The following is a 111,560-nucleotide window of genomic DNA, read 5'->3' as shown; positions in this document are numbered from 1 at the left end:
CTTGAGCGCTCCGAACCAGCAGGCCACGACCCACGGAGTGTTGGGGGCGCGCAGGAGGACGCGCTGGCCGGGCACGAGGCCCAGGTCCTCGGTGAGCACCTGGGCGACCTGGTTGGCGCGACGCAGCACCTCGCCGTAGGTCCAGGTCTGGCCGTCGGGCGTGCGCAGCGCGGGTCGGTCGGCTCCCAGCCGCGCGATGGTGTCGTCGAGCAGCCAGGACCCGGCGTTGAGCCGGTCGGGGTACTGCAGCTCAGGGAGGGTGAACTCGAAGGTGGGCCACAGGTCCTGGGGCGGAAGGTTGTCGCGCGCGAAGGTGTCCTCGTGGGCCGAGCGGCTCAGTTCCATGGTGTGCCTTTCACAGTCGCTGGCCGGCCCGGAGCATGCCCTCTTGGGCGACGGTGGCCACGTGTTCGCCGTCACGGGTGAAGAAGCGCCCGAGCCCCAGCCCGCGCCCGGAGCCGGCGGCGACGGCCTCCTGCGCATAGAGCAGCCAGTCATCCATCGCGCACGGCCGGTGGAACCACATGGCGTGGTCGAGGCTGGCGGTCACCAGGCCACGATCGGCCCAGGCGAGACCCAGGACGCGCAGCACCGGCTCGAGGATCGTGTAGTCGCAGGCGTAGGCCAGCGCCGCCTGCGCGAGCTGCGTGTCGTCGAGGCCCGCGACCGGGCGCAGCGGGTCGAACGGGTTGACCCAGACGCCCTGGTGCGGCACTCGCTCACCCTCGACCCGGACGTAGACCGGCCCTGGGACGTGCCGCATGTCGAAGGACCTGCCGCCGGACCAGTAGGCGCGGGAGTCGGCGGTCATCGTCCCTGTCTCGTCCGTGCCCGGCTCGAACGCCTCGAGGTATGCCGCGGCGCTCGGGAGCGACTCCGGCGGCGGCACCGCGCGGGGTGCGTCGGCGGCATACTCACCGCCGGTCTCGGGGACGTGGAACGAGGCCAGGGCGACGTACACGGGCTTGCCACCCTGGAAGGCGCGCACCTGCCGGGTCGAGTAGCCGCGGCCGTCGCGCAGCCGCTCGACCTCGTAGCGGACCTGCGCTCCGATGTCGACGGGCCGCATGAAGTAGCTGTGCATCGAGTGGAGCCGGCGATCGGTGTCGACGGACCGCAGGGCCGCCACCGTGGCCTGGGCGACCATGTCGCCGCCGTACGCCTTGGGCCACGGGCAGTACTGGGTGGTCGCGGTGTAGGCCTCGTCGAACACCTCTGCCTTGGCTGGCGTCAGCTCGAGGGCGTCGGTGAGGACCTGGGAGGTGAGGGCCGCGGAGGTGGGGGTCATGCGCGCCGGAACCCCTCGAGCGTGGCGTCGTCGACGTCGGCGAGGTTGACGACGATGTTGTCCGGGGTGCGCGTCGTCAGCCAGACGAGGTCCTCGGTGGTCGACATGTTGCACTCGACGTGCGGCATGAAGGGGGGGAACGAACACCCAGTCGCCGGTCTCGAGGTCGACGTAGTCGCCGAACTTCTCGCCGTAGTAGATGCGCGCCTTGCCCGACAGGACGTAGCCGCCCGTCTCGGCCTCGCCGTGGTGGTGGGACACCGACCGGAACCCGGGGGCGTTGGACACCCGGCCGTACCACAGCCGCTGGGCCGGGGTGTGCTGGTTGCTGACCCCCGAAACCCGCACGGCGCCACCGGAATCCATCGTCTGGACGTCCTCGAGACCGCCGCGGGTCACCACCGGGGCGACGGTGCCGTCGGGGAGGGCCCAGGGGGTCGGGTCGCCCTCGAGCACGTAGTCGTCGAAGTTCATCGGGTCTCCTCGGGTCGGGATGTCAGGTCAGGTGGATGGTGTTCTCGAGCGCACCGATGCCGGCGATGGCGGTGCGGACCACGTCGCCGTCGGCGAGGAACCGGGGTGGCTCCATGCCCATGCCGACGCCTCCGGGGGTGCCGGTGAGGACGAGGTCCCCGGCGCGCAGGGTGGTGAACTGGGAGATGTAGGCGAGCAAGGTGGCCGCGCCGAACACGAGGGTCCGGGTGTTGCCACGCTGCACGGTGGCGCCGTTGACCTCGCAGGTGACCTCGACGCCTGCCTCGGGGTCCAGCTCGTCGGGGGTGACGACCACCGGGCCGATCGGGGTCGTGGCGTCCCAGGCCTTGCCCTGCAACCACTGGAGGGTGCGGCGTTGCCAGTCACGGACCGAGATGTCGTTGGCGATGGTGTAGCCGGCGATGCTGCGGCGCGCGTCGTCCTCGGTGGCCCCCCTCAGCTCGGTGCCGACCACGACGGCGAGCTCGGCCTCCCAGTCGAGCTCCACGGCGGCGGGCGCGTGGATGGCATCGTGCGGACCCGTGAGGGTGTCGGCGAACTTGGCGAACAGGGTGGGGTGCGACGGCAGGTCGCGCCCCATCTCGGTGATGTGCTCGGCGTAGTTCAGCCCGGCGCAGATCACCTTGCCCGGGCGGGGGAGTGGGTTCACGGGCGTGGCTCCCGACAGCTCTGCGCCCGGGTCGGCCGCGAGGTCGCGCCAGGCGTCGCGGGTGAGGAGCGTGGACAGGTCGGGGGCCGGCAACGCCCGCCAGGCGTCGCCGCAGCGGACCGCGGCATACGTCGCGCCGTCTGGTGTCGCCACCGTGGCCAGTCGCACCGATTACTCCCTCCGCTCGATATAGCGACTTTTTCACGACCGTCACGTATAGTCAATACCGAGTTTCGAGACCGAGGAGATCCCATGACGCCCATCGCGATCAACCCCGCCACGCTGCCCACCCCCGGGGGTACTCCCACGGCACCCTCAGCGGCACGACGCTGTACCTCGGCGGCCAGACCGCCCTCGACTCCGAGATGCGGATCGTCGAGGGCGGGATCGTGGCGCAGTTCCGGCAGGCGTTCGGCAACGTGCTGACGACCCTGCGCGAGGCCGGCGGCCTGCCGGAGGACCTCGTGAGCATCACGATCTACCTCACCGACATCCCCGACTACCAGGCGCACGGCAGCGAGATCGGTGCGGTCTGGCGCGAGCTGGCCGGCCCGGTCTACCCGGCGATGGCCGGCATCGGCTGCACCGCCCTGTGGCAACCCGAGGCCCTGATCGAGATCCTCGGCGTCGCCGTGATCCCGCAGGAACGCCTGCGCGTCCCCTGAGTCCTCGCCCGGAGGCGACCGGTCAGGGTCCGAGCACCGTCGCGGCGTGGCGTGCGGCCGCGGGGGAGAGCAGCTCGTGCAGAGCCATGAAGAGTCGCTCCGCGGCCAGCCCCTCCCAGTCGGCGGGCAGGTACTCCGAGGGCAGTCCCGGGTCGAGGTAGGGCAGCCGCCGCCATGCCGTGAGCAGCAGGACGTGGTCGGCGAAGGCCTGGGGGTCGTCGCCGACGGGCCCCCGCTGCTGCCACCGTTCCAGGACGGGTCCGAACGCGGCGCGGAACCCGGCATACAGCTCGGCCAGGGCGTCGAGGTCCCACCACTGGGCGACCCGTGACCCGACCTCGTCGGTCATCACCTCCGCCGAGAAGAACTCGACGAACCCCGCAAGCCCCTCGCGCTCGAGCTCACGGCGCACGTGTGCGTACCCGGACTCGGGCGCGATCCACAGCCCCGCCGCGACCGTGCCGAAGCCGCGGCTAGCCAGGACCCTGCGGATCTGGTGACGCAGGTGCCGTCGCGCCTCGGGCACAGAGAAGGCCACCAGCAGCCACCGCTCGTCCGGCGTGGCCCGGCGAGTGGCGAAGATCCGCTCGTCGCCTTCCTCGAACACGTCCTCCAGCGCCGGGTCGAGTCGATACGCGGCGCCCCCGTTCGCGCGCGTGCTGTTGAGGATGCCGCGCTTCTTCAACCGGGACAGGGCCGAGCGGGCCGCGGCCTCCTCGACGTGAAGCGTCTCGAGGAGCCGGATCAGGTCGGCGACCGCGATCGACCGCTCACCCCGCGCATAGAGCGCGCAGATCGTCACGATGAACTGCTGCAGCTGGCGCCCGGTGCCGAGGTGCGGCTCCGCAGCCGACGTCGGCGTCGGCGCCGGATCCTCCGCCGGGGTCGTGGCAGGTGAGCTGGAGGCGGTGGGCACGACGCAAGACTAGCCACGAGGCAGGTGGCTTCCGCAGACGTTCCGGGTCGCGGGTTTGCGGGGGACGAGGGCGGGCATGGACAGGTCATGACCGGCAGCGGACCAGACCACCTCCCCGACGCCACACCAGCCACCGGCGCCGAGCGACCCGTCGCGGTGCGGCTGGTGCAGAGCCTGGAGCGCGCGGGCGCACTCGACCAGCTGAGTCTCCCGATCGGCTGGCTGTCGCGCGTGACCGAGCGGCCCGGCCTGCGCGGCGCCTTGACCGGGACGGCGCTGGGTCACGCAGTGCACCCGGCGATGACCGACGTGCCGATCGGACTGTGGAGCTCGAGCCTCCTGCTGGACGTCCTCGGGCGCGAGGAGGACCGGCCCGCGTCCCGTCGACTGTTGGCCGCCGGACTGCTCACCGCCGTGCCCACGGTCCTCACGGGCTTGGCCGAGTGGAGGGGCACGGCCAAGCCCGAGACGCGGATCGCGTCGGCCCATGCGGCGCTCAACGTGGTCGCGGTGGCCCTGTATGCCGGGTCGCTCGCGACGCGGCGGCGCGCGCATGGTCGGTCCGTCGCTCTGTCGTTCGCGGCCACGTCGGTGGCCACCGTGGCGGGCCTGCTGGGGGGCCACCTCAGCGCCGCCCGCAAGACCGGTAGCCGGCACCCCTCATTCGCCACCGACGGCGTGGGTCCCCGGCTGAGTCGCTGAGCACGGGGGAGTGCCCTGCCATTGCGGTGACCGCAATGTCGTGGTTGTGTAGAGACGAACACAGCGAGACACATGGTCCAGCAGTGGTGCCATCCCTCTCATTGAGAGAACGGGCGCACCCTCATGACCCAAATTTCTGACCAGACCAGTCTCGAACATTCCAGCCGGGACCTCCACGCGGCATACGTCGAGGCCACCCGCCAAGAGGCCCACGAGCGTGCCGAATCCCTTCTGGCACAGGCCCAGGACTGTGATGACACCAAACGCGCCGAGGCGCTGCGACGAGAAGCCGTGGTCCTCTGCCTCGACCTCGCCGACAGCGTGGCGGTCCGTTACCGCGGCCGGGGCATCGACGCCGACGACCTCGTGCAAGTGGGCCGGATGGCCCTGGTGAAGGCAGCTCGCGGTTACCGGGTCGGCTGCGGAAGCAGCTTCGCCGCGTATGCCGTGCCGACGATTTCCGGTGAGATCAAACGGCATTTTCGCGACTGTGGCTGGGCGGTGCGACCGCCTCGCCGCCTGCAGGAGCTGCGCGCCCAGCTCGCCACCGAGGAGGACCTGCTGCGCCACCGGCTGCAGCGCGAGCCGTCCACCGGGGAGCTGGCGGGTGCCCTCGGCTTGGAGCGTGGCGATGTCCAGGAGGCGCAGGCCTGCTCGGCCGCCTACCGTGCAGTCTCCCTCGATGCCCCCGTGGTCGGTGGTCGCCACCCGATCGACGTGGCCGAACGCGACGGCGACCATGTCGAGGCGCTGGCCCGGCGCGATGCACTGGCCCAGGCCATCGCCTCACTCTCGGAGCGGGAGCGCCGGATCATCCGGCTGCGGTTCGTCGAGGAGCGGACCCAGTCAGAGATCGGACTCGCGCTCGGGGTGAGCCAGATGCAGGTTTCGCGCCTGCTCACCGCCATCCTCGCCCGGCTCCGCCACGACCTCAGCGACCCCGTGATGGCCGCGTGAGCCTGGCGCTCGACTGAGCCGTCCTCGATGCGGCTGCAGTTCCTGCGCTCTGGAGGCATGGGTTGAGCGCACTCGGGTAGGGAGAGCACGGGCTCGGTCTGCGGCGCGCCGTCGACCGGGTCAAGAGCTCCAAGGTTGAGCCCACAGCCTTCGTGCTCGTGCCGCGGGAGTGTCCGGCAGCGGGAGATCCGCTGCCGGACACTCTCGTCCCGTGGTCAGCTCGGACTCAGCCGCCCAGCCGTGCCTCGAGGGTGATCGGCACGGCGGCGAGCGCCTGGCTGACCGGGCAGCCCTGCTTAGCGCCCTGGGCGGCCTCCTCGAACTGTTCTGCCGTCATACCCGGGACGTCAGCGACCACGGACAGGGCGATCCCGGTGATGCCGGTGCCGGGCTGGAAGGTCACCGAGGCCGAGGTGTCGATGGTCGTCGGAGGTGTGCCCGCTTGAGCGAGTGCGTTGGACAACGCCATCGAGAAGCACGTCGAATGCGCGGCGGCGATCAGCTCCTCGGGGCTGGTCTTGCCGTTCGCCTCCTCGGCACGCGAAGCCCACGTCACGGCATACGTCCCGATCCCTGAGGACTGGAGGGTGACCTCGCCAGCGCCTTCCTTGAGCGAGCCCTCCCAGTGGGCGGCGGCGGTGCGGGTGGTGGCCATGGCTTCTCCTTCGGTGGGGTCCGGTTTCGTGCGCGCCCGGCCGATTGCGACCACTGGTGCGCTCGACGCCCAATCTAGCGACTGCGATACCGCGGGAGCTCCAGTGGACAGCGAGAGACAGAGCCGGTGCGGAAACGGTCGACATCGCCGCGTTGTGCAGGTCGAGGCGTCTGCGCCTGTGGGCGGCTCCGGCCGTGGTCGCCGCTGTGCCGGCATCCCCTGGTGCCCGCACGCCGCGACCACGACCGAAACCCTTGCGGCCGACAGCCGGGTCCGCCCAGTCCGTGTCGCACCCGTCTCAGCCCCCTCACCCCACCCGGTCGGCCCGCATATCGGTGTGAGCCGCCGCGTCCTGAAGGGTTCCACGTGCGCGAGGGGTGCGAGTAGTGTCAAAAGCGGAACTTTGGCGCGTCAGCTCGGGGGGCGACTGTGGGCGATGAGGACCTTGTGCGTCTCAGCGTCGAAGCCGCGCACCTGGCAGTCCGCGGCCAACCGTACGGCGAGTTCCTTGCCGACTGCGTCCACCGCGAGCTGCGGGCCGACGCGGGCGCAGGTCTGACGGTCTGGGCCGCCGGGGCGGATGGGACTGACCACGTGACGGTGGACGTGGCCGGGCAGGACCCTGTCGAGGGGAGGTACCTCGAACGCGCGAAGGCCGTCGTCGCGGAGCACCCATCGTTCAGCGCGGGTATGCCGGAGCGGGCCACGCACCGGGTCAGCGACCTGACCCCGATGGGCCCGTTCTGGGACTCAGAGCCCTACGAGGCGATGCACGGGTTCTGCGGCGGGCGCTACCCCGCAGCGCTCACGCTCCTGGCGACCCCAACGACGTTGGTGTTCCTCGGTATCCACCGCAGCCGTCACGACTTCAGCGACGAGGACATGCGCCGTCTCGATCTGGTCCGCCAGCCACTCGCGGGCGCCCTGACCTTTCGCAACCAGCTCGACCATGCGGCGCACCAGCTCCAGCAGGCGCTGCCCGCGACCGTGACGTTCACCGACCGCGAGGCCGAGGTGCTGGCCCTGGTCGCCCGAGGCTGGACGGACCGGCGCATCGCGCGCCGGCTGGGGATCACCGACCGCACGGTCCGAAAGCGCCTCGCCACAGCCCGCGAGCGCGTCGGGGCGCACAGTCGGGCCCACGCCGCCGCGCTGTGGTCCAGGCTCAACCCATGACGGGCCGGCACCGGGCGACGTCCCTGACCGGTGGCAACGCCTCGGCGAGCGTGGTTCGTATCGGGGACACGGTGCGCAAGCCGTGGCTGCCGACGACGGACCTCACGGTGGCGTACATGCAGGCTCTACGGAACCGTGGCGTCGACCTGCCCGAACCAAGGGCCCGCGACGAGCTGGGCCGCCTTGTTCTCGAGTACGTCCCGGGCGACCTGGCGATGGACCGGGGCCCGCTGGACGTCGCGCTGCTCCGTCGCGTGGGTGCCTTGGTGCGCACGATCCACGACGCCAGCGCGGGGTTGCCCGTTCCCGACCCGTGGGAGGTCCTCCTGCCGGTGGATCGACCGAACCTGTTGTGCCACAACGATCTTGCAGCTTGGAACCTCGTGATTGACGGGGATCGGCTGGTGTTCATCGACTGGGACGGGGCCGGGCCGAGTACGCGGCTGTGGGATCTTGCTTATGCCGCGATCTCGTTCGGCCACGTGTTCGCCGGCGAGGACGTCGGCCTCGCGGCGAGCCGGCTCGTCGCATTCGTCGACGGCTACGACGCCGACGAGCAGCTCCGCGCAGCCTTGCCCTCGACGATGGCACGTCGGGCCCGCGCCATGCACGACCTGCTCCATGCCTCGCACGAGGCCGGCCGGGAACCGTGGGGGTCGATGTATGCCACGGGGCACGGCGAGCACTGGCAGGCCTGCGCCGCGTTCATCGCCCGACACGAACACGCCTGGCTGGACGCTGTCCTCCGGGCTGTAACCGACTGGCGCACGTCTCGTGGGCAGCATCGTCGGTGCCAGCACCCGGACGATGCTGCCCACGACGGCCCTCCTCACCGCCCCACGGCGCCACAGCGCGGGCACGAGGGGTGGTCGGATCACCATCGCCGAACGCGTGGCTAGCTGGCGCCCGCGCTGCTGTTCATGCCGCCCGTCCCCTCTTGCCGCGCCCGGAACGCCTGCGGGGCGTGAGCGGCGCCGGCATCGTGCAAGGTGTCACTTCCGGTCGGCGACGCGCCCCGACGCCGTAGGACCAAAGCCAAAGCGGCAATCACCACAGCAAACCCCATCAGCCACCAGATCATGTCCGCATCGTCGCTCACCAGTTGTTGGGTCGCGCGCCGAATGCCGGAACTGCGCCATCGGCCGCGATGCTCGGTGGAACCGGACCGCGCGTTCATGCGTCCCAGATGTACGTCGATCTCACGCAAGGCCGCCCTGGCAGCATCCGGTCGCCGTACTGTCACCTCAGGGGCGCGGACGACCGTGGCCCTGCCAGCTGTCGAGGAGGTCGGAACGATGTTCGGGGTTCCCTTCATTGCGGTCTTGCTCCTCGGCGTATTCGCACTCGGGGTCCTGGCCATCGTCGTGGGCCTGGTCGTCGCGGTGACGAGGCGGGTGCGGGATCACCGAACCCCCGAGGAGCGTCGAGCCGACGAGTACGGAGACCTGCCACCGGGTTCGTTCAAGATCACGCCCGGCATGGGCTCCAACGCTGGCGGGATGGGCACCGGAGGGATGGGCTGACGCGTGCCCGTACGCGGAGGACGAGAATGATGACGGGTCACAACGTGTGCGCGGTCGCGCGATCGCGCGGCCGTAGCTTGAGCTGGCGGGCGGTTCGCCCGTCTCGGGGAGGTCGTCGAGGATGTACGCAGTGATTCTGATCGGCGTGTTCGGGCTGGGAGTCCTGGCCTTCGTGGGGGTTGTGGTCCGCGGCGTCGTCAACCGGATCCGGGGACAGGACAACGGTGAATGGGAGGACGCGCCCGCCGCGGGCGAGCCGCCCCAGATGCGCCCAGGTCCCGGTTGGGGCAACGGCGGATCCTGGAACTAGCCGTGCACGCCTGTGAGGCGAATAGGGTGGTCCCGTCGACTCGAAGGGGAGTATCCGCATGGCCGCCAGCCCAACCCCGCAGCACATCGCAGGCGTGGGCACCGGTCTACCTCGCCGTCAGCGATCAGGACCGCGCGCTCGCGTTCTACCGCGACGTGCTCGGCTTCGAGGTGCGCACGGACACCGAGTTCGGTGAGGGCTTCCGCTGGATCGAGGTGGCTCCGGCCGGTGCGTACACGGTGATCGCCCTCGTCCCGCCGACGGGCGAGGGCGACCCGCAGCCTGGTGGCAACGCGCCGTTTGGTTTCGACACGCCCAACCTGGAGGCAGCCATGGCCGAGTTCAGCTCGCGGGGTCTCGAGTTCGAGGATGTGATGGGCGGCGAGGGTCCCGTGCCGCCCATGGCGTACTTCCGTGACCCTGACGGCAACCGCGTCCTCCTGGTCGAGGAGACCGCCCGCTGATGGCAACCCTCGACCTCGAGGAGATGACCGAGCTGGTCACGGACGCCTGGACGATGGTGGTCCCGAGGTCTGTCGCTCGGGACCACCTCGGCGGTCTGTGACCCGGCTCAGGCGATCGGGACCGGGACGGCCTTGGGTGAGATGCCGTGGGCGTTGGGTGACTGCGCGCTGTCCTGGACGAAGAAGACGAGCAGGACGATGCCGCCGAACGGGATCAGGCTGATCAGGTACCACCACCCAGACCGGTTGGTGTCGTGGAGCCGTCGCACGGACACGGCGATCGAGGGAAGCAGCAGCGCGACCAAGGCGACGAACGCCACGACCTGGCTGTGGACGGCGACATCGATGATGGCGGCAACGGCATACACGCCGAGGACGAACAGCTGGAACCACCAGTACTCGGAGCGCCGCGCGCGGCCGGTGAACGTGGCGTACTGGGTCAGGGCGGAACGGACCGAATCGGCGAACGACATGGGGCTCTCCAGGTAGTCAAGGGGACGTGCCGCACGAACGCTACAAGTCACGGGTCCCGATGCCGGCTCTTTTCGCAAGAGTGCTCGCAAGTCCGGCTCGCCGACGTCGGGACCTTTGGCCCTGACGCCGACGGCGGGGACACGCGAGATTGGTTCTGCCAGAAGGACAACCAGACACGGGTGGAAACACCCGGAGGAGGAACCACAGCCATGCGACGACGCACTCTCGATGCCTTGCTCACGACCGGCGGTGTCATCGTTGCCGCCGTGCTGTTGGTCGCGGGCGGACTCACCCTGTGGGCGAGCAACTTCGTCGGCGACCAGGTCCACACCCAGCTCGCGGCCCAGCGGATCTACTTCCCGAAGGCAGGCGACCCCCAGCTCAGCTCGCCGCAGATCAAGCCGTACCTCGAGCAGTACGCCGGCCAGCAGCTCACGACCGGAGCCCAGGCCGAGGCTTATGCGAACCACTTCATCAAGGTCCACCTCGATGAGGCCACCGGCGGCAAGACGTACGCCGAGCTGAGCGCGATCTCACGGGCCAACCCGGCCGACCAGAAGAGCGCGGCTCTGGTCCAGCTCACCTTCCGCGGTGAGACCCTGCGCGGGCTGCTGCTCAACGCCTACGCCTTCGGGACCATGGGAACCATCGCCCTGTATGCCGCGTGGGCCAGCTTCATCGGCGCGGCAGGCATGCTGGTGCTGAGCATGCTCGGCTTCCGTCACCTGCGCCGGGTGCAGGTCGACCAGGAGGTCGGAGTCGGCATGCGGCACGCGACCCCGGCCCTCGCCTGAGCAAGCCAGAGGCGCCCTACACGACTGCAGCTCCTGCCGGGATTCCCGGCAGGAGCTGCAGTCGTCGGTAGGTCAGGACCCGGAGGCCTGGGCCAGCAGCTGCTCGAAGGGCACCGGGTCGGCGAGCTCAGCCGCCGCCTGGCGCTTGGACGCCTCGGGTCGACCGCCCGAGAGGAGCTCGGCCAGCTCGGCGGCAGCGACGTCGATACGACCGGCGAGGCCGCGCTCGACCGCCCCGGCGGCCCCCCAGTCCTCGGCGGCGGCGAAGACGGCGGTGGGAACGGTCACCGCCTTGAGGTAGGCGAACATGGGGCGCATCGCGTGCTCGAGCATCAGCGAGTGGCGGGGTGTGCCTCCGGTCGCGGCCAGGAGCACCGGCGTGCCCCGGAGCAGCCCGTCGTCGAGGACGTCGAAGAACGTCTTGAACAGACCGCTGTACGACGCCTGGAAGACCGGGGTGACGACGATGACGGCGTCAGCGACGCCGAGGGCATCGAGCGCGTCCCTCAGGCCGCCGGTGGCGAAGCCGGTGAGCAGCGTGCTCGCCAGGTCCTGCGCGTGCTCGCGCAGGTCGACGACGGTCACCTCGGACTCCTGGCCACGCTCGAGCAGGGCGTCCTGGGTCGCGGTGGAGAGGCGTTCGGCGAGCAGGCGGGTGGCTGACGGCTGGCTGAGGCCAGCGTGGACGACCACGATCTGACGGCGGGTCATGCAGTCACCTCCAGGGTGCGGGCCGCGGCCAGACGGCTGGCGTGCGTGGGCGCGTCGGGGACGTGGGCGGGCTTGCGCGCCGCGGCGATCTTACGCAACTCGGGCACGACCTGGGTTCCCAGGATCTCGACTTGCTCCAGGACCACCTTCTGCGGCAGGCCCGCGTGGTCGATGAGGAACAGCTGGCGCTGGAAGTCGCCCACGTGGTCGGCCATCGCGGCATACCGCTCGATGACCTGCTGCGGTGAGCCGACCGTGAGCGGCGTCTCGCGGGTGAACTCCTCGAGCGACGGGCCGTGGCCGTAGACGGGCGCGTTGTCGAAGTACGGGCGGAACTCGCGCACCGCGTCCTGGCTGTTGGTCCGCATGAACACCTGGCCACCCAGGCCCACGATGGCCTGGTCGGCCGCGCCATGGCCGTAGTGCTCGAACCGCCTGCGGTAGAGCGCGACCATCTGCTTCGTGTGGGACATCGGCCAGAAGATGTTGTTGTGGAAGAAGCCGTCGCCGTAGTACGCCGCCTGCTCGGCGATCTCGGGGCTGCGGATCGAGCCGTGCCAGACGAACGGAGGTATGCCGTCGAGCGGGCGGGGCGTGGCCGTGAACGACTGCAGCGGCGTGCGGTACTTGCCCTCCCAGGTGACCACGTCTTCGGTCCAGAGGCGTCGGAGCAGCGCGTAGTTCTCGATCGCCAGCGCGATGCCGTCGCGGATGTCCTTGCCGAACCACGGGTAGACGGGGCCAGTGTTGCCGCGGCCCATCATGAGGTCGAGCCGCCCGTCGGCGAGGTGCTGCAGCGTCGCGTAGTCCTCGGCGATCTTCACCGGGTCGTTCGTCGTGATCAGCGTGGTCGACGTCGACAGGATGAGGTCGGTCGTCTGTGCCGCGATGAAGCCGAGCGTCGTGGTGGGGGAGGAGGGGACGAACGGCGGGTTGTGGTGCTCGCCGGTGGCGAAGACGTCGAGGCCGGCCTGCTCAGCGTGACGTGCCAGCTCGACGGTGTTCTTGATGCGTTGGTTCTCGCTGATGGTCGTGCCCGTCGTGGGGTCCTGGGTGACGTCCCCGACCGTGAAGATCCCGAACTGCATCGTGCCCGCTCCTCGTCTAGGTAGTTTCAAATTCAACTACCACAACCGAACCCGCTACAGGTTCATTCCCCCGCGGTGAGGGTCAGGAGTTCGTCAAATCCCATCTGGGCCGCCACGGCCGTTGCTAGTTTGCACGAGGCCTGAGTCGGACGAGGGGGAGGACGGATCACCATGCGCGTGTCCAGGAGGCGGTTCGCCGCTGTGGTCGGGGCGGCGGCCCTGTCCTTGGGAGTGATCGCCGGCCCCGCCCATGCGGCCACCGCAACGCTCGGTGGCACGATCACGGACGAGGTGACCGGGTCGCCGATCGCGGCATGCGTGACGATCTACACCGCCGCCGACTTTGGGTACGTGACGAGCACGTGCGCCACGGACACCGGCGACTGGAGTGCACCTGACCTCGAGGCCGGCGTTGCCTACAAGGTGCAGGTCGACGGCAGCGGACCGTACCTCGGCGAGTGGTACGACAACGCCCAGACCTTCGATTCCGCGTCACCGGTCATCGCGCCGGCGACCATCGACACGACGCTGCAGCGCGGCGCTGAGGTCCGCGGCACCCTCACAGACACCTCGGGTGCTCCCGTGGGCGGTGCCTACGTCGAGGTCGTGGACGCCCAGAACTGGCAGGACGTGGGATTCGCCTCCACCGATCCGGACGGTAGGTGGTCGACCCTGGTGCGACCCGGCCAGGTCAAGGTGCACTTCAGCGCGTGGCCCGCGGACCAGTGGGCCTTCGGCAAGGACAGCTTCGACACCGCCGACCCGGTCACGGCGGCGACGGACCAGCCCGTCCAGGTCGACGACCGGCTCGTGCCGCAGGGCACGATCAGCGGACGGGTGACTGATGCCGCCACGCACGCACCGGTCGAGGGCGTCTGCGTCGCGGCAGTGCTGCCGAGCCTGCCGACCGACGAGAACCCGGGCCTGGGCTCCGACTGCACCGCCGCCGACGGGACCTACCAGGTCCAGCCCTGGGAGGCTGGCGCCTGGGTGCTGTCCTTCCAGGACCCACAGGGCAGGTACGTGCAGCAGTACAGCGGCGGCACGCGAGTGCTCGCCGACGCCACGGCGTATGACGTCCACCGCGGCTCGACCGGGACGGCGGACGCCGCCCTCGACGTCGCCGGCCACGTGTCAGGGACCGTCGTCGACTCACGCACGGGCGCCCCGATCCCGGACGTGTGCCCCGCGGCATACGCCGGCCATGGCGGCGGCTTCGTCGTCGGCCAGGCGGACGGGTGCACCGACGCGCACGGCGCCTGGACCCTGGGCGGGCTGCCCGCCGGTTCGGTCGCCGTGCACGTCGCTCCGCCGGGCACCGGTTCGCTCTACAACGTCGTGGGCGACTGGCTGTACAAGTCGGACACGCAGGCCGGGGCGACCCTGGTCGAGGTTCGCCAAGGGGCCACGACCGCGACCCGCACCGAGCGCCTCGTGCCTGGCGGGACGCTGAGCGGCACCGTCACCGACCAGTTCGGCCAGCCCGTCGAGGGTGTCTGGGTCGACGCCTCAGGGGTGCTGCCGGGACGCGCGGGTCCGGGCAACGGCATCTACGACGCCGTGACCGATGCTCAGGGGCACTACGCGATCCAGGGCCTCCCGGCAGGTTCCTACACCCCGGTCGTGTACGCCGGGAGCTTCGACCAGGACTACGCGCCGGTCTGGTCGGGCAAGGCCGACAGCCTGGCGGCCGCACAGCCCCTCAAGGTCAAGACCCTCAAGACCACGGCGTTCAACGCGCAGGTGCTCCCTGGCGCGCGGGTTACCGGGTCCGTCGTCGCGGCGGACGGCTCCGCGCCGCAGGAGTACGGCACCGGCTTCGTCTACTCGACGTCCGGCGCCTACCTCGGCGACTTCGACACGATGCCGGGCAGTGGCGAGTTCCGCACGACTCCGCTGCCCCCGGGTGACTACGTGCTCCGGCTCGACCTGTCGGAGGCGGGCCGCACCGCGTGGTTTGACGGCGCCACGTCGCAGGCTGCCGCCACGGTCATCCACCTCGACCGAGGGGAGCAACGGGCCGTCACCTTCCACCTGCCCTGAGGCGTGTCAGGGGGCGCCTAGGATCGCCCCGTGGCAGCCGCATCGGAGTACGTGCGGTTCGGGACCGTCGTGGCGAGCGAGCCGGTGGAGGTGCGCCACGATCTCGACGGCCTGGACCGCGGGTTCTGGGCCGTCGTGGCCGAGTTCGACGGGCTCCCCACCGCGGTGCGCTTCGCCCACGTGGAGCGGTATGCCGCGCCGGCGCCACGGGTGCCCTGGGCGCCGCTGCGAGGTGAGTGGCAGACGAGCCTGGACCGCGCGGCATACCTCGGTGGGGTGGAGGAGATCCGTGCGCGCATCGCGGCGGGCACCGTCTACCAGGTGAACCTCTGCCGCGTCCTCGCGCACGAGCTGGGGGAGGACGCGGACCTCGAGGGGTTGGCGCAGCTGCTGGAGCGGGGTAACCCCGCGCCGCACTCGGGCCGGGTCCACGTGCCCTCGGCCGGGCTGGACGTCGTCTGCGCCAGTCCCGAGGCGTTCCTGCTGCGCGACGGCGACCGCCTGGAGTCGCGCCCGATCAAGGGGACCGCGAGCAGTCCCGAGACGATGCTGGCCAAGGACTACGCCGAGAACGTCATGATCGTCGACCTCGTGCGCAACGACCTCTCGCACGTCTGTCGTCCGGGCACCGTGCAGGTCGACCACCTCTGCCGACCCGAGGTGCACCCGGGGCTGGTCCACCTGGTGTCAGCAGTGTCCGGGACCCTCCGCCCGGGGGTCGGCTGGCCGGAGATCATGGCAGCGACGTTCCCGCCGGGCTCGGTGTCCGGTGCACCGAAGTCCAGTGCGCTCACGACGATTCGAGACCTCGAGCCAGCGCGACGTGGCCCGTACTGCGGTGCCATCGGCTGGATCGATGCCGACAGCGGGACCGCGGAACTCGCCGTCGGCATCCGGTCGTTCTGGGCAGAACGGGACGCCGGCGGTCGGCGCTGGCTGCGCTTCGGCACCGGCGCCGGCATCACGTGGGGGTCCGACCCGCTGGGCGAGTGGGAGGAGACCCAGGTGAAAGCGGCGAGACTCGTCGGCCTGGCATCTGGAAGGGTGGAGCCATGAGCGGCACGAACGACATCAGAGTGTGGGTCAACGGGCGGCTGACCGGGGTGGACGAGCCGGCGATCGCCGCCCTCGACCACGGGGTCACCGTCGGGGACGGCGCCTTCGAGACGTGCAAGGTCGACGGCGGCCAGGTCTTCGCGGCGACCCGGCACGCCCGCCGACTGGACCGCACCCTCGCCGGGCTGGGCCTGCCCCCGGCCGACCACGCATACCTCGCCGAGGGGACGAAGGCAGTGCTCGAGGCGGGGGAGCCCCTCGAGTTCGGGCGACTGCGCTACTCGGTGACGGGCGGGGCGGGACCGTTGGGCTCCGACCGTGAGGACAGCGCGCTCACCTACATCGTCACGGCCGGCCCGCAGCCCCGACCGCCCATCAGCGCGAGCATCGCCGTGGTGCCCTGGGTACGCAACGAGCGCTCGGCGGTGGCGGGCCTGAAGACGACCTCGTATGCCGAGAACGTCGTGGCGCTCGCCTACGCCAAGGAGCGCGGCGCGATCGAGGCGATCTTCGCCAACACCCGCGGCGAGCTGTGCGAGGGCACCGGGTCGAACATCTTCGTGGTGCGAGACGGGGTGCTGTTCACTCCGCCCCTCGACTCGGGGTGCCTTGCCGGGATCACCCGCGAGGTGACCATCGAGTGGTGTCGCGCCGAGGGCATCGAGGTGCGCGAGGAGGCCATGCCCCTGGACGTGCTCCAGAGCGCTGCGGAGGTCTTCATCACCAGCTCGACCAAGGACGTGCTCACGGTGCACGGAGTGGACGAGCGGGTGCTCGAGCCGGGCCCCGTGACGGCCCGGGCCGCCGAGATCTTCGCCCGGAACAGTGGCGCCCAGCTCGACCCGTGAACACACCCGTGAGCGACCCACTGAAGGACCCCCTGAACGATCCCCTGGACGACCGCGACTGGGAGTGGCGCCGGCGCATCCGCGCGAACGCCCACAGCCACCGCATCTACCGGTGGGTCGTCGCGGTCGTCGGCCTGCTGATCGTCCTCGGCGGGCTGGCGCTCGTTCCGCTGCCGGGGCCCGGCTGGTTGGTCGTCCTCTTCGGGATCATCGTGTGGGCATCGGAGTTCGCCTGGGCCGGACGCCTGCGCGACTGGGTCCGCGAACGGCTGCGGCTCTGGAACGGCTGGATGCTGCGCCAGGGCTGGGCCGTGAGGTCACTCGTGCTGGTCGGGACGGGGGCCGTGGTGGCCGGCCTCTTCTACCTGCTGTTCCTCGTCAGCGGCGTGCCGGGCCTGATGCCGGACGTGGTCGAGCGCTGGGTCACCCGGCTGCCGGGCCTCTGACGGGCAGGCGATCGCCGCCACGCGAGCCGATTTCACCCGGCGCGCCACCTCCCGCTATTCTTCGGGAGCCGTTTCGGCACTGGACGTGTAGCTCAGTTGGTTAGAGCGTTCGCTTCACACGCGAGAGGCCAGGGGTTCGAGTCCCTTCACGTCCACCAGCTTCGACCAACCCACCTCGTGGGTGAGATCGTCCGGGTGGGGACCCGGACGAAGCTGCCCACGAGGCCTGCCAGAGCCCGGCGACGATTCGCCCAGGACGCGGCATACGATCGGCGGGTGTCTGACTCCCTCACCGCGACCACCATCCACCTGACCGGCTCAGACGGCGCCGACGTCGAGGCGTACCTCGCCCGCCCCGAGGGTGAGCACCCCCGTGGGGGCATTGTGGTCATCCACCACCTGCCGGGCTACGACCGGGCCACCAAGGAGATGGTGCGCCGGTTCGCCGAGCTCGGCTACGACGCGATCTGTCCCAACCTCTACTCCCGCGAGGCTCCCGGCGCCGACCCGGCCGATGCGGCCGCCGTCGTGCGCGCCCGTGGCGGCGTGCCCGACGAGCGGCTGGTGGCCGACGTCGATGCGGCCGCGGCATACCTGCGCTCGCTGCCGACGAACAACGGCAAGGTCGGCGTGATCGGCCACTGCTCGGGCGGTCGCCAGAGTGTGCTCGCCGCCTGCCACCTCGACCTCGACGCGGCGGTCGACTGTTACGGCGCCTTCGTCACGGGCGAGCCCCCCGGCCAACTTCCCGCTGGCCATCACCAACCTCGTCGACCAGCTGCCGAACCTGCGGGCGCCACTGCTGGGCCTGTTCGGCGTCGAGGACAAGGCGCCGAGCCCAGAGCATGTCCGCGACCTCGACGCCCGGCTGGACGAGCTCGACAAGCCCCACGAGTTCCACTCCTACGACGACGCCGGCCACGCGTTCTTCGCCGTCGACCGTCCGTCCTACCGGGTCGCCGCGGCGAACGACGGCTGGGAGCGCATCGCCACCTTCTTCGACCAGCACCTGGCGGCCTGAGATGTGCACGTACGCCACGGTGAGGGAGCAGGTCGACGGCAGCGCCAAGGGGCCTGGCGGAGCGTGGTTCCACGTCACGGACGCGACGGTCTACTACGACCACCCCGTGCACGCGATGGCCGAGCACACCCTCAACATCGACCTCGCCGACCCCTCCCGCGGGCCCGGCGCGAGGGTGGCCGTGGAGCTCACCCGCGAGTCCGCGACCCAGCTCGTCGCCGCGATCCAGGCGGCCCTCGCCTCCGCTCCGGAAGGCATGTGAGCATGGCCGAGGTCGTCGAGCTGCACATCTACCCCGCGCACGGCGAGCCCGGCCACACGCTGAGCGAGAGCATGGTCGAGCCCGACGGACTTGCCGGCGACCGGCGCAAGAAGGCAGCGGTCCAGGTGGTCGCAGCACAGGACGTGCGGCCCGAGACCCGGGCCAACGTCGTGGTGTCGATGGAGCCCGGCGAGCTTGCCGCGAGCATCGGATCCGTCCTACGACTGGGCGCGGTCGAGCTCGACGTCACGGGCGCGCCGAGCAGCTGCCCCGGGGTGTATGCCGCGGTCCGCGTCCCCGGGACGGTGCACCTCGGCGACCCGGTCACCGTCGCGGGCCCCGTCACGGACGGCCACACCTCGACATGACCAGTTCCCGAACCCGGGTGACGCCGGCGGGCGCGGCGGCATAGGGTCGAATCGTGGTGCTGCTGCAGGAGCCGGGGACACACGAGCGCGCGGTCGAACGACTTGCCGCGAGCTACCGCGCGATCCCGCGCGATGCCCCGGTCCGACTCGCCAAGAAGACGTCCAACCTCTTCCGGGCCCGTTCCGCCACCAGCGCCCCCGGTCTCGACGTCTCGTCGCTCGACGGCGTCATCACCATCGACCTGCAGGCGCGCACCGCCGACGTGCAGGGCATGTGCACCTACGAGCACCTGGTCGACGCGACGCTGGCGCACGGGTTGGCCCCGTTGGTCGTGCCCCAGCTGAAGACGATCACGCTGGGCGGTGCGGTCACCGGTCTGGGCATCGAGTCGACCTCGTTCCGCAGCGGGCTGCCGCACGAGTCGGTCCTCGAGATGGACATCCTCACCGGCTCCGGCGAGATCGTCACCGCCGCCCCGGACGGACCGCACGCCGACCTCTTCCACGGCTTTCCCAACTCCTACGGCACCCTCGGCTACGCCACCCGCCTGCGCATCGCGCTGGAGCCCACGTTGCCGTTCGTCGCGCTGCGTCACGTGCGGTTCCACGACCTCGAGCACCTCGTGGACACCCTCGGCCAGGTGGTCGACACCGCGCAGCACGACGGTGTGCGGGTCGACTACGTCGACGGGGTCGTCTTCTCGGCCACCGAGGCCTACCTGACGCTGGGCACCCAGACTGCCGAGCCCGGCCCGGCGAGCGACTACACCGGCCAGCAGATCTTCTACCGGTCGATCCAGCACGACTCGCCAGAGCCCAAGACCGACCGCCTGACGATCCACGACTACCTCTGGCGCTGGGACACCGACTGGTTCTGGTGCAGCCGCGCGTTCGGTGCCCAGGACCCCCGGATCCGCCGGCTCTGGCCCCGGCGCTACCGCCGCAGCTCGACCTACTGGAAGCTCATCGCCCTCGACCATCGCTACGGCATTGCCGACCGGATCGAGGCCCGGCGAGGCCAGCCCCCACGCGAGCGCGTCGTCCAGGACATCGAGGTGCCGCTGGGGCGCACTGCGGAGTTCGTCCACTGGTTCCTGCGCGAGATCCCCATCGAGCCGATCTGGCTGTGTCCTGTGCGCAGTCGCGACCACTGGCCGCTCTACCCGCTGCGACCCGGCGAGACCTACGTCAACGTCGGCTTCTGGTCGAGCGTGCCGCGTGATGCCGACGGTGACCCCGGCGCCGCCAACCGACTCATCGAGGCACAGGTCACCGCCCTGGACGGCCACAAGTCGCTCTACTCCGACTCCTTCTATGACCAGGACCAGTTCTGGCGGCTCTACGGCGGCGACGCCTATGCCGAGCTGAAACGCCGATATGACCCCGATTCCCGACTGCTCGACCTCTACTCCAAGGCGGTGCTTCGCAAGTGACGATCCTTCGGACGAACCGACCCGACTCCTCGACCGAGCGGATGTCGATGGCCCAGATCCTCGACACCGTGACCGCGGGCGAGGTTCCGTTGCGCTTCACCGCCTACGACGGGTCCGCCACGGGGCCGGCCCAGGCGGCATACGGGCTGCATCTCAAGTCGCCGCGGGGGGCGAGCTACCTCGCCACCGCCCCCGGCGACCTCGGCATGGCCAGGGCGTACGTCGCCGGTGACCTCGACGTCATCGGGGTGCACCCCGGCGATCCCTACGAACTGCTCAACGCCTTGGGCGAGGTGCACTTCCGGATGCCCCCACCGAGGACCGTGGCCGCGATCGCGAGGTCGCTCGGCGTCGAGCTGCTCAAGCCCCCGCCGCCGCCCCCGCAGGAGGCGCTGCCGCGGTGGCGCCGCGTGGCGGAAGGCATGCGGCACAGCAGGACTCGTGACGCCGAGGCCATCCACCACCACTACGACGTCTCCAACGCGTTCTACGAGCGCGTCCTCGGCCCGTCGATGACCTACACGTGTGCCTGCTACCCCCACGAGGGCGCGACCCTCGAGGAGGCGCAGGAGAACAAGTACCGCCTGGTCTTCGACAAGCTGCGCCTCAAGGAGGGCGACCGGCTGCTCGACATCGGCTGTGGCTGGGGCGGCATGGTCCGGTATGCCGCGCGGCGCGGGGTGCGCGTGATTGGCGCCACCCTCTCGCGCGAGCAGGCGACCTGGGCGCAGGAGGCCATCGCCGCAGAGGGTCTTGGCCACCTCGCCGAGGTGCGCCACAGCGACTACCGCGACGTGAGCGAGACCGGGTTCGACGCCGTGTCGTCGATCGGCCTCACCGAGCACATCGGCATCCGGAACTACCCGTCGTACTTCCGTTTCATCAACGACCGGCTGCGTGTCGGCGGCCTGCTGCTCAACCACTGCATCACCCGACCCGACAACCGCAGGTCGTCGACCGGCGCGTTCATCGACCGCTACGTCTTCCCCGACGGCGAGCTCACCGGCTCGGGCACGATCATCGCCGCCGTGCAGGACGTGGGCCTTGAGGTGCGTCACGAGGAGAACCTCCGCGAGCACTACGCCCAGACCCTCGCCGGGTGGTGCACCAACCTGCGCGACAACTGGGACGCCTGCGTCGAGGAGGTGGGGGAGGCCACCGCCCGGGTCTGGGGCCTGTACATGGCCGGCTCGCGGGTCGGGTTCGAGCGCAACGGGGTGCAGCTCCACCAGGTGCTGGCCGTCAAGCTGGACGAGCGTGGCTCGGCTGGGCTTCCGCTGCGTCCCTGGTGGGAGGCGTAGCCCTCACCTCGTGGTCTCGATCGGGTCGAGCAGCTCGCTGGCCAGCCACGCCTGCGGGATCCCGAACGCGTCGACGAGGTCCTGGGCGTGCGGCCGCAGCGCCGCACACAGGTCGTTCACCGTGGCAGTCACCTGCTTGCTGCGCGCCGGGGTGATGCGGCCGTGCTCGAGGAACCAGCCCTTGTCGGCCTCGATGGTGTGCAGCGCGTAGAGGTCGCAGACCCGCTCGAGGAGCTCTCTCGCAGCGGGGTCGGTGCACGTCTCGATCCCGGTGACGAACGACTCGAGGATGGTCCGGTCGACGTGGGCCCGGGCGGCAGCCACGACGTGGTCCTGGGCGTCGTTGAACACGGCGAACAGGTCGGCGTCGGGCTTGCCGGCCTTGCGCAGTCGCAGCGCGACCGTCTCGAGCAGGTGGCGTTCGCGGTCCTCGAACAGGTCGAGCTGCCAGCCGCGGTCCAGCGGGCCCTTCTCGCTGTCGCGACCGGGTGTGGACTCGATGAGTCGGTGGACCAGGCCGCGCGCGGCGGTCCGCTCGATCACGGCACCGGCGAACTGACGGGCGCCGAAGCGGACCATCCCGAGCGTGTCGAGGTCGCCGAAGCTGTCGCGGTAGTCCGTCAGCAGCCCCTTCGCGACCAGCTGGAGCAGCACGGTGTTGTCGCCCTCGAAGGTCGTGAAGACGTCCGTGTCGGCCTTGAGGGCCGGCAGTCGGTTGACCGCGAGGTAGCCCGCTCCGCCGCAGGCCTCACGGCAGGTCTGGATGGTCGCCGTGGCGTGCGCCGTGGCGACGGCCTTGATCCCTGCGGCCCTGGCCTCGAGCTCGCGCTGCTGGTGCTCCTCGACCTCCTCACCCGAGACCTGCACGTCGTGCATGAGCGCGACCAGCTCGTTCTGGGCGAACTGGAGGGCGTAGGACTTCGCGAGCGCGGGCAGGAGCTTGCGCTGGTGGGTGCGGTAGTCCAGGAGCAGCACCTCGTCGCTGGCGCCGGGAGGGGCGAACTGGCGGCGGTGACCGGCATACGTGATCGCCAGGGTGAGCGCGGTGCGAGTGGCCGCCCCCGCCCCGCCGGCCACGCTGATCCGGCCCCGGACCAGGGTGCCCAGCATGGTGAAGAACCGCCGGGTCTGGTTCTCGATGGGCGAGGTGTAACGACCCTGCTCGTCGATGTCGCCGTACCTGTTGAGCAGGTTGGTGCGGGGCACGCGCACGTGGTCGAAGCTGAGCCGGCCGTTGTCGACGCCGGCGAGGCCGGCCTTCGGGCCGCAGTCGCCGATCGTCACGCCGGGCATCGCAGCGCCGGCGTCGTCCCGGATCGGCACGAGCACGCAGTGCACCCCGTGGGACTCGCCGCCGGTGACGAGCTGGGCGAAGACCGCGGCCATCCGCCCGTCGCGGGCGGCGCCTCCGATGTAGTCCTTGCGGGAGCGCAGGTCAGGGGTGTGCACGACCAGCTCGTCGGTGGCCGGGTCGTAGGTCGCCGTAGTGCCGAGCGACTGCACGTCGGAGCCGTGACCGGTCTCGGTCATCGCGAAGCACCCGGGAAGGCTGGCGTCGATGATCGACGGCAGGTATGCCGCGTGGTGGCGCTTCGTGCCGAGGTTCGCGACGGCGCCACCGAACAGACCCCAGTGGACCCCGGCCTTGACCATGAGCGAGAGGTCGGCGTGCCCGAGCATCTCGAACGCGGTGACCGATCCGCCGAGGTCGCCGTTCCCGCCCATCTCCACCGGGAACCCGCGGGCCGCGTGTCCGGTCTCGGCGATGCCCTGCACCTGGTCGGCGATGCGGGCGCGGTAGTCCTCGAGGCTGAGCCACCCGCTCGGCGGGGCGAACCGCTCCGGGTTGAGCTCCTTTCGGGTCTCGTCGCGGATGGCGGCCCAACGTCCGTCGAGGCTGCGCTGCAAGGCGGTGCTGAGGTCGGTCATGAGTCCTCCTGCGGGGGGTGGTCGGGCCAGGCGGCGGACAGTCCGCTCCATGCCAGGTCGGTGAGCTGTTCGGTGAGGGCGGTGCGGGTGATCCGGGTGCGCCCAGGCGGTTCCGCGAGCCAGTGGTCGGCGGCGGCGCGGACCATGCCCACGACCCCGGCGCCCCACACCGGTGCGGCGGTGCGGTCTCGGCCGCTGGCGCTGAGGGCCGCGCCGATGAGCTCGGACATCTGCGCCGCGATGTGGTCGGTGACCGGAGCCGCCGGGTCGCCGCCCGGTCGGTCGAGCAGGGGAGCGGTGACGACGAACCGGTAGACCTCCGGATCCTTCTCGACGAGCGTGAGGTACGAGTCGATCGCGGCGGACACCAGCGCACGGGGCGAGCTGCGGACGGTGGCGAGGTTGCCGCCCGAGGCGCCCAGCGCCTGTCCGATGGTGCGCAGGATGCGCGTGTCCACGCTCTCGGACACGGCGGCATACAGGCCCTGGCGGTCGGTGAAGTGGCGGTAGATCACGGTCTTGGAGGTCCCGGCCGCGGACGCGATGTCGTCCATGCCGACGCCCGCGCCGTGCTCACGGATGGCGCGCACCGTGGCCTCGACGAGCTCGCGGCGCCGCGTCTCGCGGTGCCCGTCCCAGCGGGTGCTCCGGCCGTCGGTGGTGGTGGTCACAGTCAGCGACGGTAGCAGGTACTTTCCGTACCTGCTACCGTCAGTATCAGTTATTCACGACACGTTGTTCACGACTTCTAGGAGCACTCCGTGGCACCCTCAGCCCGCTCGTCCGCCCAGCCGCGTCGCGCCGCCGTCATCGGGGGCAACCGGATTCCGTTCGCGCGCGCCAACGGCCCCTACGCCAAGGCGTCGAACCAGGACATGCTCACCGCTGCGCTCGAGGGTCTCGTGGCCCGGCACGGGCTGGCTGGGGAGCAGCTCGGCGAGGTCGTCGCGGGCGCGGTGCTCAAGCACAGCCGCGACTTCAACCTCACCCGTGAGTCGGTGCTCGGTTCGAGCCTGTCGCCGACGACGCCGGCCTACGACGTCCAGCAGGCCTGTGGCACCGGGCTCGAGGCGGCGATCCTCGTGGCGAACAAGATCGCCCTTGGCCAGATCGACTGCGGCATCGCCGGCGGCACCGACACCGCCTCGGACGCGCCCATCGCCGTCAACGAGGGGCTGCGGGAGACGCTGCTGGGGCTCAACCGCGCCAAGACCCCCGGGCAGCGCCTCAAGGCTCTCTCGGGGTTGCGCCCAGGCCAGCTGGTCCCGGAGATCCCGCGCAACGTCGAGCCCCGGACCGGGCTGTCCATGGGTGACCACATGGCCCAGACCGCCGCCCAGTGGGGGATCACCCGTGCAGCCCAGGACGAGCTAGCCGCGGCCTCCCACCACAACCTCGGGGCCGCCTACGACCGCGGCTTCTTCGACGACCTGCTGACCCCGTTCCTCGGGCTGACCCGCGACCAGAACCTGCGCCCCGACTCCTCCGTCGAGAAGCTGGCGACCCTGCGCCCGGTGTTCGGGCTGAACCCTGACGGCACGAGCGAGGGCGCCACGATGACGGCAGGCAACTCGACGCCGCTGACCGACGGGGCCTCGGCGGTCCTGCTCGGTTCCGACGAGTGGGCTGCGGCGCACGGCCTCCCGGTGCTCGCGCACCTGGTCGACGCCCAGACTGCTGCCGTCGACTACGTCACCGGGCGCGAGGGCCTGCTCATGGCTCCCGCGTACGCGCTGCCGCACCTGCTCGACCGTCAGGGCATGAAGCTCCAGGACTTCGACCTGGTCGAGATCCACGAGGCGTTCGCGTCGACCGTCCTGTCGACGCTCGCGGCCTGGGAGAGCGAGGAGTTCTGCCGCGACCGGCTCGGGCTCGACGCGCCGATCGGGCCCCTCGACCGCAGCAAGCTCAATGTCAACGGCTCGTCCCTGGCGGCCGGCCACCCGTTCGCCGCGACCGGCGGGCGCATCGTGGCCTCGTTGGCCAAGATGCTCCACGAGCGCGGCTCGGGGTCCCGGGGCCTCATCTCGATCTGCGCCGCCGGCGGCCAGGGCGTCATGGCGATCCTCGAGGCGGCCTGACATGGCGGGCGCCTACGCGGGCCTGGTCACCAGCCCGGTCGGCAAGCGGCTGGCTGCCCAGCTCGGACTGCCCCGCCCGACCACCCTTCGCCGGTATGCCGCCGACGCCCCTCTCGTCGACGGCCCCGTCCTCGTCGGTGGGCTGGGCGAGGCTCCGGTCTCGGCGCGGGTGCGCGACCTGCTCAAGGTCGAGCGGGTCGACACCGTCGACGAGGTGGCCTCGGGATATCCGGTCGCTGCCGTGGTCGCTGACCTGACGCAGGCCTCGACCCCACAGGACCTGGACGTCTTGCGCACGCTCGTCGCCCCTGCGGTGAAGGGACTGCTGCCCAGCGGTCGGGTCGTCGTCGTCGGTCGTCCGCATGCGAGCGCGGCCGACCCGGCGCAGGCCGCCACCCGGCGTGCCCTCGAGGGCATCACCCGCTCCATCGGCAAGGAGCTCCGCTCCGGTGCCACGGCGAACCTCGTCCTCGTCGAGGAGGGCGCCGATGCGGGCGCCGACGCGGCGCTGCGCTTCCTGCTGTCCGGCCGTTCGGCATACGTCGACGGCCAGGTGGTCCGGGTCGGCGCGGGGTCACCCATCGAGCCCACCAGCTGGGCCCGTCCGCTCGACGGCAAGGTCGCCGTGGTGACCGGTGCCGCACGGGGGATCGGCGCCGCCATCGCCGACGTCCTCGCCCGCGACGGCGCGACCGTCGTGTGCGTCGACGTGCCCGCCGCCGGCGACGCCCTCACGCGCACCGCCAACGGGGTGGGCGGCACGGCGCTCCAGCTCGACGTGACGGCCCCGGACGCCGGGGGCCGGATTCTCGAGCACGCCACGACGCGGCACGGCGGCCTCGACATCGTCGTGCACAACGCGGGGATCACCCGCGACAAGCTGTTCGCCAACATGGACGATGCCCGGTGGGGGTCGGTCCTCGACGTCAACCTCGGCTCCATCCTGCGCATGAACGAGGTTCTCCTCGGCGCCGACGGGGTTCGCGACCACGGCCACGTCGTCCTGGTGTCCTCCATCGCGGGCATCGCCGGCAACCGTGGCCAGACGAACTACGCCGCCTCGAAGGCTGGGGTCATCGGCCTGGTCGACGCCCTCTCCGCAGACCCGGACCTGCGACGCCGTGCCATCACGGTGAACGCCGTCGCCCCGGGCTTCATCGAGACCGAGATGACGGCCAAGGTGCCCTTCGCCACCCGCGAGGTCGGACGGCTGCTCAACTCGCTCAACCAGGGCGGCCTGCCGGTCGACGTCGCCGAGACGATCGCCTGGTTCAGCCAGGACGCCAATGCCGCCGTCACCGGCAACGTGGTCCGAGTCTGCGGCCAGAGCCTGCTGGGGGCCTGAGGTGAGCGTCCGCTACCTGTACGAGAGCCCTTCCCTCCCGCGGCTGTTCGCCAAGGCGGCGCTGACCCAGCGCGGGCGCGGCGGCGACCTCCCGGCATACGCGCTGAGACGAGCCGGGGTGCGAGTCGACCGCGACCACCTCCTGGCGTACCAACGGATCTGCCGTTTCACGGGCGGCGACGTGCTACCTCACCCCTACCCGCACGTACTCGGGTTCCCCCTGCAGGTGCAGCTCATGGCCGACCGCGCCTTTCCCCTGGCGCTGCCCGGCCTCGTCCACCTGGAGAACCAGGTCACCGTCCATCGCCGGCTCACGGCTGACGACCTGGTCGACCTCACGGTCAGTGCCGAGCAGCTGCGGGCGCATCCGAAGGGCACCGTGGTCGACCTCGTGACCGTGGTGGACGTCGACGGCGAGCGGGTCTGGGAGGGACGCAGCACCTACCTGCGCCGCGGGCGCACCGGTGCCCCCGCGCAGGTGGAGGGTCCGGCGCGTCCGAGCGCGCCGATGCTGCGGCCGCTTCCCGGTGGCGCGGGTGCCGCAGTGGTTCGCGTCCCCGAGGACATCGGCCGCCGGTATGCCGCGGTGTCCGGTGACGTCAACCCGATCCACCTGCACCGGCTCCCCGCCCGGACCATGGGCTTCCCCGGGCGATCGCCCACGGGATGTGGACGTATGCCCGCGCGCTGGCAGTGCTCGGGCCGCAGACCTCCGGGCCCGGCACCTCCCACGTCTGGTTCCAGAAGCCAGTGCTCGTGCCGAGCACGGTCGAAGTCGTCGTGGACGACCGCGCGGAGCCGGCCCTCGTCGGGCTTCGCTCTGCCAAGGACGTGGCGACCAACCACCTCGTGCTCACCTTTCAGCCAGGACTCAGCGCCTGACTTGAGGTGCCGAGCCGGGGTGCCTAACGTGGCTAGATGGCCAATGAGCAGGCGTCACCGCCGTCCCCTGCCTGGGCGGTGGCCTCCGTGGCCCGCGCCGCCGGAATCGCTCGTCGCGCACTGACCGAGCGAGGCACCGAGCGCGACGCAGCCCTGCTCATGCTCAAGGCGGCACTGGCCACCGTCATCGCCTGGCAGTTCGCCGTGCGGGTCCTGCACAGCCCCTCGCCGTTCTACGCCCCGATGGCGGCGCTGCTCGTGGTCGACCGCACCATGGTCCGCTCCCTGTGGGCCAGCGCGCAGCGCGTCGTCGCGGTCGTCGTGGGCATGAGTGCCGCCTGGCTCGTCGGCTCCCTGGTGGGCGTGCACTGGTGGAGCATGCTCCCGGTCATCTACCTCGCGCTGCTCATCGCGCGGTGGCGCAGGCTGGGCGACCACGGCATCCAGGTTCCGGCGATGGCGCTCCTGTCGCTGCTCACGCTGGGTGGTACCAACACCCAGTTCACCTACCTCGCCATCGTCGAGACGGTCGTCGGCGGGGTCATCGGGGTGCTGACCAACGCCGTGGTCCTCGCCCCGCTGCACGTCCACAAGCCCCGCGAGCAGATCCAGCTGCTGACCAAGCGCGTCTGCGAGCTCCTCAACGACATCAGTGCCGGGCTACGCGAGGGGTGGGACGCCGACGCGGCCCGCCGGTGGTACGACGTGAGCACCGAGCTCATCGCCCTGGCCCCGAGCATCCGCGCGGAGATCGAGACGGGAGTGGAGAGCACGAAGTTCAACCTTCGCGACAACCTGCGACCCCTCGACGTCGACTGGGCCGGGTATGCCGAGACCGTCGAGGCCATCCGCCGCAGCCAGTGGCAGATCTCGGGAATCGCTCGCACGCTGGTCGACGCCGCCGACGACGAGGAGGCCCAGCCCGCCCCGTCCCCGGCCTTCGTCGACGAGTACGCGGGGGTGCTCGACGACATAGCCCAGGCGCTCGGCCACTTCGGCCTCGCCGACGAGACCGAGCGCACCGTGGTCCGCGACTGCCTGCGGCATGCCGCCGCGACCCTGGATCGTCTGGGCGAGAAGGTCCGCACGACCGAGCTGGACGACCCTCGCGCCTGGCCCGCGTACGGCGCCCTCCTCCTCGACGGCCAGCGGCTGGTCCGTGAGCTCGAGGTGCATGGCGGCAGAGCGGTGATGCCCACCGACAGCGGGCCGATCCGGCGCCCGGCGCCCGAGGCGCTCCGGCTCTGGTCCGAGCCTGAGGACACGTCGCCCTGACCACGTGCCCGGCTGGGGCGAACAACTGCCGCGCGAGCGGCCGCGGGTGGCCGATACCATCGGTATGCCGCGCGCGGACCTCCGTCCGCGGCATACCCCGTCCTCGTGCCACCAGGAGTGCCCGTGCCTGCCCAGATCACCGTCATCGTCTCCGGAAGCGAGCGATCGGTGCCGGAGCAGACGACGTGCGCCGACCTGTTCGAGGGCGACCGCGCCGTTCTCGTCGCCCGCGTCAACGGTGAGCTGCGAGACCTCGCACACCCGCTCGTCGACGGCGACTCCGTCGAGCCGGTGACCGCCCAGGAGCAGGACGGGCTCGACGTGTTGCGGCACAGTGCCGCCCACGTGCTGGCGCAGGCGGTCCAGGAGGTCAACCCCAAGGCGAGGCTCGGCATCGGCCCGCCGGTGCGCGACGGCTTCTACTACGACTTCGACGTCGAGGACCCGTTCACCCCCGAGGACCTCAAGGCCCTCGAGAAGGTCATGCAGCGGATCGTCAACGAGGGCCAGACCTTCGTGCGCCGCGAGGTCAGCGACGCGCAGGCCGCGGTCGAGCTCGCCGACGAGCCGTACAAGGTCGAGCTGATCGGCCTCAAGGGCGGGGGAGCGGGGGACCAGGCCGAAGGGGCCGACGTCGAGGTGGGCGGCGCGCAGCTGACCATCTACGACAACGTGCGCCGCGACGGGAGCCGGGCCTGGGGCGACCTGTGCCGCGGTCCGCACGTGCCGTCGACCAAGGTGCTCGGCAACGCGTTCAAGCTCATGCGCAGCGGTGGGGCCTACTGGCGCGGCAGCGAGAAGAACCCGCAGCTCCAGCGTGTGTACGGCACGGCGTGGCCGACCAAGGACGACCTCAAGGCCTACCTCGAGCGGCAGGCCGAGGCCGAACGGCGCGACCACCGGAAGATCGGCCAGGAGCAGGACCTGTTCAGCTTCCCCGAGGAGCTCGGGTCAGGTCTGCCCGTCTTCCACCCCAAGGGTGGCGTGATCAAGCGGGTCATGGAGGACTACGTCCGCGACCGGCACATCCAGGAGGGCTTCGAGTACGTCGGGACCCCGCACATCGCCAAGGAACAGCTGTTCCACACCTCTGGGCACCTGCCTTACTACGGCGAGGGCATGTTCCCGCCCTTCGACGTCGACGGCACCGACTACCGCCTCAAGGCGATGAACTGCCCGATGCACAACCTCATCTTCCGCTCCCGCGGCCGGTCCTACCGCGAGCTGCCGTTGCGGCTGTTCGAGTTCGGGCACGTCTACCGCAACGAGAAGTCCGGGGTCGTGCACGGTCTGACCCGCGTGCGCGGGTTCGCCCAGGACGACTCGCACTCCTACGTCACCAAGGAGCAGGCGCCCGGCGAGATCAAGCACCTGCTCGACTTCGTGCTCTCGCTGTTGCGTGACTTCGGCATGGACGACTTCTACCTCGAGCTGTCCACCCGCGACACCGAGGGCGAGAAGAGCACCAAGTTCATCGGCTCCGACGAGCAGTGGGAGGTCGCCACCGCGGTCCTCGAGCGGGTCGCCGTCGAGTCCGGGCTCGAGCTCGTGCCCGACCCCGGCGGTGCGGCCTACTACGGCCCCAAGATCTCGGTCCAGGCCCGTGACGCGATCGGCCGCACCTGGCAGATGTCGACCATCCAGTACGACTTCAACCAGCCTGAGCGGTTCGGTCTCGAGTACCAGGCCGCCGACGGGTCGCGTCAGCAGCCCGTGATGATCCACTCGGCCAAGTTCGGCTCGATCGAGCGGTTCCTCGGAGTCCTCGTGGAGCACTACGCCGGCGCGTTCCCGCCCTGGCTGTCGCCGGTCCAGGTGCTCGGCATCCCAGTCGCCGAGGAGTTCTCGACCTACCTCCACGAGGTCGCGGACCAGTTGCGGCGCAAGGGGATTCGCGTCGAGATCGACGACACCGACGACCGGTTCCCCAAGAAGATCCGCAATGCCTCCAAGTCGAGGGTGCCGTTCGTGCTGATCGCCGGTGAAGAGGACCGCAGCGCGGGCGCGGTGTCGTTCCGGTACCGCGACGGTTCCCAGAAGAACGGCGTCCCGGTAGCCGAGGCCATCGCCGAGGTCGTTGCCGCCGTCGAGTCGCGCACGCAGGTCTAGGGACGCCCGGAGCTTGCCGGGCGCCACTCCATCCGGACGTCCGGGGCGCCCTCCTCGTTCTGCCCGTCGGTCCACTCGACCGCGACGAAGCCGTGGCGTTCGTAGAAGCGCTGCGCCGCACGGTTGCTCTGGAACGTCCAGAGCTGGAGGCCCTCCGGGTACCGATCCTGGGCCAGCGCCACGAAGCGCGAGCCGAGCCCGCGGTCGCGATGGGGTGCGGCGATGTACAGGTGGCCGAGCTGGTCGGGGGCCATCAGGGCCATGAACCCCACCGGGCCGGCCTCGGTGTCGGCGACCCAGACCTCGAAATGGGGCAGCAGCACCTCCTTGACGAAAGGCTCGACTCTGTCCCTGGTGTGCACCATCGGTGGGATGTGAGGGAGCGTCCCGATGCGGATGGTCCACAGGAGCTCGGCGATGTCGGCAGCGTCGTCCGCGGCGGCAGAACGTATCGAGGGGTCCTCCGGTTCGGAGGCATCCGAGGGCACATTTCGTCTCTGCCCGCTGGATGCCACCGCAAAACCTGAGGCTGACTGCGGCGGGAGCGACGAGGGGCGTCCTAGGATCGCTGACCATGAGCGATGCACTCGAACCGGACACCGACTTCGCGGGGGTGAAGGACGGCTTCGAGCGGCTCTGGACACCGCACCGGATGGCCTACGTGACCGGCGAGCGGCCGAGCCAGGATGCGGGCGAGGGGTGTCCCTTCTGCGCTGCACCGGGCCGGGACGACGAGGGCGGCCTCATCGTCCACCGGGGTGAGCTGTGCTACGTGGTCATGAACCTCTTCCCGTACAACCCCGGCCACGTGTTGGTCTGTCCCTACCGCCACGTCTCCCTCTACGTCGACCTCACGGACGACGAGACGACCGAGTTCACGGCGCTCACCAAGCACGCGATCGCGGCCATCGACGAGGCATCGGCGCCGCACGGCTACAACATCGGCATGAACCAGGGCGGGGTCGCCGGCGCCGGCGTGCAGGCACACCTGCACCAGCACATCGTCCCGCGGTGGGGCGGGGACTCGAACTTCCTGCCGGTGATCGCCCAGACCAAGGCGCTGCCGATGCTCCTCGAGGACGTCCGTTCGCGGATCGCCGCGGCTTGGCCGACGAGGGCTCAGTAGGCTGAGGCCCACCATGCTCAACAAGTACGCACGCGCGCTCTTCACCCGGATCTTCACCCCCGTCGCCAGACTCCTGCTCTCGCTCGGGGTCAGCCCCGACGTAGTGACCATCGTCGGCACGCTCGGGGTGACGATCGGTGCACTCGCGTTCTACCCCCGCCACGAGTTCTTCTGGGGCACCGTCGTCATCGCCGTGTTCGTGTTCTCCGACACCGTCGACGGGGTGATGGCCCGGATGTCCGGCCGTTCCGGCAACTGGGGGGGCCTACCTCGACTCCACCCTCGACCGGGTCGGCGACTCCGCGATCTTCGGCGGCCTCGTCCTCTGGTACGCCGGCAGCGGAAACGACTTCCTCATGGCCGGGCTCGCGCTGGCGTGCCTCATCCTGGGCAGCGTCGTCTCCTATGCCAAGGCACGCGCCGAGGGGCTCGGCATGACCGCGAACGTCGGTATCGCCGAACGCGCCGACCGACTCGTCGCCGTACTGGTGACGACCGGCCTCGTCGGGCTCGGGCTGCCCGAGGTCGTCCTCGCGATCGTGCTGGCCCTGCTCGCCGTCGCCAGCCTCGTCACCGTCGTCCAGCGCGTCCTGACTGTGCGCAAGCAGGCCCTGGGCGCGGCGTGAGCGCTGTGGCCGACGCGCTTGCCGTCGGAAGCTACCGCCTCGGGTGGGGTGCGGTGCGCCGCCTGCCCGAGCGCGCGGCATACGCCGCCTTCGACCAGCTGGCCGACGTCACGGTCGCCCGCGGCGGCAAGGGAGTCCAGCGGCTGCGCAGCAACTACGCCCTGGTGCGGCCCGAGCTCACCGACGGCGAGCTCGACGAGCTCGTCCGCGCCGGCATGCGGTCCTACCTGCGCTACTACTGCGAGGCGTTCCGGCTGCCCGATCGCAGCGCCGAGCAGATCCGGGCCGCGGTGCGCGTCGAGGGGGACGAGCCCGTCCGCGCCGAGCTGACCGCTGGACGGCCCGCTCTGTGCTTCCTGGGCCACCTCGGCAACTGGGACGTGGCCGGGGCTTGGGGCGCGCGCGAGCTCGGGCCGGTCGTCACCGTGGCCGAGCGGCTCAAGCCGGAGTCGGTGTATGCCGAGTTCCTCGCCTTCCGCGAGTCGCTCGGCATGACGATCCTGCCGCTCACCGGCGGGGGAGACGTCTTCGCCGAGCTGCGGGCACACCTGACCTCGCCGGTGGTGATGCCGCTGTTGGCCGACCGCGACCTCACCGCGCGCGGGATCGACGTCGACCTCTGCGGCCACCGCGCCCGGATGGCTGCGGGCCCAGCCGCGCTGGCCCTGGCCACCGGGGCCGCGTTGTTCCCTGTGTCGATCCACTACGAGCCGCTCCCCGGGTCGTCGTGGCGGCACCGGGTCGTCATCACCTTCCACCCGCGCGTCGAGGCACCCACCACGGGCACGACCCGCGCCAAGGCCACCGCGCTGACCCAGAGCTGTGCCGACGTCCTGGGCGCGGCGATCCGCGAACACACCGAGGACTGGCACATGCTGCAGCGGGTGTTCACGTGATGACCGTGCTCACATGAGGATCGGACTCGTCTGCCCGTACTCGTTCGACGTCCCGGGCGGGGTGCAGTTCCACGTCCGCGACCTCGCCGAGTACTTCCTCGCGCAGGGGCACCACGCCTCGGTCCTGGCGCCCGCCGACGACGACACCCCGTTGCCGCCGTACGTCGAGTCAGTCGGGCGCGCGGTCCCGGTCCGGTACAACGGGTCGGTGGCCCGACTGAGCTTCGGTCCGGTCACTGCCGCGCGGGTGGGGCGGTGGGTCGAGCGGGGTGGCTTCGACGTCGTGCACCTGCACGAGCCGGTCACGCCCAGCATCTCGGTGCTTGCCCTGTGGGCTGCCGAGGGCCCGGTCGTGGCGACGTTCCACACCTCCAACCTGCGCTCCCGGGCGATGCAGGCGGCATACCCCCTCATGCGCCCCAGCCTGGAGAAGATCAGCGGCCGCATCGCGGTCTCCGAGGACGCCCGTCGCACTGTCACCACTCACCTCGGGGGCGACGCGGTGGTCATTCCGAACGGCGTGAACGTCGCACGCTTCGCCGACGCCCTGCCGCGAGCGGCATGGGTCGGGACGGAGACGGCCCCGACGATCGCCTTCCTGGGGCGGATCGACGAGCCACGCAAGGGCCTGCCGGTGCTCGCCACGGCGATGGGGGCGGTTCTGGACCGGTTCCCCGGTGCGCGGCTCCTCGTGGCAGGTCCCGGGGACGTGGCGGCAGCCCGGGAGCGGCTGAGCAGCCGGGTCGCCGACGCGACCGAGTTCCTGGGCCTGGTGAGCGACGACGACAAGGCGGCGCTGCTCTCGTCGGTCGACGTCTACGTCGCGCCGCACACCGGAGGAGAGAGCTTCGGCATCGTGCTCGTCGAGGCCATGAGCGCAGGAGCGCCGGTCGTCGCGAGCAACCTGCCCCCGTTCGTCAGGGTGCTGGACGGCGCGCAGGCCGGGCTGACCTTCGTCAACGAGGACAGCGCCGATCTCGCCCGTCGCCTCGGCAGCCTGCTCGCCGACCCGGCCGAACGGCAGCGGCTCCGCGAGGTCGGGCGTCGCCGGGCCCAGGTGTTCGACTGGTCGGTGGTGGCCGAAGACGTGATGGCGGTCTACGACACGGTCACGCACGCCCCCGGCGGCACGCGTTCGGACCTCGGCGCGGACACCCGCTGGACCCGGCTGCTGTTGCGCGGCAAGGCACGAGGGGGCGAGGACTGATGAACGACCTGACGTGGGCGGCCGTGGCCGTCGCGCTCCTGCTCGGGATCGCGTGGTACCTGTCGTACAGCGCAGCCAGGCTCGACCGGCTGCACGCCCGTGTCGAGGGGGCGCTGTCGGCCCTCGACGCCCAGCTGGTCCGTCGCGCCGAAGCCACCCTCGAGCTGGCCAACTCCGGCGCGGTGGACCCGGCCAGTGCCCTCATGCTGGCCGGCGCGGCATCCGAGTCCATCGAGGCGCACAATGAGCGGGCGCTGGAGCACGACCTCCTCGAGGGCCAGCACTTCGCGGGCCGGGAGGTTCTCGAGAGCGACCTCACGTTGGCCCTGCAGGCAGCCCTGAGTGCGCCCGTCGTCGACGAGCTGCGCGCCAGCGAGGGGCCCGGGCTGCCAGCGCTCGAGCGCGTGGAGGCTGCGGGAGTGCGGGTGCAGCTGGCCCGACGCTTCCACAACGACGCCGTCAAGGACGTCCAGCGGGTGCGGCGCAAGGCGGTGGTGCGGGTGTTCCGGCTGGCCGGACACGCCGACCTGCCCCGCACCGTCGAGTTCGACGACGAGCTGCCCCCGGCTGTCCGGGAGTAGACGCCCGCGGGCCGCTTGGGCCGGCTCTGGGCCGGCCCTGGGGCGGCGTTGCGGCGGCGCTGCGGCGGCGCTGGCCGGTCGGGGGTGTGGCGTCGCCTGTCCCGGCCACCAACTACGATGAGGGCGAAGCGCGATTCCTGCGCTGCGCCCTGAACAGATCTGGAGTTGGACCCCATGTCCGCCGACGCAACCACCACCAGCCAGCCCACCACCGGCACCTCGCGCGTCAAGCGCGGCATGGCCGAGATGCTCAAGGGTGGCGTCATCATGGATGTCGTCAACGCCGAGCAGGCCAAGATCGCCGAGGACGCCGGCGCCGTCGCCGTGATGGCCCTCGAACGCGTGCCGGCCGACATCCGCGCCCAGGGCGGCGTCTCGCGCATGTCCGACCCCGACATGATCGACGGCATCATCGAGGCCGTCTCGATCCCGGTGATGGCCAAGGCCCGCATCGGCCACTTCGTCGAGGCCCAGGTCCTGCAGTCCCTCGGGGTCGACTACATCGACGAGTCCGAGGTGCTGACCCCGGCCGACTACGCCAACCACATCGACAAGTGGAACTTCACGGTTCCCTTCGTCTGCGGCGCGACCAACCTCGGCGAGGCACTGCGGCGCATCACCGAGGGTGCGGCGATGATCCGCTCCAAGGGCGAGGCCGGCACCGGTGACGTGTCCAACGCCACGACGCACATGCGCCAGATCCGCCAGCAGATCCGCCGCCTCCAGGGCCTGCCCGAGGACGAGCTCTACGTCGCCGCCAAGGAGCTCCAGGCTCCCTTCGACCTCGTCAAGGAGGTCGCCGAGGCCGGCAAGCTCCCCGTCGTGCTCTTCACCGCGGGTGGCATCGCCACCCCGGCCGACGCGGCCATGATGATGCAGCTCGGCGCCGAAGGCGTCTTCGTCGGGTCCGGCATCTTCAAGTCCGGCAACCCGGCCCAGCGCGCCGAGGCGATCGTCAAGGCCACCACGTTCTTCGACGACCCCGACGTCATCGCCAAGGTCTCGCGCGGGCTCGGCGAGGCGATGGTGGGCATCAACGTCGACGAGATCCCCGAGCCCCACCGTCTGGCCGAGCGCGGCTGGTAGCACCTCAGTCCGGCAGCACCATGAACAGCACGGGCAGGTGGTCGGCGGGCAACCACGAGGGGCGACCCTCGCCGACCACCTGCCAGCCGGTGCGTCGATAGAGCGCGACTGCCGAGGTGGTCTCCTGCACCACGTCGAGGACCGGGGTGCGGCCCGACTCGCGGATCGCCGCGACCGCGGTCGAGAGCAGCGCCGTGCCGACGCCGCGACCCTGGACGGTGTGGTCGACGAACAGGACGGCCACGGCTGCCAGCTGCTCGCGCGACCGGCCGGTCCCCGCGGTCCACAGGTCGGCCTCGAGACCCGGTTGCACCCGCTCGACGGCGACGTGGCCGACCACCCGGCCGTCGAGCTCGGCGGCCCACGCGGCGTCCTCGTCGGAGCGCGCGATGAAGCGCTCCGCCGGGAACGGCAGCGGCCAGTTCTGTGGGTAGCCCGTGTGCGGTCGCTGCGCTGCGAGCACCTCGACCAGCACCGCGATGTCCTGCGGCACCCGCTTCCGAACGACGACCTCGCCCATCACCTCACGCATCACCTCACCCATGGCGTCACTCTAGGTCGCCGGGTCAGTGCCCGGCCCCACGCGATCGTGAGACCGAGGGCGGCTCTACGCTGGCGCGGTGAGTCCTGTTCCCACCATTGGTGTCCTGGCCGTCCAGGGAGACGTGCGTGAGCACCTGTATGCCGTCGAGCAGGCGGGTGCACGCGCCACCACGGTGCGCCGTCAGTCCGAGCTGGACACCGTCGACGCGCTGATCATCCCGGGCGGCGAGTCGACGACCATGGACAAGCTCGTGCGCGCGTTCGACCTCGCCCAGCCGCTGCGCGAGCGGCTGGCAGCCGGCATGCCGGCATACGGCTCGTGCGCCGGGATGATCATGCTGGCCGACCGCATCGCCGACGCGCGCCCCGACCAGCAGACCCTCGGGGGGCTCGACATCACGGTGCGCCGCAACGCGTTCGGCCGCCAGGTCGACTCCTTCGAGGAGGACATCCACTTCCGGGGCCTCGAGGGCACCGTGCGCGCGGTGTTCATCCGCGCGCCGTGGGTGGAGGAGACCGGTGAGGGCGTCGAGGTCCTGGCGCGTGTGGAGGACGGTCCCGCCGCAGGTAGGATCGTCGCCGTTCGTCAGGGGGCCCTGCTCGCCACGTCCTTCCACCCGGAGGTCAGCGGCGACCACCGGGTCCATGCCGAGTTCGTCGACATCGTGAGGGACCATCTGTTGGGAGGCGTGGCATGAGCGGCCACAGCAAGTGGGCGACCACCAAGCACAAGAAGGCAGCGATCGATGCCAAGCGCGGCAAGCTGTTCGCCAAGCTGATCAAGAACATCGAGGTCGCCGCCCGTCAAGGCGGTGGTGACGTCACGGGCAACCCCACGCTCTACGACGCGATCCAGAAGGCCAAGAAGTCCTCGGTCCCCAACAACAACATCGACAACGCGGTCAAGCGCGGCTCGGGTGCGACAGCCGGCGGTTCCGACTGGGAGACCATCACCTACGAGGGCTACGCCCCGGGTGGGGTGGCCGTGCTGATCGAGTGCCTCACCGACAACCGCAACCGGGCAGCCGCCGAGGTGCGCACCGCGTTGACGCGCAACGGCGGACAGCTGGCCGACCCCGGCTCGGTGTCCTATGTCTTCGACCGCAAGGGCGTCGTGGTCGTGCCCAAGGGCGACCAGACCGAGGACGACATCCTCGAGATCGTGCTCGAGGCCGGCGCCGACGAGGTCAACGACCTGGGCGACTCCTTCGAGATCATCTCCGAGGCGAGCGACTTCGTGGCGGTGCGCCAGGCAATCCAGGAGGCCGGCATCGACTACGACTCGGCCGAGGCCTCCTGGGTGCCCAACCTCCAGGTGCCGCTCGACCTCGAGGGCGCGCGCAAGATGATCCGGGTCATCGAGGCCCTCGAGGACTCCGACGACGTCCAGGACGTCTTCGCCAACGGTGACATCAGCGACGAGGTGCTGGCCGAGCTCGACGCCGAGGAGTGACCGGCCGCGCGGGCCACGCTCCGCTCCGTATGCCGTGTCATGCGTGGTCATGCCCGGTCATGCGCGTGTTGGTGCGGGGGAGTGCCGAGTGGGCTGTGTAGCGTCTGACCGAACAGGTGTTCGGATCGAAGGAGAGTCGACGTGCGAGTTCTCGGGGTCGACCCCGGTCTCACCCGCTGCGGTATCGGCGTGGTCGAGGGCGGTCGTGGCCGCTCCGTGCGCCTGGTCGCCGTCGGGGTGGTCCGCACTCCACCTGGTCACCCCACCGCCCAGCGGCTGCTCTACCTGCAGGACGAACTCGAGACCTGGCTCGACCGGTTCGAGCCCGACGCGGTGGCCGTGGAGCAGGTTTTCGCCGACGTCAACGTCGCGAGTGTGATGACCACCATGCAGGCGTCGGCGGTCCCCATGCTCGCCGCGGCACGGCGCGGCCTGCCGGTCACCCTCCACACGCCCACCTCGGTCAAGGCCGCGGTGACCGGCTCGGGCCGCGCGGACAAGGCGCAGGTCACGGCGATGGTCGCCCGCATCCTGCGGATGGAGACCGCGCCCAAGCCCGCCGATGCCGCGGACGCCCTCGCCCTGGCGATCTGCGACCTGTGGCACGGCGGCGCGACGAACCGGCTGGCCCTCGCCGCGGCCAGCGAGCGGGCGCGCCTCACCGCTGCCGGGCACCGGGCGGTGGCCCAGTGATCGCGTCCGTACGGGGGCCTGTCCGGTCCATCGGGCTCGACCGCGTCGTCGTCGAGGTCGGGGGAGTCGGCATGCTGCTGCACACCACGCCCGCCACGGCCGCGAGCCTCCACCACGGTCAGGAGGCGCTCCTGTCGACGACCCTGGTCGTGCGTGAGGACTCCCTCACCCTCTACGGCTTCGGCTCCGACGACGAGCGGGACATCTTCGAGGTGGTGCAGACCGTGTCCGGCGTCGGCCCCAGGTTGGCGCTGGCCATGCTCTCGGTGCTCGCTCCGGACCGGGTGCGCGCGGCGATCAGCGGCTCCGACATCGCCGCCCTGACCACCGTGCCCGGCATCGGCAAGAAGGGCGCCGAGCGCATGGTCCTCGAGCTGCGCGACAAGATCGGCGTGCTGCCCGGTGGGGTCGCGGCGTCTGCGACCACAGCCACGGCTGGGCGGGGCGGGGCGTGGCGCGAGCAGGTCGGTGAAGCCCTGGTGGGTCTCGGGTGGTCCGCCAAGCAGGCCGAGGACGCTGTCGCCCGGGTGGCTGAGGGGGCTGACGGGGCCGGAGCCGAGCCGAACGTCTCCGACCTGCTGCGCGCCGCGTTGCGCGAGCTGGGACCGCGCTGATGGCTGACGGCTTCTCCTCCGAGATCTACGAGGACGACTCCCTCGACGCGACCGCGCGGATCGTCGACCCGGGCACCGATGCCGACGACCGCACCGTCGAGGCAGCGTTGCGCCCGCGGCGGCTGAGCGAGCTGTCGGGGCAGCAGCGGGTTCGCGACCAGCTGTCCCTCGTGCTCGAGGCGGCCCGGCGCCGCGGCACCGCTCCCGACCACGTGCTGTTCTCCGGGCCCCCCGGGCTCGGCAAGACGACCCTGGCGATGATCGTGGCCGCCGAGCTCGAGCGGCCGATCCGGATCACCAGCGGGCCGGCGATCCAGCACGCCGGCGACCTGGCGGCGCTGCTGTCCTCGCTCATGGAGGGCGAGGTGCTCTTCCTCGACGAGATCCACCGGATGTCGCGCTCGGCCGAGGAGATGCTCTACCTCGCCATGGAGGACTTCCGGGTCGACGTCATCGTCGGCAAGGGCCCCGGCGCGACGGCCATCCCGCTGGAGCTGCCGCCGTTCACGGTCGTCGGAGCGACGACGCGCGCCGGCTTGCTGCCGGCCCCGTTGCGCGACCGGTTCGGGTTCACCGGGCACCTCGACTTCTACGCGACCGAGGACCTCGTCGCGATCCTGCACCGGTCGGCCAGGCTGCTCGGGGTGCGGGCTGACGCCGCCGGGATCAGCGAGATCGCGGGCCGGTCGCGCGGCACGCCGCGCATCGCCAACCGGCTGCTGCGCCGCGTCCGCGACTGGGCACAGGTGCACGGCCAGGGTGTCGTCGACGAGCTGGCCGCGCACGCCGCGCTCGCGCTGTTCGATGTCGACGACCGGGGTCTGGACCGCCTCGACCGCGCCGTGCTCGACGCCCTGTGCCGCCGCTTCGCAGGAGGGCCGGTCGGCCTGTCGACGCTCGCGGTGGCCGTGGGTGAGGAGGCCGACACGGTCGAGACGGTCGCGGAGCCGTTCCTCGTGCGTGAGGGGCTGATCGCCCGGACGCCCCGGGGCCGGGTCGCCACGGCGCAGGCCTGGAGCCACCTGGGCCTCACGCCGCCGCACGGTGTCGACCTCCAGGCGCCGCTGCCGCTCGAGGGTGAGGCTGGGCGCTTCGGCGGCTGAACGGCATACGGTCGCCGGGCGGGCCGCACCCCCGGAACGCCACACCGGTGAGGCACGTTGGTCGGTATGCCGTGTGTCACCTACACTCGGGCGGTCGCCCCGATGGTGCGCACCCACACCCACCTCGCCCTGAAGGACTTCCTCATGTCAAGTGGCGGCTCGCCAGCCAGCCTGCTCATCTTCCTGCTGCCCGTGCTGCTGATCGGCTTCATGATCTTCAGCCAGCGTCGTCGGCAGCGCGAGGTGCAGACCCTGCAGAGCGCCCTGGCCGTGGGTGACGAGGTGTGCACGACGTCCGGCATGTTTGGCACGATCCGCAGCCTCGACGACGCCGTCGTCACCCTCGAGATCGCTCCCGGGGTCACCGTCCGTTACGACCGGCGTGCGATCGGCACCAAGGTGAGCCCCACGGAGCCCGCCACCGACGCGCCCAGCAGCACCGAGTAGGGGTCATCGCACGTGGCAATCAACCCGCACCACCGCAAGCCCCTCCGCGTCCTGTCGGCGCTGGCGGCCATCATCCTCGGGCTCTACGGCCTGCTGTTCGCCGTGACGACCTGGGGTGACGCCAGCTGGAAGCCCAAGCTGGGGCTCGACCTCGAGGGTGGCACGCAGCTGGTGCTCCAGCCGGTCCTGGTTGGCAGCCAGAAGGTGTCCTCCGACCAGCTGAACCAGGCGCGCGACATCATCGTGCAGCGAGTGGACGCCAACGGTGTCGCGGGCGCCGAGGTCACCACCCGCAACGGCGAGGACATCGTCGTGAGCATGCCCGGCATCCCTGACCGGGCAACCGAGGACGCCATCCGCAAGTCATCGCAGATGCAGTTCCGCGGAGTCCTGGAGTCGGCGGCCGGGACGACGGCACCGGTCCCGAGCACCACGCCCACGGGTTCGCCCACCGGGTCCGGCACGTCCGCACCGACTCCGAGCGCGACCGCCACCGTCAAGGCGCCGGCCACGAGCGCCACGACCAAGGCGAAGTCGGGCCTGCCCGGGGCCTTCGTCAAGGCCACCACGGCACCCACGCCGGCCGCGACGGCCACCCCCGGGGCCGCCGCGACCGCGGCTGCCACCGCCACCTCGGGCACGACCCCTGCGACGACGCCCAAGGACCCCAACGACCTCGCGTGGATCACGCCTGACGTGGCGAAGGCCTTCCAGCAGCTCGACTGCGTGAAGGACTCCGCGGCCCTCGACAAGGTCGTCAACGACCCGAAGAAGCCGCTGGTCACCTGCAGCGTCGACAACACCGAGAAGTTCGTGCTCGGGCCGGTCATCGTCGCCGGCGACCAGATCGACAGCGCCCAGGCCGGGTATCAGCCGCTGCCCAACGGTCAGCCGTCCAGCACGGTCGAGATCCAGCTCTCCTTCAAGTCCAGCGGCACCAAGGCGTACGGCGAGGCGAGCACCCGCATGGTGAGCCTGCCGAGCCCGCGCAACCGGATGGCTGCGGTCCTCGACTCGCGCTCGATCGTCGCGCCGTCGTTCAACGAGGCCATCCTGGCCGGCCAGGCCAGCATCACCGGCAACTTCACCATCCAGGAAGCGCGCGACCTCGCCAACCAGCTGAAGTTCGGCGCGTTGCCGATGTCGTTCTCCCTCCAGACCCGCGACCAGATCAGCCCCACGCTCGGCAGCGAACAGCTCCGGATGGGCCTGATCGCCGGCATCATCGGCTTCGCGCTGGTCTTCCTCTACTCCCTGGCCCAGTACCGCGCCCTGGGCTTCGTCACCGTGCTCTCGATCGTCATCGCGGCACTGCTGACCTACGTCGCCATCTCGCTGCTGGGCTGGTCGCACAACTTCCGCCTCGACATGGCCGGGGTGACGGGTCTGATCGTGGCCATCGGTGTCACCGCCGACTCGTTCATCGTGTACTTCGAACGCATCCGCGACGAGGTGCGCGAGGGCCGCCCCCTGCGGGCCGCGGTCGACACCGGGTGGCGGCGCGCACGGCGCACGATCCTCGCGGCGGACGGCGTCAACTTCCTCGCCGCGGTGGTGCTCTACGTGCTCGCGTCCTCCAACGTGCGTGGCTTCGCGTTCACCCTGGGCCTGACCACCCTCATCGACCTGCTCATCGTCGTGATGTTCACCCACCCGCTGGTCGCCGTGTTGGCGAGCACGAAGTTCTTCGGCGGTGGCCACCGGTGGTCCGGGCTGGACCCGGAGCGGCTCGGCGCCAAGCTGGTGCGGTATGCCGGCCGCGGCCGTGTGGCGGTCGCCCAACCCCGCACCGCCACGAGCGATGGGAGCGTGCTGTGATCAACTTCGCCGCCTTCGGCAACGACCTCTACACCGGCCGGCGCTCGATCGACTTCGTCGGACGCAACCGTCGCTGGTACGCGCTGTCCGGGGTCTTCATCGTCCTCGCCGCCATCGGCCTGGTCTGGCACGGGCTCAACCTCAGCCTCGAGTTCCGCGGCGGTTCCGAGTTCCGCGTCTCGGGCGTCAGCACGTCCTCGGACTACGAGGCCCGGGCCAAGGGCGCCGTCAACAGCGTCGCCGCGGCGGGCGCCGCCGAGGTGACCCGGGTCGGCAGCGGCACCGTGCGGGTGCAGACCGAGAAGCTCACGGACGCGCAGAGCGAGCAGGTGCGCGATGCCCTGGCGACGAGGTTCGGCACGACACCGACCAACGTCTCGGCCTCGTTCGTGGGTCCGTCGTGGGGTGCCTCGGTGAGCCAGCAGGCGCTCAAGGCCCTTCTGGTATTCCTCGCCCTGGTCTCGATTGTGATGGCCATCTACTTCCGCACCTGGAAGATGGCGGTCGCCGGGCTGGTCGCCCTGCTCCACGACCTGTTCATCACCGTCGGCATCTATGCCCTGGCGGGCTTCGAGGTGTCCCCGGCCACGATGATCGGGTTCCTCACGATCCTCGGCTACTCGCTCTACGACACCGTCGTGGTGTTCGACAAGGTCCGCGAGAACACCACCGAGGCGCTGGGCAACGGTCGGATGACCTACGCCCAGGCGGCCAACCTCGCGGTCAACCAGACCCTCGTCCGGTCGATCAACACGACGGTCGTCGCGCTGCTCCCCATCGGGTCGATCCTGGCCATCGGCTTCCTCTTCCTCGGGCCGGGCACCCTGCTCGACCTCGCCCTGGCCTTGTTCGTCGGGATCGCGGTGGGCGCGTACTCGTCCATCTTCATCGCCACCCCGCTGCTCGTGCACCTGCGCTCGAGTGAGCCAGCGGTCGTCGAGCTCGACAAGAAGGCCAAGCGCTACCAGGCGCGCCACGGTGGCGTGGTGTCCTCCTCGGATGCCGCACCCGTGCCGCACGGGGCGGACGACGCTCCGGATGCCCCCGCGCGGGCCGACGAGCTCGCCGCGGCGAGTGCGTCGAGCCAGGCCACCACGGCCACCACGGCCACCACGGGCGATGCCGGCACCCCGGGCGCCGGCGTGGTCCGCGAGACACACAAGTACGCCCAGACCGGTCCCCGCAACCAGCCTCGGCGTCCGCCGAAGTCGAGGCGCTGAGCCCGGGTGCCGATGACCGACACCCTGGCTGACCTCGTCAGGTCGCGCCTGCGCGACGTCGCCGACTTCCCGAGCCCCGGCATCCTGTTCAAGGACGTCACGCCGGTGCTGGCCGATGCCGAGGTCTTCGGCGCGGTGATCCGCGACATGGCGCAGCGCCGACGCGGCACCGTCGACGTCATCGCCGGGATCGAGGCCCGCGGGTTCATCTTCGGGGCGGCCCTGGCGCTCGAGCTCGGGGTCGGCTTCGTCCCGGTGCGCAAGGCCGGCAAGCTGCCGGGGCGTACGCGCGGCCTCACCTACGACCTCGAGTACGGCACCGCCACGATCGAGGTCCACGAGGACGCCTTCGTCGCCGGCGCGCGGGTGCTTCTGGTCGACGACGTCCTGGCTACCGGTGGCACCGCCGAGGCCGCCTGCAGGCTCCTCGAGGAGGCCAGCGCCACGGTCGTCGCGTTCGAGACCCTGGTCGAGCTGGCCTTCCTCCCGGGGCGCGCGCGGCTTGCCGGCCACGACGTCCACGCGACCGTGGTGGTCACGTAGGCTTTGTCCATGAGTGAGGACGTCGTCACCGGCCCGGTGCCCACTGGCGCGTCCTCGTCCAACCGCGTTCGCGCGCGGTTGGCCCGTTTCGGCAGCCGGGGTGGCCCGACCAACCCGGTCCTGGAGCCTTTGCTCCAGACGGTGCGCGCGACCCACCCGAAGGCCGACGTGACCGTTATCGAGCGGGCCTACGTCGTCGCGGAGGAGGCCCACCGGGGCCAGCAACGCAAGTCCGGCGACGCCTACATCACCCACCCGCTCGCCGTGACCACCATCCTCGCCGAGCTGGGCATGACGCCGGCCACGCTGGCCGCCGCGCTGCTGCACGACACCGTCGAGGACACGGCATACAGCCTCACCCAGCTCGAGAAGGACTTCGGTCGCGAGGTCGCGATGCTCGTCGACGGCGTCACCAAGCTCGACAAGGTGACCTACGGCGACGCCGCGCAGGCCGAGACCGTCCGCAAGATGGTCGTCGCCATGGCCCGCGACATCCGGGTGCTGGTCATCAAGCTCGCGGACCGGCTCCACAACGCGCGCACCTGGCGGTACGTCTCGGTCGAGTCGGCCCAGCGCAAGGCTCGCGAGACGCTCGAGATCTACGCGCCGCTGGCTCACCGGCTCGGCATGAACACCATCAAGTGGGAGCTCGAGGACCTCTCGTTCGCCACGCTCTACCCGAAGGTCTACGACGAGATCGTGCGGCTGGTCGCCGAGCGGTCGCCAGCCCGCGAGGAGTTCCTCTCGGGTGTGCGCGAGCAGGTCAGCGAGGACCTCAAGGGCGCCAAGATCAAGGCCACGGTCACCGGGCGACCCAAGCACTACTACTCGGTCTACCAGAAGATGATCGTGCGGGGCCGCGACTTCGAGGACATCTACGACCTCGTGGCCGTGCGGGTGCTGGTCGACTCGGTGCGCGACTGCTACGCCGCGCTCGGGGCGCTGCACGCGCGGTGGAACCCCCTGCCGGGGCGGTTCAAGGACTACATCGCGATGCCGAAGTTCAACATGTACCAGTCGTTGCACACCACGGTCATCGGGCCACAGGGCAAGCCGGTCGAGATCCAGATCCGCACCCACACGATGCACCGTCGTGCCGAGTACGGCGTCGCCGCGCACTGGAAGTACAAGGAGGACGCCGCCGCCCCCGCAGCCGGGGCCAAGGACGGCGAGAGCGGCCCGATCAACGACATGGCGTGGCTGCGCCAGCTGCTCGACTGGCAGAAGGAGACCGCCGACCCGGGTGAGTTCCTCGACTCCCTGCGGTTCGAGATCAACGCCCGCGAGGTCTACGTCTTCACGCCCAAGGGCGAGGTGGTCGCCCTGCCGGCGGGGTCGACGCCCGTCGACTTCGCGTATGCCGTGCACACCGAGGTCGGCCACCACTGCATCGGCGGGCGGGTCAACGGCCGGCTCGTGCCGCTGGAGTCGGTGCTCGAGAACGGCGACGTCGTCGAGGTGCTCACCTCCAAGGCCGACGGCGCTGGCCCGTCGCGCGACTGGATGACCTTCGTCAAGTCACCGCGGGCGCGCAACAAGATCAAGCAGTGGTTCTCCAAGGAGCGCCGCGAGGAGATGATCGAGTCCGGCAAGGACGCGATCGCCAAGGCGATGCGCAAGGAGGGGCTGCCGCTGCAGCGCCTCATGTCGGTCGAGACCCTGACCGGCCTCGCGTCCGAGCTGCGCTACCAGGACATCGATGCCCTGTATGCCGCGGTCGGCGAGGGCCACGTCTCCGCCCAGCACGTCGTGGGTCGCCTCGTGGCGTCCCTGGGGGGCGAGGAGGGCGCGTCCGAAGACCTCGCCGAGGCCACGACGCCCACCAGGTCGATGCGGCGCCGCTCCGGCGACCCCGGCGTGGTCGTGGTGGGCACCGCCGACGTCTGGGTCAAGCTGGCCCGCTGCTGCACCCCAGTGCCCGGTGACCCGATCATGGGCTTCATCACCCGGGGCAACGGCGTCTCGGTGCATCGCACCGACTGCACCAACGCCGAGTCGCTGCTGGCGCAGCCGGACCGCATGATCGAGGTCGAGTGGGCGCCGTCGGCGGCCAGCGTGTTCCTCGTGCAGCTCCAGGTCGAGGCGCTGGACCGCAACCGCCTCCTGTCCGACGTCACCCGGGTGCTGTCGGACCAGCACGTCAACATCCTGTCGGCGTCGGTCCAGACCTCGCGCGACCGCGTCGCGATCAGCAAGTTCACCTTCGAGATGGGCGACCCGAGCCACCTCGACCACGTCATCAAGGCGGTGCGCAAGATCGACGGCGTGTTCGACGTCTACCGGATCACCGGCACCAAGGCGACCGCCGCCAAAGCCTGAGCCGGCTACGCCCCGAACTCGTCGAGGTTGCCGCGCGCCTGGCTCAGCCACTGCTCCTGTGCCTCGAGCTTGGCCTGGGCCTGCTCGAGGGCGCGGTCATCACCGGCGGCCCGGGCCTTCTCGACGTCCTCGCGCAGGGGAGGCGACCGAGGCCTCGAGCTGCACGACCATGCTCTGGGCGCGGGCCGCGACCTCGGGGTTGGTCTGCTGCCAGCGCTTGTCGTCGGCGTCCCGCACGGCCTGCTCGATCCGGCGCATGGCCTTCTCGACGCGTTCGACGTCGCCACGCGGCACCTTGCCGGCGGCATCCCACTTCTCCTGGATCGTCCGCAGGGCGGCCTTGGCGGCTTCGAGGTCGGTGACGGGCAGGATCGTCTGGGCGTCCTTGAGCAGGGACTCCTTGACGACGAGGTTGGCGCGGAACTCCTCGTCCTCCTGGGCAGCCACGGCGTCCTTGGCGGCGAAGAAGGCGTCCTGGGCGGCCTTGAACCGCTCCCACAGCGCGTCGTCGTCGGCTCGGGAGGCCCGGCCGGCTTGGCGCCACCGGTCCATGAGCCGCTTGAAGGCGCCCGCAGTCGGGCCCCAGTCGGTGCTGGTGGCCAGCGCCTCGGCCTCGGCGACGAGGTCCTGTTTGGCCGCCTTGGCATCGGCCTGGGTGCCCTCGAGCTGGGCGAAATGCACCCGGCGCGCCTTGTCGAAGGTGTTGCGCGCCGCCGAGAACCGCTGCCACAGCGCGCCCTCGACCTCGCGCTCGAGCCGTGGACCGTTGCGCTGCTGCTGCTTCCACTCATCGAGCAGGGTGCGCATCCGGGCGCCGCTGCTCTTCCACTGGATCTTGGCCTCGGGCTGACCGGCGATCTTCTCGGCCTCGGAGACGATCCGCTCGCGCTCGACGGTGGCCGTGGCACGAGCCGCGTGGCGCTCGGCCGTCTCGGACTCCTTGCGCGCGGCGACTGCGGCGTCGATCTCGGCGATCTTGGCCTCGAGGGCGGCCAGGTCGCCCACCACGTGGGCTTCGGCGCAGTGCTCACGCAGCTTCGCGAGTCCTTCGGCGCCGTCCTTGGCCGAGAGGTCGGTGGTGGTCACCCGCTGGTGCAGGAGGTCGGCCGACGCGTAGAGCTCGTCGTACTTGCGGGCGAAGTAGTGCAGCGCCTCCTGCGGGCTGGCGCCCGGGTAGGCGCCGACCTCGCGCTCGCCCTCGGGCGTGCGCACGAAGACGGTGCCGTCCTCGGCAACCCGCCCGAAGGTCTCGGCCGCCGGCCCTGAGGGCGCCGGGGGCGCCGCGGCGGGCTGCGGGTGGGCGACCTTGCGGACCGCCGCCGGGGTCGGGACGGGACGGGGCTTGGGGACCGGGCGCGGCGCGGGAGCGGCCGCCGGTGCAGGTTCGGCCGCCGGTGCAGGTTCGGCCGCCGATGCGGCGGCCTCGGGGCTCTCGGGCTCCCCGCTGGCGGGCTCGACACCCGCCTGCTCGACGACGGCGTCCGCCTCGACGGCGTCCGCCTCGACGGCGTCCGGCGGGGTGGTCTCGGCCGATACGTTCTGCTCAGTCACGGTCAGGCCTTCTTCTGGGTCACAGCAACCGACAGGATGCTGATGGGTGCGTTCGGGGCTCCGTCACCGGAGCCGCCGCTCGCACCTGCTGCGGCGATCTTCTCGACAATATCCATTCCGCCGGTCACCGTGCCGAAGATGGAGTAGCCCCCGCCTTCCGTCGGCAGGGTGGTGTTCTTGTACACGATGAAGAACTGGTCGGCGTTGCTGTGCGGATCGCTGGTGCGGGCCATGGCCAGGGTGCCCTTGGGGTAGACGCCGTTCTTCGGCGCGTTCTCGATGCCGTAGGAGTAGCCGGGCCCGGTGCCCTGCCCACCCAGGGGGTCGCCGCACTGGAGCACGAAGATTCCCGACGTCGTGACCCGGTGACAGGGCGAGCCCGCGTAGTAGCCGGACGTCGACAGAGCCACGAACGAGGCGACGGTCTGGGCCGCCTTGGTGCCGTCGAGGCGCAGCGTGATGGGCCCGCAGTTCGTCTTCACCACGGCGATGAAGGTCTTGCCCGCCGCGGTCGCCTTGGCGGGCAAGGCCTGGGTCTTGATCGTGGTGGGCCGGGCCGGGGGAGCCGTGCACCCGGCGACGGCGGTGGTGGTGGCCGAGGTCGTCGCCGCGGGCGTCGTGGCTGCGGCGGTGCTGCGGGCTGCCGCGGGTGGGGTGGTGCTACCCAGCTGCTTGGACAGGAAGACGAAACCGGCGACGACGATGAGCACGGCCACGACGACGATGGCGGCCTGACGGTTGCGGGCTGCCTCGCGCGCCCGCTGGGCGGCCTTCGCGTCGAGCTTCTCCTGACGGCGGCGAGCCTTCGCCCGCTCCTGTTCCCTGGTCACGCGCGCCAGTCTAGGCAGCCCCGGGCGATCGCTAGGCTGCGGGCCGTGCTCACCATCGCGTTTCCTGCCGCCGCCTTCGACACGAACTGCTACGTCCTCGCCCCGGCGGCGGGGGAGGAGTGCGTGGTCGTGGACCCCGGTATCGGCGTCGAGGAGACCCTCCGGGCCGTCCTGGCCGAGCACCGGCTCCGCCCCGCGGCCGTCCTGCTCACCCACGGCCACATCGACCACGTCTACTCGGTGACGCCGGTCTGCGGGGCCGACACGGCGGCATACATCCACGCGGAGGACCGCTACCGGCTGGTGGACCTGCTCGCGAACGCCAACCCCGGTCTGGTCGGGATGCTCGAGCAGCAGTTCGGCACCCGGGCCACCTGGACCGAGCCGAGCACGGTGGTCGAGATCAAGGACCGCGCGCGCCTCGACCTCGCGGGACTGTCGTTCGAGGCGTTGCATGCCCCGGGCCACACCGAGGGGTCGGTGATGTTCACGCTCGACACCGTGCCCGACGGCATCGGTGACCAGGTCGACGTCGACCGCACCGTGCTCAGTGGCGACGTGCTCTTCGCCGGCTCGATCGGCCGCACCGACCTGCCGGGCGGCGACCCGGCCGCGATGAACCGGTCGCTGCGCGAGGTCGTGCTGCCTTTGCCGGACACGACGCTGGTGCTGCCGGGGCACTACCAGGCGACGACGATGGACCGCGAGCGGGCGACGAACCCCTATTTGCAAGGATTGGGCGCGTGAAGATCACCCCGATCAGCGGTTTCCCCGAGTACCTCCCGGCCGAGCGGATCATCGAGCAGCACTTCCTCGACGTCATCCGGGAGACCTTCGAGCTCCACGGGTTCCCCTCGATCGAGACCCGAGCGGTGGAGCCCGTCGAACGGTTGCTCGGCAAGGGTGGCGACGCCGACAAGGAGATCTATGCCGTGTCGCGGCTGGCCGCCGAGGACGGTGGGGCCGACGCCGAGCTGGGCCTGCACTTCGACCTCACCGTGCCCTTCGCTCGCTACGTGCTCGAGAACGCCGGGCACCTCGCTTTCCCGTTTCGTCGCCACCAGATCCAGAAGGTCTGGCGCGGCGAACGTCCGCAGGAGGGGAGGTACCGCGAGTTCACCCAGGCCGACATCGACGTGGTCGACGTGGGCGAGCTCGCCCCGCACTTCGAGGCGGAGATGCCGCTGGTCATGGCCGAGGTGTTCCGCAAGCTGCCGATAGGCCCGATGGTCATCCAGGTCAACAACCGCAAGATCCCCGAGGGGTTCTACCTCGGGCTGGGGATCCAGGACGTCACCGGCACCCTGCGGATCGTCGACAAGCTCGACAAGATCGGCGCCGCGAAGGTCAAGGACGCGCTGGTCGACTCAGGCTGCAGCCCAGCGCAGGCCGACCAGTGCCTCGCCCTCGCCGCGATCCGCACCGAGGACCTGTCCTTCGTCGACCAGGTCCGCGCGCTCGGAGTCGAGCACCCCACCCTCGACGAGGGACTGGCGGCCCTGGGAGCGGTGATCCAGGCCGGTCTCGACAACGCCCCCGGTGCCATGGTCGCCGACCTCAAGATCGCGCGGGGCCTGGACTACTACACCGGCACGGTCTACGAGACGCAGCTGGTCGGGCACGAGGGCTGGGGCTCGTTCTGCTCCGGCGGGCGCTACGACTCGCTCGCCACCGATGGCAAGACCACCTATCCCGGGGTCGGCATCTCGATCGGGGTGTCGCGCCTGCTCGGGCTGCTCCTCGGCCAGGGCCTGCTCAAGGCGAGCCGCTCGACCCCTGCCTGCGTGCTGGTCGCGGTCAACGACGAGCCGACCCGGGCCAGCTCGACCCGCGTGGCCACGGCCCTGCGGGAGCGCGGCATACCGTGCGAGGTGGCACCCAAGCCCGCCAAGTTCGGCAAACAGATCCGGTATGCCGAGCGTCGGGGCATCCCGTACGTCTGGTTCCCGGGCGCGGGGGAGGACGGCGACCAGGTCAAGGACATCCGTTCCGGCGACCAGGTCGACGCCGATCCGGGTTCGTGGAGGCCGCCGGCCGACGACCTGCGCCCCCGGATCGTCCCGGCATAAGGTGGCTTCGACGAGGAGCGACCATGACTGAACAGACTGAGCAGCACGGCCGATGAGCGACCAGGCCACCGGATCGCCGGTGACATCGCGGCGCGCGAGCGGGATCCAGCTCCACGTGACCTCCTTGCCCGGCGGACGCCTCGGCCCCGCCGCGCGCGAGTTCGTCGACTGGCTGGCCGAGGCGGGCCAGTCGGTCTGGCAGGTCCTTCCGGTGTCGGTGCCGGACCAGCACGGCTCGCCCTACAAGTCGCCCTCCGCGTTCGCCGCGTCCGCCGCCCTGCTCGAGGACCCCGAGGCCGCGGTGTCCGACCAGGAGCTCGCCGAGTTCGCTGCCCGCGAGGCGTACTGGGTCGGGTCGTGGACTGCCTTCGGCGGCGATCTGGCCGACCAGGTCAGGTTCGACCGGGAGTGGTCCGCGCTTCGCGCCTATGCCGCCGAGCGCGGCGTCCGTCTCATGGGTGACGTGCCGATCTACGTCGCGCCCGAGGGTGCCGACGAGCAGGCCTGGCCGCAGTTCTTCCGCGGCGACGCCGTGGCCGGCGTCCCACCCGATGCGTATGCCGCCGACGGCCAGCTCTGGGGGAACCCGCTCTACCGCTGGGACGCGCTGCAGGCCGACGGCTACCGCTGGTGGACCGAACGCCTGCGGCGGACCTTCGAGCTGTTCGACCTCGTGCGCGTCGACCACTTCCGGGGGTTCTCCGCATACTGGGCCGTTCCGGCCGGCGCCGCGTCCGCCCTGTCCGGCGCGTGGGAGCCCGGTCCCGGGCGCGCCGTCTTCGACGCCGCGGCGGCCGATCTGGGGCACCTCGCGGTGGTCGCCGAGGACCTGGGCGACATCGACGAGCCGGTCAACGAGCTGCGCCGAGCACTGGGCTTCCCCGGGATGGCCGTCCTGCAGTTCGCGTTCGACCCCGGCTACGCCGTCAACACCCATGACCCCGAGCACCACGAGGCCAACCAGGTCGTCTACACCGGCACCCACGACAACGACACGGTCTGCGGGTGGTGGTGGACCCTCCCGGAACACCGTCGCGCCATGGCTCGCTCGGCCTGCGCCGAGCGAGGGGTCCGTGCGGACGTGGACGCCGAGCCGTCCTGGGCCATGATCGAGCTCGCCTGGGGCGCCCCCTGCGGCCTGGCCATGGCACAGGCGCAGGACGTCCTCTCCCTCGGCTCCGACGCCCGCATGAACGCACCCGGCACCGAGGGTGGTTGGCGTTGGCAGCTCGAGCCTGGTGCCCTGACGACGTCGCTGGCCCAGCGGCTGCGCGCGGTCACCGCCCACACGGGTCGCGCCTGAGCCGGACTCGGACCGCTCGGACCGCCGTTCGCAGCCGAGTCGAGTCACGCAGCGGGAGCCGGCGGCTGGAGTCCGCAGTCACGCAGCTCGAGCAGCGCGAGCGACCTGATCGTCGCCTCGTCCCCCGACGCCACGCCCCGGTCGGGTCGTCCGAGATGCCCGCGAGCTTGCGCATCGGCTGGGTGGCCATGGCGCGCAGCGCGAAGAGGTCCAGGTCGGCGGCCGAGTCGATGAACCGCTGGGCGGCGCTGGCCCGCCGCACGAAGCGTCCGCGGAGCACCAGCCAGACCAGGCCCACGATGAGGATCGGCACGAGCGCCGTGACCCAGCCGAGCAGGTTCGCGAGCTGGCTGACCGCATCCACCAGGGTGGTGCCTGCCCGCTCGATGCTGGTGCCCGCGCCGCTGGCCTGGCGGAACGGCGCTGCGATCTTGTCGCCGACCAGCGGCACGTCCTGGACGGACGCACCTGCGCTGGTCATCTGGCGACGGAAGCCGGAGCCGGCGTCCTGAAGCTGCCGTCCCGGGGCGGCCAGGGCCAGCGTCGAGTCGTGCACCATCCGGCCAGCCCATGCCCACACGCACGCCCAGGCCACCATCCCGAAGTCGGCGAGGATCTGTGCGGTACGACGGCCCGGCAGGTCTGCGTAGAGCTTCATGGCGCCTAGACTCCCACCCGTGCCACCCTCCAGCGCGGTCGATCGCGCGGTCCGCGGCTGGCTGAACCACCTCGAGGTCGAGCGTGGAGTCAGCGTCAACACGCTCACGTCCTACCGGCGGGACCTGAGCCGCTACGCGGCATACCTGGCCGCTCGGGGGGTCCGCGAGCCGGCCGAGGTGACCGAGGGCCACGTGAGCGACTTCCTCGCCACGCTGCGTGAGGGCACCCCGGACCACCCGCCCCTGGCGGCGTCCTCGGCGGCCCGCACCCTGGTCGCCGTGCGCGGGTTCCACCGGTTCCTGGCCCTCGAGGGCGAGGTCGACACCGACCCGGCCGGCGCGGTCAGCCCGCCGCGACCCCCGGCTCGCCTCCCCAAGGCGATCGGGATCGACGAGGTGGAACGCCTGCTCCACGCCGCGAGCGTCGGTGACACGCCGGCGTCCCTGCGGGACCGGGCGCTGCTCGAGGTGCTCTACGGCGCGGGAGCGCGGATCTCCGAGGCCGTCGGCCTCGACGTCGACGACATCGACACCGACGAGGGGGTCGTGCGGCTGTTCGGCAAGGGCAGCAAGGAGCGCCTGGTCCCGCTCGGGTCGTATGCCGCCGCTGCCCTGGGCGCCTACCTGGTGCGTGGGCGCCCGACGATGGCCGCGAAGGGCAAGGGGACCGCGGCGGTGTTCCTCAACCAGCGCGGGAGCCGGTTGTCCCGCCAGTCCGCCTGGTCGGTCATGCGGGCGGCGGCCGAACGGGCGAACCTCACCGGACACGTGTCACCCCACACGCTGCGCCACTCGTTCGCCACGCACCTGCTCGACGGCGGCGCCGACGTGCGGGTCGTGCAGGAGCTCTTGGGTCACGCCTCGGTCACCACGACCCAGATCTACACGCTGGTCACGGTCCAGCGGCTTCGCGAGGTGTACGCACAAAGCCATCCGCGGGCCCGCTGAGGTGCCCCGCTGATAAGGTCTTGCCGATCAGCGCGAGGCTGACCGACGAACGCAATCGCACCGGGAGTGAAACGCCTGTGGACCCTGAGGTGACCACGACGCAGTTCAAGCCGTCGCCCGAGACCTCCGCCCCTGAGTCCTCTGTCTCCGCGTCCTCCGAGCGACTGCCGGGCACCGAGGCAGTGGGAGCGGGCCAGCTCGGTCACACCGGCCGCCCACTGCCCGACTTCCCCGAGCCGCCGCCCCTCACCGGGCACGGGCCGGCGCGCATCATCGCCATGTGCAACCAGAAGGGCGGCGTCGGCAAGACGACGACCACCATCAACCTGGGTGCGGCGCTCGCCGAGGTCGGCCGACGGGTCCTGCTCGTCGACTTCGACCCGCAGGGGGCGCTGTCGGTCGGTCTCGGGGTGCGGGCCAATGAGCTCGACGTGACCATCTACAACCTGCTTGTCGAGCGCGGCCATGACGTGCGTGAGGTCATCCAGCAGACCTCGACCGAGAACCTCGACGTCATCCCGGCCAACATCGACCTGTCGGCCGCGGAGGTCCAGCTCGTCGGCGAGGTCGCCCGCGAACAGATCCTGGCCCGCGTGCTGCGGCCGGTCATGGACGACTACGACGTCATCATGATCGACTGCCAGCCCTCGCTGGGGCTGCTCACGGTCAACGCGCTCACCGCCGCCCACGGAGTCGTCATCCCGCTCGAGTGCGAGTTCTTCGCCATGCGTGGTGTGGCCCTGCTCGTCGAGACGATCGACAAGATCACCGACCGGCTCAACCCGCGGCTCCAGGTCGACGGCATCCTCGCGACGATGTACGACTCGCGCACGCTGCACAGCAAGGAGGTCGTGCGCAGCGTCGTCGACCACTTCGGCGAACAGGTCTTCCACACCGTCATCAGCCGCACCGTGAAGTTCCCCGACGCCACCTTGGCGGCCGAGCCCATCACCACGTACGCCTCGACGCATGGCGCGGCCGCGGCATACCGCCAGCTCGCCCGCGAGCTCATCGCCCGCGGCGGTGCGGCCTGACCGCGGTGGCCGATGAGGCCGTGACGGCCGAGCAGCCCCAGATCACGCCGGGAGGCGTCATCACCCGGCGTGGTGGGTCGACGCCGTTCGAGGTCCACCTCGCGGTCTTCTCCGGGCCGTTCGACCTGCTCCTCGGCCTGATCAGCAAGCACAAGCTCGACATCACGGAGATCGCGCTGGCCAGCGTGACCGACGAGTTCATCGCCCACATCAAGGCCGCGCAGGCGTCCGACACCGAGTGGGACCTGTCCCAGGCCTCGGAGTTCCTGCTCATCGCGGCGACCCTGCTCGACCTCAAGGCGTCGCGCCTGCTACCGCAGATGGGACCCCAGGACGAGGAGGACCTCGCCCTCATCGAGGCCCGCGACCTGCTGTTCGCCCGGCTTCTGCAGTACCGCGCGTTCAAGGACATCGCCTTCACCTTCGGCGAGCGGATGGCCACGGCGGGCCGGATGACGCCGCGCCAGGCCGGTCTCGAGCCCCAGTTCGCCGCGCTGCTGCCCGAGCTGGTCATGGGCATCACCCCGGACCAGCTCGCCATGATCGCGGCCCGCGCCATGACTCCCAAGGTCGCGCCGACGGTCGGCCTGGACCACCTGCACGCCCCCCAGGTGAGCGTGCGTGAGCAGGCCGGCATCATCGGGTCGCGGCTGCGCAGCGAGCGGGTGTGCTCGTTCCGCGCGCTGGTGGCCGATGCCGACTCGACGTTGGTGATCGTGGCGCGCTTCCTGGCCCTGCTCGAGCTGTTCCGCGAGGCGGCGATCACCTTCGAGCAGGCCGAGGCGCTGGGGGAGCTGACCGTGCGCTGGACCGGCACGAACGACGGCGAGATCGAGGTCAGCGACGAGTTCGACGAGTTTGACGTGGCCGACGGGGCCGACGGGGCCGACGAAGAGGAGACCCACACCGATGAGTGAGCCGGACACCGTCGTCGAGGAGCAGATCGCCTTCGACGTCAACGACTTCCCCGGTGGGGCGCGCAGCGTCATCGAGGCCGTCCTGATGGTGGTCGACGAGCCGATCAGCGAGCTGGCGCTCGCCTCGGCGCTCGAACTGCCCGTGGACGACGTGGTGGCTCACCTCCACGACCTCGAGCAGGAGTATGCCGCGCAGCAGCGTGGCTTCACGCTGCGGTCGGTGGCCGGTGGCTGGCGGATCTACAGCCGCTCCGACTACGCCCCCGTGGTGGAGAAGTTCCTCCTCGACGGCCAGCAGGCCAAGCTGACCCAGGCCTCGCTCGAGACCCTCGCGGTCATCGCCTACCGCCAGCCGATCTCACGCTCCCGGGTGAGCGCCGTGCGCGGCGTCAACGTCGATGGCGTGGTGCGGACGCTGCTCAACCGCGGGCTGATCGAGGAGCTGGGCGCCGACGGCGACGGCGGCGCCATCCTCTACGGCACGACGGACTACTTCCTCCAACGACTCGGGCTGGGCACGCTCGACGAGCTCCCTGCTCTGGCGCCCTACCTCCCCGAAGTCGACCTGCTCGACGAAATCGCAGAACAAGGACGCGGATGACACCCCCACGTAGTAGAAGCGGCACCAGCTCGGGCGGCGGTCGCCCCCAGCGCGCCGGCCGACCGCAGAGTCCGTCCGGCCGATCACAGAGTTCCGGGCGGGCCGAGCGGCCGGAGCGGCCCCAGCGGGGCAGCTCGGGCACGACCAAGGGCAGCCAGCCCACCCGGGTCCCGCGCGAGCGGGCGACCCCCGAGGTCGACGTGCACGACCCCGACGGCATCCGGCTGCAGAAGCTCCTCGCTGCGGCGGGGGTTGGGTCACGCCGGGTGTGCGAGAACCTCATCTCCGATGGTCGGGTCGAGGTCGACGGCCACGTCGTCACCGAGCTCGGGGTCCGGATCCGGGCCGACCAGATGGTCCACGTCGACGGCGTTCGGGTGCAGCTCGACGAGAGCCGCGTGTACTTCGCCTTCAACAAGCCCTTGAACGTCGTGACGACGATGAACGACGAGCTGGGTCGCATCAGCATCGGCGACTACGTCGGCGACCGCCACGAGCGGCTGTTCCACGTGGGGCGGCTCGACGCCGACACCGAGGGCCTGCTGATCCTCACCAACGACGGCGACCTGGCGCACCGGCTCCAGCATCCCCAGTACGGCGTGGCCAAGACTTACCTCGCCCAGATCCGTGGGCCGGTCCCGCGCGACATCGGCAAGCGCCTGCGTGAGGGCGTGGAGCTCGAGGACGGCCCCGCCTCGGTCGACTCGTTCCGGATCGTCGACTCCCAGCCGGGCAAGGCGCTCGTCGAGGTGATCCTCCACGAGGGGCGCAAGCACATCGTGCGCCGGCTGCTCGACGCGGTCGGACACCCGGTGTTGTCGTTGGTCCGCACCCAGGTCGGTCCCATTCACCTCGGCGAGACCAAGCCCGGCAAGATGCGCAAGCTGACCAAGGAAGAGGTCGGCAAGCTCTACTCGGCCGCTGGACTCTGAGCCCGCCCGGCCGAGCTCGTCGGTAGCCTTCGCGTCGTGACCTCGCGTGTGCGCATCATCGGGACAGGCCTGATCGGCACGAGCCTGGGCATCGCCCTGACCCGTGCCGGGTATGCCGTGACGCTCAGCGACCCGTCACCGACAGCGGTGGCGCTGGCGCGCGACCTCGGGGCCGGCACCCTGGCCGGTCCGCAGGACCCCGCGCCCGAGGTCGTCGTGGTCGCGGCCCCACCCGATGTCGCTGGCGCGGTGGTCGCTGAGGCTCTCGGCTCGTGGCCGGACGCGATCGTCACCGACGTCGCCTCGGTCAAGGTCGCCGTGCTCGAGGACGTCCGCTCCCGAGGCGCCGACCTCTCGCGGTATGCCGGCTCGCACCCGATGGCGGGGCGCGAGCGGTCCGGGGCGGTCGCCGCGAGGGGTGACCTCTTCGACGGCCGGGCCTGGGTCGTGGTGCCGCACGCGACCTCGTCCAGTGCTGCCGTCGAGGCCGTCCAGGAGCTCGCGCGGGCTGCTGGGGGCACCGTGTCCACGATGAGCCCGCAGGAGCACGACGCCGCGGTCGCGGTGGTGTCCCACGTGCCCCAGCTGGCCTCCTCGCTTGTGGCCAGCCGGCTCCGCGAGCTGACCGACCCCGCGGTGGCCCTCTCGGGGCAGGGCATCCGCGACGTGACCCGGGTGGCAGCGAGCGACCCGCAGCTGTGGACCCAGATCCTCGCCGGCAACGCCGCCGCCGTGCGCGAGGTGCTGGGCCACCTCCAGGCCGAGCTCGCTGAGGTCGTGGGCGCGCTGGACCTGCTCGCCGACGGTGACGGGGTCGGCGCCCGCGAGGTCCTGGCGCGGGTCGTCAGTCACGGCAACGCCGGCCACGCACGTATCCCGGGCAAGCACGGGGCTGCACCGACGGCATACAGCGTGGTCGTCGTGCTCGTGCCGGACCGCCCGGGTGAGCTGGCCCGCCTCCTGCACGACGTCGGCGATGCCGGGGTCAACCTCGAGGACCTCCACCTCGAACACGGCATGGGGCAGCCGTTCGGGCTGGCCGAGATCTCCGTGCTGCCGGCTGTCGCCGAGCGCCTGGGCGAGGAGCTCGCCGCTCGTGGCTGGCGGCTACACGGCTGACGCCCGCACCGCATAGGCTCGACGCCCATGAGCACGCACCTCGTCATCGCGGTCGACGGGCCCTCCGGGTCCGGCAAGTCCAGTGTGTCGCGGGCCGCGGCGCGCGCCCTGGGGGTCGGCTACCTCGACACCGGCGCGATGTACCGCGCCGTCACCTGGTGGTGCCTCGAGCAGGGAGTCGACCTCGCCGACCGGCAGGCCGTCGAGCAGGCCACCCGCGAGCTCCCCCTCGAGATGGGCACCGACCCTGCCCACCCCAGCGTGCTCGTGGGCGGCCGCGAGATCGAGCACGAGATCCGCACCACCCGGGTGAGTGAGGTCGTCTCGCAGGTCGCCACGAACACCGCGGTGCGCCCGATCCTGCAGCGGTTGCAGCGCGAGCTCATCGAGCAGATCGCGGGCAGCACGGGCGGGGTCGTGGCAGAGGGCCGCGACATCACGACGGTCGTCGCCCCCGACGCCGACGTGCGGGTGCTGCTGACCGCCAGTGTCGACGCGCGGCTGCGTCGCCGGTCGACCGAGCTGCACGGCGAGGCGGACCGTGCAGCGATGGAGGCCACGCGTGACCAGATCGTGCGCCGTGACGCCGACGACTCCACCGTCTCGCAGTTCACCCGGGCGGCTGACGGCGTGGTGCTGCTCGACACCTCCGACCTGGACTTCGCCGAGAGCGTCGAGGCGCTGCTGGCCGTGGTGCGGCGCACGGCCCCCGACAAGGTGCCTGCGTGAGCCGAGGTGCCCGGGTGAGCCGAGGTGCCCGGGTGAGCCGAGGTGCCCCGGTGAGCCCACCACCGACGCCGCAGTGGCGGGTGCGGGTCAACCTCGTGGTCGGGCGGTTCCTGTTCGGTGCGCTCTACCGGGTGAGCGTCGTCGGGCGGGATCGGGTGCCGCGCGAGGGTCCCGTGGTCTTCGTCGCCAACCACGTCGGCTTCCTCGACGGGCCGATGCTGCCAGCCCTCGCCCCTCGCCCGACCTGTGTGCTGGTCAAGCGCGAGCTGTTCCGTGGGCCGCTCGGGTGGTTCCTGCGGTTCATCGGGCACATCCCGGTGACCCGTGGCGCCGGCGACCGCGGGGCGCTCATGGCGGCCGTGGCGATCCTGCACGCCGGGGGAGCGGTGGGCATCTTCCCCGAGGGCACCCGCGGGCGCGGCGACGTCGCCTCGGTCCAGCAGGGTGCCGCGTGGCTGGCCCAGCAGGGACACGCCCGAATCGTGCCCGTGGCGTTCCTCGGGACCCGGGCCACCGGGGCCTCGACGGCGTCCCTGCCGCGGTTGCGCAGCCCGATGGTGGTCGAGTTCGGCGAGCCCGTCGAGCTGGTCGCCGAGCTGGTCGCCGAGCCCGGTCTCACGGGTCGCCAACGGCTCGTCGCCGGGACGGCCCAGGTGCGGGAGTGCCTCGCCGAGCATGTCCGGGAATCCCAGGAGCGGCACGCGATGTTCCTCCCCGAGGACGACGGTTGGACCGCTGCCGAACCCCGCACCTGAGGCTGCTGTCCTGAGCCGGCGCCAAAGTGCGAGACAATGGTCGGCGGCCACGCGGCATACCCCGTCGCACAGCGGCCCCCCACGATCAACGCAAGGAAACCCCGTGAGTGAGCACCTGACCGACGACTCGACTGTCGAGCGCGCCCTGCGCGTTGGGCTGGAGGAGTTCGACCTCAGCGAGGAGGACCGTTCGCTCCTCGACGGCGAGCTCGACGAGAACGGGTATGCCGTCACCGAAGGCCCGCTGCCCGTGGTCGCCGTCGTCGGGCGCCCCAACGTCGGCAAGTCGACCCTGGTCAACCGGATTCTCGGGCGCCGGGAGGCGGTCGTCGAGGACGTGCCGGGCGTGACCCGTGACCGTGTCGCCTACGACGCCGAGTGGACCGGGCGACGGTTCACGCTCGTCGACACGGGCGGCTGGGAGATCGACGCGACGGGCATCCACCTGCGCGTGGCGGAGCAGGCCGAGGTTGCCGTCGACCTCGCCGATGTCGTGATGTTCGTGGTGGACGCCACGGTGGGTGCCACGGACGACGACGAGGCCGTGGTGAAGCTCCTGCGACGCGCAGGCAAGCCGGTGGTGCTCGTCGCCAACAAGGTCGACGACCAGCGCACCGAGGCCGATGCCTCTGCCCTGTGGAACCTCGGGCTGGGCCAGCCCTGGCCGGTCTCGGCGCTGCACGGGCGGGGCAGTGGCGACGTGCTCGACGCCGTCCTCGACGTGCTCCCGGACGTGTCGGCCAAGGACGCCTACCAGCGCGGTGGCCCGCGACGGGTCGCCCTCATCGGCCGCCCCAACGTCGGCAAGTCCTCGCTGCTCAACAAGCTCGCCGGCGAGGACCGCGTCGTGGTCGACAACGTCGCCGGCACCACCCGCGACCCGGTCGACGAGTTCATCGAGCTCGGCGGCAAGACGTGGCGGTTCGTCGACACGGCCGGCATCCGGCGCCGGGTCCACCAGACCCGCGGGGCCGACTTCTACGCGTCGCTGCGCACCCAGACCGCCCTGGAGAAGGCCGAGGTCGCCGTCGTGCTGATCGACGCCGAGCAGCAGATCGCCGAGCAGGACATCCGGGTCGTGCAGCAGGCCATCGACGCGGGGCGCGCCCTCGTCGTCGCGTACAACAAGTGGGACCTGCTCGACGAGGAGCGCCGGTACTACCTCGAGCGCGAGATCGAGCGCGAGCTCGTGCAGATCCCGTGGGCTCCGCGGGTGAACATCTCCGCACGCACCGGTCGGTCGGTCGACAAGCTCGTGCCCGCCCTCGAGAAGGCGCTCGAGTCCTGGGACTTCCGTGTGCCGACCGGGCGCCTCAACGCGTTCTTCGGCGAGATCGTGGCCGCGCACCCGCACCCGATCCGGGGTGGCAAGCAGCCGCGCATCCTGTTCGCGACCCAGGCTTCGACCCGCCCGCCGCGGTTCGTGATCTTCGCCTCGGGGTTCATTGAGGCCGGTTACCGCCGGTTCCTCGAGCGACGACTGCGCGAGGAGTTCGGCTTCGAGGGCACGCCGATCGAGGTCTCGGTGCGGGTCCGCGAGAAGCGCCGCCGCAAGTAGCGCCGGGGCACACGGCATACCGATTTCGAGGCGGGGTATGCCGTGCGCTAAGGTTTCGTTCGCTCCTGCGGGCCCGATGTGGTCGGTTTCGCGTGGGCAAGCCACGGGCTGTGGCGCAGCTTGGTAGCGCACTTGACTGGGGGTCAAGGGGTCGCAGGTTCAAATCCTGTCAGCCCGACGAACGGGGTCCGATTTGTCCACACACTTCGGGCCCCGTTTTCTTCAGGGCCACGGCTACGGAAGCCCGGTGACGCCTTCCCGGGCCGCCAGGAGCTGTTCGCGCAGGATGTCCGCGTGGCCGCAGTGCTGGGCGAGCTCGCGGAGCACGTGGAGATACACCCATCGCATCGGGAGCGGTCCCCGGCGATTCCCGTGGACGAGGTCGTCAAGACCCAGTGGCGCCGACGCCGTCCGGGACGCCCGGCAGGTGTCCCTGTAGGTGTCGCGCACGGAGTCGATGGTGTCCTGAGGTTCCACGGTGAACGACGCGTCGGGATCGTCGGGACAGCCGATCTCAGCGCGACTGCGACCGGTGATGGCCTCGTTGAACCACACGAGCTCCACAAAGCTGGCGTGTTTGACCAGGCCGAGGAGGGTGGTCTTGGACGGCACCAGCTGCCGGCGTGCTTCTTCCTCCGTGATGCCGTCCAGGCTCTCGCATAGCGCTTCGCGGTGGTCGTCGAGGAACGACTCGAGCTGGACCCGGAGGGGCGCGGCAAGGATCGCTGGATCGTGACTTGAGATCGCTGACACGGCGTTGAGGCTACACAGCGCCAGCGCGACCATCGGTGTCACGCTCTCACTGCGTGGCGTGCTGAACTCGCGGCAGCGGCAGATGCCTGCGTGCCTTCTGGTCAGTCGTCGAAGACCGACCAGCAGATCGAGCTCCGCCGAGCCTGGTCCGCCAGGACGAGTGGGCGAATCGGCTCGTGCAGCTGGTCGCGCTGCCAGTCACGCTCGACGCGTCCGGCCCCGGGGTCGTCAGGGTGCGCAGCCATCGCGGCCTTGATCGCGTAGGCAGCCGCGCCGAGATCGTGCTCGGCCACGTGGCCGACGCACGCAGCCTGACCGGCGGCGTATGCCGCATGCCGCGCCGCCCCGCGGAGCGATCGCGCCGCTCCCATCGCGTGTCCACCGGTGGCCCGAGCGTTCATCATCGTCAGGTCGCCACGCGCCCAGGCGCGGGCCGCCTCGATCGCGTCCCTCGGCCGAGGGTCCGAAGGCTGCTCGTCCTCGAAGAAGTGCAGGACGTGCTCCGCGCACAGGGCAGCCCAGAGGGCGAGGAGTCGATGATCCGTGTCGGTGAGGGACCCGCCGCGGCGGATCGTGAGCATGCGCGGGTCACGGACCTCGGGGAGGATCATGCCTCCAGCGTGCCCGGCTCGAGGGACAAACACATCTGGCGGCACACCGAAGCTCGGAAGACGTTGTCTGCGCCAGCCCGGGGTGCGACCATCAGCCATGGAAACGCTGGGGGGCGCGGAGCTTCGTGTCACGGCTCGCCGGGAGGTACCGAGCCGAATCCGGTGGGTGGCAACCCACAGTGCAGGATTGGGCCTTCTGCTGGTACTGGCCGTCTGGCTCGGGATCTCCTTGTGGGCCGCTCCGGTTCGGGCTGACGGAGCATCGCTGAAGTCCGCCGCCGACGATGGGCAGATCGTTGACCTCGACCGCCTTGGCTCGCCTCCGCCGCCGTTGAGCCAAGAGCCGCTCTTCGCGCTCAGCCACGCCAGGTCGACAGACAACACGGGTTCCGTCCTGGAGTGGACTACTCACAACGGTCACCGGTACTACACCGATGCGACCACCTTGACTGGACCGTTTCCGAACCACGGTGGCACGACCAGCCCGCTAGTTGGCGGCGACGGGTCGAACCCCTCACCGGTCGACCGGGTGACCGCCTATGTGCTCGAGAGGACTCGGTTCCACGGCGGCATCGCCTGGGCCGGGCTCGCGCAGCTCGCGCTGGTGGTGTTCGCCGTCGGGGCGATTCGCGGAGGCGTTCCCCGGCACGGAACCCGCTGGTTCTGGTTCTGGGTGATCAGCCTGCCACTCGGTGCCGGGGTGCTCTGGTTCGCGCTCAGCAAACGACTGCGCGACCGAGAGCCGGCCCGGCCGCGCTGGACCGGTGGTCAGGGCTTCGCCATCAGCGTGGTCGGCGGCGGCTTGATTCAGCTCGGCGTCGCGGCGGGACAAGTCCTCTTCACCCGCTTGTGACCCGGTCCCTGCGCGGTCGCCCCAGGGGGGCTGACGACGTCGGCCGCGCCGATGAGGATGGGTCAGTCCAGCGTCTCGACGAGCATGCGGTAGGTCTGCTCGACCTCGCCCGCGGTGCTGTTGACGACCACAGCATCTGGCCGTTCGAGGAGTAGACGTTCGAGCGCCGCGTGGTTGTGTGCAAGGATCGCGTCACCCCCTTGGGCGGCCACGATGGTGCGCACGTGGTCGTGCCAAGGCTCCTCGGGCTCGGCCAGCCCGCGGAGGTGGAACCGTGCGACCGACGCAGTCGCTGTGTCCATGAGCACGCGCTCGACGAACTGTGCCCCTGCGTTCGTTGCGGCTTGCTCAAACCGGGCGAGCTCGGCGGGGTCGATCAGCATCTGCGGGAAGACGACATCGTTGCCGCTGCGCAGGTATGCCTCGATCATGGCCAAGGCCGCAGGTCGGATGAGGGCGCCGGCACGGTCGAACTCACCCTGCCATCCACCGACCAGTGTTCTGAGGACGTCCACATCCGCGTTGAGCACTCCGGGGTGCGCGTCCACGAACCGCCTTGCCAGAGTGGACTTACCGATCCCGGGGGGTCCGTTGAGGTGGATGAGCCGGCTCATGACGATCGACCCTAGCGAGATCGAGCGGCACGACGGTGAGGGGCCGTGTCCGAGGCCACCCCGGCGTGGGCCGGGGTGGCCTTCGGACCGAGACACGTCAGGGAACGACCAGGACGTCTCCCACCATGCCCATGCCGTCATGGATGGCGCAGATGTAGTGGAACAGGCCTGCCTTGGTGAAGGTGACGTCGAAGGGGACTCCCGGGGTGAGGAACCCGCTGTTGAGGTCGCCACCGGCATAGTGGGTCGGGTCGCCCGACGGCGCCAGGATGGCGAGCCCGGGGGGCTCCTGACCGAACGTCACCGTGTGCGGTGCGCCGGGCTCGGCGAGGAACGACACGGTGGCACCCAGGTGCACCACGGTGTGGTCACGCACGAAGCGCGACACCCCGAAGCCCTCGCCGTCGATCCCGACCAGCACGGACGAGCCGGTCGTGGCGTGGGACTGCCTGGCCATGCGCCAGGCGTCGCGTCCGTTGGCGAGATCGGCCTGGGCTTCGTGCGTGCCCACCCGGTCGTAGTCCTGCTGGGTGTAGGGGTAGGCGGTGCCGGCCGGCCGGACGTGCACCGTGCCGGTCATCATCGTGCCGTGCAGGAGGCAGTAGTACGTGAAGTCGCCGACCGAGGCGAAGGTCAGGTGGTAGCTGCTCGCCGGGTTCGTGAAGACGAAGATCGGTTGCGTGGCAACGATTCCGGAGTTCGTGTACGCGGTGCCGTCGTAGACCGAGGAGCCCTGAGCAGCCGTCTGGGACGGGTCGAAGGGGTTGAAGTCGGGCAGCGCCGTCCCCGGTGCCAGGAAGGTCACGGTGTGCGGTTCCGCACTGTTGGCCGTCCAGTGGACGGTGTCGCCCACGTTGACCCAGACGTTCTCGGGCAGGAATGACATCGCAGCGACGGCCATGTCGGGCGTCTCGGCGCCCACACGCACGTGCCAGGTGGCCGGTGGGGCGGGGGCCGCGGATGCCGTCGATCCCAGCGCGGCTGGAACGATGAGTGCAGTGACGGAGATGGCGGCAAGAACGAGCCGCCGCAGCAATGACTTCCCTGGCATGGATGCTCCTTGGTGCGGACGTGCAGACCCACGGTCGCGGTCGCGGCCGGGTCGGACGACCCGTGCGCCTCAGCCCCGGGCCGTCCAACCCCAGAGTGGGCGACGCACCCAGAGGGTGGCTCATCCCTAAGGGTGACTTCTCGAACCCGCGAAACGGACGAGGAACTGGCCCGACCGGGGTCGCGGTCAGCGACGCCGGTGTCGTGCGGCCCGGCTCTCGACCGGCGGTGGCGGCACCACCGACTGTGCCGCTTCGACCGTCCCGGCCTTCCGGATCGAGCTCACGACGAGGACCGCCAGCGCCGTCGTGGCCGGCACGCTGAGCACGAGCCCGACGCCACCAGCCATGGTGCGCACCAGCTCCTCACCGATGTCCAGGCTCGTCAAGGTGCGCAGCAGCGGCTGGTCGTAGATCGAGATCAGCAGGAGCACGGGCAACGCCGCACCGGCATACGCGAACACCACGGTGTAGACGGTGGAGGCGATGTGGTCGCGGCCGATCCGCATCGCCTGGGTGTAGAGCTGTCGTGCGCTGGTCTCCGGGGCGATCTCCCACAGCTCCCAGACGGCAGCGCTCTGGGTGATCGTCACGTCGTTGAGGATGCCGAGCCCGGCCAGGATGATGCCGCACGTCAGCAGGTTGCTGAGGTCGAGCTGTTGGGCGACCTGCTGCAGGGCGGAGTTGTCGTCACTGCTGACCCCGGTCAGGTGCGCCGCCGCGACCGACGCCGAACCGAGTCCGGCGATGATGAGCACTCCGGCCATGGTCCCGAGCAGCGCCGTCGTCGTGCGGGCGGACACCCCATGGGCGAGGTAGAGCACCATCACCATGATCGCGCCGGACGTCGCCAGCCCGAGGGCCACGGGGCTGTGCCCCTCGAGCAGTGCCGGGAGCAGGAACTTCCCGACGACGAGGAACGCCAGCCCGAGACCGATGAGCGCTCGGATGCCGCGCCAGCGCGCCACCCCGGCGACCACCACGCAGAACAGGATCGCCAGGAGCACCAACGGCTTGCCGCGCGCGATGTCGTAGTAGGAGTACGGCGAGCCGCTCTGGTCGGCGACCTTCATGATGACGACCCCGGTGCCGACGCCGGCCCGCACGACCTCCGGCGGCACGCCCACCGTGATCATCGTGCTGTTGTCCAGCCGCACGAAAGCCTGACCGCACTGCGCATTCGGCGCCGCGCCCTGCGTCTTCGACCGCGGCGTCGCCACGCCCATCTGGGAGCAGTCGAGCGGCGTGAGGCCACCGACGACCCCGTTGAGGTACTGCACGCCGGCCGACGACGACCCCGGCACCGTCGGGCGCCCCTGGCCCGTCGGGCGCAGCACCCACATGCCCGCCAGCGACGCGGCGGCGATGAGGGAGCACGAGCCCGGTCAGGACCCAGGTCACCCGACGCGGCAGGCGAGGGGCCGGACCGTTGCGCGGAGCGCCGTGCGCATGGACATGACTGTGTGACGCACCCATCGCCGACCCGTCACCGCCGTCCGGGACGTGGCCGGTCCTCGGCGGGACCGACGTGGGCCACGATCCACTCGGCCAACGGACGGATCGCGGACCACTCCTCGCGGACGTGGTCGAGGGCCGCAGCCGACGACAGCCAGCCGGGTGACCCCAGGCGCTTGAGGGCCATCAGCTCCTTGCGGCGCAGGAGGTCAAGCCGAGGATGGTCGGGGTCGACGCCCTTGGGGCGGGTGTTGAGGCTGGCGCCCTCCAGGGCGTATCCCGACTCCACGAGACGGCCGCTGATCCTGGCGAGCTCGCTGCCGGACGGGTCGGCATCGATCGCGGCGCGGAACCGGTCGGTCTGGGCGGGGGAGTGGGTGTGGAAGCCGCCGCCGACCATCAGCCCGTCGGCGTCCAGCTGGACGTAGTAGCCGATCCCGGGAACAGGCCCGGCGATGGCACCCTGGTGCGTCTTGTACGGCGACTTGTCGGCGCTGAAGCGGATGTCACGGTTGGGCCGGAACACCGTCGCCGCTCCGAACTCGTCCTCGAGCGCGTCGACGAGCGAGCGCATCGGGTCGCGCACCGAGCGTTCCCACTCCGCCTTGTGCTCTGCCCAGAAGTCCTTGGTGTTGTTGTGCTGCAGCTCGTCGTAGAAACGCACGCTCCACGCCGGAAACCCGGTGAACCCCGCATCGTCGGCCATGCCCACCACTGTGGCACGCGGCATACCTCGGGGTGCAAGGGCCCTTCTAGATCACAGCGGCGATCCGGGTGATGGCCTCGCGCACGATCTGCGGCGACGTCCCGAAGTTGAGCCGGGCGTGTCCCTCACCGCCCGTGCCGAAGCCCGGACCGGGGTGCAGCGCCACCCGCGCGCGCTCCCGCAGTACCGCCGCAGGGTCCTCGCCCAGGTCCAGCGCGCTGAAGTCGAGCCACGCCAGGAAGGTGCCCTCGGGGATGCGGTAGCCGACTCCCGGCAGCTGGTCACGGACCAGCTCGGCGAGGAGCCTGCGGTTCTCGTCCAGCCCGACGAGGAGGGCGTCGAGCCACGGCCCGCCGTCGAGGTAGGCCGCGCGGTGCGCGACGACCCCCAGGTGGCTGGCGCCGTGCGACACCTCCTCGGGCATGCGCGCGAGGTCCGCGACCGCGTCAGGCCCGGCGATGGCCATGGCGGCCTTGAGCCCCGCGAGGTTGAACGCCTTCGACGCCGACATGAGCGAGATGGCGCGCGACCCCGCCTCGAGCGACGCCACCGGCGTGAACTGCGCGCCGTCGGGCACGACCGGCGCGTGGATCTCGTCCGCCACCACCCGCACGCCGAGCTGGTCGGCCAGGGCGAGCGCCGTGGTCAGCTCGGCGGGCGTGTGCACCGCGCCCGTGGGGTTCTGGGGGTTGCAGAGCAGGTATGCCGCGCGGCCGCCGTCGCGCGTCGCCTCGCCGAGAGCCGGCTCCAAGGTCGCGGGGTCGAGGCGACCGAGGGGGGGAGAGCGGTGCCTCGACCACCCGTCGGCCGAGGTGGCCCACGAAGTCGTAGAAGGGCGGGTAGACAGGGGAGTTGACCACGACGACGTCGCCCGGGTCGGTGAGCAGCTTGAGCACCTCGACCACACCGAGCATCACATCGGGCACGATCGCCATGGCAGCCGGATCGGGTCGCCACCCCCAGCGCTCCTCGGCGAACGCCCCCAGCGCCTCGGCATAGTCCGCGGCAAAGGGATACCCGGTGTCCCCGCGCTCCATCGCGTCGTGCACCGCGCGACGGATCGGCTCGGCGGGAACGACGTCCATCTCCGCCACCCACAACGGCAGCACGTCGGGGTCGTAGAGCCGCCACTTGATGCTGCGCCGCTCACGCAGGCTCTCGAGTCCGGGCCCGAGCAGAGGGTTCTCCATGCCTGTGAACTCTACGAGCACCTGCCCGTTAGGCTGCCCGCGTGGCGGCACACGGCGATCGACGACTGGCGGCGGAGCGGCCCAGCGCCTCCGACCGGGTCCTCACCCTGCCGAACCTGTTGTCCTCGCTGCGCTTCGTCGGGGTGCCGGTCTTCCTCTGGGCGATCCTCACTGGCCACGACGCGATCGCGCTCGTGACGTTGATGCTGTCGGGCATCAGCGACTACCTCGACGGCAAGATCGCTCGACGGTTCGGCCTCGTGTCGCGGATCGGCCAGCTGCTCGACCCGCTCGCCGACCGCCTCTACATCGCGACCACGCTGGTCGGGTTGGCATGGCGCGACATCATCCCGTGGTGGCTGGTGGCGGCCCTGGTCGGGCGCGAGGTGCTCCTGGCCGGCATCCTGCTCTGGATCAAGCGCTACGGCCAGACCGGGCTGCCGGTCCACTTCATCGGCAAGGCCGCCACCTTCAACCTCCTCTACGCGTTCCCGCTGCTGCTCCTGGGGCAGGGCACCGGCACGTTCGCGCACTGGGCGCTGCCCATCGGCTGGGGCTTCGCCTGGTGGGGCACCGTCCTGTACTGGATCGCCGGGGTCATGTACATCGTCCAGGCCCGTCAGGTGGCCCGGGCCCACACCGCGCTCGCGACCTAGGCCATCCGTGAACCCCACCTCGCACCGCGAACCTCCTACCCCCCCAACGTCAGGGCGCCGGGTCGACGAGTCCATGACGCTGCTCACCTCCATGATGGAGCGGCCCCTCGACCCCGGGTATGCCGCGGCCGCCCAGGCGCGCGCCGAGGCCGGACTTCCGGCGAGTACCGGCATCCGGACCCCGGTGGTGCTCGTGGCCGCCCTGGTGACCGGGCTGCTGCTCACGGTCGGTGGACTGGCCCTGCGCACGCCGTCGACCTCGGCCGTCAAGGCCCGGAGCGAGCTCATCGCCCAGATCCAGTCGCGCCGCAAGGCCGCTGACGCACAGGAGACGGCCCTGCGCACCCTCCAGGCCGAGGTGGACAGCCTCCAGAGCCAGGCGTTGGGGCAGGACCGGGGGGCCGTCACCTCGCGCCTCGCGGCGCTCTCGCTCGCGGCCGGCGCCGAGGCGGTCACCGGCCCGGGGATCCGCGTTGTGCTCGACGATGCACCGAGCGCCCACGGCAACAAGCGCCGACGGCAATCCCCGCACCAACGGCCAGCCGAACGACGGCAAGGTGCTGTCCAAGGACCTGCAGATCATCGTCGACGGCCTGTGGCAGGCCGGGGCCGAGGGGATCGCGGTCAACGGGCAGCGACTGACGTCGAAGTCGGCCATCCGGTTCGCGGGTGAGGCGATCCTGGTGAACTACCGCCCGCTGTCCCGCCCCTACACGATCGACGTGCTGGGAAGCTCCAACGACCTCCAGACCGAGTTCGCCGACAACGACGGCGGGTCCTACGCGCGCGCCCTCAAGGACAACTACGGCATCCGTGTTTCCATTGACGGCGTCACCTCGCTGACGCTGCCCGCAGCCACCGCGCTCACCGTCCGTTACGCCACGGTGCCGGTGACCGGGTCGTCGAGGCGCTCGACGTCGAGCGCCTCGACGTCGAGTCCCACCCGGACCACCTCACCAACCACCCCACCGAACCCGACCCCGACCCCTTCGGAGACGACACCGTGATTCCCCTCCTCGGCCTCGTCGGCGGGGTGCTGCTGGGCCTGCTCTGGGGCCCCGACGTGCCCCTCGCCCTGCAGCCGTACCTGCCCATCGCGGTCATCGCCGCTCTCGATGCGGTGTTCGGCGCCGTGCGGGCGGTGCTGGACGGCATCTTCAACGACAAGGTCTTCGTCGTGTCCTTCCTCGCGAACGTCGTGGTCGCGGCGTTCATCGTGTTCCTGGGCGACCAGCTCGGGGTCGGCGCGCAGCTGTCGACCGGCGTGGTGGTGGTGCTCGGGGTCCGGATCTTCTCCAACGTCGCGTCGATTCGCCGACACCTGTTCAAGGCATGACCACACAGCCGTCGCGCTCGTCCTGGGGCACCCTGATCCGGATGGCCCGCCCTCGGGCGACCCGGGCCAACGCGCTCGCCGCGCTGCTCGCGATCGGTCTCGGCTTTGCCATCGCGACCCAGGTGCAGCAGACCAGCCAGAGCGGCCTGGAGCAGCTCCGTGAGGACGAGCTGGTCCGCATCCTCGACGACGTGAGCCAGGAACAGGGTCGGCTGGGCACCGACACCCGGGCCCTCGAGGTGACCCGTGACCGCCTGCTCTCGGGTGCCGACTCGGGGTCCGCGGCGCTGAAGTCGGCACAGGACCGCCTCGACACACTGGGCATCCTAACCGGTACGGTCCCCGCCACCGGGCCGGGCGTGGTCATCACGATCACCGACCCGAGCCACAAGGTCACCTCTGCCCTGCTGCTCGACGCCCTGCAGGAGCTGCGGGACGCCGGTGCGGAGGCAGTCCAGATCGGTGACGTGCGGGTCGTCGCCAACACGTGGTTCGCCGATGTCGACGGCGCCGTGCAGGTCAGTGGGCAGCAGCTGTCCTCGCCCTACGTCATCCGCGCGATCGGTGACAGCGCCACGATGGCTTCGGCGATGGACATCCCCGGAGGCGTGACCGACTCGGTCCGCGGGCAGAATGCGCAGTCCACGGTCGAGCAGGAGAAATCCTTGTCCATCACCGCATTGCACAGCCTTCCCGAGCCTCGTTACGCTCGGCCCGTCCCGGCGCCGTCGAAGTGATGACGTCCGCCCACTCCCCGAGAGGATTCGCATGAGCCAGCTGGACTACCCCCAGGACCTGCGCTACACCGCTGAGCACGAGTGGGTCCGGACCAGCGACGACGGCGTGGTCCGGATCGGGATCACAGCCTTCGCCCAGGATGCGCTGGGCGACGTGGTCTACGTCAGCCTCCCGGCCGTGGGCGACACCGTGGCGCCTGGCGACGCGTGTGGCGAGGTCGAGTCCACCAAGTCGGTCAGCGATCTCTACGCACCGCTCGCCGGCGAGGTGACCGCCGTCAACGAGGCGCTGGACGCCACTCCCGAGCTGGTCAACTCCGATCCCTACGGCGACGGCTGGATGTACGAGCTGCGCCCGGCGGACGCTGCGGCCGTGGAGGCACTGATGGACCCCGCGGCATACCAGGCGCAGCTGGGCTGAGCCGCCACAGTTCCAGCAATCGGCTGCCAACCCCCGTGGCCGTCTCCTAGGTTTGTGCTTTGCTAGAGGGGGAGCCGGAGGCCCGACACACGAGGAGCGCAGAACCCATGAATGGCAGCGAGAAGGACGAGCAGACGTCGCGCCCGCACGAGCCGACGACCATGCGGCTGCCCGGGATCGGCGACCTCGAGCAGATCGACACCAGCGCCGAGACCGACGTCACCCTCAGCAAGGCCGACCAGGCCACCGTCGACGCCCTGCGTCCAGGCACCGCCCTGCTCGTGGTGCTGCGTGGGCCCAACACCGGTGCGCGCTTCCTGCTCGACGACGACGAGGTCAACTCGGGCCGTCACCCGGACAGCGACATCTTCCTCGACGACGTCACGGTGTCGCGCAAGCACGCGAACTTCCGCCGCGAGGGCAACACCTTCGTCGTGCGCGACGTCGGCTCGCTCAACGGCACCTACGTCAACCGTGAGCGGATCGACGAGGCGACCCTGCACACCGGCGACGAGGTGCAGATCGGCAAGTTCCGGCTCGTCTTCTACGCAGGCAAGGCCTGACCAAGGCCCCTGGTGACGCCTCGCAATCCACGTCAGTCGATGACGATCGGGGCGGTGCTGGCTGCGCTGCGCCAGGACTTCCCGGACGTCACCATCTCGAAGATCCGTTTCCTCGAGACGGAGGGGCTGCTGACCCCGTCCCGCACCGGCTCGGGCTACCGCACGTACTCCGAGCAGGACGTCGACCGGCTGCGCTACATCCTCACCGCCCAGCGCGACCACTACTGGCCACTCAAGGTGATCCGTGATGCCCTTGATGCGCTCGACCGGGGGCTGACGCCCGAGCCTGGCTCGGGGGCCAGCCCGAGCAGGCCCCGCGCGCCACGCCTGGGGGTCGATCCCGACCTGCCGACGGCAGCAGCACTGGCCACGACCAGCAGCCTGCGGCTCACTCGAGCCGAGCTGGGTGCCGCCGCCGGGCTCGACGACCCCACCGTGGAAGCCCTGGAGACCTTCGGGCTCCTGCACACCGACGCCACCGGGCACTTCGGTGAGGCGGCGCTCACGGTGGCCCACGCGGCCGCAGCGCTCGCGGCATACGGCATCGAACCACGGCACCTGCGGCCGTTCCGGACGGCCGCCGACCGCGAGATCGGCCTGGTCCAGCAGGTCGTCACCCCGCACCGCGCGGCCTCGGAGAAGGCCGGTGCCAAGGCCGGCTCGACGAGTGGCGCGAAGGACCCGACGGCCGAGGTGCTGCGGCTGTGCATCGCGCTCCACACCGCCCTGGTGAGGGACGGTCTCCACCGCGGCTGAACGGGGTACGGTGGAGCAGTGAAGGCTCTGGATGTCCTCGGTGTGCGCGTCGAGATGCCCACCAACCACCCGATCGTCCTGCTGCGCGAGCGCGGCGGCGACCGCTACCTGCCGATCTGGATCGGTGCCGCCGAGGCGACGGCCATCGCCTATGCCCAGCAGGGCATCGAGCCCCCGCGCCCGCTGACGCACGACCTGCTGAAGAACGTCATCGAGGGGCTGGGCCACCGGCTGACCGAGGTGCGCATCGTCGAGCTGCGCGACGGCGTCTTCCACGCGGCTCTCATCCTCGACGGCACCACCGAGATCTCCTCACGCAGCTCGGACGCCATCGCGCTCGCACTGCGCACCGGCACCGAGATCGTGGCGGGCGAGACCCTGCTCGAGGAGGCGGGCGTGTCGATGTCGGGCGAGGAGGACGCCGAGGACGAGGTGGAGAAGTTCAAGGAGTTCCTCGACCACGTCTCGGCCGAGGATTTCGAGAACGATCCAGGCGAAGCCGAACCACCTGCCTGACCTGCCGAGGACAAAACCCTCACCCTCGACCTTAGATTGACAGTATGCCGTGTCGGCGCGACACGCCGAAGGGGCAAGGTCGAGTGGTTGTTGACCTTTGCTCCACCGCAGCCGTACGGTCACCTCAGACCTGAAATGCGACAGATGTAGTTACACCAGGAGGTGAGCGTCGTGAACACGAGCGGTGAGGCTCAACATGGCTCGACGACCGGCAAGTCCGTGCCCGCAGCGGCACAGGGCCTGCTGTTCACGGACGACCTTCCCGAGCTGAGCGAGGACATCGGCTATCGCGGCCCGACGGCGTGCAAGGCGGCCGGAATCACCTACCGCCAGCTCGACTACTGGGCCCGCACCGGTCTGGTCGAGCCGTCCGTGCGGGGAGCCACCGGCTCCGGCACGCAGCGGCTCTACGGCTTCCGCGACATCCTCGTGCTCAAGGTGGTCAAGCGACTCCTCGACACCGGGGTGTCCCTGCAGCAGATCCGCGTCGCCATCCAGCACCTGCGCGAGCGTGGCGTCGAGGACCTGGCCCAGATCACCCTCATGAGTGACGGCGCCTCGGTCTACGAGTGCACCTCGGCCGACGAGGTCATCGACCTCGTCCAGGGCGGCCAGGGCGTCTTCGGCATCGCCGTCGGCCGCGTCTGGCGCGAGGTCGAGGGCGAGCTCGCCCAGCTGCCCAGCGAGCGCGCCGAGGACGAGACGCCCGTCGCCCACCCCGGCGACGAGCTGCACCACCGTCGTCAGGCCCGACTCGCCTGAACCCGTCGACACCGCGACCCAGGCCCGCCAGTCCCTCAGGACCGGCGGGCCTCGTCGTGTAGATTGGGCAGTGCTGACCACCCCGCGTGGGAGAGTCCCCAGGCACTGCCCCGGGGCGCCGAAGGGGCAAACTCCCCGGAACCTCTCAGGCGCCAGGACCACGCGGGACAGGCACCTCTGAAGCGGCTTCACCGCCGTGACAGAAGGGGAGGCAAACCGAGCACCGCCCACGTTCAGGAGCCTCATGTCTGCCTTCTCGTCCGCCGACCTGTCCGAGTTCACCGGTCGCCACATCGGTCCGTCGGAGTCCGACGTGGCCGCCATGCTCCAGGTCGTGGGGCATGACTCGCTCGACGCCCTGAGCGACCACGCCCTCCCGAGCGCGATCCGCACGGAGGTCGCGCTGCGCATCGATGCCGCGGCCTCCGAGGGTGCCGTCGTCGAGGAGCTGCGCGCCCTCGCCCGGCGCAACCAGGTGATGACCTCGATGATCGGGCTCGGCTACTACGGCACGATCACGCCCGCCGTCGTGCAGCGCAACGTCCTGGAGAACCCCGCCTGGTACACCGCCTACACGCCCTACCAGCCCGAGATCTCGCAGGGCCGGCTCGAGGCACTGCTCAACTTCCAGACAGTCGTCAGTGACCTGACCGGTCTCGACACGGCCGGTGCCTCGCTGCTCGACGAAGCCACTGCTGCCGCCGAGGCGATGACGCTCATGCGGCGGTCGAGCAAGGTCGCCGCCGACGCCGTCCTCCTCGTCGACCGGCACGCCTTCCCCCAGACCATCGCGGTGATGCAGACGCGTGCCCTGCCGCTGGGCCTGGACCTCGTCGTGGCAGACCTCGACTCCGTCGACTCGATCGAGACCCTGAAGGCCGCCGCGGGCGACCGGCCGGTCTTTGGCGTGCTGGTGCAGTACCCGGGGCGGGACGGCGAGCTGCGTGACTGGCGGTCGCTCACCGCGGCTGCCCACGAGGCCGGCACCCTCGTGACCGCCGCCGCCGACCTGCTGGCGCTCACCCTGGCCACCGCGCCGGGGGAGTGGGGGGCCGATGTCGCGGTCGGCACCACGCAGCGGTTCGGCGTGCCGATGGGCTTCGGGGGCCCCCACGCGGGGTACATGAGCGTGCGCGCCGGGCTCGAGCGGTCGCTGCCCGGTCGCCTCGTCGGGGTGAGCGTCGACGCCGAGGGTGCCCCGGCATACCGGCTGGCGCTGCAGACCCGCGAGCAGCACATCCGCCGCGAGAAGGCTACGTCCAACATCTGCACCGCCCAGGTGCTCCTCGCCGTGATGGCCTCGATGTATGCCGTGTACCACGGCCCCGCGGGCCTCGCGGCGATCGCGCGCCGCACCCACGCCCACGCCCAGACCCTCGTCGACGGCCTGGTCGATGCCGGAGTCGAGGTCACGTCCAGGCAGTACTTCGACACGGTGACCGTCGCCGTGCCGGGGCGGGCCGACGAGGTCGTGGCCGCCGCGGCGCAGCGTGGGGTGAACCTCTGGCGGGTGGATGCCGACACGGTGTCCATCAGCGTGGACGAGACGACGGACCTGCGCGACCTCGACGCGGTCTGGGCGGCCTTCGGCGTGCCCGGTCGCACCGAGGTCGCCCTGGCCGACCTGGCCGAGCTGACATGGCCCACCGAGCTCATCCGGACGAGCGAGTACCTCACGCACCCGGTGTTCCACAGCCACCACTCCGAGACCTCGATGCTGCGCTACCTGCGCCGGCTGGCCGACCGCGACTTCGCCCTCGACCGCGGCATGATCCCGCTCGGCTCCTGCACGATGAAGCTCAACGCGACCACCGAGATGGTCTCGGTGACCTGGCCCGAGTTCGCCGACCTGCACCCGTTTGCGCCGGCACACCAGACCGAAGGGATCCGTGAGCTCATCGCAGACCTGTCGGCGTGGCTGTGTGAGATCACCGGCTACGACGCGGTGTCGCTGCAGCCGAACGCCGGGTCGCAGGGCGAGTTCGCCGGGCTGCTGGCCATCCACGCCTACCACGAGGCCAATGGCCAGTCGCAGCGCCGCATCTGCCTGATCCCCGCGAGCGCGCACGGCACGAATGCCGCGAGCGCCGTGATGGCCGGCATGAAGGTGGTCGTGGTCAAGACGGCCGTCGGCGGCGACGTCGACATGGACGACCTTCGGGCCAAGATCGACCAGTACCGTGACGAGCTCGCGGCGATCATGGTGACGTACCCCTCGACGCACGGGGTGTTCGAGGACACCATCACCGAGCTGTGCGCCCTGGTCCACGACGCGGGTGGCCAGGTGTACGTCGACGGCGCCAACCTCAACGCCCTCGTCGGGCTGGCCCAGCCGGGCAAGTTCGGTGCCGACGTGTCGCACCTCAACCTGCACAAGACCTTCTGCATCCCGCACGGCGGGGGCGGTCCCGGTGTCGGACCGGTGGCGGTGCGGGCCCACCTCGCTCCGCACCTGCCCAACCACCCGCTGGCGGCCGAGGCCGGCCCGGCGAGCGGGGTCGGGCCCATCTCGGCGGCGCCCTACGGCTCGGCCAGTATCCTGCCGATCTCCTGGGCCTACGTGCGGCTCATGGGCGGAGCGGGACTGACCCGCGCCACCCAGGTTGCCGTGCTCAACGCCAACTACGTGGCGACCCGGCTGCGGGAGCACTACCCGGTGCTGTACTCGGGCCACGACGGCGTCGTCGCGCACGAGTGCATCCTCGACCTGCGTGAGCTGACCAAGCGCAGCGGCATCACGGTCGACGACGTCGCCAAGCGACTCATCGACTACGGGTTCCACGCACCGACGATGTCATTCCCGGTGGCGGGCACCCTGATGGTCGAGCCGACCGAGAGCGAGGACCGCTACGAGATCGACCGGTTCTGCGACGCCATGATCGCGATCCGCCACGAGATCGCCGAGGTCGAGGCGGGTGAGGTCAGCGTGGCCGACAGCATGCTGCGCAACGCGCCGCATACCGCGAAGGCGTTGGCGGGCAAGTGGGAGTACCCCTACGAGCGCTCGGACGCGGCCTTCCCGGTGGGCGTCGCCGCGGCGGACAAGTACTGGCCGCCGGTCGCCCGGATCGACGGGGCCTACGGGGACCGCAACCTCGTCTGCAGCTGCCCACCACCCGAGGCGTTCGAGGGCTGACCACGCCGAGTCGCGGTCAGGCTGCCGGTGACGCCTCGTCGGCGACCCGCAGCCTGACCGTGGACCCGCGTTCGGTCTTGTCGACCACCACCTGCGCGGCGATGCGCGTGCGCAGCTCGGCGACGTGGCTCACCACGCCGACGGCCCGACCGCCTTCGCGCAGCCCGTCGAGGACGTCGATGACCTGCTCGAGGCTGTCGTCGTCCAGCGTGCCGAAACCCTCGTCGACGAAGAGGGTCTGCAGGTCGAACCCACCGGCCTCCTCACGCACGGCGTCGGCCAGCCCGAGCGCCAGCGCGAGGGAGGCCATGAAGGACTCGCCGCCCGACAGCGAGCTCGTCTCGCGGGCCTGGCCGGTCCACAGGTCGAGGACCTCCAGGCCAAGTCCGCTGCGGGCGCCGCGAGCGGCCAGGCCATCGGTGTGGCGCAGCTGGTAGCGACCCTCGCCCATCGTCGTCAGGCGCTCGTTGGCCAGGGCCACCACCGTCTCGAGGCGCGCGGCCAGCACGAAGGCCGACAGCCGCATGCGCAGGGTGTTGGCGGCGCCGGTGCCCGCGACGACGTCCGCGAGCTCCCGGAGGCTCTCGTGCTCGGCCTGCGCGCGACCGACGGCAGCACAGCGCGGCACCAGGCTCGTCGCCACGCGGTGCAGGCTGTCGAGGGTGCGGCGCGTGAGCGTCTCAGCAGACGCGGCCTCGAGGAGCGCGGCGCGGGCGTCAGTGCGGGCCGTGGCCAGGGCAGGCAGGTCAGGTTCCGGCGCGTCGCGAGCCGTCTGGAGCGAGGGGTCGTCCACCACCGCTCGCGCGGCCGCCCACGCCTGCTCGTAGGCGTCGCAGCGGGCACGCAGCTGGCTGCGCTGGTCGCTCGACATCAGGGCGGAGCGAACCTCGGCAATGGCGTCGAACCCGTGCTCGGCCAGGGCCGCGGTCAGCAGAGCCTGCACCTGGTCAAGCTCGGCGTGGGCTGCGGTCACCCGCTGTTGGGCCTCGAGCTGCTCCCGGATGGCGACGCTCACGGCCTCGTGCCGGGCCATGGCGGCATCCACGGTGGTGGTGGTGGTGGTGGTGGTGGTGGTGGTCTCGCCGCCGGCGCAGGGGCACTGGAGCCGGTGGTTCTCGAGGCACTCGGCGACCCCCGCAGCCTCGGCGGCATGGTCACGCGCCGCCGCCGCCAGGGCTGTGGTCACCGCGGTCAGCTCGTCGTGGAGTGCGGATGCCCGTGCGGTCTGGGTGCGGGCGACCGCCGTGGCGTGCTCCACCGCTGCCTCGAGGGCGGGGATCGTCGCCGCACGGGCCAGCAGGTCGGCATGGTGGGCTCGCGCGCGCTCGAGTGCGGAGGCGAGCTCGTCGAGCGGGCGAGCCTCCTGGGCGAGCTGGTGCTCGCGCTGGGTCATGGCCGCGGTCAGGCCGGCGACCGACTCGGCCACCGATGACGCGTGTCGCGCCGCGGCCTGCCACTGCGCGTCTGCGTGGCTCACGTCGTCGGCCGTGACGGGCGCCGACGTAGTGGCTGGAGCTGGGTGCTCGAGGGACCCGCAGACCGGGCAGGCATCTCCGTCGTGCAGGCGCTCGGCGAGCTCGGCCGCGAGCCCGTCGAGCCGCGCCTGGAACAAGCCGTTGGTAGGTGTCGCGAAGGTCTTGGGAGCTCTCGCGCGCCGCCGCCAACGCCTCGGTCAGGGTGGCCAGCTCCGCTGCGGCGGCCAGCTGGTCGGCCCGCAGGTCGTGAGCCTGGGTGAGGTCGGCGACGGCCCGGGCGCTGGCCTCGCCGGAGCGGTGCGCGTCGCGAGCCCCCACCAAGGCCGCGTCAGCCTCGCGCTGGCTCGACTCTGCCACGGCCAGGGACTGCTGCACCAAGGCCTGGTCGGCGCGCAGGCCCCGGGAGACCTCGTCAAGCTCGACGTGGCGTCGGTGGTGCTCCAGCGCGCTTGCCTCCCGGTGGCGGGCCTCGGCGAGCGTGCGGGCCCCGGACTCGAGCAGGGGGAGCATCGCCTCGAGCTCCGGCTCCGGTCGATCGGCCAGTGCCAGCGAGGCGGTGCCGCTCTCGGCGGCCGCCAGCTGTGCCGTGGCGAGGTCCGCTGCCGCGCTCGCACGCTCGAACGCCTTGAGGTCGCCGCTCAACGCGAAGGCGCGACCCGCGGCGTCGAGCCTCGACACGGCTGCGACCTGGTCGGCTCGGCCACTCTCGAGGGCCGTGACCCTGGCCTGGGCCTCGGCCAGTCGGCGACGGGCGCCGGCCAGCTCTTCGCCGGTCGTGTGGGCCGTCGTGGCGGCGGCGTCGGCAAGTCGTGCCGCGTCAAGCTGCGCCAGTGCCTCGGCCGCGGCGCCCTCGAGGCGGGCCCGGGCATCGTCGAGCCGCGCGGGAAGCTCGTCGAGGGGGACCTCGGACCAGTCGGAGTCGGCGGCCAACTGGGCCGCAGGCGAGGCAGCGAGCACCTCGCCGAGCAGCGCCAGCTCAGCGGCGAGGGCGGCGCGCTGCCGATCGACATCGAGCGCGGACTCCTTGCGCCGCAACGCCAACCACTCCTCGACCCCCGTGAACGGCGCGACGTCGAACAAGCGCTCAAGCAGCGTTCGGCGCTGCTCGGGGCTCGCGCTGAGGAAGGCGGCGAAGTCGCCCTGGGGGAGCAGCACAACCTTGCTGAACTGCTCCAGCCCCAGGCCCAGGACGTCCTGGATGATCTCGGCGATCTCGTCGTGGCGGGTGCTGAGGGCCTGCCAGTGGCCACCTCGGTGCTCCGACAGGACAGCCCTGGCTGGGACCTTCGTCTCGCCGGTGCCACGCGACTTCGGCCGCAGGAACTCTGGTGAGCGCTCGACCCGCAGCCGGCGCGTCCCCACGGTGAACTCCAGCGACACCTCCGGCACCGTCGCCCGGTCGGCATGGTCGCTGTGCAACCCCTTCTTGGAGCGAGCGCCGGGGACGTCGGCGAACAACGCGAACGCCACGGCGTCGAGCAGGCTCGTCTTGCCCGCGCCGGTGGCACCACGGATGAGGAACAAGCCCGGTGTCGGCCACGCGGTCGAAGTCGACCTCAACGGTGCCGGCGAACGGGCCGAACGCCGTGATGCGCAGCCCGTGCAGCCTCATGCGGCGCCCGCCTCGGCGTCGTCGCCCAGTCCCTCGCCCAGTCCCTCGCCCAGTCCCTCGCCCAGTCCCTCGCCCAGTCCCTCGTCGTCGGACCGGGCCCGGCCGGTGCGCACGGCCTCGAGGGCCTCGGCGAACCGGGCTCGTTCACCCTCGTCCGCGAGGTGGCCCGCGCGCACGTGACCCAGGAAGTCGCAGCACACGTCGAGCTCGCTGGGAGCGCTCACGCGGTCGGCGTAGCTGCGGACCGGGATCGGAGCACCTTGGGGATCGAACTGGAGCACGAGCGCGTGGGGGAAGCGCCTGCGGATGCGCTCCATGGCGCCGAGGGGGCGCACCGGGTCGGTCAGGGTCACCTGGCACCAGGACTGCTCGTGCCGGCCGTATGCCGGGTCGGCGAGCAGGTCGTCGAGGTCACCGCGCAGGACGGCGAGGGGCCGGGGGACCGGCGCGTCGACCGGCTCGGCACGGACACCGCGGTCACCGACGTCGACGAGCCACGAGCCCTTGGTGTGGTTGACCTCGCTGAAGGACAGCGCGAGGGGGGACCCGCTGTACCGAACCGTGTCGCCCACCCGTTGGCGGCCGTGGAGGTGGCCGAGGGCAACGTAGTCCGCGCCGGCGAACACCCGGGGGTGCACGGCGGAGACGCCACCCACCGAGATGTCGCGCTCGGACTCGCTCGTGGCGCCGCCGGTGACGAACGCGTGCGCCATGACCACCGAGCGTCCGCCCCGGTGCACCCGGTCGGCGGCGACGCGATCCATCGCGGCCTTGAGGACACCCGCGTGGGTCCGCTCCTGTGCCAGCAGCGGCCCGGCGGCGACCGAGGGCTCGAGGTAGGGCAGGGCGTAGACCGCCACGTCACCCACCAGGACCGGGCTGCCGATGGAGGCGATCGAGGACCGGATGTGCAGGCCGGTGCGGGCGAGGAGCTCACTGGCGAACCCCAACCTGATGGCCGAGTCGTGGTTGCCGCTCGAGAGCACGACCGTGGCACCGGCGTCGCGCAGGCGCGTCACGGCCTCGGAGAGCAGGCGGACGGTGTCGGGGGCGGGCATCGCCCGGTCGTAGACGTCGCCAGAGACCAGCACGGCGTCGACCGACTCGGCGCGGACGGTCTCGACCAGGTGGTCCACGAACTGCGCCTGGGCGTCGAGCAGCCCGACCTGGTGGAAGGACCGCCCCAGGTGCCAGTCGGAGGTGTGGAGGAACCGCACCCCTGCAGGCTAGGAGAGCGCACCGACAGGACCGCTGATTTCCCCGGCGCGCCCCGGGCCGAACGCGCGTCGTGTGGACAGTCGCGCAGACAGTGGCAGGCAGGGCCCCGCGTGTGGTTGGGTCGGACCACGGACCCACCAACCACGGGGGCGCCGGCATACCGATGCAGCTGCAGAGGAGGGGTCTTCGTGGGGGAAGAGGTCACCGCACAGAGCTATACGCGGGAGCAACGCCAGCGTTACCGCGAGAAGGTGCGGCAGAACCTCGACGTGTTCGAGCGGATGCTCTCCCAGAGCAGGTTCGAGTTCGACCGGCCGATGACCGGCATGGAGATCGAGCTCAACCTCGTGGACGAGACCTACCGCCCCAAGTTCGCCAACGCCGAGGTCCTCGAGGAGATCGCCGACCCGGGCTACCAGACCGAGCTCGCGCGGTACAACATCGAGCTCAACGTGCCCCCACGACCGTTGCCGGGCGATGCGGCGATCGATCTCGAGGAGGAGATGCGCGGATCGCTCAACGCGGCGTCGGCGGCCGCCGAGAAGCGCGGTGCCCACATCGTGGCGGTCGGCATCCTCCCCACGATCATGCCCGAGCACTTCCAAGGCGACTGGATCAGTGCGAACAACCGCTACACCGCCCTCAACGACTCGATCTTCTACGCCCGCGGCGAGGACATCTACCTCGACATCGAGGGTCCGACGGGGGAGCGGGTGGCGACCTACTGCGACTCGATCGCACCCGAGTCGGCCTGCACGAGCGTCCAGCTCCACCTCCAGGTCGCTCCCACCGACTTCGCCGCGCACTGGAACGCCGCGCAGGCCCTGGTTGCCCCGCAGATCGCCCTGGCGGCCAACTCGCCGTTCTTCTTCGGCCAGCGGCTGCACGCCGAGACGCGGATCGAGCTCTTCAGCCAGGCGACGGACACCCGCAGCATCGAGCTGAAGAACCAGGGCGTGCGCCCTCGCGTGTTCTTCGGCGAGCGCTGGATCACCTCGATCTTCGACCTGTTCGAGGAGAACGTGCGGTACTTCCCGGCGCTGCTCGCCGACGTGACCGACGAGGACCCGGTCGCCAAGCTCGAGAGCGGCGAGGCGCCCAACCTGGCCGAGCTGCGACTGCACAACGGCACCGTCTACCGCTGGAACCGGCCGATCTACGACATCGTCGACGGGACGCCCCACCTGCGCGTCGAGAACCGTGTGCTGCCCGCTGGTCCGACCCTCATCGACGTCATGGCCAATGCTGCGTTCTACTACGGGGTCATCCGCAAGCTCGCGGCCGACGACCGGCCGGTGTGGACCAAGATGAGCTTCGCCGTGGCCGAGCAGAACTTCCGCAGCGCGGCGCGTGACGGCATCGAGTCGCGGCTGTACTGGCCGGGCTTCGGCGAGGTGGGCGCCGACGAGCTCGTCCTGCGCCACCTGCTGCCCCTGGCGCACCAAGGGCTCGAGGACTGGGGGGTCTCGCCGTCTGTGCGTGACCGCTACCTCTCGGTGATCGAGGGCCGGTGCAAGACGGGCCGCAACGGTGCGACGTGGCAGACCGATGCGGTCCGCACGCTGCAGGCGCGCGGCCTCGACCGGCAGAGCGCCCTCGCGGCGATGCTCGAGGTGTATGCCGGTCACATGCACAGCAACGAGCCGGTCCACACCTGGCCGTTGCCCTAGTCGAGACAGCACCGGGGCACGGTCGGCTGTCGGACCGGTGTCGTAGCATGACCGCCTGACCCCTTGACGGCCTTGACGGTCATGACGACCCTCGCGGCCGACCACGTTGACGCAGAGGAGCGAGCCGTGACCCCGCGCACCAGGACCGCCCCCGACGTCGACGCCCTGACCGATGCCGTCCGCGTACGGGTGCTCGCCCGCCAGGCCGAGCTCCGCGCCCAGGGTCGAGATCTCGACCTGAGCGAGGTCGAGGAGCTCGCCGACCGCATGCTCGCGGCGTTGCCGACGGTCCACCCGCTCGACGAGCCACTCGGGCCGTTCTACGACACCGCCGGCCTCGTCGCGTGGCTGGGCATCTCCCGCCAGGCCTTGTTCGACCGCGTGCGCCGAGGCACCGTGCTGGCCTGCCGCACCTCGGACGGGCACCTGCTGTACCCCTCTCTCCAGTTCGGTCGCGCCGGTCAGGTCCGGCCAGGCGTCCAGGAGGCCGTGGGTGCCTTCACGCGGCGTGACATCGACGGCTGGACCGTCGGAACGTGGCTGACCACACCCACCGCCGTCTTCGAGGGTCACAGCGCCGTGGACTACCTCGTCGTGCACCGTTCCTCGGCCGCGGCGGTCCGGTGGGTCGCCCAGTGCGCCGTCGAGGACGCGGCCCGGTGGGCGGCCTGAGTGGCCGCGCGCGACACCACCGCACAGCGCCTGCCGCCAGCTTCGCTGACCGGTTTCCCCACCTACGAGATCACCGCCCTGACCGACCTCTTCCGGGCACACGACGCGCGTCGCTCACCGTGGTGGTTCGGCAACGACGGCGGTGGTCGGTTCGACCTGCAATCCCCGCGCGGCACGTGCTACGCCGCGCTCGACGCCGAGAGCGCGCTGCGTGAGCGGCTGGGGCCGGTACTCGGCGGCCGCACCCGGCTGCCCGAGTCCGCGCTGGTCGACGTGGTCGTGTCACGGCTGAGGCTGCCCGCGGCGCGCGACGTCGCCGACGTGCAGTCGCGTCGTGCGGTGCGGTTCGGGGTCACCCGCGAGCTGGAGAGCATGGTGCCGTATGCCGTGCCCCAGACGTGGGCTCGCGCCCTGGCCGCGACTGGGTTCGGGGGAGTGAAGTACGGCCCGCGGTTCACTCCGGGGGAGTGCAGCGCGGTCGGGCTCTTCGGGCCCGAAGGCGCTGCCGGGTGGCCTGAAGACACCGATCCCGTTCCAGCAGAACAGGTCTCGCCCGATCTGCACGCATGGCCCACGCCTCGACGGGCCGACGTGACCGTCGTGCGGCCGCCACGCACGCGCACCGTGAGGGGCTGAGGGGATCCCCCGAGGTGCGGCGCGGCATACGCCTCAGTCGTGCGCGGCGGTGACCGCCGGTCCGTGGTTCCACACCCGGATGGCGGGCACCTCGCGCTCGAACTGCAGGACACTGACGGACCCTGCGTCAAGGAGCAGCTGGGCGCCCATGCGCGGCTCCTGACGCATGAAGACCGTGGCGAGGACCCGCAGGCAGTGGCCGTGGCCGACGAGAGCCACGTCGCCGTCGGCCATGGCTGCGACGGCACGCTGCACCACCCGTGATGCGCGGGCCGCGACCTCCTCCACGGTCTCACCCGGAGTCTGGCCGGGCGGGACGCCGTTCTCGAACACGGTCCAGTCGTAGCCCAGCTCGGCACGGATCTGTGGTGTGGTCAGACCCTCGTAGCCGCCGTAGTCCCACTCGAGCAGGTCGTCGTCGAGCTGGGGCGTGAGCCCGGCAAGGGCCGCGCTGCGACGGGCGCGCTCGAGCGGCGACGCGAGTGCCAGGACGAAGTCGTACGACCCGAGCAAGGCGCCCGCAGCCCTGGCCAACTGCTCACCGTGCTCGGTGAGCGGGATGTCGGTGCGGCCGGTGTGGCGCCCGGTCTTGGACCACTGCGTCTCACCGTGGCGCAGGAGGACCAGACGACCGGTGGGCACGGCAGGCGTGCGTGGCTGAGAGGTCACCGGCTCAGCATGGCAGAGTGGGCCGGTGACCTCCTCGCCGTTGCGGTACCGGTTGCTCAACGTCTTCGCCCAGCCCGACGACCCGTTCTCGGGCAACCCGCTGTGCGTGTTCGAGGACGGCTCGGGTTTGTCCGAGCACCACCTGCAAGCCCTGGCCCGGCAGTTCAACCTGTCGGAGACGACCTTCCTCGTAGAGCCCCAAGGCGGCGCAGACGTCGGAGTGCGGATCTTCACCCCCCACTACGAGATGGCGTTCGCCGGCCACCCGACGCTGGGCAGCGCAGCCGTGGCACGCGAGCTGGCCCGCGGCGGTGACCTCGTGAGGCTGTCGATGCCGGCGGGGGTGATCCCGGTGACGGCGGACGGGCCCGACTGGACGCTCACGGCCCGACCCGGTGTCGTCGGGCCTGCGTACGACGTCGCCGACATCGCTGCCGCGGTGGGTCTTCGCGCGGACGAGCTCGTCGGACCGGTGCACGAGGTCAGCACGGGCAGTGCCCAGGTGATCGCCCAGGCCGCCTCGGTCGAAGCGATCCACCGTGCCGTCGGCGACGCCGCGCTCATGCGCCGGTATGCCGGGATGGGCACCAGGGGAGGGGAGACCCTGGTCTACCTCTGGTGCGAGACCGGCGACGGCACCATCGAGGCTCGCGCCCTGTTCACCCAGGGCAGTGCCGCGATCGAGGACCCGGCAACGGGCTCAGCCTGCTCGAACCTCGGCGCGTGGCTGGCCTCAGTGGGCCGATCGGGGGAGTGGTCGGTCGCCCAGGGGTCCCAGGTGGACCGTCCCTCGACGCTGCGACTGGCGGTCAGCGACGACGGAGTCGTGACGGTGGGTGGGCTCGTCCGCCAGGTCGGTTGGGGCGAGGTCGAGCTGTAGTGCCCAGCTACATCGCATTCCTGCGGGCCGTCAACGTCGGCAAGCGCCAGCTCAAGATGGCCGATGCGCGAAAGGTCCTGGAGACCAACGGTTTCAGTGGCGTCGAGTCCTACATCCAGACGGGCAACCTGCGGGTCACGACACCGATGCGCAGTGTGACCAAGGTCGAGGCAGAGATCGGGCGCGTCCTCAGCGCACATGCGGGTTTCGAGATCGTGGCCATCGTCCGGACCCCCGCGGAGCTGCCGGCGCTGGTCAGGACGGTCGACGGCATACCGGAGTCCGTGACCCACGAGAGCAGCCGTTACGTGAGCTTCTGCCTGAGCGCACCTGCGGTTGAGCGCACAGACCAGCTGCACACGTGGGATGCCGCCGGTGAGCATGCTCGGGTGATCGGCAAGGATGTGCTCATGGAGTTCGGGGTGCCGTTCAACGAGGTGAAGCTCACCGGTGCCCGCATCGAGAGGATTCTCGGGGTGCCCGGCACTGCGCGAAACCTCACCGTCGTCCGCGCCTTGGCGCAGAAGTGGGGAGCCTGATGGCTGAAGAGACCGGTGGCACCGGACTGGGACATCGCTCGGTCAGCATGGAGCGCGTGTCCAAGGGTGTCTACGAGGTGACCAACGTCCGAGGCGGGACGATCCGCATCGGCGGCGGCGACGGCGAGGAGTTCACGCCGGTCGAGCTGCTGCTCACCGCGATCGCGGGGTGTTCGGCGGTCGACGTCGACTTCATCACGAGCAAGCGCGCCGAGCCGGAGTCGTTCGTCGCGACCGCGTCGGGCGAGAAGCTGCGTGACGACGCGGGCAACCACCTCGGCGACCTCCAGGTGCGGTTCTCGGTGACGTTCCCGGACGGTGACGCAGGCGACCGGGCACGGGAGATGCTGCCCAAGGCCATCGCCATGTCCCACGACCGGCTCTGCACGGTGAGCCGCACGGTCGAGCTCGGCACCCCGATCGACACGGCTGCGGCGCCGGACTAGGTCCTCGCCACGTCGTAGTGCAGGAAGACCACGCCGTCGATCAGGCGCTCCTCGCGCAGGTCGAGCTGGAGGCGATGGTTGCGGGGGAGCGCAGGGGTCCCGCCGCCTACCGAGACCGGGGTGAGGAACAGGCTGACCTCGTCGACGAGTCCGGCCTCGAGCGCGACGGCAGCAAGGGTCGGGCCGCCGATGCTCAGGTCGGCTGGGGCTTCCTGCTTGAGGCGCTGGACCGCCGCGACGTCGAACTGCCGCAGCAGCTCGGTCCGCGGGGTGTCGACGTCAGCCAGGGTCGTCGAGTACACCGACTTGTCAGCCGCCTGCCAGATGCGGCGGTAGTCCGAAGTGACGGACGACGGGTCGTCCTCGGCGTCCGCCTCGGCCCAGAACCGCATCACCTCGTACATGCGCCGCCCGTAGAGGTAGGTCCCGACGCTGCGTTCGCGGTCGTTCACGAACGCGTGGACCGCCTCGGTGGGAGCGGCCCAGTCGAACCGCCCCTGCGCGTCGACGACGTAGCCGTCGAGCGAGGCGATGGCCGAGTAGCGCAGCCTCGCCTGCGGCATGGGCTCAGGCGACCTTGCTGCGCGCCGACTCGAAGGCGCGCACGCAGGCCCGCACGTCCTCCTCGGAGTGCCCGGCCGACAGCTGGACCCTGATGCGTGCCTTGCCTTGGGGGACAACGGGATAGGAGAACGCGATGACGTACACGCCCTCGTCGAGCATGACCTCCGCGACCTCGGCGGCCTGGCGCGCGCCGTCTTCGCCGGGGAACATGACCGGCGTGATGGGGTGTTCGCCGGGCAGCAGGTCGAAGCCGGCGGCCGTCATGAGCTCGCGGAACAAGCGCGGTGTTGGAGCGCAGCCTCGAGCGTGCCTCCTTCGAACCGGCCGCGATCTCGAGCGCCTTGAGCGACCCCGCGGCAACAGTGGGTGCGACGGCGTTCGAGAAGAGGTAGGGGCGCGATCGCTGACGCAGCAGGTCGACGATCTCCTGGTGGGCGCTGACGTACCCACCGGACGCGCCGCCCAGGGCCTTCCCGAGGGTGCCGGTGAGGATGTCGACGCGGTCCATGACCCCGAACCGCTCCGGCGTGCCACGGCCGCCGTCACCCACGAACCCGACTGCGTGGCTGTCGTCGACCATGACCATGGCCTCGTACTCGTCGGCGAGGTCGCAGATCTGGTCCAGCGGTGCGAGGTAGCCGTCCATGGAGAACACCCCGTCGGTGACGATCACGGTGCGTCGGGCCCCCGCCGTCCGCGCCGCCTCCAGCTGGGTGCGCAGGTCCGCCATGTCGGCGTTGCGGTAGCGGTACCGCCCAGCCTTGGACAGCCGTATGCCGTCGATGAGCGACGCGTGGTTGAGCTCGTCGGAGATGATGGCGTCCTCGGCCCCGAAGAGCACCTCGAACACGCCGCCGTTGGCGTCGAAGCAGGACGAGTAGAGGATCGTGTCCTGCATCTGCAGGAAGTCCGAGATGGCGTGCTCCAGCCGCTTGTGGAGCTCCTGGGTGCCGCAGATGAAGCGGACGCTGGCCATGCCGAAACCCCACTCCTGCAAGGCCTGTGCGGCGGCGGCCTCGACCTCGGGGTGGTCCGAGAGGCCGAGGTAGTTGTTCGCGCAGAAGTTGAGCGCCTCGTTCGTTCCCGTCGTGATGTGGGCGGACTGCGGTGAGCTCAGCTCGCGCTCACGCTTGTAGAGGCCGGCCTCCTCGATCTCGCGGAGGGTGGTCGCCAGACCGTCCTTGACCGTTCCGTACATGCGTTCAGCTCCAATCCATGATGACCTTGCCGCACTGGCCCGAACGGGCCGCGGCGAAGGCGTCCTGCCACTGCTCGGCCGGGAAGCGGTGGGTGATGACCGAGGCGATCCGGTCACGCAGCACCGCCGAGTTCCCGAGCATCGAGCTCATGGCGTACCAGGTGTCGTACATCTCGCGCCCGTAGATCCCCTTGATCGTGATCATGTGCGTGATGACGCGGCCCCAGTCGATCGGGAACGGGTCCTTCGGCAGGCCCAGCATGGCCACCCGGCCACCGTGGTTCATGTTCGCGAGCATGTCCTCGACGGCGCTGGGGACACCCGACATCTCCAGACCCACGTCGAAGCCCTCCTTCATGCCGAGGGTGTCCATGGCCTCCCGCAGGTCGCTCGTGGCCGCATTCACCACGAGGTCGGCCCCCGCGTTCTTGGCGAGGTCGAGGCGGTAGTCGCTGACGTCCGTCACCACCACATGGCGCGCGCCCACATGGCGGGCCAGCGCCGCTGCCATGACCCCGATGGGTCCCGCACCCGTGATGACCACGTCCTCGCCTGCCATGGGGAAGGAGAGGGCAGTGTGCGTGGCGTTGCCGAGGGGGTCGAACACCGCCGCCAGGTCGGGGTCGAGGTCGTCCGGCTGCACCCACACGTTGGAGGCAGGCAGCACCACGTAGTCGGCGAAGGCACCGTCGCGGTTGACGCCGATTCCCTTGGTGTGGATGCACATGTGGCGCCGACCTGCGCGGCAGTTGCGACACGTCCCGCACACGATGTGGCCTTCGCCCGAGGCCCGCTGGCCCACGCGCACCGACTCGACGTCCTCGCCGACCTCGACGACCTCGCCGTAGAACTCGTGTCCGATCGTCATCGGCGGGTGCACGGTCGAGGCGGCCCAGTCGTCCCACTGCTCCAGGTGCAGGTCCGTCCCGCACAGGCCCGTGCGCAGGACGCGGATCTTGACGTCGGTGGGTCCGGGCTGGGGCTCAGGGACGTCCCTGAGCTCGAGACCGGGGCCAGCATGGGTCTTCACGAGAGCGCGCACCCGCCCAACATACTGGGCGGGCATAGGCTCGACGCATGGCCCGCTACCTCGACGTGCATCCGGTGGATCCGCAGCCCCGTGCCATCGCCCAAGCGGTCGAGCTGGTGCGCGGGGGAGGCCTGCTGGCCTATCCCACGGACTCCGGCTATGCCTTGGGCTGCGCCCTCGGGAACCAGGAGGGCAAGGACCGGATCGTGCGCATCCGTCAGCTCGACGCGCGCCACCACTTCACGCTCGTCTGCCGCGACTTCGCCCAGCTGGGCCAGCTCGTGCACATCGACAACTCGGTGTTCCGGGCGATCAAGGCGGCGACCCCGGGCAGCTACACGTTCATCCTGCCCGCGACCAAGGACGTGCCCCGCCGTCTCCTGCACCCCAAGAAGAAGACTGTGGGCGTCCGTATCCCCGACCACCCGGTGGTGCAGGCGCTGCTGGCCGAGCTGGGCGAGCCGCTGCTGTCGAGCACGCTGATCCTGCCGGGTGAGGAGGACCCCATGACCGAGGGCTGGCTGGTCAAGGAGGAGCTCGACCACCAGGTCGACGCGGTGATCGACTCGGGGGAGTGCGGCATCGAGCCGACGACGGTCGTGGACTTCGCCGACGGGGCGCCTGAAGTGGTGCGGCGCGGTGCCGGGGACCCCACGCCGTTCATGTGACCGTTGACCGGCTGAGCAGGGCCCGGAGCCGCACGGCGTCGTGCGGTGCGCGGCCGTCCGCATCGTTGTCGAAGTACACGAAGACGTCGTGGCCCAGGTCGAGCCAGTCGTCGAGCCGGGCACCCCACCGCTGGAGCGATGCGTCGGTGTAGCCGCCGGCATAGAGCCGCTCCTCGCCGTGCAGCCGGACGTAGTGGAAGTCCGTGGTGGAGTCACCCATCTGCGGCCAGCGGCCCGCGGTGTCGGCCACGACCATGGCGACGCCGTGAGCGCGCAGGACCTCACGAGCCGCATCGCAGTCGAACGAGGTATGCCGTGGCTCGAGGGCGTGCCGCAGCGGCTGCTCGGTCTCCGCGCTGGTCAGCGCGCGGCCCTCGGGGACCTTGTCGTCGTGGCGCTGCGCCAGTCGGGCGGCGTCCTGGGTCGTCCGGGGGAGCCGACCCAGGAAGTCGTCGAGGACGGTCGCGTCGAACTCGACGCGCTCAGGGAGCTGCCAGAGCACCGGCCCGAGCATCGGCCCGAGCGCCAACGGGCCGGAGGCGAAGAAGTTCGCCAGCGCCGTGTCCACGCCCTGGAGCCGCTTGAGATGGGTGATGAACCGCCCGCCCTTGACCGCGAACACGAAGTCCTCCGGCACGGCGGCGCGCCACGCGGCATACGACGTCGGTCGCTGCAGGGAGTAGAAGGAGCCGTTGATCTCCACCGAGTTGAGCTGCTGCCCGAGGTAGGCCAGCTCGTCGCGCTGGCGCAGACCGGCGGGGTAGAAGTCGCCGCGCCAGCGTGGATAGCGCCAGCCGGAGACGCCGATCCGGGCCTGCGGCACCTGAGCCACCAGGGCCTACATCTCCTCGTGCGTGTCGGGGTCGCCCCCGAAGAGGCGGCCGTCCGGCCTGGCCAGACCGGTGATCGCCGCCATCTGCGCGTCGCTCAGCTCGAACCCGGCCACGTCGAGGTTCGCCCGCTGGCGCTGCGGTGCCGCGGACTTCGGTAGCGGCATCGACCCGAGCTGGACGTGCCAGCGCAGGATGACCTGACCGGGGGAGACCGCGTGGGCGGCCGCCGCGTCGGCCACGGGCGGCTCGTCGAACGGCGCCTGCCGCTTGCCCAGGGGACTCCAGGCCTGCGTGCGGATGCCGAGCTGGTCGTGGACCTCGCGCAGGTGCTGCTGCGGGAAGTACGGATGCAGCTCGATCTGGTTGAGCGCTGGGGTCACGCCGGTCTCCGCGATGACACGGCGGAGGTGCTCCTCGGTGAAGTTGCTGACGCCCACGGTGCGCACCAGCCCCTCGCGCTGGGCCTCGACGAGGGCCTCCCACGCCTCGACGAAGAGCCCCTGGCTCGGGTTGGGCCAGTGGATGAGCCCGACATCGATCTGCTCGACCTGGAGGCGGTCGGCGGAGTCCCGCAGGGACTGCAGCGCCAGGGACCTGGCATGGAAGCGCCCGGGGATCTTCGTGGCGATCCGGACCTCGTCGCGAGGCACCCCCGAACGCTTGAGCGCCTCACCGACCTCCGCCTCGTTCTCGTAGTTCACCGCGCTGTCGAGGTAGCGGTAGCCCGCTTCGAGCGCGCTCACGATCGCGGCGATGCCGTCCGAGCCCCGCAGGGGGTAGGTGCCGAACCCGATGGCAGGCACGAAGGAGCCGTCGTTCAGCTGGTATGCCGTGGTGTCAGGTCGCATGCCCTCCACCGTAGGGCTGTGGCCGGTGAGCCACGACCCGGGGCGGCCCGGGGCGGCATACCGGCTCGTCTTGAATGCGAGACCAAAGCAGCCCCTTTGCCATCGCCCCGCCCCGTGCGGGCCCGTTTGATGAAGGGCATGACATCACCACAGACCACGCGACTGAGGTCGCAGCTGTTGCGGCGCAAGCCCTCTGGGGACCGGGCGCCAGCGCAACCCGGGCCGGCGCTCGCGCGGACGATCGGCACGTTCCAGCTGACGATGTTCGGGGTCGGGGCCACGGTCGGCACCGGCATCTTCTTCGTGCTCCAGGAGGCCGTGCCCCACGCCGGCCCTGCGGTCATCGTGTCCTTCCTCGTCGCAGGCCTGGGGGCCGGCTTGTCGGCGCTGTGCTACGCCGAGCTGGCCAGTGCGATCCCGGCCAGTGGCTCCACGTACTCGTACGCCTACCACGCCTTGGGCGAGCTGGTCGCGATGGTCATCGCGGCCTGCGTCATGCTCGAGTACGGGGTCTCCGGCGCGGCGGTGGCCGTGGGGTGGTCGGGGTACTTCAACGAGCTGCTGCACAACCTCTTCGGGTTCCAGCTGCCGGACGCGTTGTCCTACTCACCAGTTCCGTTCGAGGACCACACGACCGGTCTGGTGAACCTGCCAGCCGTGGTCCTGGTGTTGCTCTGCATGGTCCTGCTCGTCCGAGGGGCCAGCGAGTCCGCCCGGGTCAACACGATCATGGTCGTCATCAAGCTGGCGGTCCTGGGGATGTTCGTGATCATCGGCCTGACCGCGTTCAACCGCGAGCACTTCGCAGGGTTCTGGGCCGCGGGTCCCGCCGGGATCAGCGCGGCCGCCGGCACGATCTTCTTTTCGTTCATCGGCCTGGATGCCGTGTCGACCGCGGGAGAGGAGGTCAAGGAGCCTCAGCGGGCACTCCCGCGCGCCATCATGGGCGCCCTCGTGGTCGTCGTCACGGTCTACGTGCTCGTCGCGGTGGCCGGAGTCGGCAGCCAGCCGGTGGCGCGGTTCTCCGACCCGGCACAGCAGCACGCCGGCCTTGCGGTGATCCTCAAGAACATCACGGGCTCCGAGGTGCCGGCGACCATCCTCGCCGCGGGTGCGGTCATCTCGATCTTCTCCGTCACCTTGGTGTGCCTCTACGGCCAGACGCGGATCCTGTTCGCGATGGGGCGCGACGGCATGTTGCCCGACCGTTTCGCGAGCGTGAACCCGCGCACCTTGACTCCCTCGTTCAACACCGTCGCCGTGGCCGTCGTGGTGGCCCTCATCGCCGGCTTCGTCCCCTCCGGATACCTGTGGGACACGATCTCGATCGGGACGCTGTGCGCCTTCGTCGTCGTCGCCCTCGGGGTGGTCATCATGCGCAGGCGCAGCCCGGACCTGCACCGCCCGTTCAAGGTGCCGGGGTACCCAGTCACGCCCGTGCTGACGATCGCCGTCTGCCTCTACATCATGAGCGGGCTGGCTGCGGTGACCTGGGTCATCTTCGGCTGCTGGCTCGCGCTCGTGGTCGCCTTCTACCTCGTGTGGGGGCGGCACCACTCACGGCTCGAGACCCACGCGGATGGCTCGATGGCAGCCCCGGCTCCGGGGGAGTCGCGGTGACAATCCTCGCCGGATACGCACCGGAGAAGCGCGATGTCTCGGCGATCGCCCTGGCAGCGGCCCTCGCGCGTCCGAGCGGTGAGGAGGTTCTCGTGGTCAGCGTGGTCCCCTCCGCGTGGACCATCCCCACGATCGGTGGATCCGACCGGGAGTTCGCGCGATGGTCGCGCCAGCGCGGGGCCAAGGCCGTCGCCGAGGCCACCATGGCCATCGAAGACATCTGCCCGGACCTCGATGCCACAGTCGTCATGGTGGACGGCCGGTCGGTACCCGGTGCCTTGCTGTCCGAGGCGAGTCGGGTGGGGGCTAGCGTGATCGCCGTGGGATCGGGACAGGGCGGATCGTGGGGCCGCGTGGTGCTGAACTCCACAGCCGACCGACTGCTCCACTCCTCGACGGTGCCCGTGGCCGTTGCATCTCGTGGATACCGTTCCGGCTCGAGCGATTCGGGCGCCGCGAGCGACTCAAGCGGGGTCACGAGCGGGATCTCTCGCGTCTCGTTCGCGTTCCGGGGTGACCCGCCGTCGGTCAGGGCGTTGGCGGCCACGGCCGACTTCGCGGCCCGGCTCGGGGCCCGACTGCGCGTGGTGACCTTCGGCGTGCGCGGCCGGACGATGCATCCGCCGCGGGTCAGCGCAGCCGAGGACATGGTCCTCGCGGAGTTCATCGCCCGATCCGAGTCGGCCCAGGCTGACGCGGTGGCCAGCCTGGGCGACGCCGCGGCTCCGGTCGAGGACCGCGTCGTCGCCGTGGGTCGGGACTGGGCGCAGGCCCTGGATCGCGCCGGCTGGCAGGCCGGTGACCTGTTGGTCGTGGGGTCATCGGAAGCAGGTCTCATGACGAGGGTGTTCCTCGGGTCGAGCGCGACGCGGATCGTGCGTCACTCACCAGTCCCGGTCGTGGTCGTTCCGTGAGACTGATCCGCCTGGCGGACCGCCCCGTCACCGCTTGGCGCAACGGTGGCGGGCAGACCCGAGTCGTGGCGCAGGGGGCCAGCCGAGGCCGACCTCGACCTGTTCAGCTGGCGCCTCAGCGTCGCGCAGGTCGACCGGTCGGGGCCGTTCTCGGCCTACCCGGGGGTCGAGCGCCAGCTCATCCTGGCCGGTGGCGAGTCCCTGACCCTCATCGTCGAAGGTCGGCGGCAGGTCCTGCGTCCGGGCGGCGTGACGGCGTTCGACGGGGGAGCGCGGGTGTCATGCGAGGTGACGGGCGGCCCGGTGACCGCGGTCAACCTGATGACCCGCCCGGACCGGGTCGTCGCGCAGGTGCGGATCGAGGACGCAGCGGCCGGACTCATCGTGGGATCGTCGTCGGCGTCGGGGTCATTCGGATCGTCGGAGGTCCTCGTGGTCGCCTTGACGCGGCATACGACGCTGGGCGGTGGAGGCGACGCGCTCGACCTTCTGGACACCGCCTGGCTCCGCGCGGGCGAGCAGCGTGAGGTCCGCGGTGGCGCGGTGGCCGTCATCACCGTGCGGCCTCAGTAGGTCTGATCCTCGACCTGCGCGCTCGGGGCATGACGTCGCAACGAGTCGATGCCGTTCAGGGCCGCGGCCTTCGTGAGGTAGCCGTTGCTCATGGCGATGACCTGACCGTTGGCGGCCTTGAGCCGGAAACGGAACGTGCCGGCGTCGTCCCTGAACAAGCTCCAGCTTGCCCGCCACGGACCTCAGCTCCCGTCGAACCCCCGGTGCTCGAACCCACCGGCCTGGGCCCTCACTGAGTAGGACTCCTCGGAGCGGATTCGGTGACGTGACCTCAGTCCTGCGGCACGAGTACGCCGCCGCGCTTGTACGCGCGCAGCAGCGGCGTCGCCGTCACCCGATCGGCGCCTGCGCCCCAGTAGTGGTCTGCCAGGAGGGTGCGCAGGCCGTCGAGGTCGGCGGTGGTGACGTCGACCAGGAGCTGGTCGTCCCCGGCCAGGAACGCGCAGTAACGCACCAGCGGCGACGCCACCAAGGCCCGCCCGAGCTCGGGCGCTCGTGAGGGGTGGACCCGGATCCAGACCAGGGTCTCCACGGGGAGTCCGACCAGCGCTGGTTCCACCACCGCGCGGATGCGGAGCACGCCGCGGGTGGTGAGCTGCTCGATCCGGCGGCGGGCGGTCGCGTCAGAACAGTCGAGAAGGGCGGCGACGGCCTGCAGGGGCGTCCGGCCGTCGGCAACCAGGGCATCCACGAGCGCACGGTCCACCGCATCGAGGTGCAGGCCGGGCTGGTGCCCCGTCGGCGCCAGGTTCGTGCCGCCGAGAGCGCGGAGCTCCTGGTCGGCGAGCAGGCCGGGGGACCATTCGGCCACCGTCCGGTAGTACTCCAGCGCGGAGGCGGTACGGACCTCCTCGACTCCGTCGAGGGTCGGCAGGTCCTCGAGCACGAAAGGGGCGAGGTCGGCGTAGTCGAGCATCACCTCGACCACGACCTCGGGGCCTTGGCCCACGGCATAGACGAAGACCGTCTCGGGCCGGGCGGCCAGACGTTCCGCCACTGACGCCACCATGCCGGGACGGCAGCGCACCCTGACGATGTGGGTCGGGTCGGTGTTGGGCAGCCCGACCACCTGGACCGTGCGGTCCTCCAGCAGCGCCGCGCCGCGTCGCGCCACCGTGCGCACCGGCTCGCCCAGCGCTTCCGCGATCTTGCGCCACGACGCCCGACCGTCGACCTGGAGGGCGCCCACGATGCGCAGCGACAACGGGTCAAGGGCTCGGGTCGACACCGCGTCAGTATCGGGCACCGGATGCCTCCTCAGTGGCTCGTTTCGCTATCGCCGTCCCTGTGGCGGCCCATTCAAGAATCCACGACATATCTATTGACGCATTCAGTCAATCAGGTGTTCAGTATGGCTCAAACCTTCCAACGCCACCGACACATCGGCGTGTCGCCGCCACCGCGACGCGTCCGCCCGAGGAGCTCCCGTGGTCGACAGCCTGACCGAGGCCACCGCGCGCGACCTGGTCCGCGGCCAGCAGTGCGGCGAGTTCAGCGCCCGCGAAGTCCTCGCGGCCCACCTCGAGCGCATCGACGACGTCAACCCGATCGTCAACGCGGTGGTGACCCTGGACCGCGACGGTGCGCAGCGCGCAGCGAGGGACGCAGACCGCGAAGCCGCGGTGTGCCGTGCCGCGGGTGAAGCGCTCGACCTACTCCATGGCCTCCCGATCGCCTTCAAGGACTCGCATGCGACTGCTGGACTGCGAACGACCTACGGCTCACCCCTGTATGCCGACTACGTGCCGGCGCAGGACGACGAGATCGTCCGTCGCATCCAGGACGCCGGGGCGGTTCGGGTGGGCAAGACCAACGTCCCCGAGTTCGCAGCCGGGTCCCACACGTTCAACGAGGTCTTCGGCGCCACCCACAATCCGTATGCGATCGGGCGGACGGCCGGCGGGAGCAGCGGTGGTGCCGCGGCGGCGCTGGCGGCGCGGATGCAGCCCATCGCCGACGGCAGCGACATGGGCGGATCCCTGCGCAACCCGGCCGCGATGTGCAACGTCGTGGGGCTCCGCCCGACCCCCGGACTCGTGCCCGACCCGACGGCAGGCGTGGGCTTCTCGCCCCTCACCGTGTCTGGCCCGATGGGCCGCACCGTGGACGACGTCGCGCTGCTCCTCGCCGTCATCTCGGGCGCGCATCGCGCCGACCCACTCTCGTTCAGCGGCCGCGGGCTCCCAGCCGGACCGGTCGTGCCCGCTGACCTTCGCGGCCTACGCGTGGCCTGGGCTCCGACCCTCGGCGACCGGGTCGTCGTCGAGCGACAGGTGCTCGATGTCCTCGAGCCGGCGGTGAAGACCTTCAGCGAGCTGGGCGCAGATGTCGAGCCCGGTTGCCTCGACCTCGATGGAGCCGACGACGTCTTCCGGATCCTCCGTGCCGCAGAGTTCGACCTGCTCTGGGCAGACCAGCTCGCCCTGCACCCCGAGGCCTTCAAGCCTGACCTGGCCTGGAACATCCGTCAGGCGAACGGCCGCACCGGCCGCGAGGTGATGCGGGCGTGGGCCGAGCTCACGCGACTCCAGCGGGCAGCGCACGCCTTCTTCGACGCCTACGACGTCCTGCTGGCCCCGGTCAGCCAGGTCGCGCCGTTCCCCGTCGAACAAGCCCTGGCCCCGGGTCATCGAGGGTGAGGTCCAGGACACCTACCTGGACTGGATGGCCGCCAGCTACCTGATCACCCCCCTCGGCACACCGGCGATCTCGGTGCCCGCGGGGTTCACCCCCGAAGGCCTTCCCGTCGGTCTGCAGATCGTGACCCGAGCCCGCACCGACTCCACCCTTCTGCGCATCGCCGCCGCCTTCGAAGCAGCCACCGGCCACGGTCGCTGCACGCCCCGTCTCCAGGAGGTCACCTCGTGAACACCCTCGTCCGCCCGCCCGTGCTGGCCAGTCCGACGCGGCTCGCCATCACCGCCATCCCGATCGTCGGGTTCCTGGCGACACCGTTGCTGCCCTTCGTCAACCAGCCACGCCTGTGGCTCGGCGTCCCGTCCGTGCTCGTGTGGACCGCGCTCTGCGTCATCGGCACGGTCGTCGCCCTCCAGGTCGTCGAGGCGAGCTACCTGCGCGACGGGGGCGTTGCCGCCGACGCCGCCGAGCTGGCCGGTGCCGAGCTGGCCGGTGCCGAGCTCGCCGCCGAGCATGCCGCCGAGCGTGCCGCAGCCGACGAGGGGGTCGTCCGATGACCCTCACCATCTGCATCGTCGTGGGCATCGTCGGCCTCGGCGCGCTCGGTATGACGGGTCGGCGCAGCACGTCGATGGCGGAATGGACCGTCAACGGTCGCGGCTTCCAGCGCTGGACCTCCTGGTTCCTCCAGGCGGGAGACTCGCTGACGACCTTCAGCTTCCTTGGCCTCGCCGGCATCGCCTTCGGTGGCGGCGTCATCGGTGTGTTCGCACTGGCGTACCTGTCGATCTCCTCGATCGGTCTCTACTTCTGTGGCCCACGGATGCGCCAGCTCGGCCAGGACCGCGGCTATCTCACCCAGGCCGACTTCTTCGCCGACCGTTTCTCGAGCCCGGCCCTGGGCAGGGTCAGCGCCGTGGTCGGCGCAGTCTTCCTGCTGCCGTACCTGCAGCTGCAGATCACCGGCCTGGGGCTGGTCGTGGAGCTCGCCACGGGCAGCGAGTCAGGGCGCGGCCTGTCGATGGTCGTCGCCAGTGCCCTGGTCGTCATCTTCGTCGCGTGGTCCGGCATTCGGGGCATCGCCAGGGTCGCCGTGGTCAAGGACGTGCTGATGCTCGCGGCCCTGCTGATCGTGCTCGGCGGCGTCGTGTTCGGCATCGCCGGCATACCGGACACGTTCGCGCACATCAAGAGTGTCGGTCCCCAGCTCCTCGACTTCAGCCAGACCGGCTGGGACACGACGTTCTTCCTCACCGCCGTCATCGTGACCAGCATCGGTGCGGGGCTCAACACGTTCCCGCACCTGTGGCCGCCGGTCCTGGCCGCCAAGACGGGTGCGGTGCTGCGCAGCAACTACAAATGGCTCGCGCTCTACCAGCTGATGCTGTTCGTACCCATCTTCGTCGGGCTTGCCGCCACCAAGGTCCTTCCCGCCGACAAGGCGCCGAAGCACGTGCTGCTCAGCGTCGCGAAGCAGACCTTGCCGTCCTGGCTCGTGGCGGTCGTCGCGATCGCGGGCGCGTCAGCTGCCATGGTGCCGGCCGCCGCGATCGCGATGGGCATCTCCTCGCTGGTCTCGAAGAACCTGATCCGGGTGCGACGCGAGTCGCTCCAGCTGACGGTCAACCTTGCGGCCGTGGTCGGCGCCATCGCGCTCTCGCTGGTGCTCGGCCTGGCCAACTTCGACATCGCCTCGTTGCTCCTGCTCACCTACGGCGGTCTGACCCAGATGGCACCGGCCACCCTGATCGGGCTCGGGAAGCGCGTCAACGTCGGCGCCGTCCCCGTCATGCTCGGCATGGTCGTCGGTGTGGTCACGGTCGCCTGGATCACCTTCTTCGAGATCCCGATCGGCAGCTGGGACTCCGGGCTCATCGCGCTCGCGCCGAACCTCGCCGTGCTCGCTGTCGCTGAGCTCGTGCGGCGGCGTATGCCGTCGAAGGCCACGGTCGAGGAGCGACCGGCCCCTGCCACGGTGGAGGTGTGAGCCAAGTCCGCACCCGCCTTGGCGCGCCCGAGCTGGTCGATCTCGTTGTGGACCCGAACTCCTGCGAAGGCTGGGACACCGCTGCTGACTACTCGAACGAGCCTGAGGGGTACCGTCGCGACCTCCAGCGGGCCGCCGCACGGTCCGGCGTCGACGAAGCGGTCCTGACCGGCCGGGGAATGGTGGCCGGTCGACCCGTGGTCGTGGTCGTGGGGAGTTCGCGTTCCTCGGCGGGCGATCGGTCGCGCCACCGCGGCGCGGGTGGTTGCCGCCCTGCGCCGGGCAACGGCCGAGGGCCTGCCGGTGCTCGCCTCGACCGCGTCGGGCGGAACCCGCATGCAGGAGGGGACTCCAGCGTTCTGGCAGATGACCGAGATCACCCGGGCGGTGATGGCGCACCGCCGTGCCCGGCTGCCCTATCTCGCGCACCTGAGACACCCCACCACCGGCGGGGTCTATGCCTCGTGGGATCGCTCGGCCAGCTCACCTTCGCCGAGCCAGGAACCCTCGTGGGGTTCCTGGGCCCACGGGTCGCCGCCCGCCTGACCGGGACCGCCTTCCCCGAGGTCTCTTCAGCCAGTGGGTCATTGCGAGGGTCGCCCCCGGCGCACGTGAAGACCACCGGCGCCGCCCCGTACAAGTCACCGATGGGCGTGATGCGGGCTTGTGCGTCTTCTATTTGGGTGTGCTGGTTTTGGTGGCCGGTGATCACGAGCTGGCCGATGACTGTCTTGCCGTCTTGGTCGTATACGGCGATGGTCTGATCCTGTTGCGCGGCCCGCGAGCTCTGCCAGGCGATCGCGTCTTGTGGGCTCTTGAATGTGTTCAGTGCGTCTTGCCCGTTGGCCGTGTTGAGTTCTGCCTTCTTGACGTAACCGGTCTTCCCGTTCGTCGCGACCGCGGCAATCAGGTCGGGTTCGCCGGCGGGGGCCGCGGCGTCCAGATCCGACCCGTACGTCATCCCGGCCTGGTTCTTCGCATACTGGTGTGAGCGGGTGACTTGTACGCGGCTGCCGGGTTGCCGGGCGAGCCCAACAGAGCGCAGCACCGACCTAGGAGCGAGGTCGGAGCACCTCGCGGGCAATCGCTGGTGAAGTCGGCCGCCCCAGGCCCCCGGGTGTCGACGCCCCACATACGCCTGGGCGGGCGTGGCTAGTCGGCAGCAAGACTCGCCAAAAGGTAGCGGTCGTCGCTGACGCTGCGCCCCCAGTACGCCGGCTCGCTGAGGCGCGTCAAGGATGCGGAGCGTCCAGCTTCTTCCACTAGCCGAACGGTCTGCTCGGCCGACAAGCCGCCACCATTCGACCAGTGGCCCTCAACCAGCAGCAGCCGGCCAGCTGGTGTCAACAAGCCGGAGCCACCGCGTCAGTGCGACGGTCGGGTCAGGCATCGCCCACAGGACGTGACGGCACAGAACCACGTCGTACGTCGCCTCCGGGAGCGACGGGTCGAACGCGTCTGCCTGGGTGAAACGGACTCCTGCAATGCCATCCGCTTTGCGTTCGGCCAACTCAATCATTCGTGGAGAGAAGTCCAGGCCGTCGACCTGGTACCCGGCTTCGGCGAGCAAGACCGACAGCGTGCCGGTTCCGCAACCTAGGTCTGCGATGCGAGCCGGAGGCTGGGGCAGAACGCCCAGGAGAAGCTCACGCCACATTCGTCGTACGGCTGGGTCGTGCAGGCCGTGATCAGCCGACTGGTCGAAGGCGTCGGCTTCTGCGTCCCACAACGCGATCTCGTCAGCGGTAGCCATACAGGAGACACTACGAGACCCAGCCCTTCGCTGAGCCGATGCTGAAACAGGTCACCCTGTCGGCGCGTGACGTATGCCCGTCGGCCCAACGTTCAGGTCAGGCGGCCGGGGTAGTGCGGATCGTTCACCAGATGACCTCCCGCACCTGCGCGTTCGAGCAGCGGAGCGCTCGGCGGCGCTGACGACAAGTTCGCGATCTCGTGCCCACAGCGGTCCGCCGCGGGCTGGAGGCGGGTGCATCCCACAATGAAGCTGAGGAATGGCAAAGTCGCAGCAGCGACTGGTCTTCGGGCTCTAGGTTCGGCTTGACGCGCTCCGCAGGGGAACGCCGCGTACGGGGGAGTTCAGAACCAACGACGAATGTCTCTCATGTCCGTGTCAGCTTCCTCACCCGCCCGTGACTACATTGGCCTCCTGGATTGTCTTCGTCCTGATTGGCTTCGTGCTTCCCCTGGCTGTCGCCTGGATCGCTATTCGCAAAGGTCACTCGCCAACTTCGTTGGCCAGCGGCATGCGTACTAACCGCCGGATATGCACTCACTGAACTCGCCCTCTTCGGCCATTGGCCCCGCTCGCTTTGGATCGGTGAGGGTGTGGGGGCTGTCGGAATGCTGCTCATGGGCGTGACGTCTACGATCGACGCTGTTAATAGGAGTCGTTCCGGCAATATGGACGGATCATGAGTCGCCCATGGTCTGTACTGGTGGCTGGTTCCATTGGGGTGCTGGGGGAGCCCCGTCGACGATGGGCAGCTGATCACTCAGAAGCTCCCGGGCGCCAGCGCTCGGCGCTAGTTTCAACCAAGATCGGTGAACTGCTCGCCCCTTGGTTTCGGCGTCATGATCGGGATCCGGTGGGCCAAATGGTAGCGAACAGGCGGTTATGGTTTCATAGCGCCGATGGGGAACCCGATTTTGTGGTGGGCACGAGTGGGTGAAGATATCAAGAGGCTCTTGATCGGAGTCGCTATTGCGCTTCCCTATGCGGCGATGTTCGTTCTCGCAGTTGCGAATGTTCGACGGGACGGCGTGTTCAGTCGTTGGTCCGTCATGGTGGCATTGCTCCTGGTGGTTTTTCTCGTCACCATCTGGCGAATTCTAAAGAATGGTCGTGCGCGGAGGGGGGAGGATTGACCCTCGTTCCGGGGATGCAACCTTACATAATGTTGATTATCGGCGTTCTATCGACGTTCAGGGTAGGCCGAGGGCTCTGCCCCACAGCAGCCTCGAGCCGGCTCACACCTCTTGGATGCGGATGAGATTGCCGGCAGGGTCGCGGACTGCGCAGTCCCTGACACCGTAAGGCTGCTTCGTCGGCTCCTGGACGATGTCGGCGCCGCTGGCCTGAACCCGTTCGAAGGTGTCGTCGAGGTTGCCGGTGGCGAGCAGCATGGTGGCGTAGGTGCCCTTCGCCATCATCTCGATGATGGTGCGGCGCTCATCGTCGGTGATACCGGGATCGACGGCCGGCGGCACCAGGACGATGGACGTGGCGGGTTGGTTCGGCGGGCCAACGGTGATCCAGCGCATCCCGTCGAACCCGACGTCGTTGCGGACCTCGAAACCCAAGGTGTCGCGATAGAACGCCAGGGCTGCCTCGGGGTCGTCCTGCGGGAGGAAGCTGGCGTGGATGCTGATGTCCATGCGCTCACGCTAGCTGTCCCTCGGTGGCCCGCGCTTCTCGATTCCTGATCGGTCTGGTGACCTGCTTGGTGACGCACGGCGGCACCCCGGCCACCGTGCGCGTCGCCCTCTGACGGTAGGTGCTGGGCGGCATACCGACCAGCTCGGTGAAGCGGGTGCTGAAGGTTCCCAACGACTGGCAGCCAACCGCGAAACAGACTTCGGTGACGCTGAGGTCGCCCCGGACCAGCAGAGCCATCGCGCGCTCGATCCGCCGGGTCATCAGGTAGCCGTAGGGCGACTCGCCGTACGCGCGTCGAAACTCGCGGCTGAGGTGCCCGGCGGACATGTGCACGCCGCGCGCAAGGGCCTCGACATCCAGCGGCTGCGCGTACTCGCGATCCATCCGGTCGCGCACTCGCCGCAACAGCGCGAGGTCGCGCAGGCGCTGGGCCTCGGCCGGGCTGGTGGTCATGTCTGAGATCGTGTCACGAAGACGCTGACGACGCCCAACACTCCGGTGCCCGAGCCACTCCCCTGTCGAGGTGGTTCTGGGGTCGGCCGCAGCTCACGTCTGATCAGCCGTCGGGACCAGGTTCCGGCTGGCCGCGAGAGCAGCGTGACGGCGTAGGCGGGACACCGAGGTGGCCTCCACCTCGTACCGGCTCAGCGTCGCTGCGCCAGCTCGGTAGAAGCGTCGGCGCAACGCACCACGCACCTCGATGCGGGCTCCCGGCTCCAGGTTCCGGGCGCTGCGACGCGTTCGGGCAGACCAGCACGCGACATCGACGGTGTCGACGCGCGTGCTGGAAGTCCCGCCGCCGCTGCGTGGCACCACGACCCGCAGCGCAACCATCAGATCCCCGCTGGGTAGCTCGCGTTCCTCAGCGGCGGCGCTCACCCGACCCACCAGACGGACCTCATTTGCCCACTCCCCTGAATCCTCCATGCCGCCCAGCGTCCCTCGGCCGGCATCCGCGCCTCCCCCGCGGACCGCTGGCCTGTGGACGCTCGGCCGTCGAATGGCCCCCTGTGGACAGCTGCGCTCATCCTGCGATGCAGTCCTCAAAGACGGGTCGGGTCACTGGCCTGCACGCCTCACGAAAAGCACCCCGCTCGCTTGCCGCGTCTTCACCGCCCAGGCCGGGTCTCGGAACAGTCTCTTGGCCAGACCGCTGGTCGGAGGAACCAATGCGCACCCAGCTGGCGCGAGAGCCGCCGAGACATCTCCCCGGCCAGCCAGGGTCCGCTCTGCGGCGCCGACCCTGGCAGCACCGTAGAGGTCGTTGCGCGAGTCGATGGATACCAGGACATCCGGCCGCTGCAGAATCACGTAACCACCGAGCACATACGTGTTGAAGAGCTTGCAGCCCGAGGGGATGTCGGCCACCGCCTTGGCCGGGTAGATGGCCGGGAGGGGCTGGCCGATGTGAGTGAGAGCCGGCAGCGCCAACGCCAGGGTCGCCGCCACCGCCACCGCGGCGCCGGGGAGAAGGACCGCTCGTCGGCTGTGGATGTAGCCAAGAACGGCTCGGTGAGACCCCGACGCCGCAAGGGTCGGCAGCGCCATCAGGGCCAGGAGAGGCAGGAAGCGGATCGCGACGATCGCTGCCACTGCCAGAACACCCACGCCCGCGACAGAGACCACGTCACGTCGACGCGCGGCGAGGACCAGGGCCGAAAGCCCCAGCGCAAGCATCACCAGCTGGGTCGGGTCTGCAGGGTCCAGGTGTTGCCACTCGAGGACCACACCGGTGGACGCGCTCTTGACCTGGGCCGTCTGGGCGAACAGGCCAAGGCCCAGCGGGTTGACCACCGAACCCGCCAGGGCTGCCGCCGTCGCGGCCAGGCACCACTTCCAGCGCTCCCAGCTGCGGGTACGGCAGAGCTGCACCACGGTGCAGGTTCCCGCGATGCCGACGCCGAGTAGAGCGCCGGCATGGAGGTTGACCCACGCGGCGCAGAGAACCCCGATCAGGACGGTCGACCGCCCGGGATGCTGGTCGTCGACGACGCGGCGCAACAGCGCGACGAGCAGCAGGACGGTTACATAGTCGACCAGCTGTGGCCGGGCGGAGAGCCACGCGACGAGGAGCGGCGCGACCAGCCACAGTGACGCTCCGGCAACGCCCGGAGACGCGCCCAGCTCACGGGCGAGCAGGAGCACGAGGCCGGCCGCCGCCATCACGAGCACGGCGCAGGTGAGCGCCACCCCGACCAGCCCGGCCAGCCGATACGCCACCGCAATGAGGACGTCGTATCCCCACGAGTTGAGGGTCCAGTGCGCCCCGTGCACGGTCCACGAGAACGGATCCACCGTGGGTATGCCGCGCTGCTCGATGGTCGTCAGACCTGTGCGAATCTGCCAAAACGTGTCGGACTCGGCCATCGTCCCGGTCCGAAGGAGCGCCACGGGCAGGAACGCAAGCCATGCCCACAGCCATGCCCACAGCCAGGGCCGGCGCCACCCGCCGGTCTCGCCCGGCTGCGTCGCCGCTGCTGGGCCGAGGTCCAGTGGGGCATCGACCGGCTGGACCACGCTCGGCAACCTATCTCATCCATTCCCACCGGGCCTGGTCTTCGGGTGGGCCGCGGCAGGGCGGTGGGCCGCGGCAGGGCGGTGGGCCGCGGCAGGGCGCAGGGGCGGCGAGCGGGATGGCAGACTCACGCCATGGCTCGCTTGGAGGTGCTCCGTCCCATCACCGATGCCGATGTCCCCCAGGTCCTGCGGTTCAACGCCGAGCACGTCGAGCTGCTCTCACACCTCGACGAGGACCGGCTTCGCCTCCTCCTGACCTGGACGAGTCGTGCCGACGTCATCATCTGCGATGGCGCGGATGCCGGGTTCGTCCTGGTATTCGAGCCCGGGACGGCCTACGACTCGGCCAACTACCGTTGGTTCTCGGCCCGGTTCGGCACGGAGTTCGCCTACCTGGACCGGATCGTGGTCGACGAGGCCTTCCGCCGCCGCGGGCTCGCCAGCGCCGTCTACGACGTCGTGGAGGCGGCGGCCGTGGACCGGGGGCGGCTGGTGCTGGAGGTCAATGTCGACCCGCCGAACCTCCCGTCGCTGGCCTTCCACGAGCACCGCGGGTACCGCGAGGTGGGCCGTCTCGGGGGGCCCGGCCACCAGGTCAGCCTGATGGCCAAGGACCTCTGAGCGCCCTCCCGACATCATCTGGTTGGCCCCCCGCCCTCCCACGAACGAACGAGACCATTCGTGACCGACCGCGGCTAGGGTCGTTCACGATGCAGGGGCCGTCGCAGCAGACGGTTTGGGGACGAAGCGGGGAGTGATCGTTGGCTCGGCTCAGTCGGTCCGTGGGGGTAGCGGGCACGGTGATGGTGGTGGTGGTGCTCGCAGGGGGCGCACCGGCATACGCCGTCACCGTGCCCCCGACGACCACGACCACGTCGACCACCTCGACGACCACGAGCACGACCAGCACGCGCACGCCGTCGACGACGACGACGACCGCCACCGCCGGGTCCGGAGCCAGCGCGGGTCAGGCGGCAGCACCGCCGGGGGCGGCCGGTGAGCAGACCCTCAGTCCTGCCGAGCTGGCGGCCCAGATCGCCCAGGGTCAGTCGCTGGCCGACGACCTCACTCGATCCAACGCCAGCATCGCCGCAGCCGCGACCAAGCTGGACCGGCTCTCCGTCGAGGCCAACACGCTGCTCCAGCAGCTCGCCGCGGCCCGCGACGCCGAGCGCACCGCTCGCGAGGCCGCACGCCGCGACGTCGAGCTCTTCAACCAGCTGAGCGACCGACTCGCTGAGGATCGCCGGGCGCTCGGCCAATGGGCGTACCAGGCCTACGCCGGGACTGGAGGGTCGCTGGGCGACATGAGCGCCCTGCTCGACACCCTGACCCAGCCGGCCGCAGACGCCACTGACGGAGCGGCCCAGCTCAGCTACCTCAGTGACCAGCGCACCGCCGCGTTCGAGCGCGTCCGCGACCACGCCCAGCTGCAACGCCAGATCGCGGCCCAGGCTGTCGAGGCGAGCGCGCAGGCCGCCGTGGCCTCCAAGCAGGCGGCCGCCGCCAAGTCCGAGCTCGATGTCGTGATCACCCAGCAGAAGGCCCAGCTCGACGCCACCCGAGCGCTGCATGCGGCCCAGGTCGCCAAGGTCGGCCCGATCAACGGCCTGCTCCTGGGCAGCGGCGACCCGACCGCCCGCAGCGTGGCCCGCGCGCTCAGCCAGGCGGTCCTCGTGCCCGGGGTGTCGAAGGACGGCTCGGTGAAGGCGTGCAGCAAGGACGACGGCGAGTACCCGAACGGGCACATCCCCGCGTCAGCACTCTGCCCGCTGTACGGCGACCCGGCGCAGAGCCTGCGACCCGCAGCGGCCGCCGCGTTCAACGCCCTCAGCGTGGCCTACCAGCGCGACACGGGTTCGCCCTTGTGCATCACCGACTCCTACCGCTCCTTCGCCGAACAGCTGTTGGTCAAGGCGGAGCGGGGCGCGTGGGCGGCAACGCCCGGCACCAGCGAGCACGGCATGGGACGGGCCGTGGATCTGTGCGGTGGCGTCGAGAGCTTCGGCTCCCCCGCGCACCTGTGGATGATGCAGAACGCCCCTCTCTACGGCTGGTTCCACCCGGCCTGGGCCGAGCCCGGCGGCGCGCTTCCCGAGCCCTGGCATTGGGAGTATGCCGGGTAGGCACCACTCCCCCGGCGCACCTCTTCGCTGGGCTCGAATACCCAGTCGTCCCGGGTGGCGTTGTGCCACGCTTCAGCCATGACGACAGCTGCGGCCCCGACGACGGCGGCTACCTGGGAGGGCAACGAGCACTACCGGCGACCGTGGTACTGGTACGACTGGGCCAACTCCGCCTACGTCACCACCACCGCGACGGTTCTGTTCGCCCCGTACCTCACGGCGGTCGCGGAGAAGGCCGCCTGCCCGCACCTGGCCACCGGCGCCACCTGTGAGACCAATCTGCAGGTGCTGGGCCTGGGCATCTCCCCCGGCTCAGTCGCCCCGTTCACGATCACCGCCGCGACGATCGTCTCGGCCGTCGTCCTCATCTTCGTCGGCGCCATCGCTGACCGGTCCCCCAGGCCTGCCCGGGTGCTCGGCCTGTTCGCGTGGGCGGGCGCGCTTGCGGCCTGCCTCATGGCACTGGTGCAGGGCACCAACTGGCAGCTCGGGGTGCTCCTCCTGATCGTGGCCAACCTCTGCCTCGGGGCTTCGCTGGTCGTGTACGACTCGATCCTGTGTCGCATCGCCAGTCCTGACGACCGCGACACGGTGTCATCGCGCGGATGGGCACTCGGCTACCTCGGCGGCGGCCTGTTGCTCGCGATCAACTTCGTGATGCTGGCCAAACCGAGCCTCATCGGCGTGGACAAGGCGGGCGCGGTTCGCCTGAGCATGCTCATGGCGGGCCTGTGGTGGGCCGGCTTCACCCTGATCCCGGTCCGCGGCATGTGGCGGTTGCGCGGCGTCGAGCGGCCGGAGGTGGCACGGACCGCCGGCATCGTCGGCGGCAGCGTGCGGCAGCTCGTCGACACCTTCGCCGAGCTCCGGCTGTTCCCGCAGACCCTGCTCTTCCTGGTCGCCTACCTGTTCTTCAACGACGGGATCCAGACCGTCATCGGCCAAGCGAGCCTCTACGGAAACAAGCAGCTCGGGTTCTCCGAGTCGACCATGCTGGGCCTGTTCCTCATGGTCCAGTTCGTGGCTTTCGGCGGTGCGCTGCTGTTCGGTGTCCTCGCGCGGTGGTTCGGCGCCTGGCGCACTGTTCTCGGCGGCTTGGCGCTGTGGATCCTTGTGGTCATCGCCGCCTTCTTCGTCCCGGACCGGCAGCTCGTGGCGCTCTTTGCGCTCGGTGTGGCCATCGGGCTGGTGCTGGGCGGCACCCAGGCCCTGAGCCGCTCGCTCTACAGCCAGCTGATCCCGCGGAACCGCGAGGCCGAGTTCTTCAGCCTGTACCAGGCCATGGAGCGCGGCACGAGCTGGTTCGGCACCCTGACGTTCGGGTTGGTGTACCAGTGGACCCACTCCTACCGCCCTGCGATCGTCGCCCTGGTCGTCTTCTTCGTCGTCGGCGGCGCCTTGTTGGCGCGTGTGAACATCAGGCAGGGCATCCTCGACGCTGGCAACGAGGTGCCCGCCAGGGTCTGAACCGCGTGCCCGAGGTCCGCTCCCGGCTGTGATCCGCACCTCACTGGGCCCCTTGCCCCGCACGCGATGTGATCTGCGTCACAATAGCCAACATTTCCGGTCGCCAGAACGTCGGAACATTGCACGGGTCTTTGGCGTTATGCCCAGTGAATCCCGCGCTCCCACCCGAGCGGGCAGGGAAACCAGCACGTTGGGAGAACCCCTCATGGCAGAACGTACCCTTCGGGGCAGTCGTCTCGTCTCACACAGTCTCGAGACCGACGAGCACGTCGTCCCCAGTGAGCGGCAGATCACGGCCTATGTGTGCCCGCAGGGCCACCGGACCGAGCTGCCGTTCTCGATCGAGGCTGAGATACCAGCGACGTGGGAGTGCCGTTGCGGGCTCGACGCACGCCTGGTCGACGGCCCCGAGCCCGAGGCCAAGCAGGTCAAGCACGTGCGCACCCACTGGGACATGCTGCTCGAGCGGCGCTCCATCCCCGAGCTCGAGGAGCTGCTCGAGGAGCGCCTGACCCTCCTGCGCGAGTCGCGTGGCGAGAAGCCTCGCCGCAAGCGCACCGCCTGAGCCGTTCCGGTGCCACGAAGGCCGCCTCCCCGAGGGGAGGCGGCCTTCGTCGTGCCGTGCGGGTCGCCGTGCGGGTCGCCGTGCGGTGAGCCTCCTCCAGACCTAGAGAACCTCGCCCTCGATGACGTCAGGTCCCGAA

121 protein-coding genes, 2 tRNA genes, 3 pseudogenes and 1 riboswitch (2 of these 127 cut by a window edge) are annotated in these 111,560 nt (G+C 70.6%); of the genes and pseudogenes, 85 read left to right on the top strand and 41 right to left on the bottom strand.

Going from position 1 to position 111,560, the window contains the following annotated elements; all coding sequences use genetic code 11:
- The 3 genes in view from GKE56_RS05410 to GKE56_RS05395 are tightly spaced (at most 22 nt apart) and all read right to left on the bottom strand, a layout consistent with a single transcriptional unit that may run on beyond the window.
- Positions 1–345, bottom strand: the start of a protein-coding gene (locus tag GKE56_RS05410) for an AMP-binding protein (protein ID WP_154683664.1). Its footprint begins 1,329 nt before the window's first position; 345 of the gene's 1,674 nt are visible here — the first part of the coding sequence; its start codon is at positions 343–345; its stop codon lies beyond the left edge, outside the window.
- 10 nt (positions 346–355) lie between these two features.
- The gene (locus tag GKE56_RS05405) at positions 356–1,762 is read right to left on the bottom strand and encodes an acyl-CoA thioesterase domain-containing protein (protein ID WP_370518461.1); all 1,407 of its coding nucleotides are present in this window, start codon (positions 1,760–1,762) and stop codon (positions 356–358) included.
- A 22-nt stretch (positions 1,763–1,784) separates the two neighbouring features.
- Positions 1,785–2,600, bottom strand: a complete 816-nt coding sequence (locus GKE56_RS05395; RefSeq protein ID WP_154683662.1) for a fumarylacetoacetate hydrolase family protein — start codon at positions 2,598–2,600, stop codon at positions 1,785–1,787.
- On the opposite strand from GKE56_RS05395, the gene GKE56_RS05390 reads away from it, so the two are divergent.
- Positions 2,576–3,097 carry a RidA family protein gene (locus GKE56_RS05390; protein ID WP_230209210.1) on the top strand — a complete coding sequence of 174 codons (522 nt, stop codon included), beginning with the start codon at positions 2,576–2,578 and terminating at the stop codon, positions 3,095–3,097. The two genes, GKE56_RS05395 and GKE56_RS05390, sit on opposite strands and share 25 nt — an antisense overlap.
- 22 nt (positions 3,098–3,119) lie before the next feature.
- Here GKE56_RS05390 and GKE56_RS05385 read toward each other — a convergent pair whose 3' ends face one another.
- The gene (locus tag GKE56_RS05385) at positions 3,120–4,013 is read right to left on the bottom strand and encodes a PaaX family transcriptional regulator C-terminal domain-containing protein (RefSeq protein WP_154683661.1); all 894 of its coding nucleotides are present in this window, start codon (positions 4,011–4,013) and stop codon (positions 3,120–3,122) included.
- An 87-nt stretch (positions 4,014–4,100) separates the two neighbouring features.
- Here GKE56_RS05385 and GKE56_RS05380 point away from each other — a divergent pair, with 87 nt between their 5' ends.
- On the top strand, positions 4,101–4,715 hold the full coding sequence (locus GKE56_RS05380; RefSeq protein WP_154683660.1) for a DUF2231 domain-containing protein: 615 nt from the start codon (positions 4,101–4,103) through the stop codon (positions 4,713–4,715).
- 123 nt (positions 4,716–4,838) lie between these two features.
- A complete protein-coding gene (locus GKE56_RS05375; RefSeq protein WP_154683659.1) occupies positions 4,839–5,672 on the top strand; it encodes a sigma-70 family RNA polymerase sigma factor in 834 nt (277 codons plus the stop codon).
- Positions 5,673–5,898: 226 nt separating this feature from the next.
- Here GKE56_RS05375 and GKE56_RS05370 read toward each other — a convergent pair whose 3' ends face one another.
- The gene (locus tag GKE56_RS05370) at positions 5,899–6,327 is read right to left on the bottom strand and encodes an OsmC family protein (protein ID WP_154683658.1); all 429 of its coding nucleotides are present in this window, start codon (positions 6,325–6,327) and stop codon (positions 5,899–5,901) included.
- A gap of 447 nt (positions 6,328–6,774) precedes the next feature.
- On the opposite strand from GKE56_RS05370, the gene GKE56_RS05365 reads away from it, so the two are divergent.
- Positions 6,775–7,503 (top strand): LuxR C-terminal-related transcriptional regulator, encoded by a 729-nt coding sequence (locus tag GKE56_RS05365; RefSeq protein WP_154683657.1) that lies wholly within the window; start codon positions 6,775–6,777, stop codon positions 7,501–7,503.
- Entirely contained in the window at positions 7,500–8,402 is a 903-nt protein-coding gene (locus GKE56_RS05360) for a phosphotransferase (protein ID WP_154683656.1), read from the top strand. Before GKE56_RS05365 ends, GKE56_RS05360 begins: the two co-directional genes overlap by 4 nt.
- Here the strand turns inward: GKE56_RS05360 and GKE56_RS05355 are convergent.
- Entirely contained in the window at positions 8,399–8,710 is a 312-nt protein-coding gene (locus GKE56_RS05355) for a hypothetical protein (protein ID WP_154683655.1), read from the bottom strand. The genes GKE56_RS05360 and GKE56_RS05355 overlap by 4 nt on opposite strands.
- 88 nt (positions 8,711–8,798) lie before the next feature.
- On the opposite strand from GKE56_RS05355, the gene GKE56_RS05350 reads away from it, so the two are divergent.
- The 3 genes from GKE56_RS05350 (at position 8,799) to GKE56_RS05345 (ending at position 9,800) form a co-directional block, all read left to right on the top strand.
- Positions 8,799–9,026, top strand: a complete 228-nt coding sequence (locus GKE56_RS05350; RefSeq protein WP_154683654.1) for a hypothetical protein — start codon at positions 8,799–8,801, stop codon at positions 9,024–9,026.
- 121 nt (positions 9,027–9,147) lie between these two features.
- Positions 9,148–9,336, top strand: coding sequence for a hypothetical protein (locus GKE56_RS16865; protein WP_195908324.1), 189 nt, complete (start codon positions 9,148–9,150; stop codon positions 9,334–9,336).
- A gap of 26 nt (positions 9,337–9,362) precedes the next feature.
- Positions 9,363–9,800 (top strand): VOC family protein, encoded by a 438-nt coding sequence (locus GKE56_RS05345; protein WP_230209209.1) that lies wholly within the window; start codon positions 9,363–9,365, stop codon positions 9,798–9,800.
- 107 nt (positions 9,801–9,907) lie between these two features.
- Here the strand turns inward: GKE56_RS05345 and GKE56_RS05340 are convergent, their stop codons facing one another.
- On the bottom strand, positions 9,908–10,273 hold the full coding sequence (locus GKE56_RS05340) for a DUF805 domain-containing protein (protein WP_154683652.1): 366 nt from the start codon (positions 10,271–10,273) through the stop codon (positions 9,908–9,910).
- A gap of 210 nt (positions 10,274–10,483) precedes the next feature.
- Here GKE56_RS05340 and GKE56_RS05335 point away from each other — a divergent pair, with 210 nt between their 5' ends.
- Positions 10,484–11,068 carry a hypothetical protein gene (locus GKE56_RS05335; RefSeq protein WP_154683651.1) on the top strand — a complete coding sequence of 195 codons (585 nt, stop codon included), beginning with the start codon at positions 10,484–10,486 and terminating at the stop codon, positions 11,066–11,068.
- A 72-nt stretch (positions 11,069–11,140) separates the two neighbouring features.
- On the opposite strand, the gene GKE56_RS05330 is transcribed toward GKE56_RS05335, so the two are convergent.
- The gene (locus tag GKE56_RS05330; protein WP_154683650.1) at positions 11,141–11,779 is read right to left on the bottom strand and encodes an FMN reductase; all 639 of its coding nucleotides are present in this window, start codon (positions 11,777–11,779) and stop codon (positions 11,141–11,143) included.
- Entirely contained in the window at positions 11,776–12,867 is a 1,092-nt protein-coding gene (locus GKE56_RS05325; RefSeq protein WP_154683649.1) for an LLM class flavin-dependent oxidoreductase, read from the bottom strand. Before GKE56_RS05325 ends, GKE56_RS05330 begins: the two co-directional genes overlap by 4 nt.
- 177 nt (positions 12,868–13,044) lie before the next feature.
- Here GKE56_RS05325 and GKE56_RS05320 point away from each other — a divergent pair, with 177 nt between their 5' ends.
- From GKE56_RS05320 to GKE56_RS05275, 11 genes and pseudogenes are all read left to right on the top strand, one after another.
- Positions 13,045–14,910 (top strand): collagen binding domain-containing protein, encoded by a 1,866-nt coding sequence (locus GKE56_RS05320; protein WP_195908250.1) that lies wholly within the window; start codon positions 13,045–13,047, stop codon positions 14,908–14,910.
- 30 nt (positions 14,911–14,940) lie between these two features.
- On the top strand, positions 14,941–15,966 hold the full coding sequence (locus GKE56_RS05315; RefSeq protein WP_154683647.1) for a chorismate-binding protein: 1,026 nt from the start codon (positions 14,941–14,943) through the stop codon (positions 15,964–15,966).
- Positions 15,963–16,814: an aminotransferase class IV gene (locus GKE56_RS05310; RefSeq protein ID WP_154683646.1), complete on the top strand. Its 852-nt coding sequence runs from the start codon at positions 15,963–15,965 to the stop codon at positions 16,812–16,814. Before GKE56_RS05315 ends, GKE56_RS05310 begins: the two co-directional genes overlap by 4 nt.
- Positions 16,815–16,822: 8 nt before the next feature.
- The gene (locus tag GKE56_RS05305; RefSeq protein ID WP_195908249.1) at positions 16,823–17,260 is read left to right on the top strand and encodes a PGPGW domain-containing protein; all 438 of its coding nucleotides are present in this window, start codon (positions 16,823–16,825) and stop codon (positions 17,258–17,260) included.
- Positions 17,261–17,341: 81 nt separating this feature from the next.
- A tRNA-Val gene (locus tag GKE56_RS05300) sits at positions 17,342–17,418 on the top strand.
- Positions 17,419–17,437: 19 nt separating this feature from the next.
- Positions 17,438–17,923 (top strand): annotated as a pseudogene (locus GKE56_RS18150) (dienelactone hydrolase family protein); the annotation flags it as partial.
- On the top strand, positions 17,922–18,281 hold the full coding sequence (locus GKE56_RS17235; RefSeq protein ID WP_230209207.1) for a dienelactone hydrolase family protein: 360 nt from the start codon (positions 17,922–17,924) through the stop codon (positions 18,279–18,281). The pseudogene GKE56_RS18150 and the gene GKE56_RS17235, both read left to right, overlap by 2 nt.
- A gap of 19 nt (positions 18,282–18,300) precedes the next feature.
- Positions 18,301–18,543, top strand: coding sequence for a DUF6295 family protein (locus tag GKE56_RS05290; RefSeq protein ID WP_230209206.1), 243 nt, complete (start codon positions 18,301–18,303; stop codon positions 18,541–18,543).
- 2 nt (positions 18,544–18,545) lie between these two features.
- The gene (locus tag GKE56_RS05285) at positions 18,546–18,911 is read left to right on the top strand and encodes an MOSC domain-containing protein (protein ID WP_154683643.1); all 366 of its coding nucleotides are present in this window, start codon (positions 18,546–18,548) and stop codon (positions 18,909–18,911) included.
- 53 nt (positions 18,912–18,964) lie between these two features.
- Positions 18,965–20,344 (top strand): FAD-binding oxidoreductase, encoded by a 1,380-nt coding sequence (locus GKE56_RS05280; protein ID WP_195908248.1) that lies wholly within the window; start codon positions 18,965–18,967, stop codon positions 20,342–20,344.
- Positions 20,341–21,645 (top strand): class I SAM-dependent methyltransferase, encoded by a 1,305-nt coding sequence (locus tag GKE56_RS05275; RefSeq protein ID WP_230209205.1) that lies wholly within the window; start codon positions 20,341–20,343, stop codon positions 21,643–21,645. The genes GKE56_RS05280 and GKE56_RS05275 overlap by 4 nt, the downstream gene beginning before the upstream one ends.
- A gap of 3 nt (positions 21,646–21,648) precedes the next feature.
- On the opposite strand, the gene GKE56_RS05270 is transcribed toward GKE56_RS05275, so the two are convergent.
- Both GKE56_RS05270 and GKE56_RS05265 read right to left on the bottom strand, forming a co-directional pair.
- On the bottom strand, positions 21,649–23,574 hold the full coding sequence (locus GKE56_RS05270; protein ID WP_154683642.1) for an acyl-CoA dehydrogenase: 1,926 nt from the start codon (positions 23,572–23,574) through the stop codon (positions 21,649–21,651).
- Complete coding sequence (locus GKE56_RS05265) at positions 23,571–24,245, bottom strand: TetR family transcriptional regulator (protein ID WP_230209204.1); 675 nt, start codon at positions 24,243–24,245, stop codon at positions 23,571–23,573. Before GKE56_RS05265 ends, GKE56_RS05270 begins: the two co-directional genes overlap by 4 nt.
- Positions 24,246–24,335: 90 nt before the next feature.
- Between GKE56_RS05265 and GKE56_RS05260 the strand changes: the two genes are divergently transcribed.
- Positions 24,336–25,655, top strand: a complete 1,320-nt coding sequence (locus GKE56_RS05260) for an acetyl-CoA C-acetyltransferase (RefSeq protein WP_154683640.1) — start codon at positions 24,336–24,338, stop codon at positions 25,653–25,655.
- A gap of 1 nt (position 25,656) precedes the next feature.
- Positions 25,657–27,000, top strand: a complete 1,344-nt coding sequence (locus GKE56_RS05255; RefSeq protein WP_154683639.1) for a 3-oxoacyl-ACP reductase — start codon at positions 25,657–25,659, stop codon at positions 26,998–27,000.
- A 184-nt stretch (positions 27,001–27,184) separates the two neighbouring features.
- Here GKE56_RS05255 and GKE56_RS17230 read toward each other — a convergent pair whose 3' ends face one another.
- Positions 27,185–27,613, bottom strand: a complete 429-nt coding sequence (locus tag GKE56_RS17230) for a hypothetical protein (RefSeq protein WP_230209203.1) — start codon at positions 27,611–27,613, stop codon at positions 27,185–27,187.
- Between the two features lie 53 nt (positions 27,614–27,666).
- On the opposite strand from GKE56_RS17230, the gene GKE56_RS17225 reads away from it, so the two are divergent.
- The 3 genes from GKE56_RS17225 to thrS all read left to right on the top strand — a co-directional run bounded on the left by GKE56_RS17225 (position 27,667) and on the right by thrS (position 31,266).
- On the top strand, positions 27,667–27,882 hold the full coding sequence (locus tag GKE56_RS17225) for a hypothetical protein (RefSeq protein ID WP_230209202.1): 216 nt from the start codon (positions 27,667–27,669) through the stop codon (positions 27,880–27,882).
- Positions 27,883–27,918: 36 nt separating this feature from the next.
- The gene (locus GKE56_RS05245) at positions 27,919–29,157 is read left to right on the top strand and encodes an aromatic acid exporter family protein (RefSeq protein ID WP_154683638.1); all 1,239 of its coding nucleotides are present in this window, start codon (positions 27,919–27,921) and stop codon (positions 29,155–29,157) included.
- A gap of 123 nt (positions 29,158–29,280) precedes the next feature.
- Positions 29,281–31,266 (top strand): threonine--tRNA ligase, encoded by a 1,986-nt coding sequence (gene thrS / locus GKE56_RS05240; RefSeq protein WP_154683637.1) that lies wholly within the window; start codon positions 29,281–29,283, stop codon positions 31,264–31,266.
- On the opposite strand, the gene GKE56_RS05235 is transcribed toward thrS, so the two are convergent.
- The gene (locus GKE56_RS05235) at positions 31,263–31,754 is read right to left on the bottom strand and encodes a GNAT family N-acetyltransferase (protein WP_230209201.1); all 492 of its coding nucleotides are present in this window, start codon (positions 31,752–31,754) and stop codon (positions 31,263–31,265) included. The two genes, thrS and GKE56_RS05235, sit on opposite strands and share 4 nt — an antisense overlap.
- Positions 31,755–31,840: 86 nt before the next feature.
- On the opposite strand from GKE56_RS05235, the gene GKE56_RS05230 reads away from it, so the two are divergent.
- The 6 genes and pseudogenes from GKE56_RS05230 (at position 31,841) to pdxS (ending at position 36,788) form a co-directional block, all read left to right on the top strand.
- Positions 31,841–32,392: an HIT domain-containing protein gene (locus tag GKE56_RS05230; protein ID WP_154683636.1), complete on the top strand. Its 552-nt coding sequence runs from the start codon at positions 31,841–31,843 to the stop codon at positions 32,390–32,392.
- 13 nt (positions 32,393–32,405) lie between these two features.
- Positions 32,406–33,018 (top strand): annotated as a pseudogene (pgsA, locus tag GKE56_RS17220) (phosphatidylinositol phosphate synthase).
- The gene (locus tag GKE56_RS05225) at positions 33,015–33,914 is read left to right on the top strand and encodes a phosphatidylinositol mannoside acyltransferase (RefSeq protein WP_230209200.1); all 900 of its coding nucleotides are present in this window, start codon (positions 33,015–33,017) and stop codon (positions 33,912–33,914) included. Before pgsA ends, GKE56_RS05225 begins: the two are co-directional and overlap by 4 nt.
- A gap of 13 nt (positions 33,915–33,927) precedes the next feature.
- A complete protein-coding gene (locus GKE56_RS05220; RefSeq protein WP_154683635.1) occupies positions 33,928–35,121 on the top strand; it encodes a glycosyltransferase family 4 protein in 1,194 nt (397 codons plus the stop codon).
- On the top strand, positions 35,121–35,702 hold the full coding sequence (locus GKE56_RS05215; RefSeq protein WP_154683634.1) for a hypothetical protein: 582 nt from the start codon (positions 35,121–35,123) through the stop codon (positions 35,700–35,702). Before GKE56_RS05220 ends, GKE56_RS05215 begins: the two co-directional genes overlap by 1 nt.
- A gap of 174 nt (positions 35,703–35,876) precedes the next feature.
- Positions 35,877–36,788 carry a pyridoxal 5'-phosphate synthase lyase subunit PdxS gene (gene pdxS, locus GKE56_RS05210; RefSeq protein ID WP_154683633.1) on the top strand — a complete coding sequence of 304 codons (912 nt, stop codon included), beginning with the start codon at positions 35,877–35,879 and terminating at the stop codon, positions 36,786–36,788.
- A gap of 4 nt (positions 36,789–36,792) precedes the next feature.
- Here pdxS and GKE56_RS05205 read toward each other — a convergent pair whose 3' ends face one another.
- A complete protein-coding gene (locus GKE56_RS05205; protein ID WP_230209199.1) occupies positions 36,793–37,332 on the bottom strand; it encodes a GNAT family N-acetyltransferase in 540 nt (179 codons plus the stop codon).
- 76 nt (positions 37,333–37,408) lie between these two features.
- Between GKE56_RS05205 and pdxT the strand changes: the two genes are divergently transcribed.
- The 10 genes from pdxT to GKE56_RS05155 all read left to right on the top strand — a co-directional run bounded on the left by pdxT (position 37,409) and on the right by GKE56_RS05155 (position 47,541).
- A complete protein-coding gene (gene pdxT / locus GKE56_RS05200) occupies positions 37,409–38,029 on the top strand; it encodes a pyridoxal 5'-phosphate synthase glutaminase subunit PdxT (RefSeq protein ID WP_154683632.1) in 621 nt (206 codons plus the stop codon).
- Positions 38,026–38,784, top strand: coding sequence for a YebC/PmpR family DNA-binding transcriptional regulator (locus tag GKE56_RS05195; RefSeq protein ID WP_154683631.1), 759 nt, complete (start codon positions 38,026–38,028; stop codon positions 38,782–38,784). Before pdxT ends, GKE56_RS05195 begins: the two co-directional genes overlap by 4 nt.
- A gap of 141 nt (positions 38,785–38,925) precedes the next feature.
- Positions 38,926–39,477 (top strand): crossover junction endodeoxyribonuclease RuvC, encoded by a 552-nt coding sequence (gene ruvC / locus GKE56_RS05190; RefSeq protein WP_154683630.1) that lies wholly within the window; start codon positions 38,926–38,928, stop codon positions 39,475–39,477.
- Positions 39,474–40,091 carry a Holliday junction branch migration protein RuvA gene (gene ruvA, locus GKE56_RS05185; RefSeq protein WP_154683629.1) on the top strand — a complete coding sequence of 206 codons (618 nt, stop codon included), beginning with the start codon at positions 39,474–39,476 and terminating at the stop codon, positions 40,089–40,091. Before ruvC ends, ruvA begins: the two co-directional genes overlap by 4 nt.
- Positions 40,091–41,194 carry a Holliday junction branch migration DNA helicase RuvB gene (gene ruvB, locus GKE56_RS05180; RefSeq protein WP_154683628.1) on the top strand — a complete coding sequence of 368 codons (1,104 nt, stop codon included), beginning with the start codon at positions 40,091–40,093 and terminating at the stop codon, positions 41,192–41,194. Before ruvA ends, ruvB begins: the two co-directional genes overlap by 1 nt.
- A 102-nt stretch (positions 41,195–41,296) precedes the next feature.
- Positions 41,297–41,641 (top strand): preprotein translocase subunit YajC, encoded by a 345-nt coding sequence (gene yajC / locus GKE56_RS05175; protein WP_230209198.1) that lies wholly within the window; start codon positions 41,297–41,299, stop codon positions 41,639–41,641.
- Between the two features lie 12 nt (positions 41,642–41,653).
- Positions 41,654–43,459 carry a protein translocase subunit SecD gene (secD, locus tag GKE56_RS05170; protein ID WP_154683627.1) on the top strand — a complete coding sequence of 602 codons (1,806 nt, stop codon included), beginning with the start codon at positions 41,654–41,656 and terminating at the stop codon, positions 43,457–43,459.
- Positions 43,456–44,679, top strand: coding sequence for a protein translocase subunit SecF (secF, locus tag GKE56_RS05165; RefSeq protein ID WP_154683626.1), 1,224 nt, complete (start codon positions 43,456–43,458; stop codon positions 44,677–44,679). Before secD ends, secF begins: the two co-directional genes overlap by 4 nt.
- A gap of 12 nt (positions 44,680–44,691) precedes the next feature.
- On the top strand, positions 44,692–45,222 hold the full coding sequence (locus GKE56_RS05160; RefSeq protein ID WP_154683625.1) for an adenine phosphoribosyltransferase: 531 nt from the start codon (positions 44,692–44,694) through the stop codon (positions 45,220–45,222).
- A gap of 9 nt (positions 45,223–45,231) precedes the next feature.
- Positions 45,232–47,541, top strand: a complete 2,310-nt coding sequence (locus GKE56_RS05155; protein WP_154683624.1) for a bifunctional (p)ppGpp synthetase/guanosine-3',5'-bis(diphosphate) 3'-pyrophosphohydrolase — start codon at positions 45,232–45,234, stop codon at positions 47,539–47,541.
- 99 nt (positions 47,542–47,640) lie between these two features.
- Here GKE56_RS05155 and GKE56_RS05150 read toward each other — a convergent pair whose 3' ends face one another.
- Both GKE56_RS05150 and GKE56_RS05145 read right to left on the bottom strand, forming a co-directional pair.
- On the bottom strand, positions 47,641–49,092 hold the full coding sequence (locus tag GKE56_RS05150) for a DUF349 domain-containing protein (RefSeq protein ID WP_230209197.1): 1,452 nt from the start codon (positions 49,090–49,092) through the stop codon (positions 47,641–47,643).
- 2 nt (positions 49,093–49,094) lie between these two features.
- Complete coding sequence (locus GKE56_RS05145; RefSeq protein ID WP_154683623.1) at positions 49,095–49,922, bottom strand: peptidylprolyl isomerase; 828 nt, start codon at positions 49,920–49,922, stop codon at positions 49,095–49,097.
- 45 nt (positions 49,923–49,967) lie between these two features.
- On the opposite strand from GKE56_RS05145, the gene GKE56_RS05140 reads away from it, so the two are divergent.
- Genes GKE56_RS05140 through GKE56_RS05130 form a run of 3 tightly spaced genes read left to right on the top strand, consistent with a single transcriptional unit; the run spans position 49,968 to position 53,294 of the window.
- Positions 49,968–50,669, top strand: a complete 702-nt coding sequence (locus GKE56_RS05140) for an MBL fold metallo-hydrolase (RefSeq protein ID WP_154683622.1) — start codon at positions 49,968–49,970, stop codon at positions 50,667–50,669.
- Positions 50,666–51,991, top strand: a complete 1,326-nt coding sequence (hisS, locus tag GKE56_RS05135; RefSeq protein ID WP_154683621.1) for a histidine--tRNA ligase — start codon at positions 50,666–50,668, stop codon at positions 51,989–51,991. Before GKE56_RS05140 ends, hisS begins: the two co-directional genes overlap by 4 nt.
- A gap of 52 nt (positions 51,992–52,043) precedes the next feature.
- On the top strand, positions 52,044–53,294 hold the full coding sequence (locus tag GKE56_RS05130; protein ID WP_230209196.1) for a 4-alpha-glucanotransferase: 1,251 nt from the start codon (positions 52,044–52,046) through the stop codon (positions 53,292–53,294).
- Here GKE56_RS05130 and GKE56_RS05125 read toward each other — a convergent pair.
- On the bottom strand, positions 53,269–53,952 hold the full coding sequence (locus GKE56_RS05125; RefSeq protein WP_230209195.1) for a hypothetical protein: 684 nt from the start codon (positions 53,950–53,952) through the stop codon (positions 53,269–53,271). The two genes, GKE56_RS05130 and GKE56_RS05125, sit on opposite strands and share 26 nt — an antisense overlap.
- On the opposite strand from GKE56_RS05125, the gene xerD reads away from it, so the two are divergent.
- From xerD to GKE56_RS05075, 10 genes are all read left to right on the top strand, one after another.
- A complete protein-coding gene (xerD, locus tag GKE56_RS05120; RefSeq protein WP_154683620.1) occupies positions 53,951–54,901 on the top strand; it encodes a site-specific tyrosine recombinase XerD in 951 nt (316 codons plus the stop codon). The two genes, GKE56_RS05125 and xerD, sit on opposite strands and share 2 nt — an antisense overlap.
- 20 nt (positions 54,902–54,921) lie before the next feature.
- A complete protein-coding gene (locus tag GKE56_RS05115; RefSeq protein WP_370518460.1) occupies positions 54,922–55,935 on the top strand; it encodes a ParA family protein in 1,014 nt (337 codons plus the stop codon).
- Complete coding sequence (locus GKE56_RS05110; protein WP_154685633.1) at positions 55,932–56,852, top strand: ScpA family protein; 921 nt, start codon at positions 55,932–55,934, stop codon at positions 56,850–56,852. The genes GKE56_RS05115 and GKE56_RS05110 overlap by 4 nt, the downstream gene beginning before the upstream one ends.
- The gene (scpB, locus tag GKE56_RS05105; protein ID WP_154683619.1) at positions 56,845–57,453 is read left to right on the top strand and encodes an SMC-Scp complex subunit ScpB; all 609 of its coding nucleotides are present in this window, start codon (positions 56,845–56,847) and stop codon (positions 57,451–57,453) included. Before GKE56_RS05110 ends, scpB begins: the two co-directional genes overlap by 8 nt.
- Positions 57,450–58,385: a pseudouridine synthase gene (locus tag GKE56_RS05100; protein ID WP_154683618.1), complete on the top strand. Its 936-nt coding sequence runs from the start codon at positions 57,450–57,452 to the stop codon at positions 58,383–58,385. Before scpB ends, GKE56_RS05100 begins: the two co-directional genes overlap by 4 nt.
- A 36-nt stretch (positions 58,386–58,421) precedes the next feature.
- Positions 58,422–59,504 (top strand): prephenate dehydrogenase, encoded by a 1,083-nt coding sequence (locus tag GKE56_RS05095; protein WP_154683617.1) that lies wholly within the window; start codon positions 58,422–58,424, stop codon positions 59,502–59,504.
- A 27-nt stretch (positions 59,505–59,531) separates the two neighbouring features.
- Positions 59,532–60,233 carry a (d)CMP kinase gene (cmk, locus tag GKE56_RS05090; protein ID WP_154683616.1) on the top strand — a complete coding sequence of 234 codons (702 nt, stop codon included), beginning with the start codon at positions 59,532–59,534 and terminating at the stop codon, positions 60,231–60,233.
- Positions 60,234–60,283: 50 nt separating this feature from the next.
- On the top strand, positions 60,284–60,988 hold the full coding sequence (locus GKE56_RS05085; protein WP_154683615.1) for a 1-acyl-sn-glycerol-3-phosphate acyltransferase: 705 nt from the start codon (positions 60,284–60,286) through the stop codon (positions 60,986–60,988).
- 103 nt (positions 60,989–61,091) lie between these two features.
- The gene (der, locus tag GKE56_RS05080) at positions 61,092–62,546 is read left to right on the top strand and encodes a ribosome biogenesis GTPase Der (protein ID WP_154683614.1); all 1,455 of its coding nucleotides are present in this window, start codon (positions 61,092–61,094) and stop codon (positions 62,544–62,546) included.
- Positions 62,547–62,650: 104 nt separating this feature from the next.
- Positions 62,651–62,724 (top strand) — tRNA-Pro (locus tag GKE56_RS05075).
- Between the two features lie 56 nt (positions 62,725–62,780).
- On the opposite strand, the gene GKE56_RS05070 is transcribed toward GKE56_RS05075, so the two are convergent.
- Together GKE56_RS05070 and GKE56_RS05065 are read right to left on the bottom strand one after the other, a co-directional pair.
- On the bottom strand, positions 62,781–63,332 hold the full coding sequence (locus GKE56_RS05070; RefSeq protein ID WP_154683613.1) for a DinB family protein: 552 nt from the start codon (positions 63,330–63,332) through the stop codon (positions 62,781–62,783).
- A gap of 68 nt (positions 63,333–63,400) precedes the next feature.
- Positions 63,401–63,910, bottom strand: coding sequence for a putative immunity protein (locus tag GKE56_RS05065; protein ID WP_154683612.1), 510 nt, complete (start codon positions 63,908–63,910; stop codon positions 63,401–63,403).
- Positions 63,911–64,439: 529 nt separating this feature from the next.
- On the opposite strand from GKE56_RS05065, the gene GKE56_RS05060 reads away from it, so the two are divergent.
- A complete protein-coding gene (locus tag GKE56_RS05060; RefSeq protein WP_154683611.1) occupies positions 64,440–64,763 on the top strand; it encodes a hypothetical protein in 324 nt (107 codons plus the stop codon).
- 62 nt (positions 64,764–64,825) lie between these two features.
- On the opposite strand, the gene GKE56_RS05055 is transcribed toward GKE56_RS05060, so the two are convergent.
- From GKE56_RS05055 to GKE56_RS18145, 5 genes are all read right to left on the bottom strand, one after another.
- Positions 64,826–65,377: an AAA family ATPase gene (locus GKE56_RS05055; protein ID WP_154683610.1), complete on the bottom strand. Its 552-nt coding sequence runs from the start codon at positions 65,375–65,377 to the stop codon at positions 64,826–64,828.
- A gap of 97 nt (positions 65,378–65,474) precedes the next feature.
- Positions 65,475–66,428 carry a plastocyanin/azurin family copper-binding protein gene (locus tag GKE56_RS05050; RefSeq protein WP_154683609.1) on the bottom strand — a complete coding sequence of 318 codons (954 nt, stop codon included), beginning with the start codon at positions 66,426–66,428 and terminating at the stop codon, positions 65,475–65,477.
- 186 nt (positions 66,429–66,614) lie between these two features.
- Positions 66,615–67,769, bottom strand: coding sequence for a YibE/F family protein (locus GKE56_RS05045; RefSeq protein WP_154683608.1), 1,155 nt, complete (start codon positions 67,767–67,769; stop codon positions 66,615–66,617).
- Between the two features lie 143 nt (positions 67,770–67,912).
- A complete protein-coding gene (locus GKE56_RS05040; RefSeq protein WP_154683607.1) occupies positions 67,913–68,587 on the bottom strand; it encodes a DUF2461 domain-containing protein in 675 nt (224 codons plus the stop codon).
- Positions 68,588–68,633: 46 nt separating this feature from the next.
- Positions 68,634–69,338 carry an aminotransferase class I/II-fold pyridoxal phosphate-dependent enzyme gene (locus GKE56_RS18145; RefSeq protein ID WP_370518459.1) on the bottom strand — a complete coding sequence of 235 codons (705 nt, stop codon included), beginning with the start codon at positions 69,336–69,338 and terminating at the stop codon, positions 68,634–68,636.
- Positions 69,339–69,818: 480 nt separating this feature from the next.
- Between GKE56_RS18145 and GKE56_RS05030 the strand changes: the two genes are divergently transcribed.
- The 11 genes from GKE56_RS05030 (at position 69,819) to gcvP (ending at position 78,660) form a co-directional block, all read left to right on the top strand.
- Positions 69,819–70,433: a CDP-alcohol phosphatidyltransferase family protein gene (locus GKE56_RS05030; protein WP_230209193.1), complete on the top strand. Its 615-nt coding sequence runs from the start codon at positions 69,819–69,821 to the stop codon at positions 70,431–70,433.
- Between the two features lie 73 nt (positions 70,434–70,506).
- The gene (locus GKE56_RS16860; RefSeq protein WP_195908246.1) at positions 70,507–71,106 is read left to right on the top strand and encodes a hypothetical protein; all 600 of its coding nucleotides are present in this window, start codon (positions 70,507–70,509) and stop codon (positions 71,104–71,106) included.
- Positions 70,991–71,440, top strand: a complete 450-nt coding sequence (locus tag GKE56_RS05025; protein ID WP_195908245.1) for a DUF881 domain-containing protein — start codon at positions 70,991–70,993, stop codon at positions 71,438–71,440. The genes GKE56_RS16860 and GKE56_RS05025 overlap by 116 nt, the downstream gene beginning before the upstream one ends.
- Positions 71,437–71,769, top strand: a complete 333-nt coding sequence (locus tag GKE56_RS05020) for a small basic family protein (protein ID WP_154683605.1) — start codon at positions 71,437–71,439, stop codon at positions 71,767–71,769. The genes GKE56_RS05025 and GKE56_RS05020 overlap by 4 nt, the downstream gene beginning before the upstream one ends.
- Positions 71,766–72,506, top strand: a complete 741-nt coding sequence (locus GKE56_RS05015; protein WP_154683604.1) for a DUF881 domain-containing protein — start codon at positions 71,766–71,768, stop codon at positions 72,504–72,506. Before GKE56_RS05020 ends, GKE56_RS05015 begins: the two co-directional genes overlap by 4 nt.
- Before the next feature lie 31 nt (positions 72,507–72,537).
- On the top strand, positions 72,538–72,927 hold the full coding sequence (gene gcvH / locus GKE56_RS05010) for a glycine cleavage system protein GcvH (protein ID WP_154683603.1): 390 nt from the start codon (positions 72,538–72,540) through the stop codon (positions 72,925–72,927).
- A gap of 107 nt (positions 72,928–73,034) precedes the next feature.
- Entirely contained in the window at positions 73,035–73,490 is a 456-nt protein-coding gene (locus GKE56_RS05005; protein WP_154683602.1) for an FHA domain-containing protein, read from the top strand.
- Positions 73,491–73,529: 39 nt separating this feature from the next.
- Complete coding sequence (locus GKE56_RS05000; protein WP_154683601.1) at positions 73,530–74,246, top strand: MerR family transcriptional regulator; 717 nt, start codon at positions 73,530–73,532, stop codon at positions 74,244–74,246.
- An 18-nt stretch (positions 74,247–74,264) separates the two neighbouring features.
- Complete coding sequence (locus tag GKE56_RS04995; RefSeq protein WP_154683600.1) at positions 74,265–74,762, top strand: bifunctional nuclease family protein; 498 nt, start codon at positions 74,265–74,267, stop codon at positions 74,760–74,762.
- Between the two features lie 171 nt (positions 74,763–74,933).
- Entirely contained in the window at positions 74,934–75,524 is a 591-nt protein-coding gene (locus GKE56_RS04990; protein ID WP_195908244.1) for a MerR family transcriptional regulator, read from the top strand.
- A gap of 77 nt (positions 75,525–75,601) precedes the next feature.
- A riboswitch (glycine riboswitch) is annotated at positions 75,602–75,695 on the top strand.
- Positions 75,696–75,768: 73 nt separating this feature from the next.
- Positions 75,769–78,660, top strand: coding sequence for an aminomethyl-transferring glycine dehydrogenase (gcvP, locus tag GKE56_RS04985; protein ID WP_154683598.1), 2,892 nt, complete (start codon positions 75,769–75,771; stop codon positions 78,658–78,660).
- A gap of 16 nt (positions 78,661–78,676) precedes the next feature.
- On the opposite strand, the gene GKE56_RS04980 is transcribed toward gcvP, so the two are convergent.
- The 3 genes from GKE56_RS04980 to GKE56_RS04970 form a co-directional block, all read right to left on the bottom strand.
- The gene (locus GKE56_RS04980) at positions 78,677–79,846 is read right to left on the bottom strand and encodes an SbcC/MukB-like Walker B domain-containing protein (RefSeq protein ID WP_154683597.1); all 1,170 of its coding nucleotides are present in this window, start codon (positions 79,844–79,846) and stop codon (positions 78,677–78,679) included.
- Positions 79,815–81,659, bottom strand: a complete 1,845-nt coding sequence (locus tag GKE56_RS04975; RefSeq protein ID WP_195908243.1) for an AAA family ATPase — start codon at positions 81,657–81,659, stop codon at positions 79,815–79,817. Before GKE56_RS04975 ends, GKE56_RS04980 begins: the two co-directional genes overlap by 32 nt.
- A gap of 84 nt (positions 81,660–81,743) precedes the next feature.
- A complete protein-coding gene (locus GKE56_RS04970; RefSeq protein WP_154683595.1) occupies positions 81,744–82,964 on the bottom strand; it encodes an exonuclease SbcCD subunit D in 1,221 nt (406 codons plus the stop codon).
- A gap of 189 nt (positions 82,965–83,153) precedes the next feature.
- Here GKE56_RS04970 and GKE56_RS04965 point away from each other — a divergent pair, with 189 nt between their 5' ends.
- From GKE56_RS04965 to GKE56_RS04955, 3 genes are all read left to right on the top strand, one after another.
- The gene (locus GKE56_RS04965) at positions 83,154–84,635 is read left to right on the top strand and encodes a glutamate--cysteine ligase (protein WP_154683594.1); all 1,482 of its coding nucleotides are present in this window, start codon (positions 83,154–83,156) and stop codon (positions 84,633–84,635) included.
- A 126-nt stretch (positions 84,636–84,761) separates the two neighbouring features.
- Positions 84,762–85,307: a hypothetical protein gene (locus GKE56_RS04960; RefSeq protein ID WP_195908242.1), complete on the top strand. Its 546-nt coding sequence runs from the start codon at positions 84,762–84,764 to the stop codon at positions 85,305–85,307.
- Positions 85,308–85,943, top strand: a complete 636-nt coding sequence (locus GKE56_RS04955) for an RES family NAD+ phosphorylase (RefSeq protein WP_154683592.1) — start codon at positions 85,308–85,310, stop codon at positions 85,941–85,943.
- Between the two features lie 33 nt (positions 85,944–85,976).
- Here the strand turns inward: GKE56_RS04955 and GKE56_RS04950 are convergent, their stop codons facing one another.
- A complete protein-coding gene (locus GKE56_RS04950) occupies positions 85,977–86,612 on the bottom strand; it encodes a histidine phosphatase family protein (RefSeq protein ID WP_154683591.1) in 636 nt (211 codons plus the stop codon).
- A gap of 25 nt (positions 86,613–86,637) precedes the next feature.
- Here GKE56_RS04950 and GKE56_RS04945 point away from each other — a divergent pair, with 25 nt between their 5' ends.
- From GKE56_RS04945 to GKE56_RS04935, 3 genes are read left to right on the top strand one after another with little or no spacing between them, the layout of a single operon-like run.
- A complete protein-coding gene (locus tag GKE56_RS04945; protein WP_154683590.1) occupies positions 86,638–87,492 on the top strand; it encodes a PhzF family phenazine biosynthesis protein in 855 nt (284 codons plus the stop codon).
- The gene (locus tag GKE56_RS04940; protein ID WP_195908241.1) at positions 87,492–88,031 is read left to right on the top strand and encodes a DUF1697 domain-containing protein; all 540 of its coding nucleotides are present in this window, start codon (positions 87,492–87,494) and stop codon (positions 88,029–88,031) included. The genes GKE56_RS04945 and GKE56_RS04940 overlap by 1 nt, the downstream gene beginning before the upstream one ends.
- Positions 88,031–88,477 (top strand): OsmC family protein, encoded by a 447-nt coding sequence (locus GKE56_RS04935; RefSeq protein WP_154683588.1) that lies wholly within the window; start codon positions 88,031–88,033, stop codon positions 88,475–88,477. Before GKE56_RS04940 ends, GKE56_RS04935 begins: the two co-directional genes overlap by 1 nt.
- Here GKE56_RS04935 and GKE56_RS04930 read toward each other — a convergent pair.
- From GKE56_RS04930 to tdh, 3 genes and pseudogenes are all read right to left on the bottom strand, one after another.
- Positions 88,474–89,040, bottom strand: coding sequence for a dihydrofolate reductase family protein (locus tag GKE56_RS04930; RefSeq protein ID WP_154683587.1), 567 nt, complete (start codon positions 89,038–89,040; stop codon positions 88,474–88,476). The two genes, GKE56_RS04935 and GKE56_RS04930, sit on opposite strands and share 4 nt — an antisense overlap.
- 4 nt (positions 89,041–89,044) lie before the next feature.
- A pseudogene (locus tag GKE56_RS04925) lies at positions 89,045–90,239 on the bottom strand (glycine C-acetyltransferase).
- A gap of 4 nt (positions 90,240–90,243) precedes the next feature.
- Positions 90,244–91,281 carry an L-threonine 3-dehydrogenase gene (tdh, locus tag GKE56_RS04920; RefSeq protein ID WP_154683586.1) on the bottom strand — a complete coding sequence of 346 codons (1,038 nt, stop codon included), beginning with the start codon at positions 91,279–91,281 and terminating at the stop codon, positions 90,244–90,246.
- A gap of 35 nt (positions 91,282–91,316) precedes the next feature.
- On the opposite strand from tdh, the gene GKE56_RS04915 reads away from it, so the two are divergent.
- Complete coding sequence (locus GKE56_RS04915) at positions 91,317–91,937, top strand: L-threonylcarbamoyladenylate synthase (RefSeq protein ID WP_154683585.1); 621 nt, start codon at positions 91,317–91,319, stop codon at positions 91,935–91,937.
- Here GKE56_RS04915 and GKE56_RS04910 read toward each other — a convergent pair.
- Both GKE56_RS04910 and GKE56_RS04905 read right to left on the bottom strand, forming a co-directional pair.
- Positions 91,930–92,760, bottom strand: coding sequence for a DUF72 domain-containing protein (locus GKE56_RS04910; RefSeq protein WP_154685630.1), 831 nt, complete (start codon positions 92,758–92,760; stop codon positions 91,930–91,932). The two genes, GKE56_RS04915 and GKE56_RS04910, sit on opposite strands and share 8 nt — an antisense overlap.
- Positions 92,761–92,775: 15 nt before the next feature.
- The gene (locus GKE56_RS04905) at positions 92,776–93,618 is read right to left on the bottom strand and encodes an aldo/keto reductase (RefSeq protein WP_154683584.1); all 843 of its coding nucleotides are present in this window, start codon (positions 93,616–93,618) and stop codon (positions 92,776–92,778) included.
- A 138-nt stretch (positions 93,619–93,756) separates the two neighbouring features.
- Here GKE56_RS04905 and GKE56_RS04900 point away from each other — a divergent pair, with 138 nt between their 5' ends.
- The 3 genes from GKE56_RS04900 to GKE56_RS04890 are packed head-to-tail and all read left to right on the top strand — an operon-like array spanning position 93,757 to position 96,725.
- Entirely contained in the window at positions 93,757–95,238 is a 1,482-nt protein-coding gene (locus GKE56_RS04900) for an amino acid permease (RefSeq protein ID WP_154683583.1), read from the top strand.
- Positions 95,235–96,152, top strand: a complete 918-nt coding sequence (locus tag GKE56_RS04895; RefSeq protein WP_154683582.1) for a universal stress protein — start codon at positions 95,235–95,237, stop codon at positions 96,150–96,152. The genes GKE56_RS04900 and GKE56_RS04895 overlap by 4 nt, the downstream gene beginning before the upstream one ends.
- Positions 96,153–96,197: 45 nt before the next feature.
- Positions 96,198–96,725, top strand: a complete 528-nt coding sequence (locus GKE56_RS04890; RefSeq protein ID WP_154683581.1) for a HutD family protein — start codon at positions 96,198–96,200, stop codon at positions 96,723–96,725.
- Here GKE56_RS04890 and GKE56_RS04885 read toward each other — a convergent pair.
- The gene (locus tag GKE56_RS04885; RefSeq protein WP_154683580.1) at positions 96,719–96,883 is read right to left on the bottom strand and encodes a YegP family protein; all 165 of its coding nucleotides are present in this window, start codon (positions 96,881–96,883) and stop codon (positions 96,719–96,721) included. The two genes, GKE56_RS04890 and GKE56_RS04885, sit on opposite strands and share 7 nt — an antisense overlap.
- 113 nt (positions 96,884–96,996) lie before the next feature.
- The gene (locus GKE56_RS04880; RefSeq protein WP_195908240.1) at positions 96,997–97,971 is read right to left on the bottom strand and encodes an Lrp/AsnC family transcriptional regulator; all 975 of its coding nucleotides are present in this window, start codon (positions 97,969–97,971) and stop codon (positions 96,997–96,999) included.
- Positions 97,972–98,152: 181 nt separating this feature from the next.
- Here GKE56_RS04880 and GKE56_RS04875 point away from each other — a divergent pair, with 181 nt between their 5' ends.
- The 5 genes from GKE56_RS04875 (at position 98,153) to GKE56_RS18140 (ending at position 101,895) form a co-directional block, all read left to right on the top strand.
- Entirely contained in the window at positions 98,153–99,364 is a 1,212-nt protein-coding gene (locus GKE56_RS04875; RefSeq protein WP_255424979.1) for an amidase, read from the top strand.
- Positions 99,365–99,389: 25 nt separating this feature from the next.
- Positions 99,390–99,593, top strand: a complete 204-nt coding sequence (locus GKE56_RS17805) for an amidase family protein (protein WP_255424978.1) — start codon at positions 99,390–99,392, stop codon at positions 99,591–99,593.
- Complete coding sequence (locus GKE56_RS04870) at positions 99,590–99,919, top strand: hypothetical protein (RefSeq protein WP_154683578.1); 330 nt, start codon at positions 99,590–99,592, stop codon at positions 99,917–99,919. Before GKE56_RS17805 ends, GKE56_RS04870 begins: the two co-directional genes overlap by 4 nt.
- Positions 99,916–101,349, top strand: a complete 1,434-nt coding sequence (locus GKE56_RS04865; RefSeq protein WP_154683577.1) for a sodium:solute symporter — start codon at positions 99,916–99,918, stop codon at positions 101,347–101,349. The genes GKE56_RS04870 and GKE56_RS04865 overlap by 4 nt, the downstream gene beginning before the upstream one ends.
- A gap of 261 nt (positions 101,350–101,610) precedes the next feature.
- Positions 101,611–101,895 carry a carboxyl transferase domain-containing protein gene (locus GKE56_RS18140; RefSeq protein WP_370518458.1) on the top strand — a complete coding sequence of 95 codons (285 nt, stop codon included), beginning with the start codon at positions 101,611–101,613 and terminating at the stop codon, positions 101,893–101,895.
- Between the two features lie 769 nt (positions 101,896–102,664).
- On the opposite strand, the gene GKE56_RS04855 is transcribed toward GKE56_RS18140, so the two are convergent.
- The 5 genes from GKE56_RS04855 to GKE56_RS04835 form a co-directional block, all read right to left on the bottom strand.
- The gene (locus tag GKE56_RS04855) at positions 102,665–103,102 is read right to left on the bottom strand and encodes a bifunctional 2-polyprenyl-6-hydroxyphenol methylase/3-demethylubiquinol 3-O-methyltransferase UbiG (protein ID WP_230209192.1); all 438 of its coding nucleotides are present in this window, start codon (positions 103,100–103,102) and stop codon (positions 102,665–102,667) included.
- A gap of 1,235 nt (positions 103,103–104,337) precedes the next feature.
- Positions 104,338–104,745, bottom strand: a complete 408-nt coding sequence (locus tag GKE56_RS04850) for a VOC family protein (protein ID WP_154683576.1) — start codon at positions 104,743–104,745, stop codon at positions 104,338–104,340.
- Positions 104,746–104,749: 4 nt separating this feature from the next.
- Positions 104,750–105,199, bottom strand: coding sequence for a helix-turn-helix transcriptional regulator (locus GKE56_RS04845; protein ID WP_154683575.1), 450 nt, complete (start codon positions 105,197–105,199; stop codon positions 104,750–104,752).
- A 93-nt stretch (positions 105,200–105,292) separates the two neighbouring features.
- Positions 105,293–105,673 (bottom strand): single-stranded DNA-binding protein, encoded by a 381-nt coding sequence (locus GKE56_RS04840; protein WP_154683574.1) that lies wholly within the window; start codon positions 105,671–105,673, stop codon positions 105,293–105,295.
- Positions 105,674–105,805: 132 nt separating this feature from the next.
- The gene (locus tag GKE56_RS04835) at positions 105,806–107,263 is read right to left on the bottom strand and encodes a hypothetical protein (protein WP_154683573.1); all 1,458 of its coding nucleotides are present in this window, start codon (positions 107,261–107,263) and stop codon (positions 105,806–105,808) included.
- 132 nt (positions 107,264–107,395) lie between these two features.
- Between GKE56_RS04835 and GKE56_RS04830 the strand changes: the two genes are divergently transcribed.
- The 4 genes from GKE56_RS04830 to GKE56_RS04815 all read left to right on the top strand — a co-directional run bounded on the left by GKE56_RS04830 (position 107,396) and on the right by GKE56_RS04815 (position 111,421).
- Complete coding sequence (locus GKE56_RS04830) at positions 107,396–107,884, top strand: GNAT family N-acetyltransferase (RefSeq protein WP_154683572.1); 489 nt, start codon at positions 107,396–107,398, stop codon at positions 107,882–107,884.
- Positions 107,885–108,045: 161 nt separating this feature from the next.
- Positions 108,046–109,389 carry a M15 family metallopeptidase gene (locus tag GKE56_RS04825; protein WP_154683571.1) on the top strand — a complete coding sequence of 448 codons (1,344 nt, stop codon included), beginning with the start codon at positions 108,046–108,048 and terminating at the stop codon, positions 109,387–109,389.
- 78 nt (positions 109,390–109,467) lie between these two features.
- Positions 109,468–110,856 carry an MFS transporter gene (locus GKE56_RS04820; protein ID WP_154683570.1) on the top strand — a complete coding sequence of 463 codons (1,389 nt, stop codon included), beginning with the start codon at positions 109,468–109,470 and terminating at the stop codon, positions 110,854–110,856.
- Positions 110,857–111,061: 205 nt separating this feature from the next.
- The gene (locus GKE56_RS04815) at positions 111,062–111,421 is read left to right on the top strand and encodes an RNA polymerase-binding protein RbpA (RefSeq protein ID WP_154683569.1); all 360 of its coding nucleotides are present in this window, start codon (positions 111,062–111,064) and stop codon (positions 111,419–111,421) included.
- Positions 111,422–111,523: 102 nt separating this feature from the next.
- Here the strand turns inward: GKE56_RS04815 and GKE56_RS04810 are convergent, their stop codons facing one another.
- A protein-coding gene (locus tag GKE56_RS04810) for an FxsA family protein (RefSeq protein ID WP_154683568.1) crosses the window boundary here: on the bottom strand, positions 111,524–111,560 show its final stretch. It continues 452 nt past the right edge of the window; only the last 37 of its 489 coding nucleotides appear in the window; its start codon lies off the right edge, out of view — the gene reads right to left on this strand; the stop codon is at positions 111,524–111,526.

This window comes from Nostocoides sp. HKS02, assembly GCF_009707485.1.
Lineage (GTDB): Bacteria > Actinomycetota > Actinomycetes > Actinomycetales > Dermatophilaceae > Pedococcus.
Note: the sequence above shows the minus strand (reverse complement) of the source record. Positions and strands in the feature narration are given on the sequence as shown.

Bases quoted from the DNA above. Each gene is read 5' to 3' on its own strand.
- GKE56_RS05405 (WP_370518461.1), bottom strand. From the start codon at position 1,762: ATGAACTTCGACGACTACGTGCTCGAGGGCGACCCGACCCCCTGGGCC.
- GKE56_RS05380 (WP_154683660.1), top strand. From the start codon at position 4,101: ATGACCGGCAGCGGACCAGACCACCTCCCCGACGCCACACCAGCCACC.
- GKE56_RS05375 (WP_154683659.1), top strand. From the start codon at position 4,839: ATGACCCAAATTTCTGACCAGACCAGTCTCGAACATTCCAGCCGGGAC.
- GKE56_RS05370 (WP_154683658.1), bottom strand. From the start codon at position 6,327: ATGGCCACCACCCGCACCGCCGCCGCCCACTGGGAGGGCTCGCTCAAG.
- GKE56_RS05360 (WP_154683656.1), top strand. From the start codon at position 7,500: ATGACGGGCCGGCACCGGGCGACGTCCCTGACCGGTGGCAACGCCTCG.
- GKE56_RS05350 (WP_154683654.1), top strand. From the start codon at position 8,799: ATGTTCGGGGTTCCCTTCATTGCGGTCTTGCTCCTCGGCGTATTCGCA.
- GKE56_RS16865 (WP_195908324.1), top strand. From the start codon at position 9,148: ATGTACGCAGTGATTCTGATCGGCGTGTTCGGGCTGGGAGTCCTGGCC.
- GKE56_RS05340 (WP_154683652.1), bottom strand. From the start codon at position 10,273: ATGTCGTTCGCCGATTCGGTCCGTTCCGCCCTGACCCAGTACGCCACG.
- GKE56_RS05335 (WP_154683651.1), top strand. From the start codon at position 10,484: ATGCGACGACGCACTCTCGATGCCTTGCTCACGACCGGCGGTGTCATC.
- GKE56_RS05330 (WP_154683650.1), bottom strand. From the start codon at position 11,779: ATGACCCGCCGTCAGATCGTGGTCGTCCACGCTGGCCTCAGCCAGCCG.
- GKE56_RS05325 (WP_154683649.1), bottom strand. From the start codon at position 12,867: ATGCAGTTCGGGATCTTCACGGTCGGGGACGTCACCCAGGACCCCACG.
- GKE56_RS05310 (WP_154683646.1), top strand. From the start codon at position 15,963: ATGAGCGGCACGAACGACATCAGAGTGTGGGTCAACGGGCGGCTGACC.
- GKE56_RS05285 (WP_154683643.1), top strand. From the start codon at position 18,546: ATGGCCGAGGTCGTCGAGCTGCACATCTACCCCGCGCACGGCGAGCCC.
- GKE56_RS05270 (WP_154683642.1), bottom strand. From the start codon at position 23,574: ATGACCGACCTCAGCACCGCCTTGCAGCGCAGCCTCGACGGACGTTGG.
- GKE56_RS05255 (WP_154683639.1), top strand. From the start codon at position 25,657: ATGGCGGGCGCCTACGCGGGCCTGGTCACCAGCCCGGTCGGCAAGCGG.
- GKE56_RS17225 (WP_230209202.1), top strand. From the start codon at position 27,667: ATGTGGACGTATGCCCGCGCGCTGGCAGTGCTCGGGCCGCAGACCTCC.
- GKE56_RS05245 (WP_154683638.1), top strand. From the start codon at position 27,919: ATGGCCAATGAGCAGGCGTCACCGCCGTCCCCTGCCTGGGCGGTGGCC.
- GKE56_RS05230 (WP_154683636.1), top strand. From the start codon at position 31,841: ATGAGCGATGCACTCGAACCGGACACCGACTTCGCGGGGGTGAAGGAC.
- GKE56_RS05220 (WP_154683635.1), top strand. From the start codon at position 33,928: ATGAGGATCGGACTCGTCTGCCCGTACTCGTTCGACGTCCCGGGCGGG.
- GKE56_RS05215 (WP_154683634.1), top strand. From the start codon at position 35,121: ATGAACGACCTGACGTGGGCGGCCGTGGCCGTCGCGCTCCTGCTCGGG.
- pdxS (WP_154683633.1), top strand. From the start codon at position 35,877: ATGTCCGCCGACGCAACCACCACCAGCCAGCCCACCACCGGCACCTCG.
- GKE56_RS05205 (WP_230209199.1), bottom strand. From the start codon at position 37,332: ATGGGTGAGGTGATGCGTGAGGTGATGGGCGAGGTCGTCGTTCGGAAG.
- GKE56_RS05195 (WP_154683631.1), top strand. From the start codon at position 38,026: ATGAGCGGCCACAGCAAGTGGGCGACCACCAAGCACAAGAAGGCAGCG.
- ruvB (WP_154683628.1), top strand. From the start codon at position 40,091: ATGGCTGACGGCTTCTCCTCCGAGATCTACGAGGACGACTCCCTCGAC.
- yajC (WP_230209198.1), top strand. From the start codon at position 41,297: ATGGTGCGCACCCACACCCACCTCGCCCTGAAGGACTTCCTCATGTCA.
- GKE56_RS05160 (WP_154683625.1), top strand. From the start codon at position 44,692: ATGACCGACACCCTGGCTGACCTCGTCAGGTCGCGCCTGCGCGACGTC.
- GKE56_RS05155 (WP_154683624.1), top strand. From the start codon at position 45,232: ATGAGTGAGGACGTCGTCACCGGCCCGGTGCCCACTGGCGCGTCCTCG.
- GKE56_RS05130 (WP_230209196.1), top strand. From the start codon at position 52,044: ATGAGCGACCAGGCCACCGGATCGCCGGTGACATCGCGGCGCGCGAGC.
- xerD (WP_154683620.1), top strand. From the start codon at position 53,951: ATGGCGCCTAGACTCCCACCCGTGCCACCCTCCAGCGCGGTCGATCGC.
- GKE56_RS05125 (WP_230209195.1), bottom strand. From the start codon at position 53,952: ATGAAGCTCTACGCAGACCTGCCGGGCCGTCGTACCGCACAGATCCTC.
- scpB (WP_154683619.1), top strand. From the start codon at position 56,845: ATGAGTGAGCCGGACACCGTCGTCGAGGAGCAGATCGCCTTCGACGTC.
- GKE56_RS05100 (WP_154683618.1), top strand. From the start codon at position 57,450: ATGACACCCCCACGTAGTAGAAGCGGCACCAGCTCGGGCGGCGGTCGC.
- cmk (WP_154683616.1), top strand. From the start codon at position 59,532: ATGAGCACGCACCTCGTCATCGCGGTCGACGGGCCCTCCGGGTCCGGC.
- GKE56_RS05070 (WP_154683613.1), bottom strand. From the start codon at position 63,332: ATGGTCGCGCTGGCGCTGTGTAGCCTCAACGCCGTGTCAGCGATCTCA.
- GKE56_RS05065 (WP_154683612.1), bottom strand. From the start codon at position 63,910: ATGATCCTCCCCGAGGTCCGTGACCCGCGCATGCTCACGATCCGCCGC.
- GKE56_RS05055 (WP_154683610.1), bottom strand. From the start codon at position 65,377: ATGAGCCGGCTCATCCACCTCAACGGACCCCCCGGGATCGGTAAGTCC.
- GKE56_RS05050 (WP_154683609.1), bottom strand. From the start codon at position 66,428: ATGCCAGGGAAGTCATTGCTGCGGCGGCTCGTTCTTGCCGCCATCTCC.
- GKE56_RS05045 (WP_154683608.1), bottom strand. From the start codon at position 67,769: ATGTGGGTGCTGCGCCCGACGGGCCAGGGGCGCCCGACGGTGCCGGGG.
- GKE56_RS05040 (WP_154683607.1), bottom strand. From the start codon at position 68,587: ATGGCCGACGATGCGGGGTTCACCGGGTTTCCGGCGTGGAGCGTGCGT.
- GKE56_RS16860 (WP_195908246.1), top strand. From the start codon at position 70,507: ATGACGCTGCTCACCTCCATGATGGAGCGGCCCCTCGACCCCGGGTAT.
- GKE56_RS05015 (WP_154683604.1), top strand. From the start codon at position 71,766: ATGACCACACAGCCGTCGCGCTCGTCCTGGGGCACCCTGATCCGGATG.
- gcvH (WP_154683603.1), top strand. From the start codon at position 72,538: ATGAGCCAGCTGGACTACCCCCAGGACCTGCGCTACACCGCTGAGCAC.
- GKE56_RS05005 (WP_154683602.1), top strand. From the start codon at position 73,035: ATGAATGGCAGCGAGAAGGACGAGCAGACGTCGCGCCCGCACGAGCCG.
- GKE56_RS05000 (WP_154683601.1), top strand. From the start codon at position 73,530: ATGACGATCGGGGCGGTGCTGGCTGCGCTGCGCCAGGACTTCCCGGAC.
- gcvP (WP_154683598.1), top strand. From the start codon at position 75,769: ATGTCTGCCTTCTCGTCCGCCGACCTGTCCGAGTTCACCGGTCGCCAC.
- GKE56_RS04935 (WP_154683588.1), top strand. From the start codon at position 88,031: ATGGCTGAAGAGACCGGTGGCACCGGACTGGGACATCGCTCGGTCAGC.
- GKE56_RS04930 (WP_154683587.1), bottom strand. From the start codon at position 89,040: ATGCCGCAGGCGAGGCTGCGCTACTCGGCCATCGCCTCGCTCGACGGC.
- GKE56_RS04915 (WP_154683585.1), top strand. From the start codon at position 91,317: ATGGCCCGCTACCTCGACGTGCATCCGGTGGATCCGCAGCCCCGTGCC.
- GKE56_RS04905 (WP_154683584.1), bottom strand. From the start codon at position 93,618: ATGCGACCTGACACCACGGCATACCAGCTGAACGACGGCTCCTTCGTG.
- GKE56_RS04900 (WP_154683583.1), top strand. From the start codon at position 93,757: ATGACATCACCACAGACCACGCGACTGAGGTCGCAGCTGTTGCGGCGC.
- GKE56_RS17805 (WP_255424978.1), top strand. From the start codon at position 99,390: ATGGCCGCCAGCTACCTGATCACCCCCCTCGGCACACCGGCGATCTCG.
- GKE56_RS04865 (WP_154683577.1), top strand. From the start codon at position 99,916: ATGACCCTCACCATCTGCATCGTCGTGGGCATCGTCGGCCTCGGCGCG.
- GKE56_RS04855 (WP_230209192.1), bottom strand. From the start codon at position 103,102: ATGGCTACCGCTGACGAGATCGCGTTGTGGGACGCAGAAGCCGACGCC.
- GKE56_RS04850 (WP_154683576.1), bottom strand. From the start codon at position 104,745: ATGGACATCAGCATCCACGCCAGCTTCCTCCCGCAGGACGACCCCGAG.
- GKE56_RS04845 (WP_154683575.1), bottom strand. From the start codon at position 105,199: ATGACCACCAGCCCGGCCGAGGCCCAGCGCCTGCGCGACCTCGCGCTG.
- GKE56_RS04840 (WP_154683574.1), bottom strand. From the start codon at position 105,673: ATGGAGGATTCAGGGGAGTGGGCAAATGAGGTCCGTCTGGTGGGTCGG.
- GKE56_RS04830 (WP_154683572.1), top strand. From the start codon at position 107,396: ATGGCTCGCTTGGAGGTGCTCCGTCCCATCACCGATGCCGATGTCCCC.
- GKE56_RS04820 (WP_154683570.1), top strand. From the start codon at position 109,468: ATGACGACAGCTGCGGCCCCGACGACGGCGGCTACCTGGGAGGGCAAC.
- GKE56_RS04815 (WP_154683569.1), top strand. From the start codon at position 111,062: ATGGCAGAACGTACCCTTCGGGGCAGTCGTCTCGTCTCACACAGTCTC.